The organism is Caballeronia sp. LZ016, from assembly GCF_031450805.1.
Taxonomy (GTDB): domain Bacteria; phylum Pseudomonadota; class Gammaproteobacteria; order Burkholderiales; family Burkholderiaceae; genus Caballeronia.
The window spans coordinates 230,686-320,615 of sequence record NZ_JARTVY010000003.1 but is presented as its reverse complement, the minus strand read 5'-3'; the positions used below and the strand labels follow the sequence as shown (position 1 = coordinate 320,615).

Annotated in this window: 74 protein-coding genes and 9 pseudogenes (1 of these 83 running past the window's edge); 40 read left to right on the top strand and 43 right to left on the bottom strand. The window is 58.9% G+C overall.

Annotated features, from left to right (window positions below; genetic code table 11):
* A pseudogene (locus P9220_RS20495) lies at positions 1-310 on the top strand (methyl-accepting chemotaxis protein); the annotation flags it as partial.
* A gap of 235 nt (positions 311-545) precedes the next feature.
* On the opposite strand, the gene P9220_RS20490 reads toward P9220_RS20495, so the two are convergent.
* Positions 546-1,475, bottom strand: coding sequence for a tyrosine-type recombinase/integrase (locus P9220_RS20490; RefSeq protein ID WP_309767224.1), 930 nt, complete (start codon positions 1,473-1,475; stop codon positions 546-548).
* 47 nt (positions 1,476-1,522) lie between these two features.
* The gene (locus P9220_RS20485) at positions 1,523-2,260 is read right to left on the bottom strand and encodes a nucleoside 2-deoxyribosyltransferase (protein ID WP_309767222.1); all 738 of its coding nucleotides are present in this window, start codon (positions 2,258-2,260) and stop codon (positions 1,523-1,525) included.
* Between the two features lie 202 nt (positions 2,261-2,462).
* Between P9220_RS20485 and P9220_RS20480 the strand changes: the two genes are divergently transcribed.
* A complete protein-coding gene (locus tag P9220_RS20480; RefSeq protein ID WP_309767220.1) occupies positions 2,463-3,062 on the top strand; it encodes an H-NS family nucleoid-associated regulatory protein in 600 nt (199 codons plus the stop codon).
* On the opposite strand, the pseudogene P9220_RS20475 reads toward P9220_RS20480, so the two are convergent.
* Positions 3,007-3,327 (bottom strand): annotated as a pseudogene (locus tag P9220_RS20475) (methyl-accepting chemotaxis protein); the annotation flags it as partial. The gene P9220_RS20480 and the pseudogene P9220_RS20475 overlap by 56 nt on opposite strands.
* A 159-nt stretch (positions 3,328-3,486) precedes the next feature.
* Here P9220_RS20475 and P9220_RS20470 point away from each other — a divergent pair.
* On the top strand, positions 3,487-3,990 hold the full coding sequence (locus P9220_RS20470; RefSeq protein WP_309767219.1) for a hypothetical protein: 504 nt from the start codon (positions 3,487-3,489) through the stop codon (positions 3,988-3,990).
* A 69-nt stretch (positions 3,991-4,059) separates the two neighbouring features.
* Here P9220_RS20470 and P9220_RS20465 read toward each other — a convergent pair.
* From P9220_RS20465 to P9220_RS20435, 7 genes and pseudogenes are all read right to left on the bottom strand, one after another.
* A pseudogene (locus tag P9220_RS20465) lies at positions 4,060-4,792 on the bottom strand (Crp/Fnr family transcriptional regulator).
* A gap of 80 nt (positions 4,793-4,872) precedes the next feature.
* Entirely contained in the window at positions 4,873-4,980 is a 108-nt protein-coding gene (locus P9220_RS20460) for a flagellar biosynthesis anti-sigma factor FlgM (protein WP_309767246.1), read from the bottom strand.
* 166 nt (positions 4,981-5,146) lie between these two features.
* On the bottom strand, positions 5,147-5,362 hold the full coding sequence (locus tag P9220_RS20455) for a DUF3717 domain-containing protein (RefSeq protein WP_309767217.1): 216 nt from the start codon (positions 5,360-5,362) through the stop codon (positions 5,147-5,149).
* Positions 5,346-5,750, bottom strand: coding sequence for a hypothetical protein (locus P9220_RS20450; protein ID WP_250482171.1), 405 nt, complete (start codon positions 5,748-5,750; stop codon positions 5,346-5,348). The genes P9220_RS20455 and P9220_RS20450 overlap by 17 nt, the downstream gene beginning before the upstream one ends.
* A 61-nt stretch (positions 5,751-5,811) precedes the next feature.
* Positions 5,812-6,195, bottom strand: coding sequence for a hypothetical protein (locus P9220_RS20445; protein ID WP_309767215.1), 384 nt, complete (start codon positions 6,193-6,195; stop codon positions 5,812-5,814).
* A 302-nt stretch (positions 6,196-6,497) separates the two neighbouring features.
* On the bottom strand, positions 6,498-6,770 hold the full coding sequence (locus tag P9220_RS20440) for a type II toxin-antitoxin system RelE/ParE family toxin (protein ID WP_250482173.1): 273 nt from the start codon (positions 6,768-6,770) through the stop codon (positions 6,498-6,500).
* Complete coding sequence (locus P9220_RS20435) at positions 6,760-6,954, bottom strand: antitoxin (protein ID WP_309767213.1); 195 nt, start codon at positions 6,952-6,954, stop codon at positions 6,760-6,762. Before P9220_RS20435 ends, P9220_RS20440 begins: the two co-directional genes overlap by 11 nt.
* Positions 6,955-8,003: 1,049 nt before the next feature.
* Here P9220_RS20435 and P9220_RS20430 point away from each other — a divergent pair.
* The 3 genes from P9220_RS20430 to P9220_RS20420 are packed head-to-tail and all read left to right on the top strand — an operon-like array spanning position 8,004 to position 12,903.
* Positions 8,004-9,194, top strand: coding sequence for a Fic family protein (locus P9220_RS20430; protein WP_309767212.1), 1,191 nt, complete (start codon positions 8,004-8,006; stop codon positions 9,192-9,194).
* Complete coding sequence (locus P9220_RS20425; protein WP_309767211.1) at positions 9,191-10,531, top strand: hypothetical protein; 1,341 nt, start codon at positions 9,191-9,193, stop codon at positions 10,529-10,531. The genes P9220_RS20430 and P9220_RS20425 overlap by 4 nt, the downstream gene beginning before the upstream one ends.
* Positions 10,528-12,903, top strand: coding sequence for a hypothetical protein (locus tag P9220_RS20420; protein ID WP_309767209.1), 2,376 nt, complete (start codon positions 10,528-10,530; stop codon positions 12,901-12,903). Before P9220_RS20425 ends, P9220_RS20420 begins: the two co-directional genes overlap by 4 nt.
* A gap of 197 nt (positions 12,904-13,100) precedes the next feature.
* Here P9220_RS20420 and P9220_RS20415 read toward each other — a convergent pair.
* From P9220_RS20415 to gabT, 10 genes and pseudogenes are all read right to left on the bottom strand, one after another.
* A pseudogene (locus P9220_RS20415) lies at positions 13,101-13,295 on the bottom strand (IS21 family transposase); the annotation flags it as partial.
* A gap of 177 nt (positions 13,296-13,472) precedes the next feature.
* Positions 13,473-13,679: a hypothetical protein gene (locus P9220_RS20410; protein ID WP_309767207.1), complete on the bottom strand. Its 207-nt coding sequence runs from the start codon at positions 13,677-13,679 to the stop codon at positions 13,473-13,475.
* Positions 13,680-14,104: 425 nt separating this feature from the next.
* Entirely contained in the window at positions 14,105-14,326 is a 222-nt protein-coding gene (locus P9220_RS20405) for a hypothetical protein (protein ID WP_309767205.1), read from the bottom strand.
* Between the two features lie 639 nt (positions 14,327-14,965).
* Positions 14,966-15,136, bottom strand: coding sequence for an AMP-binding protein (locus P9220_RS27090; RefSeq protein ID WP_404989563.1), 171 nt, complete (start codon positions 15,134-15,136; stop codon positions 14,966-14,968).
* A 363-nt stretch (positions 15,137-15,499) separates the two neighbouring features.
* The gene (locus P9220_RS20400; protein ID WP_309767203.1) at positions 15,500-16,435 is read right to left on the bottom strand and encodes a LysR family transcriptional regulator; all 936 of its coding nucleotides are present in this window, start codon (positions 16,433-16,435) and stop codon (positions 15,500-15,502) included.
* A gap of 66 nt (positions 16,436-16,501) precedes the next feature.
* Positions 16,502-17,482, bottom strand: coding sequence for a GTP-binding protein (locus P9220_RS20395; protein ID WP_309767201.1), 981 nt, complete (start codon positions 17,480-17,482; stop codon positions 16,502-16,504).
* A gap of 7 nt (positions 17,483-17,489) precedes the next feature.
* The gene (locus tag P9220_RS20390; RefSeq protein WP_309767199.1) at positions 17,490-19,094 is read right to left on the bottom strand and encodes an amidohydrolase family protein; all 1,605 of its coding nucleotides are present in this window, start codon (positions 19,092-19,094) and stop codon (positions 17,490-17,492) included.
* Positions 19,095-19,138: 44 nt separating this feature from the next.
* On the bottom strand, positions 19,139-19,477 hold the full coding sequence (locus tag P9220_RS20385) for a tRNA-binding protein (protein WP_309767197.1): 339 nt from the start codon (positions 19,475-19,477) through the stop codon (positions 19,139-19,141).
* Between the two features lie 41 nt (positions 19,478-19,518).
* Positions 19,519-20,739, bottom strand: coding sequence for an aldehyde dehydrogenase family protein (locus P9220_RS20380; protein ID WP_309767194.1), 1,221 nt, complete (start codon positions 20,737-20,739; stop codon positions 19,519-19,521).
* A 27-nt stretch (positions 20,740-20,766) separates the two neighbouring features.
* The gene (gene gabT, locus P9220_RS20375; RefSeq protein ID WP_309767192.1) at positions 20,767-22,065 is read right to left on the bottom strand and encodes a 4-aminobutyrate--2-oxoglutarate transaminase; all 1,299 of its coding nucleotides are present in this window, start codon (positions 22,063-22,065) and stop codon (positions 20,767-20,769) included.
* 252 nt (positions 22,066-22,317) lie between these two features.
* Between gabT and P9220_RS20370 the strand changes: the two genes are divergently transcribed.
* From P9220_RS20370 to P9220_RS20345, 6 genes are all read left to right on the top strand, one after another.
* Positions 22,318-23,604: an MFS transporter gene (locus P9220_RS20370; RefSeq protein WP_309767190.1), complete on the top strand. Its 1,287-nt coding sequence runs from the start codon at positions 22,318-22,320 to the stop codon at positions 23,602-23,604.
* 27 nt (positions 23,605-23,631) lie between these two features.
* Positions 23,632-25,215, top strand: a complete 1,584-nt coding sequence (locus tag P9220_RS20365; protein ID WP_309767188.1) for a PucR family transcriptional regulator ligand-binding domain-containing protein — start codon at positions 23,632-23,634, stop codon at positions 25,213-25,215.
* Between the two features lie 138 nt (positions 25,216-25,353).
* Positions 25,354-28,320 carry an FAD-binding and (Fe-S)-binding domain-containing protein gene (locus P9220_RS20360; protein ID WP_309767186.1) on the top strand — a complete coding sequence of 989 codons (2,967 nt, stop codon included), beginning with the start codon at positions 25,354-25,356 and terminating at the stop codon, positions 28,318-28,320.
* On the top strand, positions 28,317-28,922 hold the full coding sequence (locus tag P9220_RS20355; protein WP_309767184.1) for a hypothetical protein: 606 nt from the start codon (positions 28,317-28,319) through the stop codon (positions 28,920-28,922). Before P9220_RS20360 ends, P9220_RS20355 begins: the two co-directional genes overlap by 4 nt.
* 128 nt (positions 28,923-29,050) lie before the next feature.
* Positions 29,051-30,433, top strand: a complete 1,383-nt coding sequence (locus P9220_RS20350) for an aspartate aminotransferase family protein (RefSeq protein WP_309767182.1) — start codon at positions 29,051-29,053, stop codon at positions 30,431-30,433.
* A gap of 56 nt (positions 30,434-30,489) precedes the next feature.
* Positions 30,490-31,962, top strand: coding sequence for an NAD-dependent succinate-semialdehyde dehydrogenase (locus P9220_RS20345; protein WP_309767180.1), 1,473 nt, complete (start codon positions 30,490-30,492; stop codon positions 31,960-31,962).
* 58 nt (positions 31,963-32,020) lie between these two features.
* Here P9220_RS20345 and P9220_RS20340 read toward each other — a convergent pair whose 3' ends face one another.
* The 4 genes from P9220_RS20340 to P9220_RS20325 form a co-directional block, all read right to left on the bottom strand.
* Positions 32,021-33,157: a porin gene (locus P9220_RS20340; protein ID WP_309767178.1), complete on the bottom strand. Its 1,137-nt coding sequence runs from the start codon at positions 33,155-33,157 to the stop codon at positions 32,021-32,023.
* Positions 33,158-33,783: 626 nt separating this feature from the next.
* On the bottom strand, positions 33,784-34,275 hold the full coding sequence (locus P9220_RS20335) for an Lrp/AsnC family transcriptional regulator (protein ID WP_309767175.1): 492 nt from the start codon (positions 34,273-34,275) through the stop codon (positions 33,784-33,786).
* Positions 34,276-34,302: 27 nt separating this feature from the next.
* Positions 34,303-35,046: a haloacid dehalogenase type II gene (locus P9220_RS20330; protein ID WP_309767173.1), complete on the bottom strand. Its 744-nt coding sequence runs from the start codon at positions 35,044-35,046 to the stop codon at positions 34,303-34,305.
* 116 nt (positions 35,047-35,162) lie between these two features.
* Positions 35,163-35,888: a haloacid dehalogenase type II gene (locus P9220_RS20325; RefSeq protein ID WP_309767171.1), complete on the bottom strand. Its 726-nt coding sequence runs from the start codon at positions 35,886-35,888 to the stop codon at positions 35,163-35,165.
* Positions 35,889-36,235: 347 nt separating this feature from the next.
* On the opposite strand from P9220_RS20325, the gene P9220_RS20320 reads away from it, so the two are divergent.
* From P9220_RS20320 to P9220_RS20305, 4 genes are all read left to right on the top strand, one after another.
* Positions 36,236-37,147, top strand: coding sequence for an EamA family transporter (locus P9220_RS20320; protein WP_309767170.1), 912 nt, complete (start codon positions 36,236-36,238; stop codon positions 37,145-37,147).
* 416 nt (positions 37,148-37,563) lie between these two features.
* Positions 37,564-38,463: a LysR substrate-binding domain-containing protein gene (locus P9220_RS20315; RefSeq protein ID WP_309767169.1), complete on the top strand. Its 900-nt coding sequence runs from the start codon at positions 37,564-37,566 to the stop codon at positions 38,461-38,463.
* A gap of 143 nt (positions 38,464-38,606) precedes the next feature.
* Positions 38,607-39,902, top strand: coding sequence for an MFS transporter (locus P9220_RS20310; protein WP_309767167.1), 1,296 nt, complete (start codon positions 38,607-38,609; stop codon positions 39,900-39,902).
* 12 nt (positions 39,903-39,914) lie between these two features.
* Positions 39,915-41,174, top strand: coding sequence for an amidohydrolase family protein (locus P9220_RS20305; protein WP_309767165.1), 1,260 nt, complete (start codon positions 39,915-39,917; stop codon positions 41,172-41,174).
* A 74-nt stretch (positions 41,175-41,248) separates the two neighbouring features.
* On the opposite strand, the gene P9220_RS20300 is transcribed toward P9220_RS20305, so the two are convergent.
* Complete coding sequence (locus P9220_RS20300; RefSeq protein ID WP_309767163.1) at positions 41,249-41,992, bottom strand: GntR family transcriptional regulator; 744 nt, start codon at positions 41,990-41,992, stop codon at positions 41,249-41,251.
* A 335-nt stretch (positions 41,993-42,327) separates the two neighbouring features.
* Between P9220_RS20300 and lhpI the strand changes: the two genes are divergently transcribed.
* Together lhpI and putA are read left to right on the top strand one after the other, a co-directional pair.
* Positions 42,328-43,245, top strand: a complete 918-nt coding sequence (gene lhpI, locus P9220_RS20295; RefSeq protein ID WP_309767159.1) for a bifunctional Delta(1)-pyrroline-2-carboxylate/Delta(1)-piperideine-2-carboxylate reductase — start codon at positions 42,328-42,330, stop codon at positions 43,243-43,245.
* Positions 43,246-43,523: 278 nt separating this feature from the next.
* Positions 43,524-47,204: pseudogene (gene putA, locus P9220_RS20290) on the top strand (trifunctional transcriptional regulator/proline dehydrogenase/L-glutamate gamma-semialdehyde dehydrogenase); the annotation flags it as partial.
* A gap of 296 nt (positions 47,205-47,500) precedes the next feature.
* Here putA and P9220_RS20285 read toward each other — a convergent pair.
* Genes P9220_RS20285 through P9220_RS20270 form a run of 4 tightly spaced genes read right to left on the bottom strand, consistent with a single transcriptional unit; the run spans position 47,501 to position 51,783 of the window.
* Positions 47,501-48,634, bottom strand: a complete 1,134-nt coding sequence (locus P9220_RS20285; RefSeq protein WP_309767158.1) for a mandelate racemase/muconate lactonizing enzyme family protein — start codon at positions 48,632-48,634, stop codon at positions 47,501-47,503.
* 49 nt (positions 48,635-48,683) lie between these two features.
* Entirely contained in the window at positions 48,684-49,412 is a 729-nt protein-coding gene (locus P9220_RS20280; protein ID WP_309767157.1) for an amino acid ABC transporter ATP-binding protein, read from the bottom strand.
* A gap of 16 nt (positions 49,413-49,428) precedes the next feature.
* Positions 49,429-50,169, bottom strand: a complete 741-nt coding sequence (locus P9220_RS20275; protein WP_309767155.1) for an amino acid ABC transporter permease — start codon at positions 50,167-50,169, stop codon at positions 49,429-49,431.
* Positions 50,170-50,172: 3 nt separating this feature from the next.
* Complete coding sequence (locus P9220_RS20270) at positions 50,173-51,783, bottom strand: ABC transporter substrate-binding protein/permease (protein ID WP_309767153.1); 1,611 nt, start codon at positions 51,781-51,783, stop codon at positions 50,173-50,175.
* A gap of 311 nt (positions 51,784-52,094) precedes the next feature.
* Here P9220_RS20270 and P9220_RS20265 point away from each other — a divergent pair, with 311 nt between their 5' ends.
* The 3 genes from P9220_RS20265 (at position 52,095) to P9220_RS20255 (ending at position 55,444) form a co-directional block, all read left to right on the top strand.
* Entirely contained in the window at positions 52,095-53,216 is a 1,122-nt protein-coding gene (locus tag P9220_RS20265) for a branched-chain amino acid ABC transporter substrate-binding protein (protein WP_309767151.1), read from the top strand.
* A gap of 25 nt (positions 53,217-53,241) precedes the next feature.
* On the top strand, positions 53,242-54,249 hold the full coding sequence (gene lhpH / locus P9220_RS20260; RefSeq protein ID WP_309767150.1) for a trans-3-hydroxy-L-proline dehydratase: 1,008 nt from the start codon (positions 53,242-53,244) through the stop codon (positions 54,247-54,249).
* Between the two features lie 580 nt (positions 54,250-54,829).
* The gene (locus P9220_RS20255; RefSeq protein WP_309767149.1) at positions 54,830-55,444 is read left to right on the top strand and encodes a GNAT family protein; all 615 of its coding nucleotides are present in this window, start codon (positions 54,830-54,832) and stop codon (positions 55,442-55,444) included.
* 160 nt (positions 55,445-55,604) lie between these two features.
* On the opposite strand, the gene P9220_RS20250 is transcribed toward P9220_RS20255, so the two are convergent.
* A complete protein-coding gene (locus P9220_RS20250) occupies positions 55,605-56,024 on the bottom strand; it encodes a hypothetical protein (protein WP_309767148.1) in 420 nt (139 codons plus the stop codon).
* A 582-nt stretch (positions 56,025-56,606) separates the two neighbouring features.
* Between P9220_RS20250 and P9220_RS20245 the strand changes: the two genes are divergently transcribed.
* Together P9220_RS20245 and P9220_RS20240 are read left to right on the top strand one after the other, a co-directional pair.
* Positions 56,607-59,252 carry a PAS domain-containing protein gene (locus tag P9220_RS20245; RefSeq protein WP_309767146.1) on the top strand — a complete coding sequence of 882 codons (2,646 nt, stop codon included), beginning with the start codon at positions 56,607-56,609 and terminating at the stop codon, positions 59,250-59,252.
* A 486-nt stretch (positions 59,253-59,738) separates the two neighbouring features.
* A pseudogene (locus P9220_RS20240) lies at positions 59,739-60,070 on the top strand (IS21 family transposase); the annotation flags it as partial.
* A 1,041-nt stretch (positions 60,071-61,111) separates the two neighbouring features.
* On the opposite strand, the gene P9220_RS20235 reads toward P9220_RS20240, so the two are convergent.
* Positions 61,112-61,564, bottom strand: coding sequence for a response regulator (locus tag P9220_RS20235; protein WP_309767144.1), 453 nt, complete (start codon positions 61,562-61,564; stop codon positions 61,112-61,114).
* Positions 61,565-62,054: 490 nt separating this feature from the next.
* Between P9220_RS20235 and P9220_RS20230 the strand changes: the two genes are divergently transcribed.
* On the top strand, positions 62,055-62,351 hold the full coding sequence (locus tag P9220_RS20230; protein ID WP_309767244.1) for a diguanylate cyclase: 297 nt from the start codon (positions 62,055-62,057) through the stop codon (positions 62,349-62,351).
* A pseudogene (locus tag P9220_RS27085) lies at positions 62,267-62,707 on the top strand (GGDEF domain-containing protein); the annotation flags it as partial. The gene P9220_RS20230 and the pseudogene P9220_RS27085, both read left to right, overlap by 85 nt.
* Here the strand turns inward: P9220_RS27085 and P9220_RS20225 are convergent.
* From P9220_RS20225 to P9220_RS20185, 9 genes are all read right to left on the bottom strand, one after another.
* Positions 62,658-63,107, bottom strand: a complete 450-nt coding sequence (locus tag P9220_RS20225; protein WP_309767142.1) for a response regulator — start codon at positions 63,105-63,107, stop codon at positions 62,658-62,660. The pseudogene P9220_RS27085 and the gene P9220_RS20225 sit on opposite strands and share 50 nt — an antisense overlap.
* 44 nt (positions 63,108-63,151) lie before the next feature.
* Positions 63,152-63,364, bottom strand: coding sequence for a hypothetical protein (locus tag P9220_RS20220; RefSeq protein ID WP_309767141.1), 213 nt, complete (start codon positions 63,362-63,364; stop codon positions 63,152-63,154).
* Between the two features lie 594 nt (positions 63,365-63,958).
* Positions 63,959-66,292: a filamentous hemagglutinin N-terminal domain-containing protein gene (locus P9220_RS20215; protein ID WP_309767139.1), complete on the bottom strand. Its 2,334-nt coding sequence runs from the start codon at positions 66,290-66,292 to the stop codon at positions 63,959-63,961.
* A 360-nt stretch (positions 66,293-66,652) separates the two neighbouring features.
* Positions 66,653-68,116, bottom strand: coding sequence for a DUF1254 domain-containing protein (locus P9220_RS20210; protein ID WP_309767138.1), 1,464 nt, complete (start codon positions 68,114-68,116; stop codon positions 66,653-66,655).
* 37 nt (positions 68,117-68,153) lie between these two features.
* Entirely contained in the window at positions 68,154-69,551 is a 1,398-nt protein-coding gene (locus tag P9220_RS20205; RefSeq protein ID WP_309767136.1) for a DUF1254 domain-containing protein, read from the bottom strand.
* A gap of 303 nt (positions 69,552-69,854) precedes the next feature.
* Positions 69,855-71,504, bottom strand: a complete 1,650-nt coding sequence (locus tag P9220_RS20200) for a bifunctional aspartate transaminase/aspartate 4-decarboxylase (protein WP_309767135.1) — start codon at positions 71,502-71,504, stop codon at positions 69,855-69,857.
* A gap of 39 nt (positions 71,505-71,543) precedes the next feature.
* Positions 71,544-73,235: an aspartate-alanine antiporter gene (gene aspT, locus P9220_RS20195; protein ID WP_309767134.1), complete on the bottom strand. Its 1,692-nt coding sequence runs from the start codon at positions 73,233-73,235 to the stop codon at positions 71,544-71,546.
* 42 nt (positions 73,236-73,277) lie between these two features.
* The gene (locus P9220_RS20190; protein WP_309767133.1) at positions 73,278-74,315 is read right to left on the bottom strand and encodes a zinc-dependent alcohol dehydrogenase family protein; all 1,038 of its coding nucleotides are present in this window, start codon (positions 74,313-74,315) and stop codon (positions 73,278-73,280) included.
* 181 nt (positions 74,316-74,496) lie between these two features.
* Positions 74,497-74,895: a helix-turn-helix domain-containing protein gene (locus P9220_RS20185; protein ID WP_309767131.1), complete on the bottom strand. Its 399-nt coding sequence runs from the start codon at positions 74,893-74,895 to the stop codon at positions 74,497-74,499.
* Between the two features lie 444 nt (positions 74,896-75,339).
* On the opposite strand from P9220_RS20185, the gene P9220_RS20180 reads away from it, so the two are divergent.
* The 12 genes and pseudogenes from P9220_RS20180 to P9220_RS20120 form a co-directional block, all read left to right on the top strand.
* The gene (locus P9220_RS20180; protein WP_309767130.1) at positions 75,340-76,113 is read left to right on the top strand and encodes a hypothetical protein; all 774 of its coding nucleotides are present in this window, start codon (positions 75,340-75,342) and stop codon (positions 76,111-76,113) included.
* 16 nt (positions 76,114-76,129) lie between these two features.
* Positions 76,130-77,113, top strand: a complete 984-nt coding sequence (locus tag P9220_RS20175) for a transporter (RefSeq protein ID WP_309767129.1) — start codon at positions 76,130-76,132, stop codon at positions 77,111-77,113.
* Positions 77,114-77,137: 24 nt separating this feature from the next.
* Positions 77,138-77,992 carry a DUF2092 domain-containing protein gene (locus P9220_RS20170; RefSeq protein ID WP_309767128.1) on the top strand — a complete coding sequence of 285 codons (855 nt, stop codon included), beginning with the start codon at positions 77,138-77,140 and terminating at the stop codon, positions 77,990-77,992.
* A 639-nt stretch (positions 77,993-78,631) separates the two neighbouring features.
* Positions 78,632-79,783 carry a BamA/TamA family outer membrane protein gene (locus tag P9220_RS20165; protein ID WP_309767125.1) on the top strand — a complete coding sequence of 384 codons (1,152 nt, stop codon included), beginning with the start codon at positions 78,632-78,634 and terminating at the stop codon, positions 79,781-79,783.
* 24 nt (positions 79,784-79,807) lie between these two features.
* Entirely contained in the window at positions 79,808-80,257 is a 450-nt protein-coding gene (locus tag P9220_RS20160; protein ID WP_309767124.1) for a hypothetical protein, read from the top strand.
* 9 nt (positions 80,258-80,266) lie between these two features.
* Positions 80,267-82,279, top strand: coding sequence for an alkyl sulfatase dimerization domain-containing protein (locus tag P9220_RS20155; RefSeq protein WP_309767123.1), 2,013 nt, complete (start codon positions 80,267-80,269; stop codon positions 82,277-82,279).
* 53 nt (positions 82,280-82,332) lie between these two features.
* The gene (locus tag P9220_RS20150; protein ID WP_404989562.1) at positions 82,333-83,172 is read left to right on the top strand and encodes a sulfatase-like hydrolase/transferase; all 840 of its coding nucleotides are present in this window, start codon (positions 82,333-82,335) and stop codon (positions 83,170-83,172) included.
* Between the two features lie 15 nt (positions 83,173-83,187).
* On the top strand, positions 83,188-83,640 hold the full coding sequence (locus P9220_RS20140; protein ID WP_309767121.1) for a glycine zipper domain-containing protein: 453 nt from the start codon (positions 83,188-83,190) through the stop codon (positions 83,638-83,640).
* 44 nt (positions 83,641-83,684) lie between these two features.
* Positions 83,685-84,284, top strand: coding sequence for a hypothetical protein (locus P9220_RS20135; RefSeq protein ID WP_309767119.1), 600 nt, complete (start codon positions 83,685-83,687; stop codon positions 84,282-84,284).
* Between the two features lie 63 nt (positions 84,285-84,347).
* Positions 84,348-84,815, top strand: a complete 468-nt coding sequence (locus P9220_RS20130; RefSeq protein ID WP_309767118.1) for a hypothetical protein — start codon at positions 84,348-84,350, stop codon at positions 84,813-84,815.
* 356 nt (positions 84,816-85,171) lie between these two features.
* Positions 85,172-85,777, top strand: coding sequence for a MipA/OmpV family protein (locus P9220_RS20125; protein WP_309767117.1), 606 nt, complete (start codon positions 85,172-85,174; stop codon positions 85,775-85,777).
* A 136-nt stretch (positions 85,778-85,913) separates the two neighbouring features.
* Positions 85,914-86,044: pseudogene (locus tag P9220_RS20120) on the top strand (ATP-binding protein); the annotation flags it as partial.
* Between the two features lie 424 nt (positions 86,045-86,468).
* Here the strand turns inward: P9220_RS20120 and P9220_RS20110 are convergent.
* Complete coding sequence (locus tag P9220_RS20110) at positions 86,469-87,536, bottom strand: AraC family transcriptional regulator (protein ID WP_309767116.1); 1,068 nt, start codon at positions 87,534-87,536, stop codon at positions 86,469-86,471.
* 164 nt (positions 87,537-87,700) lie between these two features.
* Positions 87,701-87,827: pseudogene (locus P9220_RS27080) on the bottom strand (BamA/TamA family outer membrane protein); the annotation flags it as partial.
* Between the two features lie 114 nt (positions 87,828-87,941).
* Between P9220_RS27080 and P9220_RS20105 the strand changes: the two are divergent.
* The 3 genes from P9220_RS20105 (at position 87,942) to P9220_RS20095 (ending at position 89,535) form a co-directional block, all read left to right on the top strand.
* Positions 87,942-88,697 carry an SDR family oxidoreductase gene (locus P9220_RS20105; RefSeq protein ID WP_309767115.1) on the top strand — a complete coding sequence of 252 codons (756 nt, stop codon included), beginning with the start codon at positions 87,942-87,944 and terminating at the stop codon, positions 88,695-88,697.
* 136 nt (positions 88,698-88,833) lie between these two features.
* Positions 88,834-89,202 carry a tautomerase family protein gene (locus P9220_RS20100; protein WP_309767114.1) on the top strand — a complete coding sequence of 123 codons (369 nt, stop codon included), beginning with the start codon at positions 88,834-88,836 and terminating at the stop codon, positions 89,200-89,202.
* 75 nt (positions 89,203-89,277) lie between these two features.
* On the top strand, positions 89,278-89,535 hold the full coding sequence (locus tag P9220_RS20095) for an NAD(P)-binding domain-containing protein (protein ID WP_309767113.1): 258 nt from the start codon (positions 89,278-89,280) through the stop codon (positions 89,533-89,535).
* A 352-nt stretch (positions 89,536-89,887) separates the two neighbouring features.
* Here the strand turns inward: P9220_RS20095 and P9220_RS20090 are convergent.
* The gene (locus P9220_RS20090; protein WP_404989561.1) for an IS3 family transposase occupies positions 89,888-89,930 on the bottom strand (it continues 1,198 nt past the right edge of the window). Within the gene, positions 89,888-89,930 belong to an annotated coding region that runs on past the window's edge; the region does not span the whole gene.

The following is an 89,930-nucleotide window of genomic DNA, read 5'->3' as shown; positions in this document are numbered from 1 at the left end:
GCAGGCCGTCGCGCGCGTGACGGACATCATGCAGGAGATCGCGGCGGCGTCGGCTGAGCAGGGGCGCGGCATCGAGCAGGTGAATCTCGCAATCACGCAGATGGACGAAGTCACGCAGCAGAACGCTGCGCTCGTCGAAGAAGCGGCCGCCGCCGCGACGTCGCTCGAAGAGCAGGGACGCAGGCTCAACGAAGCCGTGGCGTTCTTCACTGTGGACAGCGCATCAGCTGCATCGACGCAAGCAGCGCGGCGGGTCGCTCAGCTTGCCGTGGCGCAGCCCACCACCGTCGACGGCTGGAGCGCTCTCTGACGCCGCTGTTGACGTCGGATCCGTCGCGGGGCTTTCGATGGTCACGACCGGGCCTTCATAGGCAATAGCGGCGCCACGCCGCACTCCGACGTGCTCTATAGTTCGATGCTGTTTCGCGGCTGGTTCCGAGTGTGAACCAGTCATCCGAACGGCGCCAGTGAGGCGATGCGGAGCGACCGCAAATGGCCGGTTGCGGAAGCGCAGCGGTCGTGAAAGAGTCCGAACGATCTATGGCTCAGCCGTCGCCTGAATCTCGCCGACGTCGAGAGTTTGGCGCAGGCGGGTAGCGGTGCGATGGCTGGACAGGCCCATAAGATTGCTGACCTGCTCGTTCGTCTTGCCGGCAACTATATGCCGACGCCCGAACGTGTTTCTGAGCAACCGAGGGCTTTCGTCGGCCGCAGACAATCCCCGCGCGTCGAAGCGCTGCCCGCACGCATTTGAGCATGGTGTCCGGCTGCATCGGCTTGCCCCCTGCGGTGGCGATAAACAACCATTGCGTCGCGCATGGCGTGCTTCGGCGCGCCCTGTGGTACTTGCCCAAAACGTCGGCCGCGAACGCATCAATCGGCACACGCCGCGCGATACGAGGCCCGTGCTTCTCAACGAAAACGGTTGGGCGCTCCCCGACCACATCGAGGTCGTCGACTCGCAACTGCCGGAGTTCGGCTGCCGTAACGCCCGACGCGAGGAACAGCGCCACGATCGCCGTGTTCCGCAGTTCCTTGAACACAGCACCTTCCGTTGCAACACACACCGCTTGGAGCCGTGCATCGTCTCCCGATGACAGATAGATCGGCGTTGGTTCGTCTTCCGGCCAAGTCTCATTGGCAAGCATTTGCGCGGCTGGATTGTCAGCGCGCAGCTCGGAGTTCACGAGGTGACGCGTGAATCGGTCAATCAGCTTGAGATAGCGCAGGCGCGTCGTTGTGCCGGGCGCGCAGTCCTGCGCAAGGTCGATGAAGAAACCGTCGAGGTGGTCAGCGCCGTAGTTGGCGACCGTTGCCCGATGGGCCCTCAGATAGTCGTTGAACCGCGAGAACATCGAGCGGTGCTGGACGATCGTTTGGTCTGCGAACGCGCGGCGGTCGGCGCCGGTGGCTTCCTCACGTTGCCATGCTGCGTAGGCGTCTTCTGGTGCAATAAGCCAAAGGTCGTCAGGCATAATAATCTATATACTGAATTTCACTACAACCAGACACTACAGCGAAGCTATCGCTTCGCCAACCCAAAGCCACCAGCGACGGGGGCGCTTCCTGCGATCTCTCGCTGGATGGCGTCAAGGCAAGCTGCGGGTCCGCCGACGACGATGCGTGCGGAACACGCCAGCATCAGATTGACGCTCAAGCCAAAGTCTTCAATAAGATAGCCGCGCGCACAAAAAGCGCCGTCGCTTTCGGTCGCCGCTGCCTCAACGCGCGCAGCCAGCGGCGCTTCACTGGATCGATATGCCCACACGGCCTTGCCAAGCGCAACGGCAAAGCCGACTTCGAACGCAGTGCCGCTGTCCGGCTCGCCCGCGCCCCGAAAATCATCGAGGTTCGCCATGACGATATCCGCCGAACGGATCAACTGGACGTTCGCCACATAGATGTGGCGCGCAGCGTCCTGCGGTGTGAGAGAAGAGGGGACGTTGCCGTCGAGCGGATAGAGCCCAACGAAGCCGCGATCGCGGCAGAGCTGCTTGAGGTGCTCGCCGTGTTCTTTCGCGTTACGGCGGAAGACATCGAAGCCCGCAAGGTAGATGCGTGGCTCGCTCGCCGCGCGCTCAATCGGCAGCGGAGATGGGTCGATCCTTCCTTCCCGGACCCGGCGTTTGATCCGGTTTAGCTGCTTCTTCACAGCCAAGGCGCTCTTGCCGAGACTGTTTGCTATCTGGTCGACCGGTAAGCCCTGATCGAGCAACTCCATCACTGCGCGCTGCGACTTCGTCGAATTTCTTTTGGGCATCGGTTCGTGGCTTCGACTGCAGGGCTATTGGAACGCCTATGAGCTTACCAATAACCGCGCCTAGTCAAGTCACTCGCCGCTCCCGCCTCAAGCTACGGGGAACTGACCAACGGCGGTTGCGAGTTCGTTAGCCTGCGTCTCCGAGCCTGGAAGAAAGGACGTATGGCATAGTGCGGAACGTCAGACGACCTAAGGGGAGAAAATGACGACCCTCTCAAACATCGAAGAAAGGATTAGGAAATTGCAGGCTCGAGCAGACGCGATTCAAAAGAAGCAGGCCATTGCTGCCGTCGCAAAAATTCATTCGCTCATGAAAGAGCACGGCCTGACAATCGACGACCTGACTAGTCGAGGTAGAGCTGGCGCAGGAAAGGACTGGGCCAAGGCTGCGCTAGCTGCGACCGGCAAATATCGCGATCCGAAAACGGGCGCAACGTGGAGCGGTCGAGGCCGAGCACCGGCGTGGATAGCGAATGCTAAGAATCGTGCGAGATTTCTGGTCTCTGCGGCAGTCGAGTCTAACGATAGCGACTCGGGCAAGCGCACGGGGAACTACCCTCGCGGTCCCCAACCAGCGAAGTACCGAGATCCCAAATCGGGAGCCGAATGGAGCGGCCGCGGCAAGGCGCCGGGATGGTTGGCATCGGTGAAGGACAGGACCAAGTTTCTGATCTCCGCTGCTGACACCAAAGCGGCTGGCACTAAGAAGCCGAATTCAGAAACGAACGCAACGCCGGTGCGCTCCGTTAGGGCCGCAAAGACGCCCAAAGCGGCGAAGGCCCCCCGCGCGAAGCGGAAATAACCGCGCAGGGCGGGGCGTCTTCGTTCTTTAGAAAACGCAAAGCGGTCAGTCGACCGCTCGCCAACGCCTGCTCACGCTTCGGTTTTGATGACGGCCATCGTCGCGCGCAGCGTTTCGGCTGATGCTGAAGCGAACCGCCAGCGGCGGCCGCCTGCTCGACGAGCGCTGCGTTCTGCTGCGTGACCTCGTCCATCTAGGCAATCGCCGTATTCACCTGCTCGATTCCGCGACTCTCTTCGTTGGAAGCCGACGCGATCTCGTCCATTCGGGGTCTCGGCACCGCTAAGCAGTCTGCGCCTTGATACCCTGACAACCGCACCGCAGGCGCGTCAACGGCTAAACATCTTGGCCGCCGAGCCGTTATCAAGCGAAGGCGGGGGCATCAGCCTTCAACGGATCGAAGAAACAGCGAGCTTCACGAGCAATGACGATAGGCGAAGAAACGACAATCTACGTTCAATTACAGATCGACGTGTACGGCGGTTGCATTGAGCTAATGAGCAGAGACGTCCCGGAGGCAGAGGCGCGTCGCATGTTCAGCAAGGTGGTGGCCGACCCCCGACCGGTGAAAGAAGATATCGCAGCGTTGCTTGCGACGGAGACTCGCGGCGACACCTTGCTGTTGGGCTACTCGGCGCCCGGCCTTCGCGGTCGTCACGGCACGGTTGAATTCGCCCTTGAGCATGCAATTGATGCTGCCGAGAAGTATCTCGGCTTTCCTGCCGATGAACTACGCGCAACGCTCCGTCTCGCTAACGTCTCCGCGCTGATCGATGAGCGTGAACGCGGCATGGCGACTCTGCAAGCTGAATTTCCCGAGCTGGCCGAACTCTATGAGGCGTTCGTCGATGCCGTCGACGACTTGAGGGAAGACCCACCGCACGAGGTGACGCGAGACATTGCGCTCACCTGTGGAGCGCTGCACTAAAGAGCTGCGTCACTAGCGTGAGGCAAGGCGCGACCCCCGATCGCGCAGTCTCGTAGTCGCAACTAGTTCCTAGACAAACGCATTCGCCTGACGCGTCCCCGGCAGCATCCGATCGAACTCGCGCTTGACGATGCCGTAGCATTCGCACGAGCGCTCTTCAAGAGCAGCCCGGTCGAGCAGCTTGATGCACCCGCGCGTGTTATGGAGAAGACGCGCATCGTGCAGCTTCCCAATCGCTTCGGTTACCCCTTCGCGACGCACGCCGAGCATGTCAGCGATCGATTGCTGCGTCACCCGCATCTCGTCCGACCGTACACGGTCCGCTTGAAGCAGGAGCCACCGGCACACCTGCTTGCTCAACGTATGATGACGGTTGCACGCGGCGGTTTGAGCGACTTGTGTGAGCAGCGCTTGCATGTAAATGAGCGTAATGCGCCGGAGCAGGTCGGAGCGGGCGAAGCGCGCCCTGAGAGCGCCGGCGGTCGTCCGATACGCCGACCCGGCTACTTGCACCTGCACGCGAGTCGGCATGCTATCCCCGCCGGTCAACACCGGCACGCCAGTCATGCCTTCGCGTCCAATTGCTGCCACTTCGACGCTGCCGCCATCTTCCATCGTATGCAACAACGTGATGACTGCCGTCGTTGGGAAGTACACGTGGTGGATGCATTTACCGGAGTCGCAAAAGTTGCCCCGCACGCAGCTGAACCAGTTCGAGGTCTGCTGCTACGAGTTCCCATTCCAGCGAGGGAAGGGCGCCCAGCAAATGATTGCCGTGAAGGTGCTGCGACCTTGTCAATATCGATATCTATTTCGCTCGACGGGCGCAACATGGAGGTCGATGAAAGCGTTACTGCGGAGTTGACAGACGGCGACGCTTCTTCAGACTCGTGGTTGGCGTTGCATTAGCTCGCGCGCCGTGCCGAGCATGCCGTCGGCGATGCTGCCCGAATCGATGCTGTAGCTACCGTCACGCAGAGCGGCTCTGATTAGGATACTCGGCTCACTACCTAGGTTACTGACGCGACAGCATTGTCAAGGCAGCGCCTGACGCGTAGTGGATGCTCAGTGGGAAGAATTCTGCCGGCAGCGATATTTCGCAAGCGCACCGGTAACGGCCGCTCGTACCGACGCAGGTTTTTCTCTGCACGGCTACCTAGAAGAGCTCCTTTTGGGCAAGTGCTAGGCTCAGCGCCTCGTTCTGTTCCGGTGTAAGGCTCCGTGGCTCGACGAATTCCTGCTGGTGGAAAATCATCGAGCCATAGACGTCAGCGAGCACGCCACCGCGGGGGCAGATGGAGAAATCGTCCGTCGAAGCTTGGCGCTCCCGCCAATAGTTGATGGCCTGCTCAACGTCAGTGATCGAGTACATGCTTTGCAGTCGTCGATTTGAGATAGGCTCTCAGTTCTTCGCGGCCAGCTTGGGGGTTTGCCAGCCTGAACCCGAGTGCGGCAGCGACCTCATCGTCGGTCCTCGCCGCCAGCATAGTCAACTCGCTAGTGGTGAAAGCACGTTCAAGGTCGTCTCGGATATGAGACGTGCCAAACCGCTCGTAGTTCCTGATCAGGTTTCTCGCCGTTTGCTCTTTGAGCTTGTGGGTGACTTCGGCGTAGTCATAGAAGAGGCGAGCAGCGCGCCTTTCGTGGTAAATGGAGTCACTCGGGTACGCAGCTCGCACTTGCTTCTTGTAGGCCAGTAGCTCCCGACCGATTTCCATCCAGTCAGACGTCTTCAGCTTTTTATACGACTCGAGCATCATTGCGTGATCTTTTCAATTGTGGAACCGTTCGACCGTGTCCGCTGCACGGTCACCCGTGAGTCTAGTGCATCGACAGACGGCTCATCAGTTCATGGCGCGTAATATGGGGATCGGCTTTCTTCAGCGTCAGCGCAAGCTTCACCTCCTCGTCGCTTTTCGAAGTGAGCGAAGAAATGTCCGTAAGTCCGAACAGTCGCGTCAGCTCGGGCCTCATCTCGGACTGCCCAAAGCGCTCATAGATACCGACAGTCTGGCGAATTACCACGCTGCTCAAATTCATCTCTGCCTTCGCAAGGTCGAGAAACATCGCATAGGCCTTGCGCCTCGCTTGCAGGTCGTTCATTTCGGCAGCGACTGACGACTCTACGATTTTGCCAGTAACGTCGCGCTGGATCTCTGCCAGTTGTCGGGCGTCTTCCCACCATTGGGGCGTAGTGAAATACATTTTTCCTCTGTCACTTGTTGAACTTGTCGGAATTTGAGCGGTTGCGACGGCCCGCACATGGGCACAACTCTGCATAACGGCAACCCGTTCATATTGTTTAGGCAGCGCAGTGCAAGTGACAGATTACGGTCCGCGTGGCAGAGTCAAGGCCGCGCCGGCGACGGACGGCAGACATCCTGAAGCGAACGATCGGGGCGCAGCTTCGTCGAGCTGCATTCGCTCTACGATCCCACGATCGCATAATCTCGATCGGTAACCGAGAGGAGGCGGAGCACATCGTGCAGGCCCGTGCTCCGGGAGATTCAGGGGTAACGACGCCGCGCGTGAAGCACGTTCACGATCTGGATACGATCACGCTTCACGCGATAGACAATGATGTAGTTCGGCATCACGACCATCTCCCGGGTGTTTGGCTTGCGGCCTTCGCGGTAGACGTAGGGGTGGTCGGGCAAAGAAGCGGCCGCCGCGATGAGGGCTTCGAATACGAAGTCTGCGGCGGCCGGATTGTCTTCTTCAATGTGGTCGTAGATGCTTTGAAGGCTGCGCCGAGCGCGCGGGCGCCAGTCAACGAGCATTGCGTGCTCGTCGTTTGGCCTCTATGTGCGTGCGCATCTCCGCGACGACCTGATCGTGCGGAATGTCTTCGCCTTCCTCATCGAGCGCGAGTTGGACTTCTTTCCGGAACCACTCGTCGTAGGCTTCGGCTTCTTCCTTCGTGTCGTGCCCGCTCACTGCCGGTTCGGTCCAAATATTTCCCATGAGGCGCCTCGCTAAGATACCCTTCATGATAGCGCGGGCACCCTGGCGCGTCAGCGTATGTCCGCGCCAGAGGACAGGCGCGCCCTGCTGACGACTACTTTAGCTTCTTATGCGGTGGTTCGCCTTTGAATGGTAGGCTTGAGGAAGAAGGTGACCTCAACCATGTATTTTCCGGTTTTCGCTAGTGTGGGCTCGCCCAGCGGACGGTTCGCGTGAATCCAACCTGCGCGGCGTAGATCGACGGAGCCTAGTTCGTCGGTCCCTGCCAAGGAGGAAACTGTGCGGGATTCCTTGTTTCCACGTGGAAACCACGTCAAGCACGGCGCGCGTCGCAACGGGTAGCGCTTCAGCAGTCGCGCGTCCATGCCGTTATGACGACATGGACACCCGTGACACCAACCTCCTAGGGGCGTTCGAGCTCCGGATGATCGACGCCGATATCTCCCATATACGACTTGCTGTTGAAGCGGTCTTGCGGGAGCCAAATTCTGCTGTGCCGCTTCTTTACTGGCGCAGGCGGCTCGAACAACTCTTGCGCAGCCGTCACCTTATGCACCATCAAATCTGCGCGGTGACCGACCTGCTCAGCCGACTCGCAAATATTGACGGCGACTCAACCGGCCACGCGCTTATGTCCGAACCCTTCGACGAGCGATCGCCTCGATATACGAGCCTTCCTTAGGCGCCTCCCCGATACATACCCTTTATCGTAAACCTTAGGACGGTCTAAAGCGGCGTGGCGTCGAAAAGTTCGACCCTTGAAATCATAGTTTCACAAGTGAAACTCCCGCCTTGGAAAGACGCGCAGCGACATCGCACGACAGCCCCGAGGAAACTCACTTGGCGCCCAGAATAGGGATTTTGTTTCGAACGATCGTTCGATAACTGCCATTATGTCAAACGGCGCGGCGGGCATGACGCCTCTTTGGCAACCGGCACACAAACCGGCACACAATCCGGTTGCACCACAGGATTCGACCACGTAATGGATTGATTTAAAAACAAGACTTCCGCCAACGATCCGGCATGGAATCCGGTAGAATGCGACTATGGATACGACTACCATGGGCCCGATGGTTCCAGAGGAATCGTCGTCTCGACTTCTCGAAGATGACACGCTGTCGCTCGTCGCGGAAGCGAGTCGATTGGCGGGCCGACTTCATCCAATCTTGCTGGATTCGATCGGTGATCTTGTCCGCTCGATGAACTGCTATTACTCCAATTTGATCGAAGGGCACGACACTCATCCGCGCGACATTGACCGGGCACTTGCCAACGACTTCTCGGCCGAACCCAAGAAGCGTGACCTACAGAAGGAAGCGGTCGCCCACATCCACGTTCAGCAATTGATCGATACCGGACGCGATCCAGATGCGTGGCCGGCTTCAGCAGCTTATGCGTCGTGGTTACATGAAGAATTCTGCGCGCGACTACCGCCGGAGATGCTTTTCGTCACTGACGAGAAGACTGGCGCGCGTCTCGAGATAGTTCCCGGCGAATGGCGCAAGCGAGACGTGCAAGTTGGCCGGCACATTCCGCCACCGCATGAAGACCTGCCCCGCTTCATGTCGCGTTTCGATATGGCTTATGGATCGCCGCCGCTTACCAGGCTTCGGCAACTTCAGACTGTCGGCGCAGTGCATCATCGCCTGCTGTGGATTCACCCCTTCCTTGACGGGAATGGCCGTGTCGCGCGGCTGATGTCCCACGCGTTGTTCAAGCGGCTTGAGGTCGGAACCAGTCTATGGTCAGTGGCGCGGGGCCTGGCGCGCGATGAGACGAACTACAAAGCGTTGCTTGCGCGGGCTGATAGGCCGCGCGAAGGCGACCTGGACGGGCGTGGCAATCTCACTCAGCGCGGGTTGATCGAATTCTGCAAATTCTTCCTGGATCGTTCAGTCGATCAAATACGTTTCATGAGCGGGCTACTTGAACCGGCGACGCTGCTGACCCGCATTGAAATTCACATTGAGGAGGAGGTGCGGGCGAAGCGCCTGCACCGTGGCAGCTTCCCGGTTCTGCGCGAAGCGCTGATGAGCGGCGAGGTCGAGCGCTCTAAAATTCCGTCGCTTACCGGCTACGAGGAGCGCGGCGCGCGCAATGTTACGGCTGGGCTGGTTGACCGAGGGATGTTGACCGCAGCGACCCACCGCGCGCCCCTGCGTCTGGCTTTTCCCGTCGACGTGGCCGAGCGCTGGTTCCCTAACCTCTACCCTGCCAACGCGGGATCGCGGACATGACAGAGAAGATCGTCGAGCTCATCCGGCGGTTTTCGCCGATGTCGCCTCACTCGAAAGATTGGGACTTTCTCGCGCCCGGTCTGGGCCGAACTCAGCGGTGGCATCAGATTGAGGACCAGTTCCGTGTCTTAATCATTGCAGACCCGGGGGCCGGTAAGACGTTCGAAGCCCAAACGCGTGCACGTCGGATCAAGGAGCGTGGCCGTCATGCCTTCTTCATCCGAATTGAAAGAATCGACGCGATTTTCGACCAGTCGTTCGAGGTCGGCACGGCGGACGAGTTCGCCGCTTGGCTCGCCTCCACGGAGGAAGCTTGGTTCTTCCTCGATTCGGTCGACGAAGCCCAGTTAGAGACGCCGCGCGCGCTGGAGGATGCAGTCCGCATCTTCGGCACTAAGATCTATACCGCGCTCGATCGTGCACACATCTTTATCACCAGCCGGGAGGATGCTTGGCGGGCGCTACCGGACCAGACGCTGATCGAACAGCATCTGCCCTATGGCGAGCCAGCGTCCGATGGCGAGGATGACACCGCTAGCAGCGAGAGCGACCCTACGCTCAAGCTGTACCGGCTAGCCGGACTGTCGGAGGATGAGATCGCGCTGTTCGCCGGCCATTATGGCGTAAGCGACGTGACTAACTTCGTCGACGCGGCGAGGCGAGCTAATCTCCTGACCCTGGCCGAGCGTCCGTTTGACTTAAAGGCGCTGATTGGCGTTTGGATCGCTGACCATCGACTCGGGAGTCGCCTCGAAGTGCTCCAGCGGATGATCGCGCTGCAGACCAAACCACGGCTGGCCGTAACTGCCCCGGTGCGCCCTAACGCCGCCCAGATGCGGGATGGTGCCCGCATACTGGCGGCCGCGGTGACGATGACCGGCAAGACCGTCATTGGCCTTCCAGCGGGCGTTCACACCGCGGATCGCCTCGACCCGCGCACTTTACTGACAGGCTGGACCGACGCCGAGATCGACACGCTCCTCCGCACCGGCCTGTTTGATGACATCGTTTATACCAGCGTCCGGTTTCGCCACCGCGAAATCCGTGAACTGCTCACTGCCGAATGGGCAAATGATCTGCTGAACGAGCCTGGCGTCCGCGCGCGGGTTGAGGACCTATTCTTTCGTGAACGCTACGGCGAGCAAGTCATCGTGCCGCGGACGCGCCCGATATTAGCATGGTTGATCCTGTTCGATGAGGAGGTGCGCGACAAAGCCCTCGCCCTAGCCCCGGAGATTGCGAGCGAAGGCGGCGATCCGTCGCGCCTGCCGCTAAAGATTCGCCAAAGCATGCTTCGCGATATCGTCAACCGGATTGCTATAGGAAGGGAAGTATGAGCGTCATGGAAAATAGCGCGATCGAACGCATCGCCGCTCCCGACCTGGCAGGCGACGCATTGGCGCTGCTCGAAAGATATAGAGACAGTGACGACGTCATCTTCTTTCTGGGCCGGCTTGTCTGGCAGGGAGAGATGGCAAGCTGTGCGCCGGTACTCTTTGACATTGCGGCCAACACGTCGCGCGGTAAATACGCTCGAATCGCCGCGATTCGGGGCGTCATGTCGGTAGGTGACGAGGCGCTTAAGGATAGTCTCTGGAAGACGATCGCTACGGACCCTGGCCCCTTGGACCGTGCCGTTTTCGCTGAGCTGGTGGATTGGGCGGCGCCGACCGCGCCCAGCGTGGATCTCATATTACGAATACTCGCCCACGCGTCGCCGCACGAGCGCTTCAACGTAACAGGCCTCAGCTATTCGCTTCACAAGTTTGTCGAGAAGTTGCCGGTAATGGCAGACGCTATCGAAGATCATCCGCTCGGGCGCCTGGTTGAGGGGTTGAATGGTTTCTTCGATCGCGAGCCCTTTGTGGAGCGTGGTGAATGCCAAATCTCGGAAGAATTCCTGTGGCTGATGCCCGTCGCCGTTCACGCCGTCGATCGCTTAGTCTCGGCGCGGTCGGCGCAGGCGCTGATGCCTGCCGCAATTGCGGTGCTGCGCAATCTGCCGGCCCTGCAGTTCTGGCGGAACGGCGATGTCGACGACTATAAGAACGCGCTGAACAAGAACGTCCCGCGCTGGCCAGAACTTAACGATCGGCTCTATTGGACGTCGATTGAAGTATGCCGTGCGCGTAGGGCCGCAAAGGGTGATGCGCTGACAGATGATTGGCCGATAGCCTATCTCGGCCATTTCTGGCGCTTTGGCGCGGAGGATTTCGAGCGGTGCCTGGAATGGGTCGCCGGGAAACACGGGGACGATCGAGCCGTCGCGCTGTCGCGCTGTCTTCAAATCTATGTAGATTCTGATCGCCCGTCGGCTTGGCTCGCGGCATTACGCGCAGCGGTCGCTGATGCCCCGGCGCTTGCCGCGACCCTGGAAGCGCGCCTTGATCCAAAGCCATCGGCGGCCATGGTCAAGATGGAGGCGGAAAACCGGCGTTGGAAGCGCGAAAGCGAAACGCGCGAACGCAAGCAAAAGAAGAACCGCAGCGATTGGGTCCGCGCCCTTAGGGCCAATCCCGACCGGGTGTTGCATCCCGCAGGCTTACAACCAGGTGAGTTCAGTAACGACCAGTATCACCTGCTTCTCAGCGTCATGAATAGCGACGCAACCACTAGCCGCGCAAACGGTGCGAATTGGCGGGCGCTGATGCCTGAGTTTGGGGAGCCGGTCGCCCGCGCCTTTCGCGATGCCGCGATCGCGCATTGGCGTGCCTATCGGCCGATCTTAAGATCGGAGGGCGGCGAGACGGGCTCGACGCCCTTCTCGCTAGTCTTTGCAATGACCGGCCTTGCAATCGAAGCGGCAGAGGACAGCGCGTTTGCGAAGCGGCTGACTGAAAAGGAAGCACGGCACGCTTTTCGTTATGTCACTTGGGAGTTGAACGGCTTTCCAGCATGGTTCGAGAGGCTATATCGCGCCTTTCCGAAAATCGGCTTTCAGGCCGTGGCAACAGAGCTTGTTTGGGAGCTTGAACATAGCGTTGGCGAGCACCCGCTTCACTATATCCTCCACGACATTCTCTACCACGCGCCATGGCTGCACGGCGAAGTCGCGCCCCTGATCCTAGACTGGCTGGTCGCGCACGATGTGCTCAATGCCGATTCGCTGCGCTATTGCCTGAACATTCTGGCTGCGAGCAGTGCTGCCCCCGGCGTTGTTGGAGCGCTCGCGGCAAAGAAAGCCACAGATGCTTTGTTGGAGGATCAGCGGCCACGGTGGTTTGCGCTCTGGGTCAATATCAATCCCGAAGCGGCGATCCCTGCGTTGGAACAACACCTCGATGCGCTTGCCCCTGCGGATGCTTCGACCTTTGCTCAGCTATTTATTGTCGCACTGCTCGGCGATCGGCACGGCGCGGGTACACGCATTAGCGCCTATCGAAACGCCGCCGATCTTAAGCGGCTCTATATCTTGATGAACCTCTACGTACGAACTGGAGAGGATATAGATCGCATTGGTAGGGGAGCCTACTCGCCGACGCTCCGCGACAAGGCGCAGGAAGGTCGCGATTCCTTGTTCGACATGTTGGTTGAGGTACCCGGCTCTGAGGCCTATGCGGCGATAAAGGCGCTCGCAGAGGAGCATCCAGAGCCAAAATATCGGCGATGGATGGCGCTGCGGGCGCTTGAGCGTGCAATGCATGATGCCGACGAACCGCTATGGACCGTCGAGCAGGTCCGCAAGTTTTCGATAAGCAACGACAGCTGATGGGCCGGCATTATCGCGTGAGGGGTGAAAGCAGCGCGTCAAATGGAATTAACGCCCCCACCTAATAAGTGGGTGACGCCGAAGAGGCGGACCCTCACAGGCCGACGGCATCAAAGTGCCCTAATGGAAGATCATTGAGGTCATCACAGACTAACCGGAGGGTGCAAAATGAAATATACGACGGTCGGGGTGGACCGACTGCCGCGCAGAAGCAACGCATCACGCACTGCGCTCTTGAGGTGGCCATGAGGGCTCTCGATGGAGCCGTTCTCATGGGCAACGCCATGGTTGTTGCGTGTGGGCTGCATGTCGTAGTGGGCGCACAGCGCATCGTAACGCGTGGTCAGATCCTTGCGCGCGTCGGCATCGAGATTGCGGAACGCCGCCGACAAGCCTTGCATCGATTGTTGCCTCTTAATCGGTCGCGTCAGTTAGACTTCATCGGTGACCCGCCTCTCGCAATTCTATCGACGCGAATATTAGATAGTACTGCCACGCGTCTGCGGTAAATTCCTTTATGTCAAGTCGTTGCCAGACTTGTTCTACTTCGCAGCTGTTATGGCTTGGCATCAAGCATCGTCTGACAGGGCGCTCACCGTTCTGGCGCGCTCATTGGTGGCTGCTACCCGCCGGGTGATCTCAAGAAACGCCCGCGCGGAACTCGTGACGTAGGCGTCGCGGCGCTGGACGACGAACGCGACGCGATCGAGTAGGTCATCCCCGAGCGCTGTGGAGACGGCTCCCAGCATCATCTGTAGTCTATCGAAGGTATTCATATAGACAGCATTCTCTTGCTCAGGCTCTCCGTGGCCAAGGTATTTTCCTTTGCCTTGCCGAACCTTATGGCGTCAGTCAAAGCGAGCAGTTCATATAAGACCGGGTCGGCGCGTACTGCAAAAGGCACTGACTTATGCAACGGCTCAATGCTCAGGCCGGTCGAAAGCCCCTGTGCATCTTCCCATACCTACTCATGTTCACCGGCGGTCAGCATCTTTCCCTTCAGTACCGGAGCACCGAAAGCGGTCGGGACTCCCCTTGCAAGTCGTCCCTCTTTAGCCGGAAATACATATTTCACGCCGTGAACAATGAATTCGAGCAGCTGCTTAGGCGCAGGGCGCGGCTGCGGCTGCGAACTTTTCAGCGACACCGATAGGTCCGCTAGTGAGTCCCCGTTTAACGGCCGCGTTGCACTCCGACGCGCTCAGCCGTAGCGTCTGTGATAGATCAGCATACGTCCACCGCAATTGGCCATTGTCGGCGAAGAAGCGAGTGGCCATCGATTCTCTTGGCGGTCGGCTTCCTCCCACTGCTCTTCCCAGCCCCTCCACGTCGACACCGGAATTTTCTCATTTGCCTTTGCTTTGCTCTGGAGCGCGAGGCTGGTGAGCTTCAAAGCAACCAAAATATCTTGACTTTTTAACATTGCCCGCTTCCTCTGCTTCGCTATTTGCGAATAGCGAATGACCGTAACCCCCCGATTTGCAAAATGTCAACGTTTAGATGAAGAATCTGACGGGAAAGTCTTGCACTCAATGCATCTGCGTCCCAGCCGGCGAAAATCTCCGCCTCCCACGCCTCGCACCCCGACCGCCAAGGCCAGCAGCGCCACCGCCGCGAGCGCGGCTACCATCACGGCGGCAAGCGCTGCTCGTGCCGTCCGACGAAGTGAAAATTCGTACGTTCCGGAAGTCAATGTCTGGACAGCGGCGGCGCTCCGCGAATTCGGCGATCCCATCGAATTTCCGGACGATCCCGTCCAGTCGATGGATGACGTTCACATCGCCCAGTTTGCGGCGCTGCAGCTAAGAACTCTTGCCAAAGGAACACGGGCGCCAGGTCATGATTGCAGCCCATGATTGGGATAAGCTGGCTCGCATCACCTAGACGGTGACGCTCGATCAGGCGATCGATGCCGCGCAGCGATTCGCGGAAGGCTCCCTGAAGGGACGCATCGTGGTCGACGTATGAGCCGCAGCCAGGAGACGCGGCAGTCGTTCAGACTTAACGAGCGGTTGTTGATTCTCGGTCGTACTCAAAGCGAAGCGCAGGTCATGCTCAAGTTTCAGATACTCGACAAATGACGAAGGCAGTGCCCGCGCACCATCAACTCGCCCGGCTCGCCACCTTTCACCGGCTGCCCGTTTTGGTCGGCGACCTTGAGCTCGCGAAACGGTGCCGCGATGCCGCAACTGCCCGATGCCCTCGACGGGATGACGAGCCTCGCTCGCCGCAACGCCGCGCGACGTCCTAGACGAGACCGTACGGCGGCCAAATTCTTTCACCATTGGATATGCAGGCTTCGGTGTTACGAGTCACGTCATGGGTCGACTTTATTCGACGTGGCTCTTCTTAGTCTCCGGCGGCGACATGCCGATTGGTAGTCACGTCAAACGGGCCGCACGTCGACGATAGAAGGCCGGCGAATGATTGCATGATTTATCAGCTAGTGACAGATAAAGCTGACGGTCCCGACGCGTATAGCGGGGACCAATGAATGTGAAACTTTGCCTCGACGGAATGCCATGGAAGCTTGTTCTGTATCAGGTGGCGACTTGGCGTCCTCACGATGGACTCCCGTTGGTTTGACAAGCTCGAATCAAGTCTGAAGGATTGTTAAGCCTTCGAGAAGGGACCGCGTGGCGTCGAGTTCCTCTCGCATGCCGCCGATCAGCCACTCGCCGACTTCCCGCACATGCGTCGGGGGGGCAGCACTACGATATTCAAGAACATAGTGCCGGCCAGTAGCGATACAGTATCTGGATGCTGGAATCACTTTTTTCTGATTTAGGGGAGCCGCAACCGCTTGCAGCCAACCTAGAACAATCCCTTGATCGAGCATTGCACTCTGGACAGAAATTCCCGCGTCGGAACAATGAACAGGCTGTATCAAGGCGGGCTCAGGCAAACCGGTTATTCGAAAAAAATCTGCCCACGTCAACGTGGTCGGATCTAGGTGGATTAGGCTGTGGCCGCGACGAAGGTTCATTTCGCTGAGTGAGCCGAATTCGTCGAAGTATCGCCCGCTGCAGATTGGAATAATCACCTCCGGACAGAAATATCTCGGGCTCGTTTCCGCACCTCGCCCGTGTTTCCGCAGGCCAAGGTCCGCAGCTTCAAGCGGCCCGACCCCCGTTGTCGCGGCGATTTCGAGCCGAAGGCTTACCGAGGGGAACTGCTTGCGAAAATCGGAGTAGCGCGGAAGCAGCCATTGCGATGCGAAGCCGTTCACGACCGACACGGTAACGGTATTGCCGCGAGCGTGTTCGCTGCTCAGATGGTCCAACGTTGCGGCGATTTGGTCGAATCCGGACCCAACAGAGCGCAGCAAAACAATACCTTGATCGGTCAAAGTATTCCCTGATCTCCCGCGCTCGAACAGTTTGAGGCCTAATGAGTCTTCAAGCCGAGCAACCATGCGGCTGACGGCAACCGGGGTAACATTCAATTCACCGGCTGCCTTCGTGAAACTAAGATGACGCGCAGCAGCCTCGAAGACGAAGAGAGCCTGAAGCGATGGAAGCTTGGAGCGCATGGGTTACCTAATCTAGTGCAAACGGTATGGAGGAGCATTACTTGCACCTTCGTGCGCATTGCAAGACTAAAAGTTGTTAAACCAATTCACTTCGTGCTCTGTTGCGACGTCTTCCAATTCTTGTCGCCCGCAGTCTCTGGCAATAATGATGGCTCCGAGTGCCGCTGTCGTAGACGAACGCAGACGCCGAGGTGCAGAAAACGTCGAACCGACGCTTTGCAGCAGAATTCGCACGTCGGGATTTTCTCCCGGAACGATAGCCTTGATGCGCAGCAATCGATCTCCAAGGGCCCCGGCGATATTCTCGAGCCAGTCCAATGCCGCTTCCCATGCGAGGCTTTCGTGGATTTCCGCTCGGAAAACTCGAACGCGCGGATGTAGCAACCGCCGGCGCTCGGACGGCGTGCCATGCGTATCCCCGACGACCACGCCGCCCTTCTCGGGCGCTTCGAATGCCTGACGCGCTCGTACCAAGTCAGAGAATTGGTTGACGACCCGTGCGAAAGGGTTTATCGCGGTGACTGCTTGCAGTGCTTCCTCACGTTTCGCGCTCGAAACGAGGTCAATTTTTGTGAGCACAATGGTGTTGGCCGCAACCAACTGTGCCGCAGCATCGTTGAAGTCGCCGGTAAGCAAGGCCGGGCGACTACAGTCGTACGTGGTCACTAAATGCAGCTTGAGCCGAAGGTCTGCGAGTTCCTGCAACGATGAGACAATCGGGCCCGGGCGGGAGAGACCGCTGCATTCAAGCACTATGCGAGAGAACGGCTTCTTACCGGCAATCTCGCGAGACTGAATCAAGTCTTGAATGGTGGTAGCAAGGTCACTCGTCAGCGAGCAGCAGACACATCCATTGCTGAGCGTTGCCATCGACATACCGCGGGCGGATTCGGAAAGCACCGCGCCGTCTATATTGATTTCTCCGGCTTCGTTCACAATGACGGCGGTATTGGAGGCATCTTCGCTGGCGAACAGGCTCTCCAGCAGTGAGGTCTTCCCGCTGCCGAGCATGCCCGAGACGATTACAAACTGAGACCCGGATTGCATATCAACCTCACTTCCTCGCCTGAGACGTCGTTGAACCGGTCCAAGTACCGGCGACCATCTCCCGAACGTCCGCGAGCAGCTCTTCGACGTCGTACACCATTCCGCCGCGAATGGTCTTCAGCAGACAACGCTTGAATTCCGGCCCGTTCGTTTCTTCGTTCAACCGGACTGCGCCAGTGCCATACAGCAGCTTGAAGTCCGCAAGCGGACTTTGGTCGTGAATCAGAATGTCTGCGCGCTTGCCGACTTCAAGCGTCCCAGCCTCGTTTTCGACACCGAGCAGTTCGGCAGCGTGAGATGTCGCGGCACGCATCACCTCAAGCGCAGAGAAGCCTGCCTCTTGCAGCAATTCGAGCTCACGGACAAACCCGAACCCGTAGACTTGATACATGAAGCCGGAGTCGCTACCGGCACACACACGCCCGCCGCGGTTCTTGTATTCGTTCAGAAAGGTCATGAGGATGCTGAAGCTCTCCTTCCATTCGACCTCATTCTTCACCGACCAGCGGTAGAAGTACGCGCCGTGCCCACCGCGCTGCGGCTGGAAGTATTTCCACGTTGTACTGTCAGTGTACTCGTCATGCCAGTCGGCGCGACGGGCGCGCATAAGGTCACGATTGCTGTCGTATACGTTCATGGTCGGAACGAAAGTGTGTCCCGCTTCCAAGAAGGCCTCGAGGACCTCATTCCACTTCGCGCTACCCGGCCGCGCTGCTTGCAGGAACGTCTGCCCGGCGGTCGCGAACCGCATGTATTCGTCGTTGTAGTTGTAGTCGTCGCCGACCGATTGGAGCGTGCGGCCGTCGAACAGCGCTTCTGGAATGCCATACGCGTGCTCCGTGCTCGTGAGGCCCCAACGAGCGGTACGCAGAGAATTCATGCGCCCAACAGAAAGCTGCGCATGATGACAACACGTCCTCAGTCCAAGCTTCTTGCTTTCGTCCAGTGCGGCTTGCATGATTGCTGGCGGTGCGCCGAAAAACTTCACGCCTCGCGCGCCTTTTGCATGTGCCTTGCGCAGCCACTCCCGACCTTGCTCCGGCGTATAGATGGTCTTCAGGTAGTCATTGACCGCAGGGAAATACACATACGGATAGAGCGTCGGCGCGGCGATTTTGCCTTCGTCGGCGGCCGCGGCCTGCTGCTGCGTCCATGCAAGGCCGTTCATCGTACCGGCTTCACGGACACTCGTTACCCCGTGAGCAAGCCATAGCTTGTAGATGTAGTCCGCGGGCAACATCTCGCCGTTCTCTGCATGGAACGGTGTACCGATGTGTGCGTGGCAGTCGATGAAGCCAGGTGTGACGAACTTCCCGGTGCAGTCAATCTCGTGGTCGCCAGCTTCGGGACGACGCGACGGGTTGATTGGTAACCCTGGAACGCCTACCGCGGCAACAAGGGCGATGCGCCCATCCTCGACGACGATGTCGGCGGGCCCCCAGGGAGGGGCACCCGTGCCATCAATGACCATCGCACCGCGCAGCACGAGCCTGTGAAAAGGCCCGACGCCGCGGTCGCGAGTCGTCGCTGCCTGTACCTGTCCCAATCCCTTCTTGGCAAAGCCAGCGACCATTTCCTCGCCAACTTCAATCTCTGCTGCGGGCGCGTTCATTTCGTCTCCATCTTAGTGTGCCCTCGGCGGGCATTCGAATGCTATTAGAATACTTTCGTGCCAGGCGCGACGTCGCGCTCAGGCTTCAGATAAACCACCGCACCGTCCGCGTTCTCAACGCCGAGCATCAGTACTTCAGACTTGAAGCCGCCGATGCGGCGGCTCCCAAGATTGACTGCACAGACGACCATCTGGCCCACCAGTTCCTCGGCGTGGTAAAGCGCCGTGTACTGGCCGCTCGTCGCCAACTCTCCGAGCTCGCCGAAGTCAATCCAGATTTTGTACGCGGGTTTGCGGGCCTCAGTGTTCAGTTCGATTCGTGCGATACGGCCAGCACGCATGTCGACCATCGAGAACGCTTCGTAAGGGGTAGTCTCGTTCATGTTGTGACTGTTCAAAAAAGTTTGCAATTCAGTGCGTGCGGTCAGTTGCGCTTTGAGAAATCTAAACGCCCGCTGGTCGCCGACGATACTAAGGACTCGATGGTCAGGTACTTTGCGTTCGGGAGTTCGGACGGATGGCTAAACCTGATTACAGGAACAACTGGGCCTTCTACGTCTTCGCTGCATACACGCATTGACGGTGTTGCGTAGTCCAAAACCATCGGACGGAGTCGTCGCCCCGCAAAGAGGGGTTGCTCGCCAGCTAACGCTGCTCCTTCCAACAGGGCTTCTTCGACCTGCTCTGATATCAGGGCAGTCGCAACATCGTCGATGACCGGTCCAATGTCAGTTTCGTCCCCAAGTGGGTCGCCGACCCGAAGGGCGCTCATCTTCTCGACAAGAGCCCGGACAAATGGATCTGCGAGCGAGTCGTGCACATACAGGCAGGAGACGCGCTCCCCGCAAGGCAGCAGTGGTTGCAGAAAAGCGCGGCCGATAATGGCATCGCTGGCTGCCTGAGCATCAGTTCCGGCATCAAGCACAAGAGGGAGGCGCTCACTTGTAGAGATGGTCACTGGCGCCACAGCTTCATCGCACGCACTTGCTACGAAAGCCGCGACGTCACGACTACCGCGAAAGCGGACTTCGGTCACATGAGAACTCATCAGCGCCGCGCGGAACATTCCGATAGCGTCCGTCGAGGGAACAACTGAGAAGAGCGCGTCAAACTCGTTGTAATCCTGCCAAAGCGCTCCGACTGCCTGGGAAGCCAGCGGTGCACGGGATGACGGCTTAAGAACAAGGGCTCGCCCTGAACTCAAGACGGTCGCGGCCTCAGTGACCGTCGAGAACACCGGGTCGCACCAGTTCAGAATGGCGAATGCCGAATGTGCGGAAGTCGAATCGCGAACGAGCGGTAGCTCGGGACACAGCGTGAACGCGTGAAGAGCAGAGACGGCTGCGGAGACCTCTATGCGAGCAAGACGAATTGGCTTGCCCGTCTCGAGACTGACGAGTTTCGCAAGTTCGTCACGATGCGCTTCAATCTTTACCGCCCAGACTCCGAGTCGACGCTGAATGATTTGATTGCTGCGAAGCGTGCGCGCCAGGCGCGCGCCCTCAACAAAGGTCGCTTCTAGGGTGCGGCATTCGATGTCTGGCGCCTGTCCGACAAGCGCTCCATCAAAGGGATTGAAAACGTCAAAACGACGCTCGGCCCTCGGCTTCACCTCCGCCGCGTGAGCAGGTGAACCGAGTTCCAACGCGTCGTTCCGTCCTTCAGACATCGTTTAGGCCGCAGCCTTGGCGGCAGTCACCGCGCGACCGAACATCCCAAGTGCGTCCGATACGTCCTGGTCCGAAACCGTCAGGGGCGACAGGAAGCGGACCACATTGCGTTCAACGCCGCACTTGATGATGAGCAGGCCCTCTTCGCGTGCTGCGTCGAGGATGCGTTGTACGAGAGCGCTGTCCGGGGACTTCGTGCTCGCGTCGGAGACAAACTCGACAGCGACCATCGCGCCGGTTTGACGGATTTCGCCCATTTCCGCGTGCTGAGCCTTCAACCCTTCCAGCCCAGCGCGGAGTTGCTCGCCGATTTTGACGCTGCGCTCGAGCAGGTTTTCTTGTTCGAAGATGTCCAACACGGCATTTGCAGCCGCGCAACCCAACGGGTTGCCGCCGTACGTACCGCCCAATCCGCCGGGTTGCGGCGCGTCGACAATTTCGGGGCGGCCCACAACGCCTGAGATGGGAAGACCGCCTGCGAGACTCTTCGCCACCGTCACGAGGTCAGGCTGGATTCCCGAGTGCTGAAAGCCAAACATCTTCCCGGTGCGGCCAAAGCCCGTCTGGATTTCATCGCAAATCAGAACGATGCCGTGCTTCTTCGTGAGCTCGCGCAGCCCTTGCATGAACTCAGCCGGTGCCGCGAGGAAGCCACCGTCACCCTGTACCGGTTCAAGGATAATTGCCGCGACTCGGTCCGGCTGGATTTGCGTGCTGAAAATGGTCTGGAGAGCCTTCAGTGCATCGTCCGAGCTGATGCCATGGTATGCATTGGGGTACGGAGCATGGTAGACGTCGGGCGCGAACGGTCCGAAGTTCTGCTTGTAGGGTGCGCTCATGCCCGTAAGCGACATGCCAAGGAGCGTGCGGCCATGGAAGCCGCCTCGGAAGGCAATCACGCCAGGGCGATTCGTGTACCCACGCGCAATCTTGATGGCGTTCTCGACTGCCTCGGCGCCGGTCGTCAGAAAGACCGACTTGTAGCCCTGGCCGGGAGCGACCAGTTCCGACAGACGCGCTGCCAAGCGAATGTACGGCTCGTAGCCGACCACCTGGAAGCAGACATGCGAGAAAGATTCTAGCTGCTGCTGCACCGCAGCGACCACCGCCGGGTGGTTATGGCCTACGTTAAGCACGCCGATGCCGCCTACGAAATCGAGGTACTTGCGGCCCTTGTCGTCCCACAGATACGCACCTGCCGCACGACTAGCAACGATGGGGTGAGCCGTCGCGACCCCACGGGCAACGAAGGTTTCGCGCAGCGCCACGGCGCTTCGGTTTTTATCAAGTTCCTTGTTCATCAAATCACCTCCTGAGATGGGACCATCGTAGGAAGCCACAAACCGCGCGAATACCTACGAAAAGTAGGAATTGCGTCGATGGTTTTTGTTTTCTTTGGCCTAGTTCATAGTTCTTGCACTAATCTACAAGCTTCCGTTCCTACCAAACATGGGTAGTTATGTGATTTCTGGCTGAGTTCAATGGGATGCGGCTGGTTCCTGACCGGAACCGAACTGACCATTGAAAGCGCTAAGTACGCATCGGGAGCGGAGATGAACACAGTAAATTTGGCAGGAACCTACGTAGACGAGAAAGCCGCCCGACGGCGGGCGATCGTCGCCACCGTGCTGGGGAACGGCTTCGAGTGGTTTGACTTCATGGTGTACGGCTTTTTCGCCATCACCATCGCAAAGCTGTTCTTCCCGACTGGCAACGACCTCACGTCGCTGATGCTCTCGGTCGCGACGTTTGGCGTCGGCTTCCTTGTTCGCCCCTTTGGCGGCATTCTCATCGGCATCTACTCCGACCGCGCCGGCCGGAAAGCTGCGTTGTCGCTGACGATTCTTCTAATGTGCGCCGGTACGGCAATCATCGGTCTCGCCCCGACGTACTCCCAAATCGGCATGGCAGCCCCCTGCCTGATTGTCTTTGCGCGCCTGCTTCAAGGCTTTTCGGCCGGCGGCGAGATGGGCACGGCGACTGCCTTCCTGACGGAGCACGCACCGAAGGGCAAGAAGGCGTATTACTCCAGCTGGATTCAGACGAGCATCGGTTTCGCCGTGTTGATGGGTGCCTGTTTCGGAACGGGCATCACGCTCGGCCTATCCAGTGCCGACATGGAGAGTTGGGGTTGGCGCATCCCGTTCCTCTCCGGTTTGCTCATCGGGCCTATCGGCTTCTTCATTCGTCGCAACCTGGATGAAACGCCGGTCTTCCTTAAGGCAGAGAAGTCGAAGACGCCGCTGAAGGAGGTTCTCCGCGACTACCCGTGGCAAGCCTTCGCAAGTTTCGCGATGGTCGTGCTCTGGACCGTTTGTATCTACGTGATTCTGTTCTACATGCCGACGTTCTCGGTGAAGGTCCTGAAGCTTCCGCAATCCGCATCGTTTATCGCGGCAATGGTCGGTGGCGGTGTCATCACTGTCTTCTCGCCGTTCACCGGCTGGTACTCGGACAAAGTGGGCCGCAAGTGGCTGCTCGGTGGTGCGTCGGCTGCGATGCTTGTTCTCGCTTGGCCCATGTTTGCGATGATTGTGAAGGCTCCGTCACTCGCGACGCTGTGCGTTTTTCAGGCTGTGTTCGGCGTGCTCATCGCGATTTATACGGGTCCTATCTTGGCCGCTCTGTCGGAAACCTTCCCAACCAAGGTGCTGTCGACTGGACTCTCGGTCGCCTACAATCTGGCCGTCATGACGTTCGGCGGCTTCGCATCACTCATTCTGACGTGGCTCATCAGCACGACAGGTACGGCTATGGCGCCGGCGTTCTACGTCATCTTCGCCGCCGCGTTCAGCTTGCTGGGCGTGCTGTTCGGTTATCGCCAGCCTAAAGAGGTTTAACTGTTGCTGCGGTGTCGCGCTGATACCGTGGCGAAACTTTTCGCCGCCATGAAGCTTGACACCGCAATTCGTGAAACTGTCTTACGTGAAGCAGAAGTCGTCGCGGGGGAGGAAAGCCTCCAACGCGACATCACCTGGGTTCACATGGTCGACCACCCAGATATCGTCAACTGGGTTAAGCCTGGTGAGCTGCTGCTGACCACCGGCTATAACTGGCCGAGCGACACTGAGGCTTCGAGACGACTGGTACGCGACCTGAGTAAAGTCGGGCTGGCGGGGGTTGTGCTGGCAGTTCCTCACTTTCGCGACCACTTCCCTCAAGAAGCCATCGACGAAGCGCGAAGTGTTGGCTTTCCTCTTCTCGAGCTCCCTTGGGCTGTTCAGTTCAGTCAAGTCACGCACGAAATTCTCGCGAAAATAATCAACTTTCAGGCCGAGATTATCGAGCGCTCGGAGCAAATGCACCGTGCTTTGACTAACGCTGCGGTGACAGCGAATAGCCTGGGTGACATCGCAACCACGCTCAAAAAGCTGGTCGGTCGCGAAGTAACATTCACGAACATTTCCGGCGAGCTGCTCGGTACCTCGGCCGCAGAATCTGAAACGCAGGTGCTTGAGGAGCAGTTCCTGAACTCGTTGTCCGATGCACCTATCGATTCCAGCAGTTCCTCGCGGCCCATCCGGGTGAAGTTTGTCATTGCAGGCCGCTCCCTTTATCGGCTCAGGCTGCCAGTTCGACTCCACGACTCGCTCGTTGCAGTGAACTGGCTCGATTTGGACGGCGCGGAGGTCGATGAACTGGACACTCGAGCAATGGAGCATGCGAGTGTGGTCGCCGCACTGCATCTAATGCACCAACAGCAGCTCGCGCAACAGGAAGACCGCCTCGGATACGCGCTCGTAGCCGGGCTGCTCGACGGCGAGTTCACTTCGACGCCGAGCGCGCTCGAACGCGCCCGCGTGTGTGGATGGAGTCAAACGGGCCAATATCGCATCTGCCTTGTGCTGCTCGATGAGCCCATACCCCTGACCACGGAGGGCCTGAATCGTCGTGAGCGCTGGGTAGAGTCACTCAAACGTCAGCTTCGAGCATCAGGACAACCCGAGTTGCTCGCAATATGGCTAAACCAAATTAAGTTCATCCTGCCCGCAGATGCTTCTCCTGAGACGCTGTGGGACGCGGTAAGTGACCAGCGCGCTGCGATGGCAATCAGTCGCGTGCACTCAGGTGTCGACGGGATGGCGACAGGCTCGAAGGACGTTGATGCTCTGCTGCCGACATTGCGCCCCGGAAGACTGCATCGATTCGACGAGATTCTCTTTCCTCGAGCGCTTCTTGGCGACGCGAACGCCCGCGACATGCTCATCGAACGGCTTGTCACGCCACTTGTCTCGCGGCCTCGCGGCGAGTCTCTATTAGAGACGCTGTGCACGCTCGCAGATGAGGGCTTCCAGTTGGTCAACGCGGCACGTTCGTTGGGTATTCACATCAGCACGATGCGCTATCGCCTCGAGCGAATCGAAGAAATTCTCAACGTCACGCTCGAAGACCCCAAGATTCGATTTCAGGTCCAGGTCGCGATGGCGCTGTACCGACTCCGCGAAGATTGACGCCAGCCTTCCTACTTTAAGTAGGAAGACTTCCACTTTGTGTCGCGTTTTAATTTTGGAATGACGCGGGATATTAAGGCAAACGCGCAATTCGCGCGGAGCCGCAGTCTCGCCGCTTTTTCCGGATTGCGCGACCACATGACTTCGAACTCGTCCTCCCCACGCCCCGACCTCAACAAGCTTCTTTCCCTGCAGCGCCGACTGGCTCAGACAAGCGACGCTGAAATCAGGTTTGATGCAGGGTCTCGAGCAGCCTACGCGTCAGAAGCATCGAACTATCGACAGGTGCCCATCGGCGTCGTACTGCCGCGTACAGTCGAAGACGTCGTTTCGGTGATGCGCGCCTGTCACGAGGCCGATGTGCCGGTGCTCACACGTGGTGCGGGCACCTCGATGTGCGGCCAGTCCGTGAACGTCTCGGTCATCGTTGATACATCGCGACACCTGACCCGCATTGAGCAACTCGACGCCGAGCACCGGACCGCTTTGGTTCAGCCAGGCGTCATCTGTGACCAGCTGAAGGCCGCCGCTGCACTCAAAGGTCTCACGTTCGGCCCGGACCCCGCCACGCATAGCCGCTGCACGATTGGTGGCATGGTGGGCAATAACTCCTGCGGCGCGCACTCGGTGATGGCCGGAAAGACTGCCGAGAACATCGAGTCGATGGAAATTCTGACTTATGACGGAGAGCGTTTTTGGGTCGGGCCGACAGACGAGGCGGCATATCAAGAGCACATCGCCGCCGGGGGGCGTCGAGCTGAGATTGTTCGAGCACTTCGCAAGCTCGCCGATCGTCATGCGGATGAGATTCGCATGGGGTTCCCGAAGCTGAAGCGTCGAGTCTCGGGCTACAGCCTCGACCAGCTCTTGCCAGAAAACGGGTTCAACATTGCTCGCGCGCTTGTCGGTTCGGAGGGCACGTGTGTGTCGGTCTTGCGAGCAACGACAACCCTCGTGCGCAATCCGACCGCGCGGGTCGTCACCGTCTTCGGATTTCCGACCATCTTTGACGCAGCCGATTGCGTTCCCCAACTGCTGCCGCTCGAGCCCATTGCGATGGAGGGCTTGGACACAGGCATTGTCGGCGGGCTACGCGAGCGAGGGCTTGCTCTTGCTGACATCGCAGAATTGCCTGACGGCAATGCGTGGCTGATGGTCGAGTTCGGCACGGATACCCTCGAATCCGCGGTGGAGCGTGCGCAAGCTGCCGCAAATCTTGCGGCGTCGTTGCCCGGCTCCCCAAACGCGCGCGTCGTATCAGACGCAGCAATGATGAAGCGACTTTGGTCGATTCGTGAGACTGGTGCGTCGGCTACTTCTATCGGTGATGACCCGTCCAAGCCGGACCCCGTTGTTGGCTGGGAAGACGCGGCAGTCGAACCACGTTTGCTTGGCGCCTATCTTCGCGAATTTGCAGCGTTAGTTGAGCGGTACGGCTACACAACCAATATGTACGGCCACTTCGGCGATGGCTGTATCCATTCGCGCATCAACTTCGACCTGCGCAACAGCCAGGGGATTCACACGTGGCGCGAGTTCCTACAGGAAGCAGCAAAGCTCGTTGTCAAATACGAGGGCTCGCTGTCTGGGGAACATGGAGACGGACAAGCGAAAGGCGAGCTCCTCTCGCTGATGTACTCGCCGGAACTCATGGATGCCTTCCGCGAGTTCAAGACTATCTGGGACCCGAATAACCGGATGAACCCCGGCAAACTCATCAACGCCATGCCTGTCGATGAGAACTTGCGACTGGGGCCGACCTATCGCAGAGTAGAGGTTGCGAGCCACTTCTCGTTCGGAAATCTCCAGACGCCGGACACATTCGCACGCGCGACCGAGCGTTGTATCGGCATGGGTAAATGTCGCTCGCTCGAGGGTGGCACGATGTGCCCGAGCTATCGCGCAACGCGCGAGGAAAAGTACTCCACCCGCGGCCGCAGCCGCCTGCTTTTTGAATTGCTTAAGGGCGAAGTCATCACTGACGGCTGGGACAACAAGGACGTCAAGGACTCGCTCGACAATTGTCTTGCGTGCAAGGGATGCCGCAGCGACTGCCCCACGCATGTTGACTTGGCAAAGTACAAGAGCCACTTCTTGTACCAGCATTATCAGAAGGCGAAACGTCCTTTGATGGACACGATGATTGGACACATCGGCACATGGCTGCCAATCGCGACCCGCATCAGCGGCGTCGTGAACACTGCCATGAAGATGCGTCCTTTCCGCGCCGTGGCAGAAAAATTTGGCTTGGCTTCCCACGTCAAATTTCCCGCCGTAGCGTCCACGGCTTTCAGAAACAGCGACACCTGCAAGCACCTCATACAAGACGCGCGCACGGCAAGTGCCCAGTCAAAGACGGTCCTGCTGTGGACCGACACCTTCAACAACGGATTCTCTCCGGAGGTTCTTGAAGCGTCTGTCAAAGTGCTGGAGTCATATGGCGTCACGGTCCGCCTCATGAGCAAGCAAATTTGCTGCGGGCGTCCGTACTACGACGCCGGCATGCTCGACCACGCCAAGCGCAACCTCGTCGACATCATGGCAGAGCTGAAAGAGGTCATCGCGTTGAAGCTTCCGGTGATTGTCCTGGAGCCGAGTTGCCTCTCAGTATTTCGTGATGAACTGCGCTCGCTCTTTCCGAGCGACGAGAACGCCAACGCGCTGGCTACCTCAGTCAAAACACTGGCCGAGTACCTCGAGGTGCAAGGCTTCGATGTTCCGAAGCTCGACGAAAGCGTCTACGTCCATGGCCACTGCCACCAGAAGGCCTGCGGTGGAGTCCAAGCTGAGTCTCGCCTTGTCGACAAGGCAGCACAGTCCGGGGCGGTCCTGCAGACTGGCTGCTGTGGAATGGCAGGCGCCTTTGGCTATCACACGAAGACGGCAGACGTCGCGCGTTCAGTTGCTGAATCGGAGTTGGCACCAAAAATTCGGCCGCTTGATGAAAACGCCGTTCTCGTGAGTGACGGCTTCAGTTGTCGCTCGCAGATTCGAAACACCACCGGTCGCTCGGCAATTCACCTCGCGCAGTGGCTTGATGGAAGAACCAATAAAAGTCCGGCACAGCGCCAGGTCCAATCGCCCAAACAGGAGGAAACCGTATGAATCGCCGTCACTTTGCAAGCCTTGCCGCAGTCAGCGCTTCGGCGCTGCTCCTCTCTCGCACGAGCAACGCCGCCACGAACATAAACGGTAGCGACCCCTCGGCTACACTCGCTCGCGCCCAAACTGCTATTCGGCAAGCCACCTCGCGCGACGCGGCAATTCAGGCGTGGCTCGAGGTTGTGAAGCCACGACTTCCGTTTCTTCAGGCGACTGCTTTGGTATCGCGTCCGCGCCCCGAGGCACCGAAAGAGCTTGGTGCCGTCCGCCGGATTTACTCCACTGTTCCGAGCGCTTACCCCGTGGGTGGCTGGAAACAGCTTTCGGGTTCTGACTGGGCCCGGAAAGTCCTCGAACACGGAGAGGTTCTTGTCGCAAACAACGACGCGGAACTCGAGCACTACTTTCCCGACCACAAGCTGCTGAAGTCGCTCGGGACTGCAACGCTCGTGAACATTCCCGTGGTCGTCTGCAAGCGAACCGTCGGCGCATTTGCCTTTATGTGCGCAGAGGTTGTCCCTGAAACCGCCATCACCGAAGATATTCGACTGCTGACGGCACTGACCGCTCCTCTGTTTTCAGACGATCTGGTGCCGGCCGCCTGACAGCAGAAGATGCTAAGCGGAGCCTCGGCTCGATCGGGGAAGTCGAAGAATGGCTTCTCCGGGCGAAACCAAATGCTGCAGGCTCCGGATACTCTAAAGATAGGCAGACCCCTATCAAGGATTGTGAAATGTCACTCGCAACGCTCATCGATTCAGACCGCGCACATCTCATCCATCCCGTCGCCAATTACCGCGCACATGAGCAGCGCGGTGTGACGGTCCTGGAACGCGGTAAAGGCGCCTGGTTATATGACGCCCAAGGCAACGAACTGCTTGATGCGTTCGCGGGTCTCTGGTGCGTCAATACAGGGTACGGCCACGAGAGTATCGTAAAGGCCGCAGCAGAGCAGATGGCAAAGCTCCCCTATGCGACGGGATACTTCCACTTCGGCTCGCAACCGGCCATCGAACTGGCCCAACGTCTTGTCGACATCGCACCCAAGAGCCTGCAGCACGTCTACTTTTCGCTTGGTGGGTCCGATGCGGTCGACTCGGCCCTGCGCTTCATCACGCACTATTACAACGCCATCGGTCGGCCGAGTAAAAAGCATTTCATTGCTCTCGAACGTGGCTATCACGGCTCGTCGTCCATCGGTTCTGGCTTGACTGCAATCGCCAGCTTCCATCGCAACTTCGACGTTCCGCTGCCCACACAGCATCACATCCCGTCCCCTTATCTGTATCGCAGCGAGACGCCAGACGATGCTCACGCGCTCATCGCGGAATCGGTCACGTCGCTAGAGGACAGGGTTGCTGAGCTCGGTGCGGAGAATGTTGCTGCTTTCTTCTGCGAGCCAGTCCAAGGCTCAGGGGGCGTCATCGTTCCGCCGAAGGGGTGGCTCAAGGCGATGCGAGATGCATGCAAGCGGCTCGACATTTTGTTCGTCGCCGACGAGGTCATCACGGCCTTCGGCCGAACGGGTCCGATGTTCGCTTGCGAAACCGAAGGTGTTGAACCGGACCTGATGACTATCGCGAAAGGCCTTACGGCTGGATACGCCCCCATGGGTGCAGTGCTCATGTCCGATGCGGTCTATCAAGGCATCGCTGATGGTAGCAAGCCGGGAGAAGCAATCGGCCACGGCCAAACGTACTCGGCGCATCCGGTAAGCGCCGCTATTGGACTTGAAGTTCTCCGGCTGTACACCGAAGGCGGCCTCCTCGCAAATGGCCAAGCTCAGGCACCGAAATTTGCGAGCGGTCTGGACAGTCTTCTTGACCACCCGCTGGTCGGGGACTCGAGACACGCCGGTCTGCTCGGAGCAGTCGAACTGGTCGCAGACAAGACGACGCGGGCCCGATTCGACCCGGCACTTCATCTCGCTGACCGCATTTTTGACGCTGCTGCTCGCAACAAGATTATCTTCCGCGCCTTTGGCGACAACATACTCGGTTTCGCTCCGGCGCTCTGCTACACGGAAGGTGAGGTCGACATGTTGGTTCAGCGCGTCCGTAAGACGCTCGACGACGTTCTCGAAAGCGCCGACGTTCGTCGCGCAGTCAAAGGTTAAGGGCTGCGGCTCATTTGCCGAAGCAACACGAGAAGTATCTATTGAAGGTATCGAGTATGGAACTGAAACTGCAACGCGAAGAACTGCTGCGCCGCCAGAACCTGATTGGTGGCGAATGGACGGACGCGGTGGACAACGCCCGCTATCCGGTGACGAATCCCGCCACGGGCGGGCTCATTGCTGAAGTCGCGAACAGCGGTAAGGCCGACGCCCGTGCTGCTACTGACGCAGCGGCGAAAGCGGCGAAAGACTGGCGTGAGCGTTTGCCCCGAGAACGGGCAGAGATTTTGAAGCGCTGGCACGCTTTAATTGTCGCGAACACTGACGACCTCGCTACGCTCATGTCGCTGGAGCAAGGCAAACCGCTGGCAGAAGCTCGCGGCGAAGTCGCGTACGGGGCGTCGTATGTGGCTTGGTTCGCCGACGAAGCCACGCGCATCTACGGTGACCTCATTCCCCAGCAGCAGCGCGGAAAGCACATGCGCGCCATCAAGGAACCGGTCGGAATCGTTGCCGCCATCACCCCGTGGAACTTCCCGCTGGCAATGATTGCCCGCAAGATTGCTCCCGCGTTGGCTGCAGGCTGCACGGTGGTCGGGAAACCGGCTGAGGACACGCCCCTGACGGCACTGGCGCTTGCAGCACTCGCTCAAGAAGCAGGCGTTCCTGCCGGCGTTCTCAACATGCTTAGCGCGTCGCGCGACCACGGCATCGAAGCAGTTGGTGACTGGCTTGCCGACGACCGCGTGCGCAAAATCACGTTCACTGGTTCGACAGCGGTCGGCAAGTATCTCGCGCGCGAGTCGGCGGGCACGCTGAAAAAGCTTTCGCTCGAACTTGGAGGCAATGCGCCTTTCATCGTGTTCGACGACGCGGACCTTGATGCAGCCGTCGTCGGCTTGATGGCAGCGAAATTCCGCAATGGCGGGCAAACGTGCGTTTGCCCGAATCGCGTCTACGTTCAGTCGGGCGTGTTCGACAAGTTCGCCGAGCTGCTCGCTGCGCGAGTTGGTGCCCTGAAGGTCGCACCTGCGACGGACCCGCAAGCGCAGATTGGTCCCATGATTAACGCAAAGGCAATCGACAAGATTGACCGTCACGTCAACGACGCGGTTTCGAAGGGTGCGACCGTGCTGACTGGCGGCAAGCGTTTGACCGAGATGGGCCCGAATTACTACGCGCCGACAGTCATCGCCCATGCGACCAACGAAATGCTTGTCACCTGTGAAGAAACCTTTGGCCCGGTGGCTCCGCTGTATCGTTTCGAGTCCGAGGAAGAGGCAATTCGCCTGGCCAACGACACGCCGTTCGGACTTGCCGCGTACTTCTACACTCAAGACATGCGCCGTGCCGACCGAGTCTCGCGTCAACTTGAAGCCGGCGTCGTTGGCCTGAACGAGGGCGCGGTCGCGAGCGAGGCAGCGCCTTTCGGGGGCGTTAAGGAATCGGGCTACGGTCGTGAAGGGTCGAAGTACGGTCTCGACGATTACCTGTCCATCAAGTACATCTGTCAGGGCGGTCTCGACTAATATCGTGTCGAGCCCCAGGCCATCGTCTCACAAGGACGATGGCCTTTTTCGTTTCCGCTCAGAAAGCCTGGCGCATGCCGACACGCACGACCACCTGATTGCTTGTGCTCGACGGCGTCACGAAGGCCATCGCGGCCACCGCCTGTTTGCCAGTGGAGTCCGTTCCGATTGCGTGTTCCCACGCGGCGATTGCGTACAGCATGGTTCGCTTCGACAGGTCGTACTCAGCTCCGACGTTCACCTGACTGTACTTGGCGTTCTCTGCTTTCGTATAGTTGTAAGCTGCGCCGACAAGCACATCTGGCTTGATACGGTACGTCGCGTTCGCTTCGATGCTGTTAAACGTCGCAGTGCCTGAGAATGGTGTGGAGTTCGTTGGCACCACATCTTCAAAACGCGTGTTGGTGTAGAGCACACCGATGACTGCGTTGCCAATCGAGTAATTCAGGCCACCCCCGGCGATTTGCAAGGTATGAGCCGAAACATAGCCGCTGAAGGTCGGGTTGGTAATCGGATTGGTGAACGCTGCGCCCGCCTGCGGAGTCGCGGTAGCGTCGTAAAGCGAGGTCGCCGGATTGTTGAGGCGCAACAGCGCGGCTGATGCAGTGACAGGACCGCCCGCATAGGCCAGGCTCAACCCTTCACCACGTCCTTGGGAGAAGTTGCCTGCGACACCGCCAAGGCTGAATAGCGCGCCGAGTTTGAAGCCAGCAAAGTCCGGCGTGTAATATTTGATGGTGTTGCTGACCGAATAGTCGCCCCACACATTATCGACGTCAGCCGCGCGCGTTGTAAGCACCCCACCAAATTTCAGAGACGAAGCCAAAGGCATCAGCGAGTCCGCGATGAGGTCGTACTGGCGACCCAGCCTGAGACTGCCGAACGGGCCGTTCAGCGCGACGTAGGCCTGCCGCCCAAAGAGGCGGCCTCCGTTACCGAGCTTGCCGGTGTTGACATCAAAGCCATTCTCTAGCACCGCGACCGTGTCCAGACCGCCGCCGAGGTCCTCAACCGTCCGAAAGCCCCATTTGCTGCTCCCGCGGCCGCCATTTACCATCTGGTAGTTGTGAGAGCCTGCCTGGTTGTTGGTGAACGAAAAGCTGTCGTCAACAACGCCGTAAAGGGTCACCGAACTCTGAGCGATGCAAGTCGTTGAGCCAACGAGCATTGCGGCACATAGCACTGTCTTCTTCAATTGTCTCCTCCGGACAGTATGGAACATCCGCCCGGCAGCGAGACCGATTGAACTGCGGTCGTTATAGAACTTGATTGCCGGGGCTATCGGAGGTCAGTATTCCTGCAACTATTTTTGGCACCAATCGACGAAAGGTAGGAATCCGGTAGTCCACGTTCGAATGTTTCGTACGACTGTATTTTGCGAGCCCGTCAACGTGCGTAACGAGCTCGGTCGCGGGGGTCTTTAGAAGCCCGGAGTGGAAGCGAGTTACCGGGAGGCGGATATGGTTCGGGGAAGCCGGTGCGGAGAAGTGCTACTTAGTCATCATGGCTGCCAACTCAGAGGCACACCATTTCTGGAATGCGGTCGTAGGTCCGTAGTTCATGTGATAACCGGGGGCAACGACCGCTCGGTGGCTTAGCAGAAACCCGCGTCCGTCGTTACGCTTGAGGTCTTTGTCCACGTCGATTTCGCCAGTAGCGCCGACCTGCCAGAGCAGCTTGGCAGCCCTCAGGCCTGACACCAAAGAGATGTGCGACGTGGTGAAAGCCGAACCAAGCCGCGCGCCCATTTAATTTTCCTCTAATCATCTTGCTGCTGGATGCCGCAGATATACTGGACCGTCGTCATCCTGATTAGCTCCGTTAATCGTCGTCTTCCGAAAGCAGTTTGTCGAGCGGTACTGTCTGCTTGACGAAGGTCGACCGAATGACGATATAGCTGAAGTACTTCTCGATTCCAATATTGCGGTCAACCAGCGTCTCAATGACCTCTTGATAATGGCCGATATTCTTGACGATTGATTTCAGCAGGTAATCGTATCCGCCGCTGACCAGGTGGCATTCGGTTATCTCTTCGAAGTCGCGCAGGTTCGCCTCAAAGCGGGTGAAATCCTCTCGACGATGGTCATGAAGCATGATTTCGGTGAAGACCGTTACCGTGCTGGTCAGCTTTGCCAAGTTCAGATGCGCACCGTATCCGGCGATAATTCCCGCAGCTTCAAGGCGCTTAACACGTTGCAGGCACGGACTTGCTGACAACCCGACCGCGTTAGCGAGATTCGCGTTCGTCATGTTGCCGTTCTTCTGCAGTTCGGCAAGGATTTTGACATCGGTCCGGTCAAGCTTCTGTCGCATATCGTGCGTGTTCGAATCGGCTGTGTGTCAATCGAAGGCAACTATGCCATGCTCGAGCAGGTCCTCATGGTGCGCTTTCACCAACCGCGCCATGCTCGTGAATTTGTAGTCAACAGATGGTTCAACAGAGTACCTCACGTTCGCACCAGCGCCGCGCTGCTCGTAGCGGCGTTGAATCCAGCATGAGCGAAGTTGCAGTTCGCTCGCAGGCTGATGGTCGTGGTATACGCTATCTGCGACGTGAAGTGTATCGTCCCTTCCGATGCCCATCGAGGCAAGGGTCGAGAACAGATATTCGAAGTTGCTTCGCGAAGGCTTGTATGAACCGACGTCTTCAGCCGTCACGATAGCGTCAAAATCAACCGCAAGCTTCTCATTTGTCGCTCTGAAGCTGCGGATATCAACGTTGGAGACGACAACCAGCTTGAAATACTTCTTCAGATACTGCAGCGTACTCGCCGAGTCTGGGAATGCTGGCCAATCTCCCACGGAGGCACCGTAGGCGACCGCTTCCTCCCAACGATAGGGCACGTCCCATTCTTCGGCGATTCGCTTGAACACAATCTGAAGCAAGCGGTCATACGACATGCCAGGCGTGACTTTCTGCTGATACGACTCGTGGCGCGCGTGGGCTTCAAGAATATCATCGCGCGTGAGAGGTTCTGCCGCTCGAGACGCAAGCTCCGACAGGCCCGACGCGATACCTGACTCCCAGTCGATGAGAGTCCCGTAGCAGTCAAATGTGAGTGCCTTGAAATCCGTCAAAGCCACAACGCCCCCTTTGATTCAATCGCCTGCAGAGAAATCTTAACCGGCCAATGGTCTCGTCTGCCTCGCCCGCGAAAAATCGGCTCGCAGCGCCCCGAGGGTGACGAGACTCCATTGTCTTACTTATTCGCCAGTTCTTCCTGGTGCGCCTTCGCGAGGTCCGACATGCTGTTGAAGCGGAAATCGATGTTAGGTTGCGAGCCCGGGTTCATCGTCGCACCGAAGCCCGGCTGCGAATGACGGCGATAAATCCAGCAGGACGCCAAGCCAAATTCGTTCGCAGGCTTGTGGTCATGGAAGAGGCTTTCTGCCGTGTGTAGAATCTTTTCCTTCTTGATGCCACGGTCGCCGAGCTTCTCGAGCATGTAATCGAAGTTGCGCGGCGACGGCTTGTATGAACCCACGTCTTCCGCAGTGATGATGGCGTCGAACTCGACTTTCAGCTTGGCGTTGCTGTGGGTAAAGCTCTCGTTGTCGATGTTCGACAGGATGACGAGCTTGAAATGTTTCTTCAGATATTGCAGTGCTTCGGCGCTGTCTTCGAACGCCGGCCAGTTCTGAACCGAGCGACCATAAGCGACGCATTCTTCGTGCGTGAACGGCAGGCTCCATTCCTCGGCCAGACGCTTGTAGACGATGGGCAGCAGTTCTTGATAGCGCTTCGCCGGCGTGTACTTCTGTTGCGACGACTCGTGACGGGCATGCGCCTCCAGCACCTGGTCTCGCGTGAGCGGCGTCTTCGCCCGGTCCAGCAGGGTCTTTAGACCCTGGAAGATTCCGCTTTCCCAGTCAATCAAAGTGCCGTAGCAGTCGAACGTAAGGGTGTTGAAGTCGGTCAGTTTCACGGGTTACTCCTCTCATGTGTCCAAGTGGAGACCACAGTTTATTGAGCAGTGGCGGCAAGCAGCACTTTAATCGAGGGACCGAGCAGCAGCTTTCACCGTCGCGAGCCGCCGCAGCAGCAGCTTCTGCTGCCTTCGTCTTCCTGCCTCCAGCCCCAAGTGTTTTCGCGTACGACGAAGACCCCCAGGACAGCCAAGAGCATCCCGGCACGGTTGCTTCCGGCTCTCGTTGTCCTCAGCCTGGGCCTTGCCGCATTCCGCCCACCAAAAGTTGCCGAAGTTTTCCTACTTCAAGTGGGAAGACAGCTGAGGATGGATGACGCAGATTCAGTGATTTTGAAGGGGCCAAGATGACTACCATCGGCGTGCTCGTGACCGTTTTGATGTGGAGCACGCTTGCAACGAGCGTGGACCTTCTGCATGGAACACCAACGTTGTTCGTCAACGGCATCGCGCTAACAATCGGCGGAATGATTGGTCTGCCGTGGCTTCGCCATTGGAAAATGCCGCTGACACTACTGCTTGCCGGAAGCGGGTTGACGTTCGCCTATCACGTCATCTACTTTTACGCACTGCAACTCGGGGACCCAATTGGCGTGAGCCTCGTGCACTACCTATGGCCAATCATCATTGTGTGCATGACGGGCTGGGTGGCACCGGCAGAACACAAATCCCGGTTCCCGTATGCGAGCGCGTTGCTCGGCTTCGGAGGAGCCGTCGCCGCTTGCTGGTCGATGCACCAGCCTGTGTCGACGCACGACACGGCGGACTCTACGACGTCGCATGCGTTCGAAGAAATCGCGGCTTACCTTCTCGCGTTACTCTCGGCTCTTGCCTGGGCTGCGTACTCGGTTCTTGGTAAGCGGTTCAAGTCGATTCCCAGCCTATCGGTGGGCGCCTTCTCGCTACCCGCCGGTCTAGCGTGCCTCGCGATGCACTTCCTTACGAACGACTGCCCTAGACTGCCAGCACAGGACTGGCTCGTACTTGTCTACATGGGGCTTGGCCCCATGGGTGCGGCGTTCTATCTGTGGGATTTCGCGATGAAGAAGGGCAACACGGGTCTCACGACGGCGTTAAGCTACGCCACGCCCGTCCTTTCGACAATTTTCCTCGGTCTACATGTCGCTCAGCCATTGCCGCCCACGTTGTGGCTCGGCGTCGCGATGGTCACCGCCTCGGTTGTTATGGCACGTGCTCGGCGCCGTCCGGACCCCATGGCGACAGATGGACGAGCGCACCCGAGCATCAGCGAAGGGTAGCTGCCGCGTGCATTCAACTCCGGGTCGCTACAGTAGCCAAAAAGGCTCTGTGATCGATACAAGCCCTTCCAAAGCAAAAGCAAAGACGTTCTTATCGACGGTGTACTATCAGCGAAGACCACAGTTGGGTGTTCCGAAAAATGCCCAGACAGCGGCAACAAGGTCATGAAAAGGTGAAAGGAGTTGCGACGCATAGGTAACGAAACCTGCACGCCCTTGAAGCGTCATTCTCACAGCTTCGGCGAATAGCGACCGCGTCAATCGCCGACCGACTGACAAGGTGTCGATGTTAAGTCGCGTCTTCCCGCGCAACGCTATCGATTCGGGTTCGATGACGAAAACCGAGCGGCGGCGTATAAAGGGCGCGGTGCTGGGCTATTCTTCGGCTTACATCCTCTGATGCGTACGTTCCCGCCATGGCCCTGTCCCCCTTGCCACCACTCCCCTGTCTTCACGCTTTCGAAGCCAGTGCACGCTACCTGAGTTTCACTAAAGCAGGTCAGGAGCTTCATCTTTCGACATCCGCCATCAGTCGGCAGATTTCTCAGCTCGAAACGTTCCTCGGTCGTCGACTCTTCCTGAGAGAACACAATTCGCTGAGGCTGACGCCCGCCGGAGAAACGTACGCGGTGGACGTTCGCCGCATCTTGGAGCTGTGCACAAGCGCCACGTCAAGCCTCATGGCAAGGGTTGTCAAGTCTCGCCTGACGGTCTCGTGCACGGCCGGCATCTCGACGCTCTGGTTGGCTCCAAGAATCGGTTCGTTTATCGACGCGAACCCGGACGTCGACCTTCGCATCATCGTGCGAGACCATTTCGGCGTAGTGTCCCCGGCCGAGTACGACATTGGAATCTTCCTTCTCCGCAAACCCGACATGCCGGACACTCACACAATAAAGCTGTTCGATGAGAAGGTTTTCCCGGTGTGCTCTCCAACCTACCTTCAAGGTAAAAGGTTGACGCCAGCCGAGCTACTATCGCGCGCGTTGCTAGTGCTCGAGGATGCGGAAAGGAGCTGGATGTCGTGGCACAGCTGGTTCGAGCGCGCAGGGCTGGAACGGCCATCGTTAAGCCAGACCATCATTGTTAACAGCTATCCAGTCATCGTTCAGCTCGCCGCGCAAGGCAGAGGCATCGCACTCGGGTGGAAGGGTGTCATTGACCTACTTCTTGAGAATGGAACCCTCGTGCAGGCATCTGACGCTGAGGCCACCCTGGGCAGTGCGTATTTCCTGACTTGGCCATCGGAACGTGGCCAGAGCTCGGCCGCGCGCCGTTTTCAAGAGTGGGTGTTAGCTAAGGCAGGAGTGATCTGACTCCTTGTCCCCCGGAGTGCTGTTGCGTTTCGCGCAACCGCATTTGCGAAATTAGCGTTATGTGACCAGCACGCCAAAAATTACATTGGGTGCGTGACGTATCGCGAACGCTCATTTCGCCAAACGAATTCGGGGAGGTTTAGATGGCAACCGACGTGTCGAAGCAGCTTTACGTGGGCGAACTGACAGCTCGCTCAGTGACTCGCAAGAAGGCGATTCTTGCAACAGTCATTGGCAGCGGCCTCGAATGGTTTGACTTCTCCGGCTACGCTTTCTTTGCAGCAATCATTGGTAAACTGTTTTTTCCAGCTGGCAACGAGACAACTTCTCTTTTGCTCGCGTTGGCAACCTTCGGTGTTGGCTTCGTCATGCGGCCGCTTGGAGGTATCGCATTTGGTATCTATGCGGACAAGGTAGGTCGCAAGCGTGCGCTTTCGCTTGCCATGCTGGTCATGGCGCTCGGTTCAGCCATCATCGCGTTCGCTCCCACGTACGAAACCATTGGTATCGCCGCCCCATGTCTCATCGTTATTGCGCGAATGCTACAGGGCTTATCCGCGGGCGGCGAGATGGGTGGTGCGACGGCGTTCCTTACTGAGCATGCGCCAGCGAATCGTCGTGCCTTCTATTCCAGCTGGATTCAAACAAGTGTCGGCTTCGCCGTTGTCATCGGCAGCATCACTGGCGCGGTCATCACGTCGAGTATGTCGCCCGAATCGCTGACTTCATGGGGCTGGCGCATTCCGTTCGTTATCGGGATGCTTGTCGCGCCCGTTGGCTACTACATCCGCCTGAGAATCGAAGAAACGCCTGAGTTCGCTTCAGAGAAGCGTCACGCGAGTACGCCATTGCGCGATGTCATTCGGGAATATCCGCGGGGCGTCTTCTCGAGTCTTTTGATGGTCGTCCTCTGGACGGTTTGCACCTACGTCATCTTGTTCTATATTCCGACGTATGTTGTGAAGTACCTTCACATGCCTCAACGTGAAGGTTTCATCTCCGGCATCGTTAGCGGCTCAGTTTTGATGGCGGTGGCGCCCATGTTCGGCGCGCTTTCGGACCGCGTCGGCAAGCGGCCGGTGATCACAGTTGCGGCCCTTCTGATTCTCTTCGCGAGCTATCCGCTGTTTTCTCACCTCATTGCGTCGCCTACCTTCGGTACGCTGCTCACATTTCAGGTCATATTCGGCGTACTCATTGCAGCGTACACCGGCCCTATCTTGGCACTCTTCACTGAGATGTTCCCGAGCCGAGTGCGCACGACGGGGCTATCTCTTGCGTATAACGGCGCCGTTACAATCTTCGGCGGATTTGCATCCTTCATCATTACTTGGCTAGCTCAAGCCACCGGCGATGCTGAGTCCGCTTCTTACTACATCATTTTCGCCGCTGTCCTAAGTTTGTTGGGAACGCGGTTGATGAAGCCATACCAGTCGTGAGGAAAAAATCATATGAGTAAATTAGTCCTTGAAGGCGTCGCCGCTTTTGACCCAGTCACCGGAAAGCGTCAGACGAACGTGAACCTCTGTATTGCTGACGGGAAGATAAAGGCTATAGGAGATGTTCCACCGTCCTTCAGCGATGCACGTAGAATGCAGCTGCCCGGTCGCACCGTACTTCCTGGTTTCACCGACCTCCACGTCCACGTTGCCGCTGCGAATGCCAACTTGGGGGTCAGCGCTTCAATGCCCAACTTCCTCGTGGCGCTCAAGACTCTGCCCGTGCTTCGAGGCATGCTTAATCGCGGCTTCACGACGGTACGAGACGCCGGTGGCGCAGACTACGGCATGTGCGAGGCAGTGAATAGCGGTGCGCTGTGGGCCCCGCGTATCCTCTCGTCCGGAAAAGCGCTGTCTCAGACAGGAGGTCACGCAGACTTTCGCCAGCGTAACGACAAGCTGGATGATGCTTGTGGCTGCTTGGGTCGTCAGGGAGCGATTGGACGAGTGGTCGACGGGGTAGACGCCATGCGACTTGCGGTTCGTGAAGAGTTGCTCAAAGGAGCAACTCAAATCAAGGTGATGGCTTCAGGTGGTGTTGCTTCACCGAACGACCCCATCACGAACACGCAATACTCAGAGGAGGAACTTCGCGCAGCCGTACAAGAGGCGGAAGCCGCCGGCACTTATGTAATGGCGCACGCCTACACTGCGCGCGCCGTTCGACGCGCTGTCGAGTGTGGCGTCAAATGCATCGAGCACGGCAATTTGATCGATGAGGAAACCGCCCGCCTGTTGGTTGAGCGCGATGTCGCTTGTGTTCCTACCCTCGCCACTCTCGACCGACTGTCCGAGAAAGGCGCGGGACTCGGCTTCCCAATCGAGTCACTCGAAAAAATTGACGGCGCCCGTTCGGTGGGCCGGAAGGCATTAGCGCTGATGCAGCGCATGGGTGTGCGAGTCGGCTTCGGCTCTGACATGCTGGGTGAGTTACACCCATTCCAGTCGGACGAGTTTGGAGTGCGGGCTGAAGTAGTCGGCAACATCGAGGCCATTCGCTCCGCGACGTGCGTTGCCGCCGAAATCACGCGGGAAACAGGTGTGCGCGGGACCGTCGCAGTCGGCGCAGTGGCGGACCTTGTGGTCGTTGATGGCGATCCGGTGGAGGACATCTCCCTCCTATTAGGTCAAGGCGAGCACATCCCTGTTGTCATCAAGGGCGGTGTCGTAATGAAGGAAGCAGGTCGACTGCTGGAACCGGCTGGAAGCTGAGGCACTTTTGCCCAAGCCGTTGTAGTTTGGGCGGCTGTGTGCCGCCCTTACTCATCTGCTCCGATGCGTATCAACTACTGCGGCGTGATATCCCGCTGAACCCGATGGATGTGCTGCTCAACATAGAAGGCGGCGGCATCGCCGTCTCCGCAGATTATGGCTTCGTAGATTAGCCGATGTTCTGCGACGTATAGTCGGATGCGTGACGGGTCGTAAATCCCGTCATCCTTCAGCCTCTTCCACAGGGACTGGTCCATGGTTGAGGCAATTTCTTCGGCAAGCTTCGCGAGTAACACGTCGCCGGTCATCACGGCGAGTTGCCGATGGAAAAGCCTGTCGCTGTTGTTCCACAACGCTCGCTCCTCAGGCGTCGCGACGTCGGTCAACGTCTCCATCTGCTCAAGATAGTGCTCGGCAAGTCGGTCGCGTTTCTTGTGTACTGCCGCGCGTCGTGCAATTGCCGGCTCAAGAATCAGCCGGACGTCGAGAGTCGCCGACGGACTGAAGTCCGACGGCGACTCGCCGGTCACTGGGTCTTTGCCCGGTGCTGTTGCAAGGATTTGGTTCGCTGCCGGAGCGACGTAAGTTCCCGAGTTGCGCTTGGTGACGACAAGACCCTCGTTCTGCAATGCGCCAATGGCTTCGCGCACCGCCGGGCGCCCGACGCAGAACAGGGTCGCGAGCTCACGTTCCGACGGGAGCCGAGCGTCAGGCAGGAATCTGCCGCTCCGGATTTCAGCCCGAATCTTCTCCGACACCTGTTCGTAAATCTGCAGAGGTCGAAAGTTGCCCTCTAGTTCGAAGCGCGCGGACGCCATCGTGTGCTCTCTAATGCGATCATGTGGTTCCCCAATATACCACTCCGCCCAACAATCACACTCATCTGTTTTGCAACCCATCAGAGGGGTTACTTTCAAGCGACGCGCGACGTGCGCCGAGTTTCGCCCTAGTGGCCCGCGTACCGGCAGTTTGGTCTTACATCTGTCCACGCATGGCCCAACAGCCGCACTATTGGCTTGCAAACCGGTCCAACGTGGTATAGATTTGAGCCACAGTCTGGCTCTGCTAAATTGGACAAATCGGAGCCAGATTCCCGCCATCGTCCCAAGACCGATTCCCTTCGGCCCAAAAACCGCAATTCGAGGTTTTCCAAATGACGTCACGCAGCATCCAAACTTTTGACGCGGCGGCGACTGCGTCGCTTCTTGACTATCGTCTGCTGGTACGCGTTCTGGCCGAAACCATCGTCCAATACAGCGACGGGAACGTGGTCAGCCCCGAGCGGCTGGCAATCCCAATCCAGGAAGGCGGCCTGATGCTCTCAATGCCTGCCAGTGCGCAGGACATCGCGATTCATAAGCTGGTCAACGTCTGTCCTTCCAACGCGACACGCCAGTTGCCTACCATTCACGGCCAGGTTATCGCATGCGACGCGTGCACAGGCGAGATGCTCTTTGTGCTTGACGGACCGACGGTTACGGGACGTCGCACAGCTGCGGTGACGGCATTGGGCATTCAGACTCTGCACCGCGAGCCGCCAAAGCAAATCATCATCATCGGCACGGGGAAGCAGGCGTCGAATCACACGGAGGCATTGGCTGCAATATTCCCGGAGGCGCAATTGCGAGTAAAAGGCCTCTCAAAGGCCGACGCAGACCACTTTGTCGTCCGCAACCGCTCGGTGGCGCCGAATCTCGTCGCGCTGCCCGACGATGCAATTCCGGAAGGCGCAGACGTTGTCATCACCCTGACAACCAGTAAAACCCCTGTCTACACAGAATCCGCTCGCCCCGAGCGACTCGTAGTCGGTGTTGGCGCTTTCACACCGGACGCCGCTGAAATCTCGAAACAAACGGTTGATGGCAGCGCCGTTGTAGTCGACGACCCAGTCGGCGCGAAGCACGAAGCCGGCGACCTTATCCAAGCCAAAATCGACTGGGACGCGGTGTCGCCGCTGGCGAAAGCTCTCGCAGGTGACTTCAGGCCCAAAAAGCCTATTCTTTTTAAGAGCGTTGGCTGCGCAGCGTGGGACTTGGCGGCGTGCCGTGTCGCCCGCAACGCGTTGCGCTAGTAGTTAGTTGTGACGGGCTCGCCTGCGACGGCTGGGCCTGGTCACAGCGCAGCACTTACAGTCCTCTCGCGTGACACCAACAGTTGCGACGCGGAGAAGACGCTCCAGAGAGAGGTCGTATGAAGACGACATATGACTACTTCGTAACAGCCGTCTCCACGTTTGCGGCGATGGGCTGACCTCCGTTCATCGCCATGTTCGTTTGTAAAGAGTGATTCGCCATGTCAACTCCCGCCGCAACCTCGCAACAGTCGCCTCCCCGACAATCAGTGAAAGGCCCGTTCAGTCAGTTCAGCGCAGAATTGATTCCGCAGTCACGCTTGCGTGAGCTGATTACTGCCGCCTATCGAGAACCTGAGACCGAGTGTGTACCCCGAGTCATTGAGCAAGCCCGGCTCAGTTCGCCTGTCGCGATGGCGACGGAGCAATTGGCAGCAAAACTTGTCGAAGCGCTGCGCCGGAAGAACACGGGCTCCGGTGTGGAAGGGCTCATTCAGGAATTCTCCCTGTCAAGCCAGGAAGGTGTCGCGCTGATGTGCCTTGCCGAGGCGCTCCTTCGCATTCCCGATAGGGCCACGCGTGATGCACTGATACGAGACAAGATTAGTCGCGGCAATTGGCGCTCTCACCTCGGGCAAGCGCCCTCGATTTTCGTGAACGCGGCCACTTGGGGCTTGCTCATCACCGGCAAACTCGTTGGGACGAACAGTGAGGCGACGCTCGCGTCATCGCTGACTCGAATCATTGGTCGCGGCGGCGAGCCATTGATTCGCAAGGGCGTAGACATGGCTATGCGCCTGATGGGCGAACAGTTCGTCACTGGTGAAACAATAGAGAAAGCCCTCGCAAATAGTCGGAAGTTGGAAGCTCTGGGCTTCCGCTACTCCTACGACATGCTCGGGGAAGCTGCGACGACCGCCGAAGACGCGAAACGTTATTACGAGTCGTACGAGAGTGCGATTCACGCCATCGGGAAAGCGTCGGACGGACGCGGCATCTATGAGGGTCCGGGCATTTCTATCAAGCTCTCGGCCTTGCACCCACGGTATTCGCGTAGTCAGCACCGCAGAATGGTGGAAGAGTTGTTGCCTCGTGTTCGCTCGTTGGCACTACTCGCACGACGCTACGACATCGGGTTGAACATCGACGCGGAGGAAGTGGACCGGCTCGAGATCTCCCTCGACCTTCTCGAGGCGCTTTGTCTCGACAAGGACCTGCAAGGGTGGAACGGCATCGGTTTCGTCATTCAGGCGTATCAAAAGCGCTGTCCGTTTGTCATCGATTTCGTCCTCGACTTGGCGCGTCGAAGTGGCCATCGAATCATGGTCCGCCTGGTCAAAGGGGCGTACTGGGATACGGAAATCAAGCGCGCGCAGCTAGACGGCCTCGACGGTTACCCCGTCTATACGCGGAAAATCTATACGGACATCTCGTATCTCGCCTGCGCAAAGAAGCTGCTTGCTGCGGCAGACGCGGTTTATCCGCAGTTCGCTACCCACAACGCCTATACGCTTGCGGCAATCTACAACCTCGCCGGTCCAAATTATTACCCTGGACAATACGAGTTCCAGTGCCTCCACGGAATGGGCGAGCCTCTCTATCAAGAGGTCGTTGGTCGCGGCCAGCTGAACAGACCATGCCGCATCTACGCGCCGGTCGGTACGCACGAAACCCTCCTCGCGTACTTGGTGAGACGACTGCTTGAAAACGGTGCCAACACTTCGTTTGTGAATCGCATCGCTGACAACAGTGTCGCCGTCGCGGATTTGATTGCTGACCCAATTCGCGAAGCGGAGCAGTTGTCCCCACTCGGCGCTCCGCACGCAAAAATCCCGTTGCCGCGAGAACTCTATGGAGCGGAGCGTCCGAACTCGCAAGGCATTGACCTCTCGAATGAGCGCGCGTTGCAGGAACTCGGGAAAGCGCTGAACTCGAGCGTACTGAGAACATGGACGGCCGCACCAATGCTTGCGACGGAAGCGGCTGTGCCGCCCACCGGAGCACGGGTTCTTAATCCCGCAGAACACCAAGACATCGTCGGTACGGTTGCTGATGCGACACCCGACGACGTGGAACTTGCCCTTTCGAATGCGACTAGCGTCTATCGCGGATGGGCCGAAACGAGCGTCGCGCACCGTGCAAAGTGTCTGAATCGAGCTGCGGACCAGCTTGAGGCGGAAATGCCGACCCTGATGGGATTGGTCGTCCGCGAGGCTGGGAAGTCGCTTCCCAACGCAATCTCCGAAATCCGCGAAGCCGTCGACTTCCTGCGTTACTACGCCGCCCGAATTGGGGAGTTCGCCGGGCAGGCTCACGAGCCGCTCGGCCCGGTTGTCTGTATCAGCCCTTGGAACTTTCCGTTGGCGATTTTCATGGGCCAGGTAGTCGCGGCACTGGCCGCTGGCAACACGGTCATCGCGAAACCGGCAGAACAAACCCCGCTAATCGCGGCGCAAGCTGTCCGCATCCTCCGCGAGTCCGGCGTGCCAGCAGGCGTTGTTCAGCTGCTTCCTGGCGACGGCGGGAAGGTTGGGGCCAAGCTCGTTTCTGATTCACGTGTACGCGCGGTCATGTTCACAGGGTCCACTGAGGTCGCGCACATCATCAACAAAACGCTGGCAGCACGCCTTGACGCGGAAGGTCGTCCCATCCCGCTGATTGCAGAAACCGGCGGTCAGAATGCAATGATTGTGGATTCCTCGGCACTTGCTGAGCAAGTCGTGGTCGACGTGCTTCAGTCGGCCTTTGATTCGGCCGGGCAGCGTTGCTCGGCTCTGCGCGTGCTGTGCATCCAGGAAGAAGTCGCCGACCGCACGCTCGAAATGCTGCTGGGCGCGATGCATGAGCTCGTCGTCGGGAACCCGGACAGACTTTCGGTCGACGTAGGGCCAGTGATTGACGCGGAGGCACGACAAGGCCTGGAGGCGCATATTGCCTCGATGCGTGCCTCGGGCCACCGCGTGACACAGCTGTCGCTTCCCGAGAGCTGCAGTAACGGCACGTTCGTTCCGCCGACGCTCATTGAAATCGCTTCTCTGCGCGAGCTCAAGCGCGAGGTCTTCGGCCCCGTGCTGCACGTGCTGCGCTACAAGCGCACCGAGCTGCAAAAGTTGATGAGTGAAATCAAAGATGCGGGCTACGGATTGACGCTGGGCGTACACACTCGAATCGACGAGACTATCGGACTTGTCCTCGAGCAGGCTCATGTCGGAAATGTGTACGTGAACCGCAACATCGTTGGCGCAGTAGTGGGCGTGCAACCGTTTGGAGGCGAAGGTCTGTCTGGCACTGGACCTAAAGCTGGTGGAGCGTTGTATCTGCGCCGCCTTTTGGGCAAGCGTCCTTCAAGTCTGCCCGAATCGTTGACTTTTACGCCTACGGCGGTGGCTGCCTCTGCCGCGCATCCGAACAATGTTCTTGAGCAGTTGCGTCGACACTTCCAAAGCGTGGGTGACGAACAGTCAGCTTCGCGTTGCACGCGGTACATCCAGCAACCTGTCTTCGGCGTGACCGCCGCGTTGCCTGGACCCACCGGTGAGCGAAACACCTATTCGCTGGCGCCGCGCGGGACCGTACTCTGCGTCGCAAACTCGACCGAAGGCGCGCACGCGCAGTTGCTCGCCGCGCTGGCAACAGGCAATTCCGTTGAACTCGCCGGATCTGTTGCGGAACAGGTCTATCAGGAGCTGCCGCAGGGACTTCGACAGCACGTTGCGTTGATTGACGTAGCGTCGTCTCAGCCGGATGCAGCCCTGTATGATGGGGACGAAGCAGGCCTGCTGTCTTTGACGAAGATGTTGTCCCAACGCCAGGGTCCCATCGCGACCGTGCAAGCTCGTCCGCGTCGAGAAGGCGTGGATGGATTTGAGTATGCCGTCGACCAGCTTCTCGTTGAGCGGACAGTCAGTGTCAACACCACCGCCGCCGGTGGAAACGCAAACCTGATGACTCTCGTGTGACGTCGGTCCCGAGTGCGCCGTCAAATATTCAAATATTCGACGGCGCACCTGCACGACATTACCCGCAACAGAAATGCGCAGGCTCCGGAAGGCGCTGCGCATTTTTTAATCGGTGCCTCCGTAGGAATCGGTCAATCGGTCTATGGCTACATCGACTTTGCCGTGAGAGGAATAATGGAACTTCTCCGTGAGACGCCAATGCAAGGGACGTGGGGTCAGCAAGAAACAAGAAAAAGCGCAAGCTAACCCGAGCCTGCGCATCTGTCCTTCACCTATCGCTTAAAGAAGCCTAGCCTCTATCGGAGCTCGCGGATTTCTGAAATTCTGCTACCGTCCGGCTGAAGCCCGACCTGCGGAACGTTGACGCCGAGACCGGGACCGCTTCCGGCACAGGCGACACCGCTCTTGATTGCGCCTGTGTCATCCCGATACAAGAAAGCCAGATGGTCATGAAAACAGTGATATTCGGCTGAAACGACGTTAGCGCGTGCCGCCGCAAAGTGAAGGGTAGCGGCTTGAGCAATCGAGGTGGAGAAACACTGAGGCGTGGACGACACTCCTGCCCGAGATGCCATCCCATCAAGCGCAAGAGCGCCGCTTACCCCCCCACAAAGTGGCAGGCAAAACTGCAGGTGCGTAATCGCCTTTGCATTAACGAGTCGCTGAAACTCGTCATGGCGATATTCGGCTTCGGCGGCAATCACGGGCAGGAACTTTCGATTGATGTGCTCCATGAGCTCGAGGTCATCGAAAGCGACAGGAGACTGAACAGCGTCAGGCGTGAATCTCTCCAGTTCGGTGAACCATTGCGTGCAAGAGACGGCCGTGAGTTGATTGACGGCGTCCACCCAAAGACGCGCATCGCGGCCGATGGACGCTCGGACGGCTTCGACCCGCTCCATGTCTAAGGAGAGCGGTATGCCGGCGATTTTCATCTTAAATGAGGTGAATCCGCTATCGACATACCGCTGGAACTCAGACGCGAGCGCCTGTGCGTCTTGCCCGTCGCGGTAGAGGCCACCACTCGCGTACACGGGGGCTAGCGCATCGTCGCCACCAAGCAGCTTCCAGAGCGGAAGTTTGCGCCGCTTGGCGGCTGCATCCCACATGGCAATGTCCACTGCGCTGATGGCGGCGGACAACGCCCACGCAGGTTGCGTCGCGTGTGACATGCGCAAGAAGTTATAGGCGCCGCTCGCTGAGTGAAACGTCCGCCCAACAAGCGCTGGCCCGACTTCATCGACCAGTAAGGTAAGAACTGACTGACAGTCCGTGTATCTAGACCATCCCTCGCCAATGCCGACCATACCGTCATCAAACTCAATCAAAACGAGCGGCGCACGCCTCTCGCGCCACCGGAAGGCGGGATTCCAAGCCGTCCCATCCAGTTCTCGGCTGAACTCCAGAACAGCTACTTTCGTGATTTTCATTGCAGTTCAGCCGGTGCGTCTATCTTCGCCGCGGGATTCGGTTTTGACCTCAAACGGTCGCAATCTCGGAAAGGAAGGACTGTGCACGCGGATGCTTCGGGAAGTTGAAGAATTCGTCGGGCGCGCCCGTTTCGAGAAGCGTGCCTTTGTCCATGAACCAGATGGTGTCAGAGACGTCCCGAGCGAACTTCATTTCATGCGTCACGCACACCATCGTCATGCCTTCTTTCGCCAACGACTTCATGACGGAAAGAACCTCGCCGACCATTTCAGGGTCAAGAGCACTCGTCGGCTCGTCGAACAACATCACTGGCGGCTTCATGGCAAGGGCGCGAGCAATGGCCACCCGCTGCTGCTGTCCGCCTGACAACTGGCCGGGAAATGCCGTCGCCTTGTGGCTGAGGCCGACCTTGTTCAGTAGCTCGTGAGCAAGTGAGACCGCCTCGGTCTTCGGAACTTTTGCCACCCTGGTTGGCGCAGCAATGATGTTGTCGAGTACCGATAGGTGCGGAAAGAGGTTGAACTGCTGAAACACAAAGCCGACGCGGCTACGGAACGCGTTAATGTCTAGGCCCTTCGCGTGAATGTCCTGCCCGTCGACCTCAATGCTCCCCCCATTGATTTCCTCAAGGCGGTTCACTGTCCGGATGAGCGTTGATTTACCGGAGCCGGAAGGCCCGCAGACGACCACGACCTCGCCCCTTTTGACGGTGGCATTGACATCCTGCAGAGCGTGATAGCTTCCGTACCACTTCTCGACATTCTTGAAAGTAATCATCTCACGGCTCCAGCAATTAAGAGGACACGACAGGCGTCACGCCTTCTGCTTCAAGTACGGCATCTGTGCGTGCCGCAGTACGCTTCTTCGACACTTTCGCCTCGAGATGCCGCGCCAGCTGAGTGAACGTGAAGCAGATGACGAAGTAAACCAGGGACAACAGGAAAAACACCTCAAATGGCTTGGTAAGCGTGTTGTTGTTCACCTGGTTGGCAGCGTAGGTCAGTTCCTGCACACCGATGACGTAGCCAAGCGACGTGTCCTTGATTGCAGTCACGAACTGCCCGACCATACTCGGCAGCATGTTGTACAGAGCCTGTGGAAGAATCACGACACGAACTCGCATCCAGTAGCTCATACCGAGTGCCGCCGCTGCTTCAGTCTGCCCCCTCGGCAATGCCTCGATACCAGCTCTCACGATTTCTGCAAGGTAGACCGCTTCAAAGATGACGAGCGTCCACACCATCGTGGTAAAGCCGGTGACCTGGTGTCCGACCAACACCGGAATCACGAAGTAAGCGCCGAAAATGAGCATCACCAGTGGAATGCTTCGGACGAGGTATTTGATGGCAATCGCGGGTCGCCGAATCCAGTTAAAGGGACTCAACTGGGCAAGCGCGAGCAAAATGCTTAGCGGAAAGGCCAGGCTGATGCCGATTACAGAAAGAATTAGCGTAGCCGCCACGCCACCGAGCGGACCGCTCGGATAAGAGCCAATCAAAATTAACAGCCAGTTGTCTCGGATAATGTCAAACATGGCTTACCTCGAAGGGATATGGAATCTGCGCGCGAGTGCGGCTCCCGCCCACATCAACGCCAAGGCGATGCCTACATAAATTGCTGTGCTCAGACCATAGATGTCGAACGCTTTAAAGGTGCTGTTTGCGATTTCTTTGGTGGCGTAGGTGAGCTCAACAGCTCCTACGACCATTGCCAAGCTCGTCGTCTTCATCAGAAGCACGCTGCCACTTACCATCGGTGGGATAGCGTTTCTGAGAGCCTGTGGCATGATGATGTAACGCATAGCGCTCAGATAGTTGAAGCCAACCGCGCGGGCCGCTTCATGCTGGCCGTACGAGACACTACGGAGACCGCTTCGAATATCTTCAGATACATACGCCGCGTAATACAGACCGATGGCTAAAGCTGCGAAATACATCTCCCCATGATGCGCATTCGCTACCTGTTGCAAGCCGACCGGCAAGAGATTCGAGACGCCGAAGTACCAGAGGAAAATGTGCACCAGAGGCGGCACACATCGTTGGTATTCAACGAAGGCGATGACAAGCCATTCCAACACACGGATTCTCGTCATCCGAATGATGGCGAGGAATGTCCCGAAGATGAACGCCAAGAGCCAACTGCCAACAGAGAGAATGACCGTCGCGGCGATGCCGCTCGCTAGCAGCTTGATGTTCTGGGGCGTCAAAATTGAGAGGTGGCCTTTCCACCCGGCTGGCGGTGCGGCTTTCTGAGCACCCTTGTTCGGCGTAACAGCCCCTGTCCTCGGAATCGGCGATATCTTGAACTCGCGCGTCATCTTGTAGAGCGTATTTGGCCCGAGCCATTTGTCGAATATCTGTTGCGCCTCGCCAGAGCGCTCGATGTCTTCGAGGGCGATATTGACCGCCTTTAGGAACGGCTCCTCGCCCTTCCTAACACCGAAGCCCCAAATCTCACTCCCGATGGGCGGCTCGAGGATCTTGAATTGCGTGGCTGCGGGTCCGAGTTTGTTCACGAGTCGGCTTGCGACCTCCTCAGAGACGCTGATGGCGTCGCTTTTGCCCTGAGCCATCGAAGTGAACGCCGTCGGTGTGTCCTCAAGACCGACCAGGATGGCGCCGGGCACCTCCTTCTTAACGTAGTTCTCGGCGATGCCGCCTTTCGTGAAGGCTATCCGCCGCCCGTTAAGGTCCGACACTTTGTTGATGCCGTGGTCGACGCGTACGGCGAGGATGTGCGGACTAACGTAATAGCCGTCTGAAAAATCGACCTGCGTTGCGCGCTGTGCCGTGTAGGCAAGACCCGCCGCCATGATGTCGACACGACCCGCCTGCAATTCAGGTATTCGGGCATCAATCGCCATCGGGCGGACCTCGGCGGTGACTCCAATACGTTTTGCGAGCGCATTGCACATGTCGACGTCATACCCCTGCAGCTCACGGTTTCTGCTGACAAAGCCAAAGGGCTCAAAGGAACCAAGGACACCGCAGCTCATGGTCCCTTTTGCTTTGACGTCTGCAAGTTCATCCGCGCTGGCGGAGGCCGAGACGATGCTCGCGAGCCCGACTATGCAGGCAACCACGGCCGGAAAGTGCTTTCTCATCATGTCCTCGGAAACAGGCGCCTGAACCTTCTTGACGCCCAACATCAATCTGCGACGGTGAAGTCTCAACCAGAGCCCCGGGTAGCACCCCGGTTGCACCTAGAAGGTGGAACGGATACTAGGCCAGAAAATAAGCCAACTCAAGTCGCAAGACTAATTTTGGTCTATTTATGACCAGTTCTCGGGGAAAACCATTATGCGTTTGCAAGCAAAGCCTTTCGTGAACCAGGACGTAAGGGAAAACGAGCATATTGGTACCACAGGAACCAAGCTCGGTTTTTTGTTTTTGAATAGGTTGAATTTGGACCAAAATGCGGTTAATGTGGTCACTCATAAGTCCAATTCGTGGAGTGTCCATGCGCCGCTTAGTAACAACAATGACCGCCGTGGCCGTCGCCGGCTTTTCCTTGTCGACCAGTGCTCAAACCGTTGTAACAATCGGTCACTCTGCTCCGTTGACAGGCCCACAGGCACCGAACGGAAAGGACAACGAGAACGGCGCGCGTCTCGCGATAGATGAACTCAACAAAGCCGGCGTCACGGTCGCTGGCCAGAAAGTGACGTTCAAACTGGACTCGGAAGACGACCAGGCGGACCCGAAGATTGGCGTGCAAGTCGCGCAGAAGATGGTGGATAGCGGCGTCGTTGCCGTCATGGGGCCGTACAACTCAGGTGTCGCTATTCCGGCATCGCGCGTGTACAACAGCGCTGGCGTACCCATGCTGCCGGTTGCATCCAACCCGGCTCTAACCAAGCAAGGCTTCAAGAACATTTTCCGTATCGGCGCAAGCGACGAGCAGCTCGGCGGCACGATGGGTCAGTTCGCTGCTAAGACACTGAAGGCGAAAACCGCCGCGGTTATCGATGACCGTACCGCATATGGTCAAGGCGTCGCCGAGCAGTTCGTCAAGGAAGCGAAGGCCAACGGCATCCAAATCGTCGACCAGCAATTCACGAACTCGTCAGCGACCGATTTCCTCGGCATTCTCACGAGCATCAAATCCAAAAACCCGGACGTCATCTTCTTTGGTGGGTACGCTTCGCAAGGCGCGCCGATGGCCAAGCAAATGAAGGCCCGCGGTCTGCGCGCCAAGCTGCTCGGCGGCGACGGCATCTGTTCAGCTGACATGGGCAAAGTCGCAGGCGACGCAGCATCCATCGTCTATTGCGCACAAGGGGGGATTTCCCTCGACAAGACGCCGGCCGGACGCGAGTTCATTCAGAAGTACAAGGCCGCGTACAACACGGACACGCAGGTGTACGGCGTCAGCTATTACGACGGCGTGAAGCTGCTCGCGGATGCCATGGTTAAGGCGGGCACTACAACCGACAAGGCGAAACTCACGGCCCAGCTCGCGAAGACCGACTACAAGGGCGTAGCCGGCACGTACTCGTTCGATGCAAACGGCGACCTTAAGGGCGCCCCGACGACTGTCTACGTCATCAAGAACGGGCTTCCGGTCCCGTACGGACAGTAACGCCTCAAGGAACGGCGAAGAGCACATGAAAATTACTCGCACTATTTCGACTGTTGAAGTCCATACCGGCGGAGAGGCGTTCCGCATCGTGACGAGCGGACTTCCTCGTCTGCCCGGCGACACTATCGTGAAACGTCGCGCATGGTTGAAGGAAAATGCCGACGAAATCCGTACTGCGTTGATGTTCGAGCCACGCGGCCACGCCGACATGTACGGCGGATATCTGACTGAGCCGATTAGTCCGACGGCCGACTTTGGAATCATTTTCCTCCACAACGAGGGCTATAGTGACCACTGCGGGCACGGTGTTATAGCGCTCTCTACCGCCGCGGTCGAACTGGGCTGGGTCCAGCGACAAATTCCCGAGACACGCATTGGCATCGATGCTCCTTGCGGCTTCATCGAAGCGTTCGTTCAATGGGACGGTGAGCATGCCGGTAACGTTCGGTTCGTGAACGTTCCTTCCTTCATCTGGAAGCGCGACGTCACTGTCGAGACGCCGTCGTTCGGTGCGGTCAAGGGTGATATCGCTTTCGGTGGCGCTTTCTACTTCTATACCGACGGTGCACCTCACGGGCTCGAAGTTCGCGAGTCCTCCGTCGAAGACCTCATTAGATTCGGGGCTGAGGTCAAGCAAGCTGCGAACAACGCCTATCCGGTCGAACATCCCGACATCCCGGAAATTAACCACATCTACGGAACCATCATTGCCAACAAGCCGCGGCATGAAGGTTCTACTCAAGCGAACTGTTGCGTCTTTGCGGACCGGGAAGTGGACCGCTCACCGACTGGCTCGGGCACCGGCGGCCGCGTCGCTCAGCTTTACCTTCGTGGCGAACTAAGCAAAGACCAGACGCTCGTGAATGAGTCCATCATCGGTACCGTCTTCAAAGGGCGCGTGCTCAGCGAGACGACCGTTGGTGATTTCAAAGCGGTCATTCCCGAAGTCGAAGGCAACGCATATATCTGCGGCTTTGGAAACTGGATAGTGGACGAGCGCGACCCGCTGACCTACGGGTTCCTCGTTCGATAATCGGCTCCTAGCGGTACCAGTTAGCGCGGAAAGCTGCGACCCAGCATTCCGCGTTTTTTTTCGAAGATATGTCTACTGTTCGCGTGCGGACTTAATGGCTCGCGTTGTCGCACAGCACCGGCCGTTAGTGATTTGCTTGACGTGGGCTGAATCCGGTCCCCGGGCACGACAGTATGCCGGGCGATGGTTAACGGGAGTTTGCTCGCGTCAACTTGTGCAGAAACCGTAGAACGCATTAAATAAGTCAACCTTGCGACTATGAAGTTGTCAACTCGGGACTTCGTTCGTCCCAACAGCGGCGCGAGCCCTACTCAGTATGGATTTGCCGGACGCGAATTAAAGTCGTCACATCGCCGGTGAGATGTGGTGTTCGAGGCCCGAACGCCAACGGTGGTCAGGGGAGATGCGGCACATGATGCCGACCGCGTCGGGCAGCAGGCGGCCAGTAACGGCCACTCGACGGCAGATGCAAGATCGATGACAATCGCTGCTCTGCCGCTTTCACCGGCCTGCGGAAGCTAGCGTCGCAAGCGCGCCGAACCTTGAAGCAGATCGCCGACTGTACACTTTCCCAATGGATATGAACGACGCAACTCGGCTGACGCTTTCCGGCAAGACTATTCAACTTCGCGTTCTCGAACCCGCAGACGCGCCTGCTCTCGTCGATGCGGCCACGGACGGTCAGCTTTGGAACTTGAAAGTTACTGTTGTTCCAGGGCCGTCGACTATCGACAGATACATCACTTCCGCATTGCGCGGGTATGAGGAGGGCCACGTTATCCCATTCGTGGTCATCGCTCGTAGTAGCGGACGTATCGTTGGTAGCACGCGCTTCTGGAAAATCGACAGCGCAAATAGGAAGCTCGAGATCGGCCACACTTGGCTCAGTCAGTCAGCTCAACGAACAGCGGCGAACACGGAGGCGAAATACCTCCTCCTGAAACATGCGTTTGAAGTTATGCAGACTGTCCGGGTGCAGTTCACCACCGATGAGCTTAACGAGAAATCAAGAGCGGCGATCCTGCGCATCGGCGCAAAGCAGGAAGGTATCGTGCGCCATGAGCGGATCATGCCCGACGGCCGCAAACGCAATTCGGTGCGGTTCAGCATCATTGATACGGAGTGGCCGCAGGTGAAGAACCAGTTGGAACTGAAGCTGGCCCGCCGGGGGAGCGCTGTGGATGGCATGAGCTAACGCTCGCTGACCCGCAGGCGCGCCGCGTGACACGTCGCGGCATTCCCAAGCCGGCCATTAGCTGTCATTGGTCAGTGCCACCATGGGGTTAGCGAGTAGAGATCCATTCAGATTTCTTGCCCCGCCACCCACCGGTGGTAGGGATTCGCGCTATCAGCGTTCAGGACCGCATCGATGTCTTCGCCCACGAAGGGCGGTCGCCGCGATAGGAATCGAGTCCGGCGAGATAGAACCTGTGTAGCGTGTTGCGCCCGGCGGCGAGCGCGTCGGCGAAGGCTACATCCGCATACACAAGTGGTGGCTCGCTCTGAAGTGCGAGCATGTGCACAAGCGTTACTGGGAAATCGCCCCGACGCGCCCAAGGCGCGTACTTGATGCGAGGGTCGTCGTCCGTGACGGGGCGCGCGTCCTCAGCGTAATAGGCGAGGGCCGAGCGGTCGGCGACCCACGTCGCGATGAACGCTTCGGGCGACGCGATGCCGACCTCGCGCAGCGCACGTGCAACCTCGGGCTGCGCAAGGCGCGCGCGGATGCGCGGCACGTCCAGCGGCATTGGCTGCATGGAGCCGATGAGCATCATCTCGTGAAATTCTGTGGTCCACAGCGCCGCGTGGGGAACGACCTCCAGGAAGCTCTGGATGAGACAGCGCGTCTGTTCCTCGTTCTGCGTCGCAAGCGGCAGCCATTGACGACGCCGGACTTCGCATCGTGTGTGGCGCCGCCGTTCGCCGCGATGCGCAGGGCGAACGGGAACGCCGCGCCGAGGCCATCTACGAGTCAGCGATGCCGCGATGCCGCTTGCCCTGTGGGCGGGCATCGGCTCAAGATGTCTTTCAGATATGCGTGAGGTTCGTGTCCGTGCAGTTCCGGTGAGCGAACGAGGCTCGTTGTGAGCGAGGACTTGCGCTCTGTCGTCTATCCTCTGGCGGACGCATCAAACCATGCCAACGCAAGACGAACGACCGACGAGCGGCTCAAGCACCGTTGAGGCGCGAATTTTAAGGCAGCGCGTACTACATAGCTCTTGAGGCTATGGCAGACGCTCCTCGCACGTTTCCCGGCGCCGCCAGCTCGCTGAACGTTAGTCCTTGTTCAGGACTGCGCTATGCTCAACAATGCTTCTCTGGTCATTGAGAGCTGCCCTGCCGGGCCGTAGATTGCAATGGAGATCTTCTCTGAAGCTCAGGTGATCGGATCGGCTAGCGTGCTGATTCTGACGGTCGACGCTAATGGCGCTGTTTTGCATCAGAACGAGGGAGCACGACGCTATTTCGGCCCAGGTGTGCAGAATGGGCCCGTGCAATGGCTGACACTGCTTACGTCTGCCGATCTGCCTGCAGTCGAGTCCGCGATGGCGGCGCTTAACTCAACACGACTTGCGCGCCACGTCTACGCAAGACTGCTGCGAGCAGACGGCGAACCGAACTGGCACCGGTTGCAACTGCAAGTCTTTGAGGACGGCAACGCCTGCGCGCCTGCACTCCTCGTAGTCGCCATTGACGTCGACGAATGCAAGCGTGCCTGCGACCTTCACGCGGAAAACGAGGCGCGCCTGCTGTGCGCTTTTGAGGCCGCCGAACTTGGTGCGTGGGAATGGGACCTTGAGGCAGGCGACGCCCGCATCACGCCCGTTCTCGCCGAGCTTTACGGCATCGAGCGCGACGTAAAGTGTGTGCCGCTTAGCTTGCTGTCGGAGAAGGTAATTGAAGACGAACGGCAGCGGTTTGTCGATGCGGTGAATGCCGCACTTGAACTCGGCGGCTCATTCGAGATCGAATTCCCCGTCTTGCCAGCAGGCCGCACGGTTCGCTGGTTGCGCATGCGCGGGCATGCGCAGCGGCGATCGCTAACCGGGCGCCCACGAGTCTTTGGCGTCACCTTCGACGTTTCGGAGATACGCTCCGCGGCAGCGCGTCTTCGCCAGAGCGAGCGTCGTTATCGCGAGCTGGCTAGGTCCTCTGGGGCGCTGGTATGGTCGGCTGACCAACACGGAGAAATGCAGCCTATTGACGGAGAGTGGGAGGCTTTCACAGGGTTGCCGCCTGAGCGATTGGCTGGACATAAGTGGCTAGATCTTGTGCACCCGGATGACCGTGATGAGATAAACACCAGATGGGCCGAGGCGTTGCGCGAGCTGGGCGTACGCGAGGCGACGTTTCGGATGCGCAGGGCCGATGGCGCTTACCGTTTCATGCTCGCGAGAGCCGTGCCGATGTGCGACGAACGCGGCAAACTGTATGAGTGGTTCGGGACTACCATTGACGCGACCGAGCAACGCCGCGCCCGGGCGATGAGTGAAGCACGCAACCTCCGCCTTGCCGTTGCAATGGAAGCCGCAAGCATCGTCATCGTCACACTAGACCTTAGCAGCTACGTCTTCTCGATCGAGAGCGCCAACGCACCGCTGCTAGAGGAATCAGCCTCTGCAACGATGCCCTACGACGAGGCAATGTCACGCGTTCACAAGGACGACCGGCCGATACTCGAGCGTAGTATTCGCCGGTTGAGCGCAAGGCAAGAGGAAACTGTCCATTTTGAAGTGCGGATCCACCGGTCCCGCGAAGAGCGCTGGATGAACGGAAGTGCGGCCCTGCAACGCGGGCGAGACGGCAGCCCCGACGTCATTGTAGCGAGCCTGTCAGATGTCAGCGAACGCAAGCGCATGGAGATCGCACTGCATGACGCCGACAAGCGAAAAGATGAATTTCTGGCGATGCTGGCGCATGAACTCAGGAATCCCCTCGCGCCGCTCCGGACAGTGGTGAGCTTGCTTCATCGCGGCCAATCGGTGAGTGACCCGGAGCCGCTCATTGCCACAATGGAGCGTCAGATCTCGCACATGACGCGGCTCGTTGACGATCTCCTCGAGGTTTCGCGAATCACGCAGGGCCGCATCGTCCTGAAACGGGAGCCGCTCCTGATTGGCGGCGTTGTCTACGGCGCCGCCGAATCAGTTGCCCCGCACGTCGAAGAGAATCAACAAACGTTGACGATTGACGTTCCGAGAGACACCGTATGGGTGTGCGGCGATACGACGCGGATGGCGCAGATCTTGGTCAACGTCCTGCACAACTCCAGCAAGTACACGCCTGCGGGAGGCGAAATTCGCGTGCGCGTATCGTCAGACCCCACTCACGTCCGGATCGTTGTGGAAGACACTGGGGCGGGCATCGCCCCCGATTTGCTGCCGCACATTTTCGACCTTTTCTCTCAAGGGGAACGCACGCTCGACCGCTCCAAAGGAGGCTTAGGCATCGGCCTGTCTCTTGTGCGCAAACTGGTTGAAATGCACCAAGGCTCAATACGCGTTGAAAGCCGGGGACCGGGATGCGGGACAACCGTCATAATCGTGTTTCCGCGCTTGATTCGACAAGACGAGCTGCCCGGTGGCACCGAGAAACCAATGCCCGCGCGCGTCCCTCGGAAAAATCTCAAGATCTTAATTGTCGACGACAATCGGGATGCCGCCGACTCACTGTCGCTGGTCTGTCAGTCAGAAGGACATGCGACGCGCACTTGCTACGGACCCGAGGAGGCGATACAGCAGGCGTTAAGTTTTCAGCCCGACGTCGCGCTGCTTGATATCGGTTTGCCGCAGATGGATGGATACGAACTGGCAGGGCGCCTGCGCGCAAAGGGCCACACGGTACCGGTCCTCATTGCGATCACTGGCTATGGACAGGCCGAAGATCGGCTAAAGGCGCAAGCCGCTGGTTTCGATCGCCATTTTGTTAAACCGGTTGACATCAACGCACTGCTTGATTTGCTGTCGATGTGCGACTCGATAGGCGCTGCCGGGCGCCATTGACTATTGTTTTTCTGAGCCACGACGAGATCGAATGCCTGCGTGTACTGCATCGACTTCAAATTGCAACCTCGACGGTCGAACGAGACGATTAGGATGGCTAACTGGGTGCAAGTTGTCCGACACCTCGTAGCGATCGACTCAAAACATGTTGCTAGCATCAACGGGCAACGACGTCATTCCTGTCGCACGAAATCAATTTGCGTAATCTGGTTGAAACGGGCCGGTCATCGCGAAGACAGCGAAGACTATCCCAGCGTAGGGTAGTGTTTCAGAGCGGACCGTTACATCACCCGCACTTGCTCTCGCCCGCTAGCCTTGGCCGCGTAGAGTGCCTTGTCGGCGCGCGCCAGCAGATATTCGCGACGATCGTTTCAAGGAGCGATGCAACTCCCGCCGAAAAGGTCAGCCGCAGCGACTGCGATCCATCACCGACCACCATTTCGGGGTTACTGGCTATGATTCCCTCGAGAAAATCCTTGGCCGGTTCGGGTACTGGGGCGCCGTATTCGCGACCGCCGCGCACTCTATGGGAAGGAGCAAGACGTTATCTTTCGTCAGGTGCACGAACGCGGTCGTCTCTGGTTATCCGATTTCGCCGAGATGGACAGCCTGGGCGTCACCTTGGCGGGTGTGGCGCTTGACCACCGCCTCTATCACTTCCGGCTGGCTTGCGCGGGCTTTAAGCACGCTCAGTCATTCTCGGCGGCGAGAGCTTGTCGCGCTGGCTGAAGGGCTGAAGAACGCCATCCGTCGTGGGCGCGCCGCGCGAGCACCGCAGCGACAGCCTGTCGGCGGCGTTCCGCACTCTCGATGCTGATCGCGCGCAAGGATCTCTGAGATTGACCCGCTCCGACGTCAGGGACCGCCGGCCAACGAACGGCAGGAGAAGTCCGGATGCATGGCTGCAATCCACGACGTTCAGACCCTCACCGCATGAGGCTTGGCAAGCCGGGGACTTCCATGGATGAGAGAGGGTCAAGAGACCAGAGACCGAACGGGAAAATATGCTAATGGTAGGCCATACCACTCACAGGAGCTTCCCTTGTGAGGCGCTAGCGCCGATGAACCGAATGGGGAGTCCGTTACATCCTCGCAGAGCAACACGTATTGCCTCGGCTGCGTCTGGAGCGACAATCACAAACATGCCTCGGGCACGTGGAAACTCAACTCGCCAAACCCCATTGACGGCCCGGACGATGATTTCTTTTCGATCCGGTCTCTCAAGCTCGTGCACGACGGAAATATTGTCAGGCAATCAATTAGAATTATTTACATGACTAATCACTATTCTATCGGAAAAAATAATCCGTATGAGTCACGTAACGGTCCACGTCCCGGCTTCGGCCTTCTCTCAGGGACGTGGTTTTTGCCCGCACGCGAAGTTGCGGGCTTTTTTTGTCATAGACACTCATACGGTTTGAAGCCAACGTCGCGCTAAAGCGGCCAGGATCAGGACGCAGCCTACGACGACAGGCAAGAACGCTGTCCGAGCTAACGCACCATAGTCAATGGAACAGTGGATGACGTGATTTTTTGCCCAACATAGTGCAAGTGAGTACCGATCGACCCACGCCGGATCGGGCAACACGTCGCTCCAAATTTGATAATCGGTGACAAGGGAAAGGTATTGGTACTGGGCGACGCACCACACGCCGATAACCCAAGCCGCCGAGATTGCAAGCGCGGGCCACGCCCACCACGCAAGGTGTTTCAGGACCGGCATGGCCTACACGGTCTCAGCTTTGGGAGTAGGGCAGAGTAGTCTTCAACCAGCAAAGTCCTTACGGGCATTCCGCTGTCCCTGAGTTTGGTCGGAGTCGACGAACCCCTTGAGCGTCGAGCGTGGAACTGAACCTTAGTTAGCCGTGAGGCAGCCGCTTGAAATGCGGCGGGCTCTCGTTAAGTTGCGCCCACATCCTGCTGATTTGCGAGACAGATCTTAGAAACGCTTGGAAATCGTTTTCCTTGATAACGTAGCCGTTAGCTCCTAGGTCATAGGCCTTGGCGACGTCCGCCACGTCGCCAGATGAAGTGAGCATGATCACCGGCACGGTGCGCAAAAAGGGCACCTCACGCATTGCCGCGAGCACTTCGAGACCATTGACTCGCGGCAACTTGATATCAAGCAGCACAAACTTGGGTTCTAGCGGCTCCCGGTTCTGGAACCGCCCTTTACGCTGCAAAAAATCTAGTGCTTGCTGCCCGTCGCCTACTGTGACAATAGCGTTCGCTACGCCACTGCGCTCCAACGCGAGAACCAGCAGGTCAAGATCGTTCGAATTGTCTTCAACGATTAAGATTGGGCGCCGCATCGCTGTGTCCTTTTTAACGACTCGGGATTTTAACCTCCCGCTTGTCGACGGCTCCCCGGTGGTCGCAGCACGAGCGCAAGCTATTTGTATATTGGTAGACCGACGCCACGCTTGGGCCGTGCGTCGCGCTATTTAACGAGCAGCGGGCGAGCCTCGCGCGCAACGGCGGGCACCACGGGGCCGACGCTTCGCGGTCGGCGTAGAAGTACGGGCGAAGGCCACAGCTCGACAGACATAGGTTCGGCCATCGCGGGGCCTTTGCGCTTGACTACCTCCACCTGGACGCCGTTTGCGGCCGGACGCAAGGCGGGACGCAACTCAGCCGTTGAAGGGTCGGCCGCAGCTACCGGCGGTCGATAAAGGATCATCTGATCGTCATAGGCTGCTTTACCTTCGCCGTCTGGTTGCTCTTTCTGGCACGGCAACGTGACGCCGCGCAGGCGAAACTGTTGCACATCGCAGGAACCGACGCGCTCACCGGCCCGGGACGCTGGACGCCGCGCTTGAAGAGCTGTGGGCATTGGCAACCCGGAGCCGCTTGAAGGTCGCACTGTACTTCATCGACGCGGACGACTCCAAGGCGTACAACGACCAGCATGGTCACGATGCAGGGGATCGGGCGCTTCAGCTGATTGCCGAGTTCTCGCGCGCTATGCACGCCGCGGCAGCGACCTCGCTGCGTGCTATGGCGGGGCGCGGTTTGTCCTGGCGCTCGCCGGTACGGACACTCAGCATGCAGCAGGCGTCGCTGAGTCGATCCGCAGCGAAGGCAAGTCCGAATCATTGAAGCGCGCGAGCGCATCGGCCTCCGTCGGTTTACGGGCGCCGATGACCGTGAGCATTGGGTATGTTGTATGCAATTTTCCGCCCGGCGCAGAGCTCGTCGAGCTGGTCGACCTTTCTGACGCGCTTCGATTGGCCGACGAAGCGCTCTATGCATCTAAACGTGCAGGCCGCAACCGCGTAAGCGTCGCAGATGCCGGCCTCGCACTCAGGGCCATGCCGCACGCTGATTTGGTTAATTCGGTCGCCGACGCTGAACACAAGCGAAGTCCGATCAGAGAAGGCCGCAAGTGTTCGGCGTGCACCTGCATCATGGGATTTTCGCCGCCTCACCGGGAGCAAGGTGATCGATTAATCTAAGCAGGCACCGCAAAGGATCTCCTTTTCTGTGAAAAGCGTCGATTTCCGCTTCCTTGCCGCGCTCGATGACATCGGTCTCATCCAGAGATGTATACGCGATGATCGGTGTGTTTGCGAAACGACGTGATCCGCGCATCGCTAATGCCACGCCAAATCCGTCGCAAGCCGGCATTTCGATGTCGAGTATGACAACATGCGGCGTCCAGGCAGGCGGCGTCACGAGGGCAGAAGTCCCGCCATCGGCGACGATTGTTCGGATTCCCTCAGTTGCGAGCGCAGCAGCGAGCGCTTCGGCGCCCGCGATGTCATCATCGACGATGAGGACCGCAACGGGCGGGCTAACGCATGCAAATGGACGAGGATTCCAGATTTTTAGAAGCGGAGCGGGCGCGCCAGGCATTGTCGGTAACTAAAGAGACCGTCGTCTCTAGCAAGCAGCAATGCCTATTCCTTACTTTCGTCCACCCACTGCCCTGACTTGCCGGAAAGGGCCGATACCACAAGTCCTGCATCTTGCCGGGCGTCATCCTCAGTTGGAAACGCTTCTGGCGATTGTCTCAGTACGACGGGCTCGCCGCCGCTTGCTCCGTGCAACACCGCAGCCCAAACCCAGCCGCCGGATTGCCTTTCAACCTTGATCTCGATGGATTGCGGCATTGAAGGCCTCCTGCCTATCTCACTATAGATGACGGAAGCGCGGTGCCACAGCCGGCATCGCGGATAGGATAGGCCGATAAATGACCTTGTCACTCTAGATGCGTTTAGCACGCCCCATGGCGTGCTAGTAGTAGCTCGGTCTCACCCTCCGATCTGAACCGCGATGGACGGGCACATCGGACGCACTTAATGCTCGGCCGAAAGTGTGATTCAGCTCGCGCTTATGCTCAAATCGATCTGCCGCTTTGGCAAGGCGCAGCGGCATCATATGGGAAATGCATGGCGCGACGCCTGGTCCGTCTGCAGCATGCGTCTGTCTCCACGACGTCCATCTATCCATCTATCTGCAGAGCGATGAGGTGAAACGGGCGCGACAGCTAGGCGATGCGTTCGGCTGTCAGGAGGCACTGTCTGCTAGGAGCTGTTCGCGCGAAAATGGCCGCTTGTTTGACCCGTTTTCGCGCGCCATCTCTGACGAGCTGACGCTTTGATAACCGCGCCGTCGCCGGTGTGACGCTGCCGATGCAGTTATCGCCAATCGAGCGCGCTTGCTTGCGGGCGAACCGCGCGCTCAGTCCGAGAAGTTCAACCAAACTATTGTTGCACCTGCCACTTGAGTATCGGATGCGTGGTATTCGGCAATATCGCCCACGTTCCCCCAGCGCCGAAATCCCACGTTGGGCCAAAGCTCGCCGCTACGCTCATCTGTCCGGTCGTGAGGCCATTCGCCGTGCCAACGGGCGTGGGCGCGCCGTATTCCGAAGTTTGTCTCGTCGCGTCGCGGTCCCAAAAAACGTCGGCGGCAATTACACCCGTATTGTTTGCTGCGATACCGCCTCTGTATTGCGGTAGTAAAAAGGTATCGACCGGGCCGCTAGCAAACGACTGCTCGATCGACCCACTGTTGTTTGCGACGAGCCCAGCCTCGCCGTTGCCCCCAGACACAGGCCCGGTTGCATAGGACTGGTTAATCGAGCCTGAGTTGCTTCCCGCCAATCCGCCGCCTTGGGCGCGCGACCCTCCGCCAGCGCTGCCGGTTGCGAACGACTGCAGGATCGCTCCGCGGTTCTCGCCGACGAGGCCACCCGAAAGGCTAGGGCCACTGACGGCCACGTCGCTTCCGGCCCGATAGATGACACCGGAATTAGTGCCTATGAGCCCGCCCGCAGGAAAACCGCTCGATCCCTGATTCAGCACGCTGCCGTCGGCATAGACATTCGACACGAGCCCGGACGACTGCCCCGCCAGCGCCCCCGCCGGGCTGTAGAAAACGGTAACGCGCTCATTTGCGAGCTTGACGTTGCGCACGGCGCCCGTATCACCGATGGTCGCGAAAAGCCCCGCCCGGGACGTGTCGCTGAAGTCCTGCGAAACCGTCACGTTCGCGATCGTATGCCCGAGACCGTCGAGTTGGCCTGTGAAGCCATTCACCGTCCCTGAGCCAATGGGCTGAAAGTTGTTGCCGGCGGGACTCGCATCGATGTCACGGCCCAGCGCAAAGCTCCCGTCAAGACGCTGCGAAATCTTGTTGAGGTCGTCCAATGTGTTGACCAGCGCATAGTCCGTGAACTGGCTGCGGATGCCACTGTATGCCGGAGCAGTCCACGCAGGATTGTTCCTGGTGTATCCGGCTACATCTAGCCCGTTGCCATCGCGATAACTCGACACGAGGCCCGAACTCTTCGACCAGTCGATCGTGCCGAGATTCTCGACGCCTCCCCCGTTGTTCTGCCCGCCCGTGTCGGCGCGCAGGGTCAGGTTGGCCGTCCCGTTATTGGCGAGCGTCGCCATTGGACCGACGGTCACGGAACGCACGGCGTTGAGCGTAAGCGATGCGTTGCCAAACCAGCGCATCGTCTGCTCCATTACGATGTCGCCTTGCGAGGCGTTGAGCGTCAACGACGTGCCCTGCTCCAACTGCCTAACCAGAGCCGCCGTCGTCAACGGCCCGACGTTGAATACCGGTGCATCCAGATTCCAGTTCGCCGCGTGAACATCGGCATCATCGAGGTGCAGAGCCGCGCCCTTTGTTTCGACAGTTCCGCCGCCAACCGGATTCGTTGCTTCGATTCGGCCGTGGATATGAGCGGTGCCGTCATTAGCGACCAGCCACACGTGACCGTCGCGGGTCGCCGTGCCTGTGGCACGCAAGGCATTGGTGTTGCCCGCGAGCGCGTACACGTTGCCATCGGCGGCCTGCAGTGCAATCTGCGCCGCTGCGATCGTCCCTTTGTCGACAACGTCACCGCGGCTGCCTGTCGATTGCACAAAGGTTTGCGGCAAGCCGGTGGAGTCGCGCACCAGCACTTGGTCGCCGGCTGCCAGTTCCGCAGAGCCGGAAGGGGCGCTAATGGTGCCATCATTCTCGGCGAGCTTGCGCGCGATCAGGAGCACGTCGCCGCCAGTGGAGGTGATCTTGCCGAGGTTCACGACAACGCCAGTGCCAGTGCCGGCGAAAGTAAGAGGACCGCCTGCCATGAAGGCGTCGTTATTCACATCCAGCGTGGATGCGATGAAACGCCCGCCCGTCGTGACGACGCCATTCGCACCGATGACGACGCCCTGCGGATTGATCAGGTAGAAGCTGCCGCTCGCCGTGAGTGCGCCGTTAATCGCCGAGGCCTCAGTGCCAGTCACGCGGCTCAGCGTCGCACCGGAGCCGTTCTCGATCGTGACAGCATGGTCCTTGTCGATGGAGAAGCTGGACCAGTCGATGACCCCTCGCGACGTCGTCTGCGTCACGGTCATGCGCACGCCATCCGACGAGACGTTGCCTACGCCGGCAACGAACCTGCCTCCCGATGGCATCGGTCCCGCCGCCCACGCGTTGGATGCGACTACGGCGCCTGTCGCGACCAGGCCGATTGCTGTTCGGCGAACTCGAAGCGGATTGGAAGGCCTGCCGAGCCAGAATATTTCGGTGTGCATGTCGAAGCTCCATCAGACAGCGTCAAACGGACACTGTTAACTGCCGATAGCATGCGCTTTTGCTCATCGGGGGCGTTCATATAAATCTAGGTGAGTTGCCGAGCCGCTTACCGCTGCATCGTGCCACCCGCTATCTCGGCCGCGCGGAACATCAGATGCGCGCTTAGCTCGTGGCGTGGCGAAACGGTGGTCAGCCTCACACCAACACTGCCCGCTAGAAGGTTCTTGCAGGCCGCCGTGGGCCTTGAGACTTCAATCCTGGTACATGACCATTACCCCCGCGAGTCACTTATCATCATTCCGCACACATCCGTCATTGCCGTCGCCAGGAAACTCCACAGATCGGGTTACGAGCGACGCTTAGTCGCCCGGCTGAATGTCGCTCATTTTCCAGTTCTTGTCGAAATACGCTTCGGTGGGGCCATACAGTCGGAAGTAGGTAAACCAGTGCTTGCCCGCAACGGTCTGCACCCAATTGCTCTCCTTGCCCGCCGGCGCCTGCGGTCCGAAATAGAGATCAACAGAACCGTCCGCGTTCTTTTGCAACTGTTCGCGGCTTGATACATCGGACTTCTGCCGAGCGTTTTCCACGAAGCGCCGCGTTGCAGTATCGTAGACCGTGAGCGACCAGAACTGCTTCGCAGGCGGGTTAGGCGCAATATGCAGGTGATAGTTCTTACCTCCGTCGAGCCAGGCATCACCTGAATCGGTGTATGCGCCGAGGTACGCTTGCCCGAGTCCAGGGGTGGTTGAGATCATCCCCTTGGTGTCGGTCACCGCTTCGTAGAACCACGCCGTCCGTTCCCAAAGCTGGTCGAAATTGGCGACGCGCTGTGAAGGATCGGCGATGAAAAGTGCGTATTCCCAATGCCGGTCGGGCCAGTGCCGCACGTTGGCGAAGCGCTTCGCGAAGGTATTGGTCTCAGCAAACAACTTCCCCGCGGCTGCGCCCTGTTGTAAAGCCTTGCGCTGCAACGTATTAGGTTCGAACGGCTTGCCCTTTTCAACGCCAAGGTTTGCGAGCATGGCCATGTAAAAGCGGTCGCGCTCGTTGACCGGCTCGCGCTGGATAATTTCCCAGAGCCGCTGCCAATACTCCATGCCGTCGGGCTGTGTGCCGGACCAGTCTGTGCCTCCGGGCGTCAGGAAGCGTCCGGCCGCCGGATGCGCGCGCTCACTGTAGCGGTAGACTTTAATCTGGCTGACGATCGCCTTGGCCTTCGCGGGATCTTGCTCTAGCACGCGAAATCCCAGCAGTACGCTGTTTGTTTCGGAGCGCGCGACATAGTAGCCCTGCGTATTGGCGGGTGCCTGAGCGCCTGGAGGGATGATCAGGTATCTGCCACCGCGCCCTTTGTCCGGTCCCGTCTGCCCCATGTCGACGATGGCACGCTGCCAGAAATCGCCGACGCCGCCTGCCGTCGGCCCCGCTGGCATGTCGATGACGAGCGGCCCCGACTTGTCCAGTTCGGCGAAGCCGAGAATATAGGGCGTTGTGGCGTTCGCAGTGAGAATGCCCAGTTTGTCTTTCCACGTCGTGTACACAACAAGATCGCCGGTGCGCGCGCCGAACTTGTCGACGCTTTCTTTTTGCCACTGCGCGTACGCAACCAGCGGCAACGCCCAGAGATAAGCCTGGGTAGCCTGCTGAAAATCGAGCTGACTGAAAAGGCCGGGAATGGCGCTGCGTGCGGGCAGATCGCCGTCCATCTGGACGGTGCCAAACGGCAACTGCACCTCTTGCGCCAAACAGTAAGGCACGGTCGTCACCAGCGCCGCGGTTGTAGCCGCAAGCGACGAGATCTTTCTAACGTGGAGGAACATGGGTTCTCCGTTGCAATGATGTCGAACAACCGGCCGACTAGCGCGGCTGCGGCACGGGGAATTTCCACGATCCATCGAGGACCGACTGATCGGGGCCGTAGATGCGCATTACGAGGTTATACGCACCCTCGGGCGCCGGCAGCCAATTCGACTCCTTGTCCTTGCCGGGCGAATCGTGCTGGACGTAAATATTCAGCGAGCCGTCCTCGCCATACTTAAGGCCCTTCGACCTGTCTCCGATCGAGTAACGCGCGATCCGGTTGGCGACGAGGTGCCTCCCCGGCAGGTCGTACATCGTAATCGACCAGAAGAACTTCGCAGGAGCGAGATTCTTCTTTTCGAAACGAAGGACATACGGCTGAGTGCCAAGCAAAGGCTGATGTTCAGCGTTAAACATGGCGCCGGTATATACGGCTTCCTCCTTAGTGTTCCCATAGATACCCATCGCGGCGGCCACCGCGCGCTTCATGTAGTCATTCTTCAGATCCTCGCGCGTGCCGAACAAGTCCATCGACGACGTTGTGGCTTTTTCCGCTTCTGCGAGCGCGGCCTTGCCATCCGCGACACCGGCTTCGAGCGCCGCGCGCGTCTCGGGTGACAGCGCGGATACGTCGAACGGCTTGCCGGGACCAATGCCGATTTTCGAGAAGCGCTCCATCAACGCCACTTCAGAGCGTGCCACCGGTTGCGTGAACTGCAGCAGGAAATTCAGATAGGCGACGAAGTCGACAGACGTCGCCTTTGCTTCATCCCATTTCGGAAAGGTGATTTTCTTAGCCATGGGGGGCGGGTTGGTCTGTTCGAAGCTTGACAGCGGCGCTAACCGATAACCCTGCTGGACCGCCCGCACATTCTTGACGTCGCCCGGCCCGTTGAGCGCCGTGCGCCCCAACGTCATGATGAAATCAGTCTCGGAGCGGAACACTTTGTCGATACCCTTCGGGGTATCACCGTTCCAGTGGGGTCCCGCCAATAGATAGCTTCCTCCGTCGTTGCCAGTCGTGCGAGAGCCGACGTAGGCAAAGTTATACGTGTAGAGGTCTACCCACTGAAACACGTAGTAGCGATGGTCGGGTACCTTCGGTACCGTCAGTACCCATGGCTCGCGTCGCAGATCAAGCCATGCCCACGAATACGGCGTGTCGTTGTTTGGCGTCACGATCTCTTTGTTCTCCGGACCGTAAGGCGACGAATAGTTGCGAAGCTTGCCGAACCCGCCGAGGTACGCCTTCGACGACGGATCGATTGCCTGGGTGTACATCGTCTTATAGTTGAACAGCATCGGATACGCGTAGATGAACGCGTCCTTCGCGATTTCCCGGACTTCGGCCGGCGCGGCGCCCTCGCTCGCGGACTGTGCCCAGTTGGGTGCGACGACACCAGCACACAACGTCATCGCCACCACTCGCGCAAACACCCTGAAAGCCAATTGCATTCGAATACCTCACGAACCGAAACTCGAGACCAGAACGTTCTCGTGCGACGCAAGCGGCGTCGCTTTCCCCAAGACGCCTACCAGTGCGTTGTTAGCCGGCTGTCACGTGCCGATGATGAGACTATGTCGCTATATATCGTGTGGGCCCTGTGCTGGCATTGCCGTCGGACAGTGCAACTGCGCAGCATACTCGGCCGCCGCCGGAAACTCCGACCTTCGTGAAATCGCATCGCGGCGCGTCGGCCCCCTTCTTTGCGGAGTCCGGCGGTTGTGCATTCCGCAGCGCGTCTTCCCCCAAGATTGTCAGGGTTTCGCTTCTTTGCCCGTGGCCGCGGTGTATCGAGTCATGTAGTCGTTCATCAAATTGCGGACCGCGCGTCCGATGCTGCGATAGTCCGATTCGTTCAGGTTAGCAAGCGAGATGCGCCCGGAACGATGCTGAGTACCAAACCCAAGCCCTGGCAAAAGCACGACGCGCGCCTCCCTTGCCAACTGGAAGAGCAGTTCTGACGGCTGCGTGTTCTGCTCCAACCACTGCACGAACGCTGTGCCATTTGCACGCTCGCCGAGGTAGTTCAGGTCGAGTATCGTGTAGTAGTCGACTTGGTTCGGATCTTTCTCTTCGAATGCGATACCCATCTCTTCGTACAACGCCTTCTTCCGCGCCCGAATCAGACGTTTCAGGGCGGCCTTGTAGGCATCAGGCGTGTCCATAAGCGAAAACAGCGAGAACAGCACCATCTGCACCTGCTGCGGCGTGGAAAGGCCCGCAGTGTGGTTCAGTGCGACGGTTCGACTATCGGCAACCAGTCGGTCGATGAACTTCAGCTTGTCGGGCTCCGTCGTGATTGACGAGTAGCGGTGATGCAACTCCTGCTTTGTCTCGTCCGGCAATTCACCTATCAGCCGGTCCAAGACATTGTCCTTGTGCGTCGCTACAGTGCCAAGCCGCCATCCGGTTGCGCCGAAGTATTTTGAATACGAGTACACGAGAATCGTGTTCTGCGGTGCCAGCGCAAACAGCGACACAAAGTCGTCGGCGAACGTGCCGTAGACGTCATCGGTTAGCAGAATGAGGTCGGACCGCTCCTTTACGATGTCGGCAATGTATTGCAGGCTTTCGTCACTCAGTCTGACCGAAGGTGGGTTGCTCGGGTTGACGAGGAAGAACGCCTTGACCTTCGGGTCACGCAGCTTGTCCAACTCAGCATTGGAATACTGCCAGCCGTTTGCCACATCGGCGTCAAGATTGACGACATTCAATTGATAGTCGTTAAGCGTAGGAATTTCGATGTAGGGCGTGAAGATGGGCCGCCCTAACGCGATTGTGTCCCCTGCCTTGATGAGGTGGTTCTCCTTCAAGGTATTGAAGATGTACGTCATCGCCGCGGTGCCACCCTCGACCGCATAAATGTCGAACTCGCCGACGAACGGGTGCTTGCCGGCCATCTCGCGACGCAGGTATTGACCAACGATTTTTTCTGACAACGTGAGCATCCGGTCTGGAACCGGATAGTTTGACGCCAGAATGCCCTCGCACATCTCATAAAGGAAGTCGTTGGCCGACAGCCCCAGCTGGTCGCGCACGTATGACACGGCCCCAGCAAGGAAGCTGATGCCAGCCACGCCTTTGTTCTCGCGCACAAATAGCTCGAACCGCTCTGTGAGCCCTTCACGCTTCGGAAAGCCACCGATCCCCTCGGGCATATAGGCGAATGAGCGCTCCGACTCGCGCATCGCAAAGAGGCCGAGTTGCCAGAAGCCATGCCTTGGAATAGTTGCCAGAAAATTGGGGTTGCCGCGTCCCGCGTTGAGCATTGCCACGTTGGCGGGACGTTCCACTGCGGCTCCGCCCGCCGCCTTGATAAGCTCGTCCTTCAATTCGAAGGGACTCAGTGCGGCCAGAGCCGACGGGCTTTCGTTAGCGTTCGCGGTTGCATTCGATTCAGACATTTTTCAGCTCCAAGCGTTTGGCAGAGACTGGGGACACTACTAGGAGATGAGCATGACGACTACCATGCCCCAGATAGTTAGCAGCGTGTTCCCAACGGCATACGTTACGGTGTACCCAAGTCCTGGGACCTGGCTTTTCGCAGCCTCGGTCAGCATGCCGAGCGCGGCGGTGGTTGTTCGGGCACCTGCGCACACCCCTAGCAGGATGGCTGGATGAAACCTGAAGACGTACTTGGCGATGAACATGCCAATGATGAGGGGGATGCTCGTCGAAACGATGCCCCACAAAAAGAGGCTGACGCCGAGCTGCTGCAGGCCCGTGACGAAACCGGGCCCCGCTGTGATGCCAACCACCGCGATGAACACGTTAAGTCCAACCGAGTTCATGAACCAGACGGTCGGTTCCGGAATACGCCCAAACGTTGGATGGATGGCTCGGAACCAGCCAAAGATGATGCCGGCTATGAGTGCGCCGCCGGAGGTCGACAGGGTGAGCGGAATTGCACCGACCCTCAGTACCAGCGAACCGATGAGCGCGCCGACCGCGATGGCGAGCGCGACGAACGCAACGTCGGTGACGCTCGTCGGACGGTCAATCACACCGAGGGTCTTCGCAGCAGCGGTCGTATCCTGTGTTCGGCCAACAATCGTCACCGTATCGCCACGGTGCAACTTCGTTTTGGGAAGAATCGGAATTTGTGTCTCTGTGGCTCCCCGTTTGATCCGACGCAGGTAGATGCCACGCGCTCCGGGCAGGTGAGCGAGCTCTTCTAACGTCTTTCCGTCAACCGCCTTTGACGTCACATAGACATCGACGCCTTCGACCGGCACGGCAAGCAGTTCGGGGTCGTCGACTTCGTTTCCCTTTGGCGAAAGCAGCGCGACCAGCTGCTCTCTGCGTCCGCCGACCGCCACGACGTCACCGGCTTTCAGTACCGAATCGAGCGTTGCCTCATGAATCGCCCCGCCGCGACGAAGTCGTTGAATGAAGAGCCGGCTGCCGGTAGGCGCGCTCGCTTCCGCTGCCGCTACGGTCATGCCAACTACAGGGCCATCCGTGGCGATACGGTAAGCGCGAAGCTCAAATTGGTGCCAGGCCTGGCCAGCACCGCCAAGTTCAGTTCCGCCGCCCAGCTGCGACTCGTAGTCTTTGCATGCGGCAACCAGGTTAATGCCTAGCATCTTGGGCCCGAGGGTCGCAAGGATGACTGCTGACCCAATGGTGCCGAAGATGTAAGTCACCGCGTAGGCGGTGGGCATGGCGTCAAGCAGGCGCTTGGCCTCGTCAGCAGGCAGCCCGAGGCGGTTGATGGCGTCGGTCGCGAGACCCATGGATGCCGAGATGGTTTGCGAACCGGCGAAAAGCCCTGCGGCAGACCCCACGTCGTAACCCGCGACCTTAGCCGCGGCTACCGGAACGACGAGGCACAAGAGGCATTGAAATACAGCGAACAGCGCCTGCGGTAGTCCGTCCTTGGCAATGCCGCGCACGAACTGCGGTCCGACGCCGTAGCCTACCGCGAACAGAAACATGAGGAAGAAGACTGACTTTACGTTCGACGAAATGGTAATGCCAAATTGGCCGATAGCTATGGCCGCCAGCAGCGTTGCGGTGACCGCGCCGAGACTGAACCCTTTGAAACTCTTTCCGCCTACCCAGTAGCCGATGCCAAGCGACAGGAAGACCGCAATCTCCGGATACTGCCGTAGTGTGTGTTCCAACCAGGCCATACGCGCCCCCATACCGCTTCGATTAGGCCGCCGCAGCGACTTTCAGGTGGAAATGACAACTTTCAGTGCTTCAGTTTCCGCCGCATTCGAGAATGTCTCGTAGGCGTCCAGGATCGCGTCAAGGGCGAAGCGGTGCGTGACGAGCTTGCCGGGTTCAAGCCGGTTCGATATGACCGTCGACAGCAGCATCGGCGTGCTGTAGGTGTCCACAAGGCCAGTCGTCAACGTAATGTTGTGAGCCCAGAGCTTCTCAAGATGAAGGTCGACTTTTGTGCCATGCACGCCTACGTTGGCGATGGTGCCGCCTGCGGCGACGATGGCTTCGCAGAGCGAGAAGGTTGCAGGCACGCCCACCGCTTCAATGGCGACGTCGACACCGCGGCCACGCGTCAATGCCATCACATCGTCGACGGCCGAACCGCTCGCGCTGTTGATGGTGTCGGTCGCCCCGAAGGAGGCGGATACGCGCAAGCGATTGCCATCAAGGTCAATGGCAATCAACATGGCTGGTGCATAGAACTGCGCAGTCATGAGCGCAGCGAGACCCACCGGGCCAACACCGACGACGGCAACGGTGCAGCCGGGTTTAACGCGACCGTTGAGCACGCCACATTCGAACCCGGTCGGCAGAATGTCGCTCAGCATGACCAGCGCTTCCTCGTCACTTCCAGCAGGGATGTGATAGAGACTCGTGTCGGCGTGCGGAATGCGCACCTTCTCGGCCTGAGTGCCATCGATCAGATGACCGAGTATCCAGCCGCCTGTCGTGCAATGCGAATACATCTGGCGCCGGCAATGTTCGCACTTTCCACAGGCACTGATGCACGAGATCAGCACAGCGTCGCCGGGCTTGAAGTTAGAGACCGCCTCGCCGACCGACTCGACTATGCCAACGCCTTCGTGACCAAGGGTTGTCCCCGCCCTTACTTCGGGTACATCGCCCTTCAGAATGTGAAGGTCGGTGCCGCAGATAGTGGTGCGTGTCACGCGCACAATGACGTCCGACGGCAACTGTATCGCCGGTTCCGGCTTATCAATGAGGCGCTTCTTCCCAGGGCCCTCGAATACTAATGCCTTCACGATGTCTCCCCATAGAACGACTTAGCCTTCGACAAAGTTCTCACCTCGCACCTTCAAGCAATACCCGATTTGGCTGGGAAGTACGAGTGTGTTCGATTAAGTTCTCTGTTGTACCTAGCGGTAGATCGAGACCAACCACTGAACAAAGTTTCGTCACCGCGCCTGGCAGTGGAATTACAGTCTAGCTTCGCATCAGCCGGTGACCAACGCCTAGGTCATTCGTCAATTGCCAGACATAGACCCGTGAAAATCGCACGCCGAACTCTCTCTCTATGAGTTGTCGTAGCCTGGCGTTCGTCCAGGATTCTGAGTCGAAGCCGTAGTCCATCGCGGAGCCATTGAGGGCTACTACTATCCATTGCAGGGCTTCCGGGCTGAGTGCCGACACTTTGCCACCGACTTGCATCTGGCGTAGTGCTTCGAGTCCCCCTTCGCTCACCAATGCTTGATACCGCTTGACCGTCGCCGGCGTCATATGTAGCTGTTCGGCAACTTCTTTGACCGAAAGCCCGTCGAGGAGTAGCTGACCGGCACGTAGCCGACGGGAAACACTGGGTAGGTTTTCCGGGGGCGTACGCATTGTCACCTCCGCTATGTGGGACGCAAAGAAGCATGTCGGACTTTCCAGATAGATGAAGTGAATCGAGGAGAGACATCGACCTATTGATATACCGCAAACCGATTCATGACCACCCCCTGATTGACGAAAAATGAGCTTGATTAACGACGCAGAATCGAATATCTCTCGGCGCCGTGTTACCAAACGCATAAGGCATTATGTGCTTGGCAGAAAGGTTTCCGTTTGCTATCGTTTTATGGCGGCAGGACGCAATTCGTCTCCCTTGCTCCCGGCTGACTCGATTCCGTCAAGACGTCTAATTTTTGTCGCAGTGGCGCCGACACTCGTCCCTGCGAGGACTTAGCTCGCGCCTCAGAAGGGCGCTTGAGCGTAACGCATGCCGCGGACCTCGTTGATAACGGAGTGAGGGGCGGCCATTTCGGAGTATCGACAATGAAGCGGACAATGCAGGCTGTATTGGCAGTTCTGTTTGCAATGCTGACTGACACAGCTTCGTCACAAAGCGCTTCCGAGGATGCGAATAAGAGCAATAATCCGCTCAACCTTGCCGCGTCGTTCAACGTCCAGAATTACTTTACGCCAAGTATCTTCGGTGCAAGCGGCCACACGAATGATTTTCTATTGCGGCCAACCGTTCCAATTGGTCCGAATAATGTTATTCCGTTTCCTGAAATATTCCGCCTCACTGTTCCCATAAGCACGCGTCCCGCCCCGACCGGCGGATACAACACGGGACTTGGTGACATCAATCTGTTCGACATTTTCTTGTTGTCGCAGGGACAAACGCAAATCGGCGTGGGTCCCCTTATCACTGCTCCGACGGCGACCGACCGGACGCTCGGAACGGGCAAGTGGCAGGCCGGTCTTGCCGCGGTCGCAGTCAATGCAACAAAGCAACGCCTGCTCGGCGCACTCGTGCAGTGGCAGCACTCGTTCGCCGGTCAAAGCGACCGCCCGACTGTGCAATCGCTGACAACACAACCGTTTGTCATCTGGAACCTTCCAGAAGGCTGGTACATCCGCTCGACAGGCGTCTGGACCTTCGACCTCCAGCGCGGTAGCTACTACATCCCTGTCGGACTGGGCGGCGGAAAGGCGTGGAGAAGCGGCAGCACGATTTTTAACGCCTTCATCGAACCGCAATACTCAGTCGCGCATTCCGGCAACGTCTCGCAATGGCAGATATTCGCGGGGCTCAACATGACGTTCGGGAAGTGATGACAAGGCAACGACCATGAATACGAGGACCTGCCAACGTCATAGTCGTTCTCTGGCCTCTCTAGGGCGCGCCGCTGCAGCCGCCCTGTTGGTCATCACCTGTAGCCGCGCCAATGCAACCGAAGGCGGCCTTGGTCGGCCTATCGCAGGCATGACGGTGCTCTCGGGCATCGGCATCGTCCCGCCTGAGCCCGTTACCGTTGTCAGCATTCAGCAAATGTATCTCGATGGTTCCATCGGCGGAAACCGTCAGGTGCCGATTGCGGGCAAGACCTCGCTCGGCATTGAGGGCGAGATTGCCTTCACGCTTGCGTCGATATTGCACGTATGGGGTGGTGTGGCCGGGTGGGACTTTGCAAGCGGAATCACGCTGCCGTATGTCTGGACTAAGGTGACGGGCTCTCTTTCGGCTGGTCGCTTTTCTTCGTCGACGAGCGACCGGGCATCGAACCTCTTCGACATGTACTTCACGCCCATCGAGGCGGGGTACCACTTTACCAACACCGACCACATCGCTTTAAGCTTCAACTTCTGGGCGCCCACCGGCCATTACGACTCCAACGCCCTGGCTAACCCGAGCCTGAACAACTGGACCTTTGTGCCGCAGATCGCCTACACGAAAATCGTCCCGCAATACAACCTCGAGTTCGATGCAGTGCTCGGGTTGCAGTTCTATACCCGCAACACCGCAACGGATTATCACAATGCGCCGCTGCTGACGCTTGATGCGATGGGAATCAAGAGGTTTTCCAACGGTCTCGGCGTGGGTCTGGTGATAGGTACAGTGCAGCAGCTCGGCAACGACAGCGGGCCACTTGCCGACAGACTGAACCGCTTCGTCGGCCGCGACCTCTCGCTCGGGCCCATTTTGACGTACGACACGAAGGTATATGGCAAGCATCCATTGTCGGCAAGCATCCGGTGGGTGCCAAGCATCGCTAGCAGGAATCGCCTGAAGAGCACGAACAGCTTCCAGGCGACGGCGACTGTGGCGTTTTGACCCGGCGGCTCATGGACCCATATCATGCGTACTCCAATCGGTTCGTTCGGCTGCCTAATTGCCACACTCGTCTTAGGATGCGCGCACGAAAGCGAAGGACCGCTCGCCACAGCTTCGGTGCCAGCTTCGACTTATGACGCCACCGTTCAGGGGCCAAGCCCAGCAGCAGCTTCATCCGAACTTGAGCGCGACGTGCATGTTGACAGGAGCGCAACGGAGGCATTGAGCCGGATGGGCGATTATTTGCGCTCGCTGCCCAAGTTTGAGGTGCGTGCGGACACCTCCACGGACCTCGTGCTCGACAACGGCCAAAATGCGAGCTACCTCCATGAGACGGTGCTCGATGTGCAGCGTCCGGACCGCGCACGGGCTGAGGTGCTGGGCAGCAGAAAGCCTCGCGGTATCGTGTATGACGGGCGCGACTTCGTTATTTTCAACCAGGGCGAAGGATACTACTCGCGTAATCCGGCTCCGCCAACGCTTAATGGACTCGTCCACGAACTGGCGACCGTCTACAACATCGAGATGCCTCTTGTCGACCTGTTTTACTGGGGCAACGGAAAGGTCGATGAGCTCGTGTTGACTTCGGCCCAAGACCTTGGTCTGGAGAAAGTCGACGCGCGCTGGTGCACCCACTACGCGTATCGGCAGCAAGGCGTCGATTGGGAGTTATGGGTTGAGCGAGGCTCGAGACCACTCCCCTGCCGGATGGTCATTACCGACACTACCCAGGAGTCGCGCCCACGCCATGCCGTCACCTATCACTGGAACCTCCTGCCAGCATTCAAGGCCTCGACGTTCGTGTACCGTCCTCCACCGGGCGCGCATTCCATTGAGCTGAAGCCGGCTTTTGATTCGCCCTTGCAGGAGGCGCAATGACCGACGCCCAACGCCTTCTCACGGCCAGCCTGATTGTTGTCCTGGCGGTGTCATCGCCGTCCGCGCTCGCCTTTCGCGGCATGGCGCGCACGGGCATCCACCCGATGCCGCACGGCGGTTTTAGCGGCGGACAGTATCCGCACGCCGCACCCGCAGGCGGTGGCGCTGGTTTCCATGGTGGGCCGTTCCCGCACGGCGGTGATGGGTTTGCTGGAGGCGGAGTGCGCCCCCCAGCGCCGGGACCGAGCCCGTCGCCCCGTCCTTCCGGCTTCGGTCCGGGCCCCGGGCCGCAGCCCCACGGTGGTCCTCCGCCGGGACCTGGTCCGCGGCCGCCTGGACCTGGACCCGGACCCGGACCCGGTCCGCATCCTCCACCGCCGCCGCCTCCTCCCCCGCCCCCACCAGGGTTCTGGGGTGGCTGGTACGCGGACCCGGTCGCCGTTGGCCTGGCCGTCGGCGTGACCACTGCGCTCGTGGTAGGGACGGCCGTCGCGACCTTGCCCCCGAGCTGTGCGGCAGTTGTCGTTGGAGGCGTTACCTATCAACACTGTGGCCCGACCTGGTACCAGCCGCAATACGTCGGAACCGCAGTTCAGTACGTGGTCGTCAACCCGCCGCAATAATAAGGAGGGAGTACGCGTGGTCCGCGCTTCTGTCCAGTGGTCGGCTTTTTACTTCTGTCTGGCGGCGGCATCGTTTGCCTATGCCGCCCAGGAGCCGTCGCGCTTTCGCGACGCAGAAGATGGCCAGTTCGACATGAGCGACGTACTGCTTAACCATCGCGGCGTGCTACCCGTGCCAAACATCATTACGGAGCCGGCAATTGGTTATGGCCTTGGCCTGGGCCTGCTGTATTTCAGCGCGGCTAAACCTGGGACCGTCGAACCCGGCAAGCCGTCGAGCGATGAAACGGGCGAACGCAACGCAATGGCGCCGCCGAATATCACTGGCGTCGGAGCTTTCGGTACGGGTACCCATAGCTGGGGCGTTGGCCTTGCCCATTTCCATACCTGGAACGACGACCGCATCCGTTACTTCGGTGCGCTGGGCAAGGTTAATCTGCACTTGAACTACTACGGTCCGCAAGGCAATGCCAATGCGTACCAACTGAGCGGTGTCGCCGTTGTCCAGCAGGTGCTGTTCAGGCTTGGCAACAGTCACTGGTACGTCGGCCCGCGCTACACCTTCTTCGACACGGCGACGCGCTTTGGCCCCGTCGTTCCGCAAGGTATCAACCATTTTCAGAAGGACCTGCGCATCGGCAAAGCGGGAATCGTCATCGACTATGACACCCGCGACAATATCTTCTATCCAAGCCGCGGTAGCTACGCGGAATTTGAAGCGGACATCGCACGAGGCGCGCTCGCCAGCGACCGGTCGTTTGAGATGCAGACGGCGCGAGGCTACCACTGGGTGCCGTTGTCACCGGCGTGGGTGCTAGGGATGCGCGCCGACACAGGCTTCTCCCAAGGGGACATTCCGTTCTTCGCGCAGCCTTACGTCAATCTGCGCGGCATTTCGCAGGCCAAGTTCCAGGACCGCAACCAGGTAACCGGCGAACTGGAGCTCCGCTACAACATCACGCCGCGCTGGTCCGTCCTGGGGTTTGGCGGCGTTGGCAAGGCCTACGGCAATTTGCATTCGTTTTCTGACGCCCCAACCGCGTTCGCATTCGGCACGGGCTTTCGCTATCTCATCGCACGGAAGCTCGGCGTGTCGATGGGCGTTGACGTAGCGCACGGACCGGGCCAGAACGCGTTCTACATCCAAGTCGGAAGCGCCTGGCGCTAGCCACCATTCGTTGAGGAGTGAACGATGATCCACCACAAGGTAACTGAGCTTGCAGATTTGCTTCGATGGGCAGCGACCGGAAAGCATTTGGTGACCTACCGGCGACTGCATTCCTGCTTCGAGAAAAACGTACCACTGGATGAGCGGTACCGGCTGCTCGAAAAAGCAGTACACACCTTGGCCAATCCAACGCTCCTCGACTATGGTTGCCTGATGTCCCTCGCAAACGGCTTGCCCGGCGACGACTTCTTTACTCGGTTCAAACGTCTACGAGCTGCCGAGTACCTCGCCGAGATGGGCCATGGGTCGCTTGGGCGGTCGACTACAAAAAAACGCCGCATTGCGCTGTTGGAAAGAGAGGCGGTGTACAGACACGCGACCGTCCGGTGCGATCCCCCGCCCGCGCACGCAGCGGCTTACAACATCAAGCGAGACTCGGCAAGCGACCTCGCCAATCCGCCAACCCTTCGTTAGGAAAAGAACATGAATGCCTCGGCCATCCCGTATCGTGTTGCCCTCAGTTCAATGCTAGCGGCAATTCTGTGCGGTTGCGCGACGACGCGGGATACACCGTCAGATCAGGCGACCAAAGCGGAGAGCACACTCTCAGCAGGCGTCGCGACACAAGCGACAGCTGAGCGTAACAGAGCCGTCTTAAGCGAACTCAATTTCAATGACCGAGCGAGCTATGACTCGGTGAAACGCGGGCTTGTAGCACAGTTGTCAGACCCCGTGATCCGAGGTAAGGACGGAAACGTCGTCTATGACGCAGACAAATTCAACTTTGTGAAAGGGCCGTCGCCCGACACAGTAAATCCTAGTTTCTGGCGCCAGTCTGAACTCAATGCCCAACACGGGTTATACAAAATTGCCGACCGCATCTATCAGTTCCGCGGCTACGACATCGCGAACATGACCCTGGTTCAAGGGGATACTGGCTGGATTATCATTGACACGACTACCTCGGCGGAGGTGTCGGCTGCCGGACTGAAGCTCGCGAACGACACACTGGGCGCGCGACCGGTCAAGGCCGTTATCATCACGCACAGCCACGTGGACCACTTCGGCGGCATGATGGGAGTGCTGACACCTGACGACATCAGATCCAGGCGCGTACAAATCATCGCGCCGGCCGGGTTCGTCGAGGAGGCGGTGAGCGAAAACCTCTACGCTGGTAATGCGATGGGCCGGCGAGCGAGATTTTCCTATGGCGACGGTCTGCCTACTGACTCTATTGGCTCAATTGGGACCGGGCTCGGCGTAAATCTCTCTCAGGGCTCTATTGGCCTTGCGTTACCGACCACGACAATTACCAAGACAGGCCAAACGCTCAAGGTCGACGGGCTGGACGTCGTGTTCCAGAATGCCCCCGGAACCGAGGCACCCTCCGAAATGATGTTCTTTTTTCCGCAATTGAAGGCTCTATGCCTTGCGGAAGATGCGACTTACGTCATGCACAATCTCTACACCCTGCGCGGAGCGAAGGTACGCAGCCCGCTGGTGTGGGCGAACACGCTTACGGAGACGCTCGAGCTCTTCGGCGACAAGGCTGACGTCGCGTTCGCTTCACATACCTGGCCGACATGGGGAAACGCCAACATCAGGAAGCTTGTCTCCGACCAGCGCGACATGTTCAAGTTTATCAACGACCAGACGTTGCGCATGGCCAACCAGGGTTACAACGCCTCGGAAATCGCCGAACGCATCAAGCTGCCCGATGCCATTGGAAAGCAGTTTTATAACCGCGGTTACTACGGCAGCCTCAAACACAACGTCAAGGCTACATATCAGCTTTACCTCGGCTTCTTCGATGGCAATCCGGCGACGCTTGATGAACTGCCGCGCACGGAAAGTGCGAGCCGGTACGTGGCTGCTATGGGCGGTGCGGATAATGTAGTCCGTCTGGGACGAGCGGCCTTCGACAAGGGCGACTACCGGTGGACGGCTGAGCTTGTGAACTACGTGGTGTACGCCGACCCGACGAATCAGGCAGCTCGTCAGCTGCAAGCGGCTGCGCTCGAACAGCTTGGCTTTCAGGCAGAGTCAGCGACGTGGCGAGGCTTCTATCTGATGGGCGCCCAGGAACTGCGAACCGGCAAACGGATGGCAGCAGCCACGCTTGTCGACCCGCGCACCATCCCTGTCCCGATGGCGGTCGACTACGCCTCTACACTCATTAATCCGGACCGAGCTAACGGTGTAGCGAAGAAGGTGAGGTTAAGTGTAACCGACGAACATCAGCAGTTCACGTTGACGCTCGAGAACTCTGTACTGATTCTTGATAAGCCGAAGCCTGGCGAGCCGGTTGACGGCAGTTATGAACTCACCGGACCGCAATTTGGGGCCATTGTCGGCGGGCAAGCAAAAACTGCGGACCTGGTTAGCTCGGGAGCGGTGAAAGCAACTGGCGACGCGAGCGCACTGGACTCCATTGTCGCGCTGTTTGATAGACCGGACCCAGCGTTTCCGCTTGTCACACCTGTCGACAGCAAGTAGGCGACAGTCCTCGACGTAGACACTAAGCAGTCTGTCTTCCCGGAGACACAGTGATGAAACCATCTCGTGCCCTTCTGCTGATAGCAGTTGCGCTCGCCGCAGTCATTACCCAGTCTGTCACTGCTCAACAACCCGACGTTGCGGTACACCGCGGCGAGCCTCCGCCGACACAGCAAACGATAATCGAGCCGACCAAGGTGGAGGTAAAGCCCGGTTACAACCAACCAAATCAGTACATGACGACTCCATCGACGAAAGTGGCGGACAACATGGAACCCGTCGTCAGCCACCCCGACCAGCTCCGGGAGGCACAGCAGAAGCTCAGCGCCTTGCAGCAACCCACCGGCAAGCGACCGAACGTCGTCATCTTTCTTCTGGATGACGTGGGATACAGTGACTCCGGGTTCAACGGCGGCGGCATTGCAGTAGGCAACGACACACCAGACATTGACCGCTTCGCGAATCAAAGTCTTGTGCTGTCCTCTGCTTACTCGCAGCCTAGCTGCTCGCCGACACGCGCGAGAATTCTTACCGGACAGAACCAGGCGCATCACGGCATTCAGTCGCCGCCCATGTCTGGGCAACCAGGCGGCATGGAAGGACTGACGTCGCTCGCCCAACTCATGTCTAAGCAGGGCTACGCCACGCAGGCGGTTGGCAAGTGGCACATCGGCGAGAACACCGGTTTCCAGCCGCTGGACCCCGAGTTTGGCGCCATGCCCTATGCGCCCGAGCGCGTAACGCGCGGCGGCTCGTTCCTGTGCAGCGAAACTTACTGCCAGAGCTATCGCACGAGCGCGCGCCGAGGCACCGACCCGATGAACGGGATGTCGCACCTTGGCTTCCGTTTAGCAGCGGACCAGCGTGAGTGGCAGCGCAAGGCCGCCCTCTAGGCATGGAGATACACGATGCTGAAAGCCACCATTCTCGTCGGTGCTCTTCTCGCTAGCCCCGTTGCTTTCGCGCAGAAACCAGTCGTCTACCCAGCGCACGGACAGAGCGCGCAACGGCAGGCGCAGGACGACGGCGCCTGCTACGTGTGGGCCAAGAACAATACAGGCGTTGATCCGGCGGTTGTCGCAGGCGCACCACCACCCGTGGTGGGTCCCACCGGCGCACGCGTCAGAGGCGCTGCGAGGGGGGCCGCGGCGGGCGCAATCATTGGCGACGTTAACCACCACGATCCCGGGCATGGCGCCGCAGTTGGCGCCACTGCCGGTGCACTCGTCGGCGGTGTCCGCAGCCGTCAGCTGCATGCTGCACAGGCACAGTATGCACAGGCGAGCCAGCAATCCACGCTGAATCTCTACTGGCGCGCGTACAGCGCGTGCATGCAAGGTAAAGGCTATTCGGTGCAATGACCGTGTGAAGCACAACCGCAGACAATTTCGTAACGGAGATACTCATGTCGCTCTCGTGTTCGTGGCGTACATTAGGCGCCGCCGCAGCCGCTCTTGCGCTTGGCTCAATGGCCGTCGCACAGCCCGGATTTTCACAAAGCAATCAGACCGACGATGCGGCCATCGGCGCCGCCGTACTTGCTCGCGTCCAGGCCCAGGTGACATCAATTGACACGGCGACAAACAGCGTCTTTCTGCGTGGTCCGCGTGGCAACGTCGTAGAGGTTGAGGTCAATCCCGAAGTCGCGGACGTGAGCAAGCTCCAGGTCGGTGACGTCATCAACATCGCTTACAAGAACGCAATCCTGATTAGCGCGGACAAGATTGATACAAAAGGCGTGCGAGAGCGAATTGAAACGAGTGTCACGCAACCCGCGTCCGACGGCACGGTGGCGACCGCTCGCCGGGTGGAGGTCGTCGCGACCGTACAGAAGATCGACCGCAGGAACCGGCAGATAACACTACGCGGTCCGCGTGAGACGGCAGTGTTTGACGTGGTCCCGGACGTGTCTCTTGACAACCTCAAGGTGGGCGATTCAGTCCGTGCAGTGATCGTCGTCGCTGCGGCCGCATCCTTGGCTCGTGACGGCAGTGAAGTGAATTAGCTCATAGGTCGTCGACCATTGCCGTTCTTACGGATAAACAGCATCGTGAACAATCGATGCGGCATGCCAAGAACTAGTGCGGCGCTGGGGGCGACCGCGATAGTGCTCGCGTCCGCCTCGACGGCGACCTTCGCCCGAGAGTTCTCGCTCTTCGGCGGGGGCTCAAGAGCCGGGAGCACGAACACGTACACCTGGGCCTTTAACTATCAGGAAGGCCTGGGCCAGTATTTTGCAGCCAGCTTATCCTGGCTCAACGAAGGCCATATCCCTGATCGCCATCGCGACGGACAGCTCCTTCAGGTTTGGGCCCGACCGCCGGTCGGCTCTCCACAATTCATTCTGCAAGCGGGCGTCGGTCCCTACCGCTACTTCGATACGACCACCGCTGACCAGGATGGCAGCTATCCTGATGTCCACGGTTGGGGCGTTGTCTACAGCGTGCGCGCGTCTTATTACGCGTCGAATCGGTGGGTGACGCAACTGCAACTAATCGCATCCACGTCCAGCGCGGACCGGATGCGACGAGTGTGATGCTCGACGTCGGTTACCAGCTCGATGCACCGAACTCTCCCGGCCCTCGGGCATGGGGAACCGGCTCCGCGTCAAAGGTGGTAGCGCCTGTTGACAGCCAGTCAGGAAACGGCTGTGATCGACAAAACGCTTAGATACATGCACTTTGCCTTCTCCCCACGCCGAGCGAGCGTCGTTCTCGCATTGGTTGCAATGGGCAGCATGAGCCGCGCGGCCTATGCGACGGCCGTCGACCTTCCCGGCGCGCTCCCCAACATGTTCGGCGTTGGCGTTGGCTCGACGACAGAATACGCAGGCGGCAAGGACCGCATGATTGGCGTGGTGCCGGGGCTTCGGTATGTGACACCAGGGGGCACTTGCTCGAGTGGTACGGTCCTTACGCGCAGCTCAACGTCGCTGGGGTAGCTGGTTTCCAGTGGGGTCCGGCTATCGCACTGAGACTCGGCCGGCGCAACGTCGATGACCCCGTCATCGCGCAAATCCATGAAGTGCATACGACGGTCGAGGGTGGCGGCTATGTTGGTTATGAATACGACCACGTTGGCAACTTTCCCTACCGGCTGCGCGGCACGTTGACCGTCGTCACCAACGCGGGCGCGGTCTACACAGGCGCCCGCGTTGCGCTCAATGCAAGCGCGTGGGTGCCCGTAGGCGTGCGCGTGTTCGTCGGTGCCGGCGTGGGCGCGACATGGGTAAGTCAGGGCTTCAACGAAACATATTACGGTGTGACACCGGCCGACTCAGCACGCAGCGGGTTACGCGCCTTCCACCCCAACGGCGGCCTGCAGCAGGTCACAAGCTGGGCCGCGGCTGTCTACCAGCTTGATAAAAGCTGGTATGGTGGGGCCATGATTTATTATCAGCGTCTGACGGGCTCCGCCGCTGACAGTCCAATTGTTACGCAACGTGGCAATCGTAATCAAGTGACGTACGGTGTGGGTTTAGCGTACGCATTTCGATGAGCCAGCAATGCGTCCCCCCAAACACGGCAGATCAGTCTAAGAGCGTCGACGCGCGCAAGACGCGGCCTCGTTGCTCGGCTGTTATGCGTATTGATTTCGACGCAAATCGTGGGTCAGGATTCAGTGCAAAATTAACATCTTGGTGATTGATGAGGTCGGCTACCTCTCGTACTCGAACTCTCGAACCGGCATGCCGACTTGCTGTTCGAACTCGTCAGCCGCCGCTATGAGGCACATTCGACCATCATAACGACCAATAAGCCGTTTGAAGGTAAGCACGAACGACGCCGCTCAGAGTAAGGTGGTAGGAGCGCGTGATGCTTGATAGCGAAGTGGGTCAGCGGAGAGCTGCGGGCATCTTCCAGGAAAGGAGCGCGTCGTAGTCGTCGACGGCCTTCGCAGAGGAAGGAGCTGGAATAACCAGAATAACCAGTGGAGGTAACGATAGGGATCGATGCCGCCGGCTTTGTATGTTTCGATCAAGCGATCAAGCTGTAGAGGTTTGCACTTGCGTTTGCACCTGGAACCGTGTCGCTAAAAATGCGCCTTTACAGTCAGGCAATGCACGGCTTCCAGACAACTCGCTGCGACAGCGCAAGGCAGTCATTTGTCTTGGCGATCTGTCGCCGATGTTGGCTGGAACCCCACTGAGTGTGTGCGTTCGTTCCGTTGGACCGCCTTTGCCCCAGGTTCACGCTGAAGCGTAAACCTTTGTCCTGGAGAGCTTGATGTCGCGCACCGGCGAGGCCCCGAACATACGACCGTACTCGCGCGTGAATTGCGGCACGCTCTCGTACCCCACGGCATCGGCAGCAATGCTGGCCGAGGCACCCTCTGACAACATCATCCGTCGCGCTTCGATCAGACGCAATTGCTTCTGGAACTGAAGGGGCGACAGCGTGGTGACGGCACGGAAGTGCTGGTGAAACGTGGATGGACTCATGCCCGCGGCCTCGGCCAGGCGCTCCACCCGCAACTGCTGCGCGTAGTCAGACCGAATGATGGCCACGGCACGGGCGACACGCTGGGCGTTGCCTTCGACTATGCCCAGATTGCGGATCGCGGGGCCATGGCGGCCGGCAAGAAGCCAGAAGTGCATTTCCCGAATCACTTGCCCTTTGAGGACCGGAACCGCCGCAGGACGGTCGAGAAGGCACATCAAGCGTAGTGCGGCGTCGGCAACCTCGGCTTCGGTGGGTTCGACTCGTACCGGGGCGCCAATCTCCGCCCGCGCAATATCCATCTCAAGCGCAAGTGCTTGGATCACGACAGGGTCCAAATCAAGAACCAGGGAGTAATACGGCACTCTCGCGTTGGCCCGTGTGATCTGACTGACCGTGGGCACATCGGCGGTGATGAGCAGGGAGTCGCCCGCGCCGAAATCAAACGTGCGGTTGCCCATCATCACGCGCTTGCTGCCTTGCACGACGAGTGCGACCAACGGGCGCGAGATGGCGTATTGCAGTTCGCTGGGCGTGTCGAAGCGAATTGTCGTGAGCCCCGTGATCGGCGTGCTCGCGATGCCTTGCGCGTCAGCGTGGAAGTCCGCATAGCGGCGGACGGCGGTTAGCAGAGTATCAGCCATGGATGGAAGGATAATTGTGGTCGGGAAGGGGCGCAACCGGTTACCAAGGGGATCAGGCAAAAAGATCCCAGGTTCCGGCAACTGCCACGGATCGTCGGGAACGACACTGATCGCACACCGGACCCCGGCATTCCACCTGTCCTCATCCCACTCGAAACGCACCACGATGCGCACTCAAAACCCGTGTTCTGCTTATGTCGACCGATGGATTCGAAGATTGGGAGATGCCGGTGTTGACGTGATGCTGGCTTCGCCGGGCTTGTCCCTATTCGCCGCACCGTCTTCAACGCGGAAACGGCACGCGCCAGCTCCGCGCCGCTTATTTCCGCCTGGATGACCCCGGCGATTCTGCCCCACCCGTTGCCCGCGTCGACGAAGGCGAAGACGCGCAGCGTGCGGTCCCAGCCACTGCCAGGCAAGCGGACTCGTCATTTCGACGTTCGCGACCACCATCTTCGAGCCGCCACGGGATGTGGAGGCGGAGGAATAGGCAAAACCTCCCGAGGAACCAGCAACCAACGCGTAAGGCACGGCCGGATACTGTTGCTGTCACATCGACACCACTCACAGGAGCCCTATATGTCCACCATTTCGCTTGTCACTGGCGCTAGCCGTGGCCTCGGCCGCAATACCGCGTTGAGCATCGCCAGCCACGGCGGCGATGTGATCGTGACCTACCGCAGCGGCGCAGCCGAAGCCCGCGAGGTCGTCAGCCAGATTGAAGCAACGGGCCGCAAGGCCGTCGCCCTGCAGTTGGACGCTAGCGACGTATCGACGTTCGCGCGCTTCTCCCAGAACGTCGGCGCTGTGCTGAAAGACGTTTGGGAGCGTGATACATTCGACCACCTTGTCAACAACGCCGGCCACGGCGAGATGGCCCCCTTCGCCGAGACGACCGTGGCGCAGTTCGATGCGCTGATCGACGTCCACGTCAAAGGCGTCTTCTTCCTCACCCAGGCGCTGCTGCCCGTGCTCGCTAATGGCGGCCGCATCATCAACCTTTCCTCGGGACTGACACGCGTGACCGCCGCCGGGTTCTCTGCCTATGCAACGGCCAAGGGTGCAGTCGAGATTCTCAGCGTGTGCATGGCTAGGGAACTCGGCAGCCGCGGTATCACCGTCAACACCGTGGCCCCTGGCGCGATCGAAACCGACTTCCTGGGCGGCGCCGTGCGCGATATCCCCGAACTCAACCAGCAGTTTGCCGGCATGACCGCGCTGGGACGGGTGGGCGTGCCGGATGACATCGGTCCGATGATCGCCAGCCTGCTGGGACCGGACAATCGCTGGATCACCGGTCAGCGCATCGAGGTCTCGGGCGGTCAGGCCATCTAAGTCCGCATCGTCCGCTCAGTACTGCAGTCTTATTCGGTGGCCGGGTGCCGCGGCAGTTATGCGGCGCCACCTGCTACCTCTCATTGGAGATTCAGAAAATGCCCAAGATCGTCATCCACGCGCCGGAAGGCAACGGGTGGCCGCCGAACTGACAATCTTTGCGCTGGAGTGTGAGAGCCTGCCTCAGTCGGCCTTCGTGAAAAGCACGGTCTGGATCTACTTCAATACGTACGCCAGCGACGCCGTGTTCATGGCTGAGAAACCGGCTACGGTGAAAATTATTAGCGCACAGATTTACGTTGTCCAGGGCGGCCTCAATGACGAGTCAAAACTGAAGCTTATCCGAGGTGCGACGCAGATCCTTGGGCGCCATGCCGGCAATGCCGCGCGCATGCCGGTCTATCTCGTCATCCACGAAATCCCTGAGACCAATTGGGGCATCTTCGGGGAACTCGGCAATCTGGGCGCATTGCGTGCGTCGGACGCGCATGCGCCTGCCCTCTGATCGAACGCTCGCCCTCACTCCTCGGTTTACACCGACAAAGATGAACATGCGTATTCGCATAGCAGACTTGGCAAGATGGGCGCTGCCATTGCACCGCGCCTTCACGAGATGGGCGTGGAGGTCACTGCCTGGAACCGCTTCCCCGAAAAGGCCGAAGCGAGTGGGCTTCCGATCGCATATACGCTGCACGTACTCTGCGAACGCAGCGACATCATCATCACGTCCTTGTTCGATCGCGATAGCGCCGCGATGGCCGTGTACTGTGGAGACGAGGGGCTGCTTGGTGCGGGTGCCGCGATCTCTTCATCCGCTTCATCGAAATGTGTGCACTGACCGACCGATTGAAGCGGTCCTGACGCCCCAGGTTTTTGTCGGAAAGCAGCTCGTTCGCGGGGCAATCGTCCCGCACGGTCGGCCCGCCTCAGTGAGGCGGACGAGCCCCGCCGCCAAGAAAGGCAAGGCGCCGGTAGCCGACGCAAGCGAGCGCGGCAAGTGCTCGACAGCATCGACGTAAGCAGGTTGACATCGCGATGAATTCGGGCAGGATACGGCTACGCCGCCCGACGTGGTGATCGTCTTTGCCTCGGCTGTCACGGTGGGAGCTATCACGTTGCGCTCGGTTACAGGCCGCAGCTTCAGGCATCTTGAACCGCCCCGACTTTGTCGGAGACCGCCGAGTTTGGCGCTACGCCGCGCGAGCGGAGCGCACCAGATTCCGATTGTAGACT

Bases quoted from the DNA above. Each gene is read 5' to 3' on its own strand.
- P9220_RS20490 (WP_309767224.1), bottom strand. From the start codon at position 1,475: ATGCCTGACGACCTTTGGCTTATTGCACCAGAAGACGCCTACGCAGCA.
- P9220_RS20485 (WP_309767222.1), bottom strand. From the start codon at position 2,260: ATGCCCAAAAGAAATTCGACGAAGTCGCAGCGCGCAGTGATGGAGTTG.
- P9220_RS20480 (WP_309767220.1), top strand. From the start codon at position 2,463: ATGACGACCCTCTCAAACATCGAAGAAAGGATTAGGAAATTGCAGGCT.
- P9220_RS20470 (WP_309767219.1), top strand. From the start codon at position 3,487: ATGACGATAGGCGAAGAAACGACAATCTACGTTCAATTACAGATCGAC.
- P9220_RS20455 (WP_309767217.1), bottom strand. From the start codon at position 5,362: ATGTACTCGATCACTGACGTTGAGCAGGCCATCAACTATTGGCGGGAG.
- P9220_RS20450 (WP_250482171.1), bottom strand. From the start codon at position 5,750: ATGATGCTCGAGTCGTATAAAAAGCTGAAGACGTCTGACTGGATGGAA.
- P9220_RS20445 (WP_309767215.1), bottom strand. From the start codon at position 6,195: ATGTATTTCACTACGCCCCAATGGTGGGAAGACGCCCGACAACTGGCA.
- P9220_RS20440 (WP_250482173.1), bottom strand. From the start codon at position 6,770: ATGCTCGTTGACTGGCGCCCGCGCGCTCGGCGCAGCCTTCAAAGCATC.
- P9220_RS20435 (WP_309767213.1), bottom strand. From the start codon at position 6,954: ATGGGAAATATTTGGACCGAACCGGCAGTGAGCGGGCACGACACGAAG.
- P9220_RS20430 (WP_309767212.1), top strand. From the start codon at position 8,004: ATGGATACGACTACCATGGGCCCGATGGTTCCAGAGGAATCGTCGTCT.
- P9220_RS20425 (WP_309767211.1), top strand. From the start codon at position 9,191: ATGACAGAGAAGATCGTCGAGCTCATCCGGCGGTTTTCGCCGATGTCG.
- P9220_RS20420 (WP_309767209.1), top strand. From the start codon at position 10,528: ATGAGCGTCATGGAAAATAGCGCGATCGAACGCATCGCCGCTCCCGAC.
- P9220_RS20410 (WP_309767207.1), bottom strand. From the start codon at position 13,679: ATGAATACCTTCGATAGACTACAGATGATGCTGGGAGCCGTCTCCACA.
- P9220_RS20405 (WP_309767205.1), bottom strand. From the start codon at position 14,326: ATGTTAAAAAGTCAAGATATTTTGGTTGCTTTGAAGCTCACCAGCCTC.
- P9220_RS20400 (WP_309767203.1), bottom strand. From the start codon at position 16,435: ATGCGCTCCAAGCTTCCATCGCTTCAGGCTCTCTTCGTCTTCGAGGCT.
- P9220_RS20395 (WP_309767201.1), bottom strand. From the start codon at position 17,482: ATGCAATCCGGGTCTCAGTTTGTAATCGTCTCGGGCATGCTCGGCAGC.
- P9220_RS20390 (WP_309767199.1), bottom strand. From the start codon at position 19,094: ATGAACGCGCCCGCAGCAGAGATTGAAGTTGGCGAGGAAATGGTCGCT.
- P9220_RS20385 (WP_309767197.1), bottom strand. From the start codon at position 19,477: ATGAACGAGACTACCCCTTACGAAGCGTTCTCGATGGTCGACATGCGT.
- gabT (WP_309767192.1), bottom strand. From the start codon at position 22,065: ATGAACAAGGAACTTGATAAAAACCGAAGCGCCGTGGCGCTGCGCGAA.
- P9220_RS20370 (WP_309767190.1), top strand. From the start codon at position 22,318: ATGAACACAGTAAATTTGGCAGGAACCTACGTAGACGAGAAAGCCGCC.
- P9220_RS20360 (WP_309767186.1), top strand. From the start codon at position 25,354: ATGACTTCGAACTCGTCCTCCCCACGCCCCGACCTCAACAAGCTTCTT.
- P9220_RS20355 (WP_309767184.1), top strand. From the start codon at position 28,317: ATGAATCGCCGTCACTTTGCAAGCCTTGCCGCAGTCAGCGCTTCGGCG.
- P9220_RS20350 (WP_309767182.1), top strand. From the start codon at position 29,051: ATGTCACTCGCAACGCTCATCGATTCAGACCGCGCACATCTCATCCAT.
- P9220_RS20345 (WP_309767180.1), top strand. From the start codon at position 30,490: ATGGAACTGAAACTGCAACGCGAAGAACTGCTGCGCCGCCAGAACCTG.
- P9220_RS20335 (WP_309767175.1), bottom strand. From the start codon at position 34,275: ATGCGACAGAAGCTTGACCGGACCGATGTCAAAATCCTTGCCGAACTG.
- P9220_RS20320 (WP_309767170.1), top strand. From the start codon at position 36,236: ATGACTACCATCGGCGTGCTCGTGACCGTTTTGATGTGGAGCACGCTT.
- P9220_RS20315 (WP_309767169.1), top strand. From the start codon at position 37,564: ATGGCCCTGTCCCCCTTGCCACCACTCCCCTGTCTTCACGCTTTCGAA.
- P9220_RS20310 (WP_309767167.1), top strand. From the start codon at position 38,607: ATGGCAACCGACGTGTCGAAGCAGCTTTACGTGGGCGAACTGACAGCT.
- P9220_RS20305 (WP_309767165.1), top strand. From the start codon at position 39,915: ATGAGTAAATTAGTCCTTGAAGGCGTCGCCGCTTTTGACCCAGTCACC.
- P9220_RS20300 (WP_309767163.1), bottom strand. From the start codon at position 41,992: ATGGCGTCCGCGCGCTTCGAACTAGAGGGCAACTTTCGACCTCTGCAG.
- lhpI (WP_309767159.1), top strand. From the start codon at position 42,328: ATGACGTCACGCAGCATCCAAACTTTTGACGCGGCGGCGACTGCGTCG.
- P9220_RS20285 (WP_309767158.1), bottom strand. From the start codon at position 48,634: ATGAAAATCACGAAAGTAGCTGTTCTGGAGTTCAGCCGAGAACTGGAT.
- P9220_RS20280 (WP_309767157.1), bottom strand. From the start codon at position 49,412: ATGATTACTTTCAAGAATGTCGAGAAGTGGTACGGAAGCTATCACGCT.
- P9220_RS20275 (WP_309767155.1), bottom strand. From the start codon at position 50,169: ATGTTTGACATTATCCGAGACAACTGGCTGTTAATTTTGATTGGCTCT.
- P9220_RS20270 (WP_309767153.1), bottom strand. From the start codon at position 51,783: ATGTTGGGCGTCAAGAAGGTTCAGGCGCCTGTTTCCGAGGACATGATG.
- P9220_RS20265 (WP_309767151.1), top strand. From the start codon at position 52,095: ATGCGCCGCTTAGTAACAACAATGACCGCCGTGGCCGTCGCCGGCTTT.
- lhpH (WP_309767150.1), top strand. From the start codon at position 53,242: ATGAAAATTACTCGCACTATTTCGACTGTTGAAGTCCATACCGGCGGA.
- P9220_RS20255 (WP_309767149.1), top strand. From the start codon at position 54,830: ATGAACGACGCAACTCGGCTGACGCTTTCCGGCAAGACTATTCAACTT.
- P9220_RS20250 (WP_309767148.1), bottom strand. From the start codon at position 56,024: ATGATGCTCATCGGCTCCATGCAGCCAATGCCGCTGGACGTGCCGCGC.
- P9220_RS20245 (WP_309767146.1), top strand. From the start codon at position 56,607: ATGGAGATCTTCTCTGAAGCTCAGGTGATCGGATCGGCTAGCGTGCTG.
- P9220_RS20235 (WP_309767144.1), bottom strand. From the start codon at position 61,564: ATGCGGCGCCCAATCTTAATCGTTGAAGACAATTCGAACGATCTTGAC.
- P9220_RS20225 (WP_309767142.1), bottom strand. From the start codon at position 63,107: ATGCCTGGCGCGCCCGCTCCGCTTCTAAAAATCTGGAATCCTCGTCCA.
- P9220_RS20220 (WP_309767141.1), bottom strand. From the start codon at position 63,364: ATGCCGCAATCCATCGAGATCAAGGTTGAAAGGCAATCCGGCGGCTGG.
- P9220_RS20215 (WP_309767139.1), bottom strand. From the start codon at position 66,292: ATGCACACCGAAATATTCTGGCTCGGCAGGCCTTCCAATCCGCTTCGA.
- P9220_RS20210 (WP_309767138.1), bottom strand. From the start codon at position 68,116: ATGTTCCTCCACGTTAGAAAGATCTCGTCGCTTGCGGCTACAACCGCG.
- P9220_RS20205 (WP_309767136.1), bottom strand. From the start codon at position 69,551: ATGCAATTGGCTTTCAGGGTGTTTGCGCGAGTGGTGGCGATGACGTTG.
- P9220_RS20200 (WP_309767135.1), bottom strand. From the start codon at position 71,504: ATGTCTGAATCGAATGCAACCGCGAACGCTAACGAAAGCCCGTCGGCT.
- aspT (WP_309767134.1), bottom strand. From the start codon at position 73,235: ATGGCCTGGTTGGAACACACACTACGGCAGTATCCGGAGATTGCGGTC.
- P9220_RS20185 (WP_309767131.1), bottom strand. From the start codon at position 74,895: ATGCGTACGCCCCCGGAAAACCTACCCAGTGTTTCCCGTCGGCTACGT.
- P9220_RS20180 (WP_309767130.1), top strand. From the start codon at position 75,340: ATGCAGGCTGTATTGGCAGTTCTGTTTGCAATGCTGACTGACACAGCT.
- P9220_RS20175 (WP_309767129.1), top strand. From the start codon at position 76,130: ATGAATACGAGGACCTGCCAACGTCATAGTCGTTCTCTGGCCTCTCTA.
- P9220_RS20170 (WP_309767128.1), top strand. From the start codon at position 77,138: ATGCGTACTCCAATCGGTTCGTTCGGCTGCCTAATTGCCACACTCGTC.
- P9220_RS20160 (WP_309767124.1), top strand. From the start codon at position 79,808: ATGATCCACCACAAGGTAACTGAGCTTGCAGATTTGCTTCGATGGGCA.
- P9220_RS20155 (WP_309767123.1), top strand. From the start codon at position 80,267: ATGAATGCCTCGGCCATCCCGTATCGTGTTGCCCTCAGTTCAATGCTA.
- P9220_RS20150 (WP_404989562.1), top strand. From the start codon at position 82,333: ATGAAACCATCTCGTGCCCTTCTGCTGATAGCAGTTGCGCTCGCCGCA.
- P9220_RS20140 (WP_309767121.1), top strand. From the start codon at position 83,188: ATGCTGAAAGCCACCATTCTCGTCGGTGCTCTTCTCGCTAGCCCCGTT.
- P9220_RS20135 (WP_309767119.1), top strand. From the start codon at position 83,685: ATGTCGCTCTCGTGTTCGTGGCGTACATTAGGCGCCGCCGCAGCCGCT.
- P9220_RS20130 (WP_309767118.1), top strand. From the start codon at position 84,348: ATGCCAAGAACTAGTGCGGCGCTGGGGGCGACCGCGATAGTGCTCGCG.
- P9220_RS20105 (WP_309767115.1), top strand. From the start codon at position 87,942: ATGTCCACCATTTCGCTTGTCACTGGCGCTAGCCGTGGCCTCGGCCGC.
- P9220_RS20095 (WP_309767113.1), top strand. From the start codon at position 89,278: ATGGGCGCTGCCATTGCACCGCGCCTTCACGAGATGGGCGTGGAGGTC.